This window comes from Citrobacter sedlakii NBRC 105722, assembly GCF_000759835.1.
Taxonomy (GTDB): Bacteria; Pseudomonadota; Gammaproteobacteria; order Enterobacterales; family Enterobacteriaceae; genus Citrobacter_A; species Citrobacter_A sedlakii.
The window spans coordinates 230687-346029 of the sequence record NZ_BBNB01000008.1 but is presented as its reverse complement, the minus strand read 5'-3'; the positions used below and the strand labels follow the sequence as shown (position 1 = coordinate 346029).

Below are 115343 nucleotides of genomic sequence, written 5' to 3'. Positions count from 1 at the left end.
CAACTGAGACGACTGGTTAAAGATGATAAGCCGTGATGGTGCGCATCGTTCCCGTCAGGGTGTCAAACACCTCCACGTCTGTTGTCTGAATGGGCATACCGGACGCGCGCAGGCGCTGAATATCGGCGGCGATACGCTGGATGCCCAGCCAGAAAAGTCCGTCGAGCGCGTTTACCGCCAGTCCGCTTTCCAGCGCCAGACGCAGACGATCTTCAGGCTGTTTTGTCTCGCTGGCCACCTGCTGATAAGGCGCGGTAGTAAGGGTTTGATCGTCCATACGGCGAATGCGGGAGGATAAGCGGTAGCGAAACGCGTCCGGGACGCGACTGAGATCGGCGCTGATGCTATAGACCTGCCCGCGACGCTTTTCATTGATCAGCACGCTTTTCTGGGTAAGCGAGAATTCTTTACGCAGCTTATCGATGAGCTGTGGTGTGCGGGTGAGCAATAAACGAAAGGGCAGTTCGAAGCTGGTGACGTAATCGACATTGAGCAACGCAATCCGGAGCCGTTCTTCAACGCCCGCCTGCTCCTGCTGACACTCTGCCAGAACGTCCTTCCACTGGCTGGCAATACGCGGCGATTCATTGATCTCGGTGAATTGATATTTCTCAATCAGATAATCGATACGCCTGGCCATGTTGCTTTCCTTCCTGTTCGCTACGCATCTCCCCGTGTGGCACAACATAGCATAGAGAAAGCCGCAGAATACAGCGACAAGTCCAGCAAAACGTGTTTAAGAACGCTTAAAAAAATTATTTTATTAATGATTTTTCAATCGGTTAGTTATATCACGCCAGTTAAGACTATTTAATTACGTTATCTGTGGTCCTCCGCATACAATTTGACCATGTCTCGCTAAAGGTGAATTTAACAAGGCAAAAAACTATTTTAATAATGAATTATTAATACGGCAATAAAACTATGGCTATATATATCATAAGCAACGATAATTACTTGCAGGAAGGAATCGTCTTATTAGCAAAAGATGCAGACATGGACATCATGATAGAGACCATACATCATTTGCCTGTTGACCAATTGACGTTTGACGATACGGTTATTTTACATCTACATCTGAATAATAAATGTTGTGCAAAGGATATTCCTCGGCTGAACAAGACATGCAAGCTTATGATTATTCAAAACGCGCAAAAAAATGCCTTAATTTGTGACGCGGATATGATCATCAACGCCAGAGAGTCGCTTTCGGCCCTGATGATGGCGATAACGCGCCTGGTGAACATGAAGAAAAGTAAAGCCATTAAAAATCATCTACTTAACCGGGTAGAGAAGATTATCATTCGTGAGTCGCTGGAAGGAAAAGATATCAATCTGATCGCCAAATCGCTCTCGCTACCGCCTAAGCGGGTATATACCTATCGCAATATCGCCTGTAAAAAACTTGGCGGTAATAAAATTCACGATCTGTTATTAATCAAAGAAAATCTATTGGAAGAAGGTTTTTTGTTTTAATGGCGTCAGCCCTGTGGACAACAGGGCTGTGCCTGAGTGAGGCTATCGCGCGCAATAAAAGAGCGGGCGCTGACCAATGGTGAACAAAAAGCCATGAACGCCCTGGTTGAGAATGGAGTAGCTCACGTTTTTGTCCGGATAGACGTAAAAATCAGGCAGAATATCGGCCAGGAGTTCATCCGGTAAGGTTTCAATAATTTCAAATTTATTGATTCGGGTTGAGTGCAGGTGATACGAATTCTGGTTTTCATTCCAGTCGTATGCAACATCCCGGCGGATCCGGCCTTTGAGCTTACCGTCTTCTAAATAGGTTCCGCTGACCGCCACAATGCCATTTTTGTTGTCCAGCGAGTACATATAGTTCAGCGTAATGTTCGCGCGGACGTTGTTATAAAATACCACCACAGAGGCAGAACATTCTTGTTTATTGTGATATCTGTACATAAACACGTTATATAACGCGCCGACGAGCATTCCGGCAGCTAAAAACACCGCGCTGATCGTTATTATTGTTTTTTTATTCACTTTCGACTCCTCGGAAAGAGAGAGTGATGCAACCTGCTACCGGAGATTTTACGTACTCCTTCCGGCAGACAAAGACCGACAGACCGGGGGAGGTTTTGGATACCGGGAAGTAAACCCAGGGGAACTTTTTGCAGTCGAGCCCTGAACTCAGGATCAGGGACTTAAATCGTGCATAATTGCTTTTATTGTCGTGGCTGTCGTCTTTGGTATAGAAACGGCAGCCCTGAACCTGCTCGACGAAAGCATAATCTTTAAAAAACGGTTTTGTGTCGGTCACATGCCAGAAAAAATGCACGCCGACCGCGCCAATGAGAAACGCTGCGACGATGAGCAAAATGCTGGCGACGCGCGGCAATCTGGCGGTTTCTTTGGCCTGTACCGCGGGTGCGGATGCGGGTTCTGGCTCGTACGGCGCTACAGCTTCCGTTTTATCGTCAACGTCCAGTTCGTCTTCGCCTGCCAGCGTATCCACGGGCGCTTCTGCCATCTGATTCGCCGCGATGCGGGTGATTTTTACGCTTTTATCAATTTGAAAACCTTTACGCGGCACCGTGGCGACCAGAATACGATCTGTTTCCCCGACGGCGCGCAGGCCGCGACGAACGATAGAGATATTCTGGTAAAGGGTGTTCGCCGGAACCAGCATACCTTCATCTTCCCATACCTTCTTGAAGAACTCCTGCTGGGTAACCACGTCCGGAGACGCTTCGAGCAGCAAAAGCAGACAACGACTGGCGGGCGTTGTCAAAACCACGTTAAGTTCAGGATTTGACACTGAAATTAACTTTTTACTGTCGGGTCTGAATTCAATATTATCGTTGATTATCCAGTACATATATGTTCACGATGGGGGAAGTTAGACAGAAAGATACTTAAGTGTAGATAAAGTCTGAACATAGTATTACATATAAAATATGCGAATACAGTAGTTGGTATCATTTATGAAACTAATGTTTTTATCGCTGTTATTTACATATGTCTCTATTATATAAAGCAATTTATTAACATATGGGATATCCTTTCGTTTATACACATCCATTTCCCATCAGATTATCAACTGCATTTTCTTGACGGAATTGAAATTCTGTTTTAACCACGCGATTTAAGACAAGTTAAAAGGCAGCCAGCGAAGCCTGGGTTTAAAACAGGAATATTGATGAGTTTTTTTGATGGATTTTTGCCTTTTATGGCGAGTTTTTTGAATGAGTTGTTCGGGTGAAGCGGCCAAAATTAATCCGTCAGGGGGAAATTTCTTAATTTCCCTGAAATATCAAATAAAACATCTTAAATAATCTTATATTTAGATTTTTGTCTGGAAAGTGCTGTCTGTGGTGAGGACTTACTCATTCGAAAATTAGAGAGCAAGTAAGGCTATTTCGGCGCTATGCTTAGCAATAAGACGAATAACGAGGCAATGTCATGGATAAAGATCTTCAAGATGCGGGTTACCGTGTCTACACCGGCGAGAAAATTGATGTCTATTTTAATACGGCCCTCTGCCAACACTCGGGAAATTGCGTCCGCGGCAATAGCAGGCTTTTTAACCTGAAGCGTAAGCCGTGGATTATGCCTGACGAGGTGGATGTCCAGATCGTGACGCAGGTTATCGACACCTGTCCAAGCGGCGCGCTGCAATATCGCCATAAGTAGGGGGAAAGATGGAAATAATTGAGGGTCACAATAAATTTTATGTGAATGATGCGCAGGGTAACCAGGTCGCCGAAATTGTCTTTGTGCCGACTGGAGAGCATTTAAGCATTATCGAACACACCGATGTGGATGCCAGCCTGAAAGGGCAGGGCGTCGGGAAACAGTTGGTGGCAAAAGTCGTGGAGAAAATGCGCCGTGAGAACCGTAAGGTGATCCCACTTTGCCCGTTTGCGAAGCACGAGTTTGATAAGACGCGGGAGTATGACGATATACGCGCATGATAGGGGCGCGGTTACGCAGTGATGGCAGGGCGCGTAACGGGCTAACCTGACCGGGGAGGTCTGCGTTACGGTGTTATCATCGCGGGCTGCGTGTAGCTCCAGTGGTTGCCCGCGTCGTTAATGATGTCATATGCCACAGGAGTACACGGGGATTGCGCCCTGCGAGCGGAAGCGTCAGCGACGATCGCGGCGTTTGTTTTCTGGAAATTTTAATGAGCACCAGGCATGCGCTGATGCTCGTGTACAACGGTCAGGCCGTCTGGATAACGCCAAAATAGCCGTGGATCCCCATATACAGCCCGACCAGCGCTATCAGCGCGCTGGAAAAATAAGGCGCTTTTCTCACCAGCGTACCCATTCCGCTCCAGCGCTTGGCTACCTGATGAACGCTAATCGCAGCCCCTACACCCACTGTTACCAGGGTTAAGGCCAGCCCAAGGCTAAAACTGAGTACCAGCGTCGCGCCGAGCGTAAATGCCTTAAGCTGAATACAAATCAGCAGAACGGTAATAGCCGCCGGACAAGGAATAAGCCCGCCGGTCAGACCAAACAGGATGATCTGCCCATTGCCGACGCTTTTGCCGTGAAAGCGTCGCTCAATGTCTCGGGCATGGGCTCGTTCATGGGCATCCTGGTATTCCTTCGACCCTGCCGTTAACCCTTCCAGCCCGGCGTGATCGTGATGATGGTCGTGATCATGTTGATGGTCATGATGATGGCGATCGTCAGCGTGCTGCATGTCGGCTAACCAACTGCGTTCACCGGACCACGTCCGCCAGAACATCCAGCCCGCGGTTGATAAAATGATGGCCGAGGAAATTAACTGAAGCCAGGGTTCAACGGCGGACGCGGTGAACGCTTTGCTGAGAGTCATGCCGCCGAGGGCAATAAGCCAGACGACCGCCGTGTGGGAAACCGTTGCCGCCAGTCCCAGCATGATGGCCTGTTTGACGGTTCCTTTAATGGCGACAATAAATGCCGCCATCATCGTTTTGGAGTGTCCCGGCTCCAGCCCGTGCAAAATGCCGAGGAGTATGGCGCTGGGAATAAAAAACCATGCGTTGCCTTGCTGAAGAAGCGTTGTGAATTCACCCATGATAATGATTCTTGGTTGACTATTTTCGACGAATTCTACTCCCCCCCAGTACCAAATACTACCCCCCAGTAAATGCGTAATGCTATAATCTTCCTTGTTTTATGTTAAGGAGGTGTTGCTATGTCGCACACTATTCGTGATAAACAAAAGCTAAAAGCCCGTACCAGTAAAATCCAGGGGCAGGTGGTTGCGCTGAAGAAAATGCTTGATGAGCCGCACGAATGCGCTGCCGTACTCCAGCAGATTGCCGCAATTCGCGGGGCGGTAAATGGCTTAATGCGGGAAGTGATTAAAGGTCATCTCACAGAGCATATTGTGCATCAAAGCGAAGAAGAAAAGCGTGAGGCGGATCTGGACGTGATCCTCAAAGTACTGGACTCTTATATAAAATAGCCGGGAATCCCGTCCCGGCCCGTCATTCAGCCAAACACCGTGTGCTGATTTCGCTGAACAATATAACGTTCAATATGTTTATAGCCGCTGATCGTTTCCAGTGCCTGAAGCAGACAGATAACGCCTTTCGCATCGGCGTGTTGCCGCAGCGCCTCTTCGCAGAGGCGCCGGACCGAGGGCGGAAATGTCAGTTGCTGCAGCGCAGCCGTCAGTTCCTGATAAGCCCGCTCGCCATCCCCCCCATAAAGAAAAATAAGTACCGTGCTCAGCGCGCGCGTTTCTTCTTCGTAATAACTCACTGGTGACTCCCGTCCATTTTCTTCCCTGAGCCTGGACTCAATTACGTCTGTGCAAAGGTCCCGTTGTGCAATCACTCTCTTTCATCAGTACAGAATAGACATTTTTGTCTTCTGAAACGGAATGAGAGTGGATAAACAATGCGTTGATCCGTCCACCCATGCGTTTTTCGATGCGCTGTTTGTAGGCATATACGCTGCGAATATCCATATCAAGCGCCTGGGAAATCTGATGCGGCGTACTGCCCGCGACCATATGGCCAAGGATGGTGAATTCCATCTGCGTCAGGGTATTACCCTTAGTGAACGACAGATGACGCCCGATAAACACCTGACGGATTTTTTCATTCGCCACGTCCAGTCCATCATCATGATAAATGATGGCGGACACCGCAGGATGATATTTCCGCCAATAATTTGCCAGCGACTGCATATTTCTGTCGCTAACAAGGATAATGCCCATGCGGGTACTTGCCAGATATTCAATCCACTCTTTGTCCAAAAACAGGCGTAAAAAGCTGATCGAGAAATCGACAAAAATATACCCACTTAACCTGGCGTTGTGATTATTCGCTAAAATACCTTCAATAATGCCTTTATTAAAATAGACGCTTTCTTCAGGCCACATGCAAAAACAGGCATTGGCGCAATATTGTAAACGTGGCGATTTCTCTGGCATTATTTTACAGTGCAAAGTACAACTACTACATGTAAGCCTTTTTATTTTTTCATCCAGCCCCATATTGAGAGCCCCCCTATCCGTGATAATTTGATAATTTCATCCGTTTTAAAACATGTCAATACTCTACAAAATGTGTATTCGATAGAGTAAAAATCCTAAACTTACGTTATTGCTATTATTCCTAAAAAAACAGTTTTTAGCTTTAGACATAAAAATGCGTTTAGTCTAATTCTGAGCGGTGTTATCCGGTTGCGTAAAAGACGTGCAAAAAGCCACCCAGGAATTTTGCTACATCCACCAGGAATAGTTATATTGCAAAAATGTTGGTTTTATAGCCGCAGATAGCATTTATCGTTAAAAGTTGAGCATCTGTTACAATGTCTGAAGCATTTGTTACATTGTGCTTGTGTTAAATTATAAAGCCTTGTTTATCAGTCTGTTTGTTTTTTAAACCTGAGGCTATGATATCGGGAGCTTCCGCATTACGCATCTAAAATGGTCTTAATTAAGAATTTGTGATCCAGTTAAAACTTAATGCTATTGATTTATAACAATTTTACTGGAAATTGCATGATCGTGTTTGCACATCTATTATATATAGGGTGATCTCTTTTTAAGATTTTTGTAGCATGATATTCATCATGTAAATGCGAGTATGCACACGGTGCTTGAGAATTCCACACACACAATATGTTACACTATTAATAACCTGGTTGACTTTCACCCGGGTGACCGCTCCTTAACCAATAAAATCACAGAAAAAAGCGTCACGCTGCAAACACCCGCCTGTTTTATTCTTTTATATTTAATTGAAAATGAAGGGGCGGTTATCCCACAAAACCAACTCGTTGAAGTAGGCTGGGGAGAGAAGAACACAATTACGTCAATGAATACGCTATATCAGACGGTTTTAACGTTACGTAATGCTCTTGCGGAAGTGGGGCTTTCACGCGATCTGATTAAAACCATTGCCCGCCGCGGTATAATGATTTCAGCAAATGTTCAATGCATAGATGTTTCGCCTGCGGAAGGCGTGGTAAATGTTGACAGGGAATTACATGCAGAATCTCCCCCCGACAGAAAACGTTCCTTTTTTAAGCTTACATTCATTACCGGGACGCTTTTGGTGTCGACGCTACTGGCCAGCGTCGGGGTTTCGGTGGCGGTATTTACCCCGGCGGAATCCCTTTTTTCCGCTTATACACTTCTTGATGCAACCTCAATATCTTCGTGCACAGTGTTATTACATGGTAAGAGGGCATTAGATACACGGTATGTGCAGTTTATGGGGCGAAATAAAGATATTTGTCATCATCATAGTTTTGTTTTTATTTCAGGGATGAGCAAGGCGAAAAATATTGGCGCTATCGTTTGTCAAACGGATATTCGACTCGATCCCGCCGCGCAATGCACAACCTGGTACTCCATTCATAATGAAAACTAAAACGATCTCGCTGATGTTGGTTATTCTCCTGGTTCTCGCGACCGGGGCGGCTTATTGGTACTCAGAACTGCGCCAGCCACATATTAACTGTAACGGGCGAGTGGTCTGGGAGGTGAATGATGAAATGTTCAAAGGGGATTTGGACTTTCAAATGCAGGGCGGAGAAGGGGTGGTGATTGTGACCGGCGAACTGGTGATGCACAGCGATGCGCATTATAAAGTCAGCCGGATAGCCTATTTCACCTATCAGAATGTGCGCGACAATTACATTCTTCATACGAATAAACTGGTACGCTTTCCCACTGATGAGCTATTGCAGACCGCCGGGATCAGAGCGATGCCGCCCATTTACCTGACCGACGATACGACGTTTTCGCTGGTGATAAAGTCGTGGAAGGAAGGATGGGCGTTCTCCACTATCGGCGCGCCCTCGCTGCTGTGCAGTGATGAGGAATAACGGCCCTTGCGGGCCGTCTGAAGCTAGCCGAAAAACATGACCGACACGCAGAGCAGCCCGACAATCAGGGTGATCAGATTGCCCAGTGAGCGATGGGGTTTTAAAGCCGGGATGAGATATGTCGACAGGGTCGGCATGATAAACAGAATCATGGCGATCAGCGGTCCGCTAATGGCATAAATCATTGAGATCGCATTTGGGTTGATGCAGCAAATCACGAAGGTGATGGCGGAAACCAGAAGAATCGACAGCGCGCGGTTGAAGGCGCGGCTTTTCTTCACACCAACTTGCTGTAAACCGGTTCTGACCACTTCGGTCGCCCCTTCAATCACCCCAAAGTAGGTTCCCAGGAAAGACTTCGACATGGCCACCACGGCGACCACGATACCGGAAATCGACAGCCATGCGGGGGCATGGGGCATCATTGATAACGCCGAAAGGATCGTCACGCCTTCTGCTTTCGCCGCTTCTATATAGGAAGGGGGAATAGACAGCAGGCAACTAAAGACAAAGAACAGCACGCTCAGGCAGATGATCAGATACGCGACCTTCATGATTTTTTTGCATTTACCCATGGCCTGCTCGCCATATTTCTCACGTCTGTCGATGGCAAACGTCGAAATAATGGGCGTATGGCTAAAAGCGAAAACCATCACTGGAATGGAGATCCATACCTGATGCAACGTGTGCTGATCAAACGCCATTTGTCCGGTGAGCAGCGAGGGCTGCCAACTGCCGGTCAAATACAACGAGAGAAATAAAAAGTACGCGATAAGCGGGAAAACCAGAAATCCCATTACCCGAATCGTCGCATGACGGCCCATCAGGAAAATCAGGTTCAGGATAAGCACCACGCCAAAACTGACCGCCATCCGCACGCCGGTGTTAATGGCGATATGTTTGGCTAATTGTTCGGTCAGTGAGTTGGTAATGGCGACGGCATAGATCAACACCACGACAAAGAAAGCGATAAAGTACAGCGCGGTGATCAGGCTGCCGATCTTCTTACCGTAATAGTGCGTCACCGCGCCGGTAATGCCTTCGCCCGCGGACGTTTTTGAAGAGAGAATGAACTGACACAACGCTTTGTGCGGCCAGTATGTCAACGGCCAGGCGACCAGCGCGGTGATAAACAGAACAATCGCCCCTGCCGAACCGAGCTGGATAGGCAGAAACAATGTTCCAGCGCCCACGGCCGTACCATATAAGGCGAAGCTCCAGAGCGTTTCTTCTTTTGACCAAATTTTCGACATTATTTGAACGTATCAACTATAAATTAAACAAAAAGAAGCGCAATTTACCATAAATGGGCGTAATGAGTGAGCAGAGAAGGGAAGGGGGTATGGCGGCAGAAACTGCCGGAAGCGCAAGGATCCCGGCAATTCAGTGAATAATCAGGCAGTAACGCGCTGCTGGCGACGCTTCACAATACGCGCGCGCAGGGTGTCATACATCCAGTTGTACAACATGGTATAGGGCAGGAAGAACAGGAAGAAACCGATTTCGAGTGTAAACGCCTGTAGCAGGCTGACGCGCAGAACATACGCGACGATGCTCACGCCGATCACAATAAATCCGCACTCAAAACCCAGCGCGTGGAGCGCCCGCACTCTGGCTGTGCGTTTGAGCAGATGCGCGGGCCAGACGCGATCAAACAAAGCGTTATAAATGATATTCCAGATCATCGCCGTGGTCGCCAGCAGGATCGTCAATCCTCCCATTTCCAGCACCGAACGCTGCATTAACCATGCGGCTGTGGGCGCGAGGATCGCCGTGGCGATCCCCTCAAAACAGACGGCGTGAAAAACGCGCTCCAGTAGCGATCTGCGTTGAATATCGTTGTGTTGCATACTTCACCTTTTGAAAAACGCCCGGAACAGGGAATGGCGAGCATTTTATCGTTTAATGTGATATCTAAAAGATAGAATCCATCGATAAAGTAGATAGTTCATGCGTTACTCCCCTGAAGCACTGACCGCGTTTGTCGAGACGGTTGCCTGCGGATCGTTTTCCGCGGCGGCGCGCAGGCTGCGCAAAAGTCAGTCCACCGTCAGTACAGCGATTGCACATCTTGAGGCCGATCTTGGCATTACGTTGTTCGATCGCACCTCGCGCCAGCCGGTACTTACCGAAGAAGGTAAGAAAGTGCTCGGCTACGTTCAGGCTATCTTGTCCGCCAGCGATCGGCTGGATGAGGTGGCGCTGTCGCTGGCAGGCAAGACCGAAGCGCGCCTGACGTTTGTTCTCTCGGATACCCTGCATCCGGACGTTCTCGAAGCGTTGATGGCGCAGTTTGACCGCCAGTTTCCTCATACGGAATTTGAGTGTCTGATTGGTGAAGATGTCGACGTTATCGACCTGTTGCAAAAAGAACGGGCGCAGGTCGGTTTGACGGAAGCGAAGGATCATTATCCTACCGACATTGGTGCGACCCGCCTGCCGATGCAAACCTGGATGGGCCTTTACGTCGCCGCCTCACATCCCCTGGCCGGTGAGGAAAAAGTTGAGTGGGACAGGTTGCATACCTGGCGCGAGCTGCGGCTTAACACGTATCTGGATAATGGCGCCCAGCTTGCCCGTGGCCCGGTGTGGTCCGCACCAAACTATCTGTTGTTACTCAGTATGGCTGTACAGGGGTTTGGCTGGTGCGCGCTACCTTGTGCGCTTGTTGAAGAGTTTGCGGCGGAAAAACCGCTGGTGCAGTTGGATGTGCCCGGCTGGCCCAGGGCAATCTCAATCGATCTGCTCTGGAATAAAAAATCTCCGCCTGGCGCGGCTGGAAGCTGGTTGAGATACCATCTCCAGCAGGGTGGTATGGGGGAGTGAAGGCGGCAGAAGGATTTCCTTTGTGATAAAACTCACCTTTCTTAAACAATCAAGATAACTATTTTTAACAATCCTCTACTATTGCGGTGTTCTTTTGCGCAGAGGTCGTAATGAAAGAGGTTGTGATCGTGGGGGCGTTACGCACGCCCATTGGTTGCTTTCAGGGAACGCTGGCGCGTCATTCTGCCGTGGAGCTTGGCAGTATGGTGGTTCGGGCGTTGATCGACAGCAGCGGCGTAAATGCGCATGCCGTTGACGAAGTGATCCTCGGCCAGGTGCTTACCGCAGGGGCTGGGCAAAACCCGGCGCGTCAGTCGGCAATTAAAGGCGGGCTGCCGAACACGGTTTCTGCTATCACGATTAACGACGTCTGCGGCTCCGGGCTGAAGGCGCTGCATCTGGCGACACAGGCGATCCAGTGCGGTGAAGCCGACATTGTGATTGCTGGTGGACAGGAGAATATGAGCCGGGCGCCGCATGTACTCACCGACAGCCGAACGGGCGCGCAACTTGGCAACAGCCAACTGGTGGACAGCCTGGTGCATGATGGTTTGTGGGATGCGTTCAATGATTATCATATGGGCGTCACCGCCGAAAATCTGGCGCGGGAATACGGTATCAGCCGTGAATTGCAGGACGCTTATGCGCTCAGCTCACAACAAAAGGCGCGCGCGGCGATCGACGCCGGGCGTTTTAAAGCCGAGATCGTGCCGGTGGTAACGCAGCGTAACGGGCAAACCGTGGTTGTCGATACCGACGAACAGCCGCGAACCGACGCCAGCGCAGAAGGGTTGGCGAGGCTCGATCCGGCTTTTGATTTACGTGGTTCCGTGACCGCCGGCAACGCTTCATCGATCAATGATGGGGCGGCGGCGGTGATGATGATGAGCGAAGCAAAAGCTCAGGCGTTAAACTTACCGGTACTGGCGCGTATACGTGCGTTCGCCAGCGTTGGCGTAGACCCTGCGCTGATGGGGATTGCGCCGGTCTATGCCACTCGCCGCTGTCTTGAGCGGGTCGGCTGGCAACTGGCCGATGTGGATTTAATCGAAGCGAACGAAGCGTTTGCGGCGCAGGCGCTTTCCGTCGGGAAAATGCTGGAATGGGATGAGCGGCGGGTTAACGTCAACGGAGGAGCGATTGCGCTGGGGCATCCTATCGGCGCGTCCGGCTGCCGGATTCTGGTGTCGCTGGTCCATGAGATGGTCAAGCGGAACGCCCGGAAAGGCCTGGCGACCCTGTGCATTGGCGGTGGGCAAGGCGTCGCGTTAGCTATTGAGCGCGATTAACGATTAATTTCATTTCTTTTCCCTTTTTTATATTAATCCCTTTAATGCCGTTATATAAAATGTGACGGCATTCACGCGCATTGTTTTGAAATAAGTAAAATCCTATCCGTAAACATCTGCTGTTTTCGAAACCCATCCTTTATTTTTTCAAACAGACCCTGTTCTACAATAATCAATCGGTTGATAGTTATAAATAATAAAGTAACGCAGGTTATTAAGTGTGGGGTTCTGTAATCTATTGTTTTTAATGTTTATTTATTTAAATTAAATTCCAGGGATGGGTTTTAATTAAATTAAAACGTGACCGTAATCGTTATTTTTGGCGTTTGAAGGCTTTTTTGTTTGATATTCATCACGCCACGGACGTCCATTTTTTTTGAAACAAATAATTACGATCGCGATCACTAAAATGGCGGTGTTAAAAAAATAAAATACAATTCCATAAAAAAGAAACATCATTTTAATTTGAGGATAGGATATGTTTAAAAAAACTCTGGGCCTTGCGTCATTAATTGGTGCGTCGTTTGCCGCGCAAGCGGTGACTGTCGACTTGCGTCATGAGTATATTGATAGCGGCACCAACGCCGACCGTGTGGCGGTGTCGCATCGTTTCGATAACGGCGTCGGTTTTTCTGTTGAAGCAAAATGGAAATCTGGCGGAGATAAAGCCGATCAGCCATTCTCTGACGTTGTGGGTAACGGCCACGAAGACTCACTGAGCTGGCGCTGGAAGGCGACTGACAATATTGCCATCACACCGGCGATGACGCTGGAAAGCACCGACAGCCGCACCATTTACAAGCCGAATATTCACGTGCAGTACAGCTTCGAAAATGGATTTTATGTCGCGGCGCGTTACCGTTATGAATACACACGTTATCCGTCAAGCGATAATAAAGACGATGACAAAGTTAACCGTGGCGATGCGTGGATTGGTTGGGTCATGGGCGACTGGCGTACCGAACTAAACTATGTTTACGCCAAAAGTACTGAAGGCGAAATTCGCAATAACAACAAAACCTACTCCAACGAATACAACGCCAAGCTGGCGTATAAATGGGATAAAAACTGGGCGCCTTATGTCGAAGTGGGGAACGTGGGGGTGAAAACCTCTGACGAACGTCAGACCCGCTTCCGTGTGGGCGTGGCTTATTCGTTCTGATTCAGCGGTACCCTCATTGTCTTATTCCCCCGGCGCAGTCAGCCGGGGTTTTTTCGTTATTGCCGGGGGCGCCAGGCATCACCGCGAAATAAACCCATCGAACATTCAGCAAAGTTAGCCATAAAAAAAGCCCTCCAGGAGAAGGGCAAGGCCAGTTACAGAAGCACACAGGTCGCGCCTGCGGAACAGGCGCTCAATCTCACAGTCGCAATAATTCCGGTTGTTCGGGCAGTCTGGCGAGATAAATTGCCGGTTTGCCGTCTTTGTCAGAGCTGAATAATACCGCGCGATCGTCCGGAGTAAACGACGGATGCGGGTGGGTTACCTGGCGGCTGTTAGCGACTGTCGCCCAGGAGGTATCGTGACGGGCAATCCGGAAAAAGGCTTTCTTCGCCACGTCAAAGCCGTATAAATAGGGGTCGTTATCAATGGTGTATCCGCCAGTGTCTTTGACGTCTACCGGTGTACCGGAGCCATCGCCGACCAGCAACGTGCCGTCAAAGTTACTCATCAGATGCGAGCATGCTGGCATTGGCATAATGTCTTCATTGATGCCGGTGTCGGGGTTATAGCTGGAAATTGTGCGTCCCTGCTGCCCTTTCAGATAGGAAACATACACCAACGCGGAGCCGTTTGGCACCCAGAACTCATGGGTGCAGCTTTCGCCTTCTGCATGATCTTTCACTTTGCGGATATTGCTACCCTCTTCGTTAACCAGCCACATCCGCGCGTCGATCAGATCGTGTGGTCCCTCATGGCAAAACGCGACGGTATTGTCGTCAAAGGGGCGATAGATCGGATGGCCCAGCCAGATCTTTTCTTCATGAATGACCGAGCTTTCTCCACTTCTCAGATCCACCCGCAGCAAGCGACAGTGTGGACCTTTATGGAAAAAGTCGTGGAAGATTTTCCAGTCGTTCAGCGGCGTCCAGTCGCGTTTGGCAATCTCAATGCCGACCAGCTTCGTACAGTCGCTATTTGCCACCCAGGTGCCATAGCCGACCCATTCATCCGGTACGCGATACACTTCGCGCTCGGCCAGGGTACTGAGATTGACTTCAAACAGCGTACGATCGTTTTTCACGTAATACAGCGCGCTATCATCCGGAGATAAAAAGCCGCCAAAGGTGTTGTCGCCCGCGCCTTCGGTTAACTGAACGGCCTCGGCTTTTGCAATGTCGAGTAAATAGTAGTTCCAGTGGCCGTCAAACTCCCCAGCGAACAGCAGGTGGCTACCGTCATTAAAGAAACATTTTTGATAAAAGTAGTTTCGGTGACACGTTACTTCCGGTGGGGTCAGACGCGTAACTTCCACGCCTGTATCCGGATCGCGACTGACCTCATAGTTCAGTTTGACCCGCATGCCTTTAGCCATGATGCACTCCTTTTTACCGTGGCGGGGGAAAAGACCCGCGGCAGTACCCAGATTTATGATAGGTTTAAAAAGCGAGTATCAAAATATCAAAACGCTGTTTCATTGTATGTGATTGACAGCGCACTTTACTTCGAAAAAGCAAAAATAAAGCGGATGGATTTCACGGACTTAGGGAATCAACGAGGGGGGTATATTTACCAATCCCTATATAGCCTTTTGTTTTTAAATAGGATTTTTCTAAACTGTGACGCAATTTCAGAAAACGAGCGTGATCGCACTTACACTTTTGATAATAACATGCAGAAAAAGTGAAACGATGTTTTATTTGTAATTGAAAAGCCGTTCCCGGAGGGATATCATGAGCCATAATGTAAAACGGAACAGCGTTTCGCTCTCCGTACAGGAATTCCGGCTCGGTTCATACTGGAGGTAAATGTGGACGTAAGACAAAGTATTCACAGCGCGCACGCCAAAACACTGGATACCCAGGGGCTACGCAAAGAGTTTTTAGTTGAGAAAGTGTTCGTGGCTGACGAATACACCATGGTTTATAGCCACATTGACCGCATTATCGTTGGCGGCATCATGCCTGTGGCGAAAACGGTGTCTGTCGGCGGCGAAGTCGGTAAACAACTGGGTGTGACCTACTTTCTTGAGCGTCGTGAACTGGGCGTGATCAACATTGGCGGCGCGGGCACCATTACCGTTGACGGCCAGTGCTACGAAATCGGCCATCGCGACGCGCTGTATGTCGGCAAAGGGGCGAAGGAAGTGGTTTTCGCCAGCGTCGACAGCGCTACGCCTGCCAAGTTCTACTACAACTGCGCTCCGGCACACACCACATACCCCACCAAAAAAGTGACGCCAGCCGATGTTGCGCCGGTCACGCTCGGTGACAATCTCACCAGCAATCGCCGCACTATTAATAAATATTTCGTGCCGGATGTGCTGGAAACCTGCCAGCTCAGCATGGGGCTTACCGAACTGGCGCCGGGTAACCTGTGGAATACCATGCCGTGTCACACGCATGAACGCCGCATGGAAGTGTACTTCTATTTCAATATGGAAGAAGACACCTGCGTCTTCCATATGATGGGGCAGCCTCAGGAAACTCGCCATATCGTAATGCACAACGAGCAGGCGGTCATTTCTCCGAGCTGGTCGATTCACTCCGGGGTGGGTACCAAAGCCTATACCTTCATTTGGGGAATGGTGGGTGAGAACCAGGTCTTCGATGACATGGATCACGTTGCGGTAAAAGATCTCCGCTAGTCGCGGGCGCGTACAACGCCTGTCCGTGACAGGCATGAATAATATTAAGGATTTACAATGATTTTGAATGCATTCTCACTCGAAGGTAAAGTCGCGGTAGTGACCGGTTGCGACACCGGCCTGGGCCAGGGCATGGCGCTCGGCCTGGCGGAAGCGGGCTGCGATATCGTCGGGATTAACATCGTTGAACCGACGGAAACGATCGAACGCGTTACTGCGCTGGGACGTCGCTTTTTAAGCCTGACCGCTGACCTGCGTCAGATCGACGGCATTCCGGCGCTGCTGGAGCGCGCGGTGGCTGAATTCGGTCATATCGATATTCTGGTAAACAACGCCGGTCTGATCCGTCGCGAAGATGCAATCAACTTCAGCGAGAAAGACTGGGATGACGTGATGAACCTGAACATTAAGAGCGTGTTCTTTATGTCTCAGGCTGCGGCGAAGCACTTCATCGCGCAGGGCAACGGCGGCAAAATCATTAACATCGCTTCGATGCTTTCCTTCCAGGGCGGCATTCGCGTACCGTCTTATACCGCGTCAAAAAGCGGCGTGATGGGCGTGACCCGTCTGATGGCGAACGAGTGGGCGAAGCACAACATCAACGTGAACGCGATCGCCCCTGGCTATATGGCGACCAACAATACCCAGCAGTTGCGCGCTGATGAACAGCGTAGCGCGGAAATTCTCGACCGTATTCCGGCGGGTCGTTGGGGTCTGCCAAGCGATCTGATGGGGCCGGTGGTTTTCCTGGCTTCCAGCGCATCTGATTATATCAACGGCTATACCGTCGCGGTTGACGGCGGCTGGCTGGCGCGTTAATCCGTCTGGCGTGAGCGCTGAAACCCTGCCTTCGGGCAGGGTTTTTTTTATCACTTCGTGAGCATAGTCCATACTCAGATTAGTCATTAATCCATACGCCACACGGGCAGTTTTCATTTTTATTTATTAAAATCATTAATAATCATAAAGATATAAAATCCAGCCAGATAAACAAATATTTTTGAAAGTGTAATGTCCATCACATAACGCTACTGCGTAGCCATTTCGTCCATGTTTATGCCGTTTCCTGCCTGACACCTCGCTGACGAATACCGTACTTTTTGATCATGTCTTACTCTGTTGTGGCAGGAAAAAATGGTTTCAATCAATAATGACTCTGCTTTAACGGTGCGCGATACGCGCCGCATGAACCTGTTTGTGTCCGTCTCGGCTGCCGTGGCGGGTTTGCTTTTTGGTCTGGATATTGGGGTGATTGCCGGCGCGTTGCCGTTTATCACCGATCACTTTGTGTTGACCAGTCGCCTGCAGGAGTGGGTGGTCAGCAGCATGATGCTCGGCGCGGCGATTGGCGCGTTGTTCAATGGCTGGCTCTCCTTCCGGCTGGGGCGTAAATACAGCCTGATGGCCGGGGCGATCCTCTTTGTCGTCGGTTCATTGGGATCGGCGTTCGCCACCAGCGTAGAGATAGTGATCGTCTCGCGCGTGGTGTTGGGCGTCGCCGTAGGGATCGCCTCGTACACGGCGCCGCTTTATCTGTCTGAAATGGCAAGTGAACATGTACGCGGCAAGATGATCAGCATGTATCAACTGATGGTTACACTGGGCATTGTGCTGGCGTTTTTATCCGATACTGCGTTCAGCTACAGTGGCAACTGGCGCGCAATGCTGGGCGTGCTGGCGCTGCCGGCAGTAGTGCTGATCGTGCTGGTGGTTTTTCTGCCTAACAGTCCGCGCTGGCTGGCGCAAAAAGGTCGTCATATTGAAGCCGAAGAAGTACTGCGTATGCTGCGTGATACGTCGGAAAAAGCCCGCGAGGAGCTAAATGAGATTCGGGAAAGCCTAAAGCTGAAGCAGGGCGGTTGGGCACTGTTCAGGGTCAACCGTAATGTGCGCAGGGCGGTGTTCCTCGGCATGTTATTGCAGGCGATGCAGCAGTTTACCGGTATGAACATCATCATGTATTACGCGCCGCGCATTTTTAAAATGGCGGGTTTTACCACCACCGAACAGCAGATGATCGCCACGCTGGTGGTCGGTCTGACCTTTATGTTCGCTACCTTTATTGCGGTGTTCACCGTTGATAAAGCCGGACGTAAACCGGCGTTGAAAATCGGCTTCAGTGTGATGGCGCTCGGTACGCTGGTGCTGGGTTACTGCCTGATGCAGTTTGATAACGGCACAGCCTCAAGCGGCCTGTCCTGGCTTTCCGTGGGCATGACCATGATGTGTATTGCCGGTTATGCGATGAGCGCCGCGCCGGTGGTATGGATCCTGTGTTCGGAAATTCAGCCGCTGAAATGCCGCGACTTTGGTATTACCTGCTCAACCACCACGAACTGGGTGTCGAACATGATTATCGGCGCAACCTTCCTGACCCTGCTCGACAGCATCGGCGCTGCGGGCACCTTCTGGCTTTATACCGCGCTGAACGTGGCGTTTATCGGCATTACCTTCTGGCTGATTCCGGAAACCAAAAACGTCACCCTGGAACATATTGAACGTAAGCTGATGGCCGGTGAGAAGTTAAGAAATATTGGGGTGTGAGGTTATTGCCCGGTGGCGCTGTGCTTTCCGGGCCTACCGATTATTGCAGGCACTGGCGCGCGTTTTACATCAACGCACAATTTGTAGGCCGGGTAGGCGAAGCCGCCACCCGGCAGGTTGATATCAACGCATCGCGCGTTTCAGGATACGTTCGGCCTGGCGCTGGAAGTCCGCTGCCGTTTCTTCCACCGTTTTCTGACCGTAGTCGATATACTGCAAAGAGGTGCCGAACTGCGCAACAATCTGCGGATCGTCAAAGTATGGCGATACGGTCAGTTTCGCCGGCAGAGACTGCGCCAGACGCAGGCCCGCTACCGACGGATCGTCCTCTTTGATAGTGCCATCCTGAGTCAGGATCGCGACTGCCGCTTTGCTCAACGGCACGCCGCGCTCCAGTCCCAGCGTCTCGACGCCCTCTTTACTGTTCAGTAAGAAGTTGATCAGTTTCGCTGCTGCTTCCGGGTTTTTGGTGGACTTACCGATTGACAGCATCTGCGCCGGTTTAAAGAACAGACCCGCATCGGTCGCGCCCGGCAGCATCGGGTAATTACCCAGCTCCAGCTTCGCCGGTGGCTTCAGGTTGTCAGAGTATTTGGTGATGGTGGAGTTCCACATATAGGTACCGCCCCATTCACCCTGAATCCACGGCTTCATCTCGTACATGTTACTCTTACCAAATGACGCGTAGTATTTGGTGTCCGGCATCACGTGGCTGTCGACCAGCTTTTTATAGGTCTGGAAAAATTCCACCCATTGCGCTTTGCTGTAAGAGAATTTTTTGGTTTTCTCATCGACCGCAGGAATGTTGTATTTCTGAATCATATAAGAATTCAGTAGCGCCAGCGTATCCTGATGCTCAAGCACCACCGGATAATATTGCTTACCCAGTTTACTCTCGAACGCTTTTCCCGCCGCCATCAGTTCATCCCAGGTCTTGGGGTATTCGACACCTGCTTTTTTCCAGGTTTCATCATTAAAATAGAATACGCGGGCGGTCACGGAGATCGGAATGCCGTTCAGCTTGCCGTTCACGGTGGTCGAACGTAATTCTTTCGGATCGAACTGGCTGAGGTCGATCACCTCTTTCATTTTGTTCAGATCGTAGAAGCCGTCACCGGTTTTCGAGAAGATCGGCAGCCAGTTCCAGTTGGTCTGCATCACGTCCGGCTCAGTGCCGCCCGCAATCTGCGTCGTCAGACGCGACAGGTGACCGTCCCAGCCGGTATATTCCGCCTTAACGTTGATATCCGGGTTTTGCTTGTGGAACGCCTCGAGGGCTTTCAACGTCACCTGATGGCGGCCATTGCCGCCCCACCAGGACATACGTAAATCGACGTTTTGCGCCATAGAAGGCATAGCAGTCAGACCCAGGGTAGCGGAGATAGCGGCGCTTAAAAGCACTTTTTTCATTTTTATAACTCCAGTCAGAGAGAGATGTTCTGTTCAGTTTTTGCGTCAAAGATATGACACTTATTCATGTCGAACGTGAAAAACACTTTACGATGAAGTCCTTTTTCAATCATCGGCTTAGCTTTATCCGAAGGAATGCGGGCGGTCAGCTCGTAGTCAGACACTTTCAGGTAGACGAAGAATTCATGTCCCATGTTTTCCACGCGCACCATCTCACCGCTGCAACTTCCTTCGGTAAACGGCTCGTCGGAAAGCGCGACAAATTCCGGGCGAATACCGTAAAACACGTCCTGCCCCTGGCTGGCGGAAATTTTTTCCTGCAGCGTTTCGCTCAGGGGCAGCGTTTCGTTGCCAATGGTCAGCGCCAGACGTCCCGCTTCATCCACCAGTTTACTGGGGCGAATGTTCATTTCCGGCGCGCCGATAAAGCCCGCCACAAACATGTTTTTCGGCTTGTGGTAAAGGTTATCCGGCGTATCGACCTGCATGATATGCCCGAGCTTCATCACGCAGATGCGGTCGCCCATGGTCATCGCTTCGGTCTGGTCGTGCGTGACATAAACCGTGGTCGCCGGTTTACCTGATTTTTTTAGCTGCTTGTGCAGGTCGGAAATGCGGATGCGCATAGAGGCGCGCAGCTTGGCGTCGAGGTTCGACAGCGGCTCGTCGAACAGGAATACGTCTGGCTTCTTCACAATCGCCCGGCCAACCGCCACACGCTGCGCCTGACCACCGGAAAGCTGGCGCGGCAGACGGTCAAGCAACTCTTCCAGTTCGAGGATCTTCGCGGCTTCATTCACCTGCGCGTCAATCTGATCTTTTGGCATCTTGCTTAGCTTGAGGCCGAAGGCGAGGTTTTCGCGCACCGTCATGTGCGGGTAAAGCGCGTAGTTCTGGAACACCATCGCAATACCGCGCTCTTTTGGCGCCAGATTGTTAACGATCTTATCGCCGATGCGCACTTCACCGCCGCTAATGGTCTCCAGCCCGGCCAGCATTCGCAGGGTGGTGGATTTGGCGCAGCCGGATGGGCCGACGATCACCATAAATTCCCCTTCGGCGATTTTAAGGTCGATAGCATGTACCGCTTTGAAGCCGTTGGAGTACACCTTTTCCAGTTTGTTGAAAATCACTTCAGCCATGGTATTTCCCTCTTAACCTTTAATTCCGCTGCTGGTCACGCCCTGTACGAAGTAGCGCTGTGCCAGGAAGAAGACGATGATGGATGGCAGAATGGAGATACTCGCCATTGCCAGAATTTCGTTCCACGGCGCGCCTTCGGTGACGTCAATGGACATTTTCAGCGCCAGTGCGATCGGATATTTATCCACGCTGTAGACATAGATCAGCGGCCCGATAAAGTCGTTCATCGACCACATGAACTGGAACAGCGCAACCGAGATAATCGCCGGTTTCAGAATGGGCACCACCACGTACCACAACACCTGGAAGGAGTTACAGCCGTCAATCTGCGCCGCCTCTTCCATATCACGCGGCACCCCGCGTAAAAACTGGATCAGCATGAAGACGAAGAACCCCTGAGTGGCGAAGGCCAGCGGCAGGTACAGCGGCATGTAGCTGTTCAGCATGCCCATTTCGCGGAACATCAGATACTGCGGGATCAGCAATACAGTGCTCGGCAACAGCATGGTGGCGATAAGGGTAGCGAACCAGAATTTCTTCCACGGGATCTCAAAGCGGGCAAAGCCGTAGGCCACGATGGTGGAAGAGATAATGGTCAAAATCACTTTCGGGATGACATACTTAAAGGTATTCAGCATGTAATGGCCAAAGGTGTATTCCGTACCGGTTTTCCAGCCGTTCACAAAACCGTCCCAGGTGGCGTGCGCGGGCCACAGACTCAGGGTGGTGAAGATCTCGTGGTTCGGTTTGAACGACGCCGAAAACATCCACACCAGTGGATACAGCATCAGCAGGCCGACGAAGAGCAGAATGATGTAGCGAACGGTGGCGTTGATTTTCTCACGGCGCAGGGTACGCGCCACTTCACGTTCAGCCACGCTCTGTGCTGATGTAATTTCCTGAATATCAGCCATTTTTGCCTCCCTTATCGGCAGAATAGAACACCCAGTATTTCGACGACTTAAAGGCGATGGCGGCAAACACCGCAACGACCAGGAACAGGATCCAGGCCAGCGCTGCGCCGTAGCCCATATCAAAGTATTTAAACGCGGTGTCGTAGATGTAGAGCGAGAACAGATAGGTGGAGTAGGTCGGACCGCCGCCGGTGATGACATACGGGCCGGTAAACTCCTGGAACGCCTGGGTGGTTTGCATAATAAAGTTGAAGAAAATCACCGGCGTAATCAGCGGTACGGTCACTTTCATAAACATCTGCCATTTTGACGCACCATCGATCATTGCCGCTTCATACTGCGACTGCGGTACGTTCTGTAACGCCGCGAGGAAGATCACCATCGCTGAGCCAAACTGCCAGACGCGCAGCAGGGTAACGGACATCAGCGCCAGCGACGGTTCGCCGAGCCAGTTCACTGGGTCGAATCCAAATACGCCAATAAAGCTATTCAGCAGACCGTCAATAGCAAACAGAGCGCGCCACAATACGGCGATAGCCACGGAGCTGCCGAGAATCGACGGGATATAATAGGCGGTGCGGAAAAAGCCTATGCCGCGTAATTTAAAGTTCAGAACAAACGCAATCCCTAACGCAAAGGCCAGTTTTAAGGGGATCGTTAAAAAGACATAGGCAAAGGTCACGCCCATCGATTTCCAGAACAGCGTGTCTTCGGTAAACATATAGCGATAGTTCTCCACTCCGTTAAACACCGGAGGGCTCATCAAATCGTACTCAGTAAAACTGAGGAAGAAAGATGAAACGAACGGAAAGGCGGTAAAGATAATCAGCCCGATGATATAGGGTGATATCCATGCCAGCCCAAGCATCCTGTTTTCATTCATAGCGACCTACCTGACGATGATTAGTAAAAAATGGAACCGGATGTTACCGACCACGCCCGGTCAAGACGGCGTAGTCGCCTGTGTTCTCTGCGTATTCGTTCTGTCAGCCTTCCTTGTTAGTCACTGATTTAGAATACTTTATTAATCTCAACCTTCAGCGCGGCTCGATTAAATGAACCGCTGTTCTTGATTTGTAAAACATCGTTTTAATTTATTTTATTGCTATTTGTTTCGCCGTCATTCACATAATGGTGGAAATGTGATCAAAGTCGAAACGGTGTTTCAAATAGGTGAGATGCTCATCATAATTGACATAAATACGTCATGATTGCCGCTGCGCTATCGACATTTGCGGAAACCGGACACACCTCAAGGTTATAAAAACTAATATTATTAGCAATTATTAGTGGGCTAATTTGTGGGCGAGGAGGCAAAAAAAACCTTCCCGCAGGAAGGTTTGTGAGCTGCGTCGGCTGGTGGACGATGACGGCGCGGGCTTACGCTTTCAGGAAGTCTTCACGCACTGGCGTGAAGGTATCGAGCAATGTGCCTGGCTTGAGACATACGCAGCCGTGCATTACGTGAGGCTTTTTGTAAAGGGTATCCCCTGCGCTGACGACGTGCTTTTCGTCGCCGATGGTGAATTCAAACTCGCCTGACAGGACATAGGTCAACTGTTCATGGGGATGGTTATGCAGCGGGCCCACGGCCCCTTCTTCAAAGTTGACCTCTACAGCCATCATTTTGCCGTCATGGGCGAGAATCCGGCGGGTGACGCCATTGCCCAGATCTTCCAGCGTTGTCTCTTTATGAAAAATAAACATGCACGGATCCTGTTAATGTTTGAAACGGTGTTTCATTTAAATTAGCGCAGCCAGCCGAAAAAGAAAACGGCTGTCGGAACGAAGTGGAAAGTGGATCACAAGTTTGTGCCTCGCCGTTAAGGAGTTCCTTGCGCCGGGAAAAGCTAAAACGGCGATTAATTTTGAATAAGTCAGGATATTAACCCATATAACAGCGAGGCTCGTATCGGGCTGGTCAGAAATACACGGGGTGAGCGGCGCTATACATAGATTGACTTTATTTGAAAGTCAATCTTGAAATACTGCCAATAATGGTGGGGAGGTAGCAAATTTATAAAGATTTTGTTCAGAAAAATCTTATGTTCTTATATGATAAGCGTCGCCAGTGACATTTTATGCTTATATTTCATTTTAATAAGATCAGAAGAACCGATATGTCGACAATGGATATAAAGAAAAATACGGAACTTAATTTTGCCGACTACGCGCCGCCTGCGGTCAGGCAAAACGAGATCGATCTGCTGAGACTCGTAGAAATCCTCTTTTCCGCTAAAAATCATATTATTGCCGTTGTTTTCGCCTGTGCGCTGTTAGGCGCGGCAGTCTCATGGCTTTTACCGCAAAAATGGACCAGCCAGTCTGTTGTCACCCCGGCAGAGCAAACGCAATGGTATGACCTGCGGCAAACGCTGGCAGATTTACAGATACTGGGCGTCGAAATAAACATCTCGCGGGGCGATGTGTTTAATCTGTTTATTAAAAAGCTCCAGTCGCAGTCGTTGCTTGAGGAGTATCTTAAAACTTCGCCTTATGTCATGGGCCAATTGAAAGACGCGGATATTGATCCGTTGGCCTTACATCGCGCCGTGGTCAACGTATCCGAAAAGCTAAAAGTGACGAACAATGCGACGGCAAAAAATGCCGACAAAATGCCATATGACGCCTGGACATTAAGTTTTACTGCGCCCACGGCGAAAGATGCGCAAACCGTCCTTGACGGGTATATCGGTTGGGTTTCCGCGATTGTGCAGAAAGAAACCATGCAAAATGTGCGCAATGCGCTAGAGTTAAAAACGCGGATCATGAAAGAGCAACTGGCGCTGGATCACGTCCGCCTGACAAATGCGCATAACACCAATTTGCAGCGTCTGAGCTATTCGCTGGAGGTGGCCAACGCGGCGGGTATCAAGCAGCCGGTGTTCAGTAACGGCCAGGCGGTAAAAGACGATCCCGATTACTCCGTTACGCTGGGCGCTAACGGTATCGCCAGAAAATTGCAGATTGAAGAATCCCTACAAGATGTCGCGGAGTTGAACGCAGACTTTAAGAACCGTGAGTATCTGCTGGGTCAGTTGCAACAGGTCAGCCTCAATGACGTGAAATTTGCGCCGTTCAGATACCAGATGTCGCCTTCTTTGCCGATCCGAAAAGACGGACCGGGCAGGCTGATGATTATCACGCTCGCCATGCTGCTTGGCGGGATGTTTGCCTGCGGCGGCGTGCTGCTTCGTGAAGCGATCAAATCGCGTTCGGCGCAGATGATGCCGGTACTGGAATAACGTTGCGAGACTTGTCACTATGAAGGCGGCTTAACAGCCGCTTTTTTTATGGTTTACTTTCCCGGTTTTTCCTCACTGATAAAGGAGCAGGTTATGAAGACAATTGGACTGTTAGGCGGTATGAGTTGGGAATCAACCATCCCTTATTATCGCTTGATCAATGAAGGGATCAAACAGCGCCTCGGTGGCCTTCATTCCGCCAGCCTGCTGCTGCATAGCGTTGATTTTCACGACATTGAAGCCTGTCAGCAACGCGGTGAATGGGATAAAGCGGGCGAGCTGCTGGCCGATGCGGCGCTGGGTCTGCAAAAAGCGGGCGCAGAAGGGATCGTTTTATGTACCAATACGATGCACAAAGTGGCGGAAGCCATTGAGTCACGCTGTACGCTGCCTTTTTTACATATTGCCGATGCGACCGGACGTGCGATTGCAGCGCAAGGACTGAGTCGCGTGGCGCTGCTGGGGACGCGTTACACGATGGAGCAGGATTTTTACCGTGGACGTCTGGAACAGCAGTTTGCCATCGAATGTCTGGTGCCGGAGGCGGAAGAGCGCGCGAAGATCAACACCATCATTTTTGATGAGCTGTGCCTCGGACAGTTTAGCGACGCGTCACGCGACTATTATGTGCAGGTCATTGAGCAACTGGCGTCTCAGGGCGCGCAGGGCGTGATTTTCGGTTGTACCGAGATTGGCCTGTTGGTTCCCGCCGAAAGAAGCCCCGTTCCGGTGTTTGACACCGCCGCCATTCACGCCGCGGACGCCGTCGCGTTTATGCTGTCATAACCGGCGCGGAAATTTTTTCCAGCGCCCGGGTAAACAGGGCGTGACCGGTTTGCAGATGGCGGCTGAACGCGTCCACCAGCGCTGACGAAGGGCGATGAAGAGGACGAATCAGGCTCACGGTAAACGGCACGCTGATACTGAACCGGCGAACCACCACGCCGCTTGCGGCATAATCCAGCGCGGTAAGCGGGTTGACGATAGACAGACCTGCACCGGCGCGCACCATTGCGCAAACCGACGCCGCGCTGTGCGTTTCCACAACCATGCGTCGTTTAACCTGATGTTCGTTAAACAGCGCGTCGAGTAACTGGCGGTAGCTGTCGGCGCGCGAAAGGCTAATATAGCGCTCGCCGTGAAAGTCCTGCGGCGTTAACACGGGTTTTTTCGCCAGCGGATGCCCCGACGGCAGTACGCACACCTCGTCCAGCGAGAATAATTCCGTCCGCTCGGTGCCCGCCGGGGTGTGCAGGGTTTCCGTTAATCCCAGATCATGGCGTTGGGCAGAGAGCCATTCCTCAAGCAACGGCGACTCCTGCGGCACAATATTCAGGCTTACGTCCGGGTAACGCGCGAGAAACGGTTGGACCAGCGCAGGCAACAGCGACTGGGAAAAGACCGGCAGGCAGACAACCGACAGTTCCCCCTGGCGAAATTCACGCAGGCTTTCCGCCGCGCTGACGATGCGATCCAGCCCATACCAGGAGCGCTGCACCTCTTCGAACAATCGCAATCCCTGAACCGTCGGATGCAGACGCCCCCGGGTGCGGTCGAAAAGCTTAAGCCCAAGCACCTTTTCAAAGCGCGCCAGTTCGCGACTGACGGTCGGCTGTGAGGTATGCAACAACCGTGCAGCCTCGGTGAGATTCCCGGCGGTCATCACCGCATGGAAAATTTCAATGTGACGTAAGTTAACGCTGGCCATAATCATCCCGCTGAAGTGAATCCATATCAGTTTTGCATAGAATACGTATGAAACGATATTTTTTATTGTCTTCAGGATGTGGCGTAATCCGTAAAAACATGATGTCCGGAGCCTGAAATGCCACATTCTCTTAATGCCTCTGATACCGACCTGACCGCTGAAAACCTGCTCAGGCTGCCCGCCGAGTTTGGCTGCCCGGTATGGGTGTATGACGCGCAGATCGTTCGCCGCCAGATTGCCGCGCTGCAACAGTTTGATGTTGTCCGCTTCGCGCAGAAAGCCTGCTCGAATATTCATATTCTGCGTCTGATGCGTGAGCAGGGCGTGAAGGTGGATTCGGTATCATTAGGCGAGATCGAGCGCGCGCTGGCTGCGGGTTACGATCCGCAGACGCATCCGGACGATATCGTTTTTACCGCCGATGTGATTGATAACGCGACGCTGTCGCGCGTCAGCGAACTCAGCATCCCGGTGAATGCCGGTTCCGTCGACATGCTGGACCAGCTTGGTCAGGTCTCGCCGGGGCATCGCGTCTGGCTGCGTGTTAATCCGGGGTTTGGTCACGGTCACAGCCAAAAAACCAACACTGGCGGCGAAAACAGTAAACACGGTATCTGGCATAGCGATTTGCCCGAGGCGCTGGCCGTCATGCAGCGCCATCAGCTGAAACTGGTCGGCATCCATATGCATATCGGTTCCGGCGTGGATTACGGCCACCTGGAACAGGTGTGTGGAGCGATGGTGCGTCAGGTGATCGATTTTGGCCAGGATCTGCAGGCGATCTCCGCGGGAGGCGGGCTGTCGATTCCGTATCACGATGGCGAAGAAGCCGTGGACACGCAGCACTATTTTGGCCTGTGGAACGCCGCGCGTGAGCAAATCGCCCGCCACCTCGGACACCCTGTAAAACTGGAGATCGAGCCGGGACGTTTTCTTGTCGCCCAGGCGGGCGTGCTGGTGACTCAGGTGCGCAGCGTGAAACAGATGGGCAGCCGTCATTTTGTGTTGGTGGACGCGGGTTTTAACGATCTCATGCGCCCGGCGATGTACGGCAGTTATCATCACATCTCCGCGCTGGCGGCAGACGGACGCTCGCTTGCCAACGCGCCGCAAGTGGAAACGGTGGTCGCCGGGCCGCTGTGTGAATCCGGGGATGTCTTTACCCAACAGGAGGGGGGGAAAGTCGAAACTCGCGCGCTGCCAGCGGTTGTCCCCGGTGATTATCTGGTGTTACATGATACGGGAGCCTATGGCGCGTCGATGTCGTCGAACTACAATAGCCGCCCGCTGCTTCCGGAGGTGTTATTTGATAACGGCCAGGCGCGGCTGATCAGGCGTCGGCAGACAATAGACGAACTGCTGGCGCTGGAACGCATCTGACGAATTTGCCGGAGGCGGCGCAAGCGCGTTATCCGGCCTGCGGCTGGCCGCCGCCGGTAAAATACGGCCCGGTCGTCACCGAATCGCGCAGCACTAATGTGCCGGTAAACGGTGGGATAGGGGCCACCGCTTCGCCGTTCGCCATGCGGATCGCCTGGTCAATGGCGGTGGTGATCATGGTGTCGATGGGCAAATAAACTGTGGATAACCCCGGCTCAAGCCATTTTGCGCTCGGGGCATCGTCAAAACCAAACAGCGACACATCCTGAGGGATGCGTAACCCGGCCTGATGCAGCGCCTTGGATGCGCCCAGCGCCATATCGTCGTTACAGGCGAACAGGGCGCTGAATTTAATCCCTTCCGCAAGCAGTTCATGACAGGCGTCGTAGCCGCGGGTCATGCTGGCGTCGCCATACTTCACTTTCGCCGGATCCCAGGCGATACCGTTTTTCTCCAGTGCCTTACGATAGCCACGCAGACGTGACTTCCCGGTCGGCGTATGGCCGGGTACGGTAATGCAGGCGATCTCCCTATGCCCCTGCGAGATCAGGTAATCGACCGCCTGAAACGCCGCCTCTTCCTGTTCAAAAAAGATTGCGCGCTCACGGGCCAGGGCCACCTCCCGGTTGATGATCACCAACGGCATCGGGATGGCGTCCGCCAGCGCCAGAATCGCTTTCTCGCTCATATAGCGGGTGTAAAGAATAATCGCGTCACACTGGCGGTCGGCCAGCATCCGCACCGCTTCCTGCTCACGCTCCGGCGTATCGTGGCCGTCGGTCACGATGAGCTGTTTGCCGTGGGACTCGGTCTGCCGGGACGCCTGTTGCAGCAGGCGTCCAAAATAGAAACCGTCAAAGGTCGATACCACCAGGCCAATGCTGTTGCTGGTGCGATGCGCCAGCGAACGGGCGAGAAAGTTGGGCCGGTAGTCCAGCGCCTGCATCGCCTTAAAAACTTTCTGTCGGGTGCTCTCTTTAACCTGTCCGGTGCCGTTAAGCACGCGGGACACGGTGGCTTTCGACACGCCAGCGCGGCGGGAAACATCCAGCATTGTTGTCATGACGCTTTCCTGATTACTCGTTTAATGACGGTTGTCCCGCTTCGGCTGGCGAGGCCACAGAATGACGGCGCACCAGCGTGGGGCTGAAGACATGGGTGATATCCGGTAACGGGCGTTTTTCCGCCAGTGCCAGCGCCAGTTCCGCCGCCTGGGTCGCCATGGTGACGATAGGGTAACGCACGGTCGTCAGGCGTGGGCGGACGTAGCGGGACACCAGCACATCATCGAAACCAATCAGTGAGATCTCCGATGGCACTTCCACGCCGTTGTCGTTGAGTACGCCCATTGCGCCCGCCGCCATCGAGTCGTTATAGCAGGCGACCGCCGTAAAGTTTCGGCCACGACCCAATAGCTCGGTCATCGCCTGCTCGCCGCCGCTCTCGTCGGGCTCGCCGAAGGTGACGAGCCTGTCGTTAACCGGAATTCCGCTCTCTGCGAGGGCGTCGTAATAGCCTTTAAGACGATCTTCGGCGTCTGAAATAGAGTGATTGGAGCAGAGATAGCCGATGCGGGTATGACCCTGCTGAATTAAATGACGCGTCGCCAGCCAGGCGCCGTAGCGGTCGTCAAGGGCGACGCAGCGCTGTTCAAAGCCAGGCAGAATGCGGTTGATCAGCACCATGCCGGGCATCTGTTCCATTAACGAGACCAGATCGGCGTCCGGGATCATCTTGGCGTGTACCACCAGCGCCGCGCAGCGGTGGCGGATAAGCTGTTCAATCGCCTGTCGCTCTTTCTGTTCATTATGGTAGCCGTTGCCGATCAGTAAAAAATTGCCAGTGTTATAGGCGACCTGCTCGACGGCTTTCACCATTGCGCCAAAAAAGGGGTCAGACACGTCGCCGACCACCAGGCCCACGGTCTCGGTGGACTGTTGCGCCAGCGCGCGCGCATTTGCATTGGGGTGATAACTGAGCGACGCCATCGCGCTGGTCACCGCCAGGCGCGAGGCCTCGCTGGCCTTGGGAGAATCATTGATAACGCGAGAAACGGTGGCGACTGAAACACCAGCCAGTCGGGCTACATCCTTTATGGTCGCCATGACAGTACCTATTGTGGGTAAACGCTTACATTCTGTCAGTGTTACGGAAAACGCCCGACGGTTCAAGCGGTTCGCCCGCGACAACGCCGCAAATGTGAGCACGGCCAGGAGATAGACGACTCAGTGCCGACAATACAAACCTTTAGTTACACTTTGCGAAAGGCTGTTGCGTTTGTTCGCTGGCGAGCGTTCGCCGCGCATTGATACAGTGATGATCCCAGAGGTATTGATAGGTGGAGTCGACTTTCGGGTTGACCACATGACTTACACCAACCTGCGCAGATGTGCAGGTTTTTTTTTGCCCATCAGCCATTCTGTAACAGTAACCGATAATTTACACAACTCGTTGCATTTCCCTTCATTCCTTTGCGTTTTCTTGCTGGCGAAGCGGCCAGCGTCGGACCACAATCAAGATCCCAGAGGTATTGATTGGTGAGATTATTCGGTACGCTCTTCGTACCTGTCTCTTGCACCAACCTGCGCGGATGCGCAGGTTTTTTTTCGTACTGACTTTCTGTGTCGCTCCCATTGCCCTAATCGTGTAATCTGCCACCATTATTTAACCGAATCCTCGGCAAAGGGAGTTGAAATGCTATTTGGATTTTTCCGCAGCTTGTGCCGTGTGCTCTATCGGGTACGCGTCACGGGCGATATGAAGGCACTGCACGGAGAGCGGGTATTAATCACGCCGAACCATGTTTCGTTTATTGACGGCATCCTGCTGGCGCTGTTCTTGCCGGTGCGCCCGGTCTTTGCGGTGTATACCTCGATTAGCCAGCAGTGGTATATGCGCTGGTTAACCTCGCTGATTGATTTCGTGCCTCTCGATCCCACCAAACCGATGGCCATCAAACATCTGGTGCGACTGATTGAGCAGGGACGTCCGGTGGTGATCTTCCCTGAAGGGCGTATCTCGGTGAGCGGTTCGCTGATGAAGATCTACGACGGTGCCGGATTCGTCGCGGCGAAATCCGGCGCCACGCTGGTGCCGGTACGTATTGAAGGCGCGGAACTTACCCATTTCAGCCGCCTGAAAGGGCTGGTCAAACGTCGTTTTTTCCCGCGCATTCAGCTTCATATCCTGCCGCCAACCCAGTTGCCGATGCCGGACGCGCCGCGTGCGCGCGATCGCCGCAGAATCGCTGGCGAAATGCTGCATCAAAAAATGATGGAAGCGCGGATGGCGGTGCGTCCGCGTGAAACCCTGTACGAATCGCTGCTGGCGGCAAAATACCGCTATGGCGCGGGCAAAAAGTGTATTGAAGACATCAACTTCAAGCCGGACAGCTACCGGCAACTGCTCATCAAAACGCTGTTTGTCGGGCGTATTCTGGAAAAATACAGCGCGGAGGGCGAAAGGATCGGCCTGATGCTGCCGAACGCCGCCATCAGCGCGGCGGTGATTTTCGGCGCGGTGTCGCGTCGCCGTGTTCCGGCGATGATGAACTACACGGCGGGTGTTAAAGGGCTAAGCAGCGCGATTGCCGCCGCAGAGATTAAAACCATTTTCACCTCCCGCCAGTTCCTCGATAAAGGCAAACTCTGGCACCTGCCGGAGCAGTTGACTCAGGTGCGCTGGGTTTATCTGGAAGACCTGAAAGCGGATGTCACCCCCGCCGACAAGGTGTGGATTTTCGCCCACCTGCTGATGCCGCGTCTGGCGCAGGTGAAACAGCAACCGGAAGAGGCGGCGGTGATCCTTTTCACCTCCGGGTCTGAGGGCCACCCAAAGGGCGTGGTCCATAGCCACAAAAGCCTGCTGGCTAACGTTGAGCAGATCAAAACCATCGCGGATTTTACCGCTAACGACCGCTTTATGTCGGCGCTGCCGCTGTTTCACTCGTTCGGTCTGACCGTGGGGCTGTTCACGCCGCTGCTGACTGGCGCGGAAGTGTTCCTTTATCCCAGTCCGTTGCATTACCGTATTGTGCCGGAGCTGGTTTACGACCGGAACTGTACGGTGCTGTTTGGCACCTCGACGTTTCTTGGCAACTATGCGCGCTTTGCGAACCCGTATGATTTTTATCGCCTGCGCTACGTGGTGGCCGGCGCGGAGAAACTGCAGGAGAGCACGAAGCAGCTCTGGCAGGATAAGTTTGGTCTGCGCATCCTTGAGGGTTACGGCGTGACGGAATGCGCGCCGGTGGTTTCTATTAACGTACCGATGGCGGCGAAACCGGGCACCGTGGGGCGGATCCTGCCGGGAATGGACGCGCGCCTGCTTGCGGTGCCTGGCATTGACGACGGCGGACGGCTACAGCTGAAAGGACCGAATATCATGAACGGTTATCTGCGGGTGGAAAAACCGGGCGTGCTCGAGGTGCCGACAGCGGAAAATGCGCAGGGAGAACTGGAGCGCGGCTGGTACGACACCGGCGATATTGTGCGTTTTGACGAACAGGGGTTTGTGCAGATTCAGGGGCGCGCGAAGCGCTTTGCCAAAATTGCGGGCGAAATGGTGTCGCTGGAGATGGTCGAACAGGTGGCGTTGGGCGTTTCACCGGAGAAAATGCACGCCACGGCAATCAAGAGCGACGCCAGCAAAGGCGAAGCGCTGGTGCTCTTTACTACCGACAGCGAACTGACCCGCGACAAACTCCAGCAGTACGCCCGGGCGCACGGCGTTCCGGAACTGGCGGTGCCGCGCGACATCCGCTATCTGAAACAAATGCCGCTGTTGGGAAGCGGTAAGCCGGATTTTGTTACGCTGAAAAGCTGGGTCGATGAAGCGGAACAACAACATGGGTGAGTCAGTGCATACTAACACCTCGATTTGGTCGAAAGGGATGATGTCGGTTATTGCCGCGCAGTTTCTCTCTGCGTTTGGCGATAACGCGCTGTTGTTTGCCACACTGGCGCTGCTGAAAGCGCAGTTTTATCCGGACTGGAGTCAGCCGATCCTGCAAATGGTGTTTGTGGGTGCTTACATTCTGTTTGCGCCCTTTGTCGGGCAGGTAGCTGACAGCTTCGCCAAAGGTCGGGTGATGATGTTCGCCAACGGCCTGAAACTGCTGGGAGCGGCAAGTATTTGTTTCGGCTTCAACCCGTTTATCGGTTATACGCTGGTGGGGATTGGCGCGGCGGCCTATTCACCTGCGAAATATGGCATTCTTGGCGAACTGACTACCGGCGATAAGCTGGTGAAGGCCAATGGCTTAATGGAAGCCTCTACTATTGCCGCGATCCTGCTCGGTTCGGTGGCGGGCGGCGTGCTGGCTGACTGGCATGTGATCGCCGCGCTGGTCGCCTGCGCGCTGGCCTACGCCGGGGCGGTCGTGGCAAACCTGTTCATTCCAAAGCTGGCGGCTGCGCGTCCCGGACAGTCCTGGCATCTGGCGAAAATGACCCGCAGTTTTTTCTGCGCCTGCGCGTCGCTGTGGCGCAATGGCGAAACGCGTTTTTCCCTCGTTGGCACCAGCCTGTTCTGGGGCGCTGGCGTAACGCTGCGTTTTCTGCTGGTGCTGTGGGTGCCGGTCGCGCTGGGGATCGCCGATAACGCCACGCCAACCTACCTGAATGCGATGGTTGCCATCGGTATCGTGGCGGGGGCTGGCGCAGCGGCCAGGCTGGTCACCCTGGAAACCGTCGCGCGCTGCATGCCTGCGGGGATCCTGATCGGCGTGGTCGTACTGATTTTCTCTCTGCAACACGCGCTGCTTCCGGCTTATGGACTGCTGATGCTGATCGGCATTCTGGGCGGTTTTTTTGTGGTGCCGCTGAACGCTCTGCTGCAGGAGCGCGGTAAACGAAGCGTCGGCGCGGGCAACGCCATTGCGGTGCAGAACCTCGGGGAAAACAGCGCGATGCTGCTGATGCTGGGGTTGTACTCACTGGCGGTGTGGGTTGGGATCCCGGTCGTTGCCGTCGGCATTGGGTTTGGCGGTCTGTTCGCACTGGCGATTGCCGCGCTGTGGATTTGGCAGCGTCGCCAGGCGTCATCGCGCTAAAGATCGCGGCTGTGTTTAATCCTGCCTACTTCGTCCCTGTAGGCAGGATAAGCGTCACGCCGCCGGGCGCTAATCGTCACGGTGCCGGATAGGTATAAACCTGATGCACCGCTTCGATCTCCGTCAGCACCTCTTCACTTAATTCCAGATGCAGGCTTTCAACATTGGCTTGTAGCTGTTCCATCGTGGTGGCGCCCAGCAGGGTGCTGGCGACAAACGGTTGACGGCGAACGAATGCCAACGCCATTTGCGCCGGATCCAGACCATGACGTTTCGCGATATCCACATAGGCCGCCACGGCTTTTTCGGTCTGCGCGCCGCTGTAGCGGGTAAAGCGGCTGAATAAGGTATTGCGCGCGCCAGCAGGTTTTGCGCCGTTCAGATACTTACCTGTCAGGGTGCCAAAGGCGAGGCAGGAATAGGCCAACAGCTCGACACCTTCATACTGGCTCACCTCCGCCAGGCCGACTTCAAAGCTGCGGTTAACCAGACTGTACGGGTTCTGAATGGTGACGATGCGCGGCAGGTCGTGTTTATCCGCGAGATGAAGATAGCGCATCACGCCGAAAGCGGTTTCGTTGGAAACGCCGATATAGCGAATCTTTCCGGCGCGCTGAAATTCGGCCAGCGCATCCAACGTATCCAGCAGCGAGACCACTGGCGCCGTGTCCGTCCAACTGTAGCCGAGCTTGCCGAAGCAGTTGGTCTGACGCTGGGGCCAGTGTACCTGGTACAGATCCAGATAATCGGTCTGCAGCCGCTTCAGGCTGTCGTGCAGCGCTTCACGAATGTTCTTGCGGTCCAGCGCCTGGTTTGGCCGAATGCCGCTGTCGTTATTGCGCGCCGGACCGCTGACTTTCGAGGCGATAATCAGCTTTTCGCGGCAGCCCTGTTTCGCCAGCCAGTTGCCAACGTAGGTTTCGGTGAGTCCCTGGGTTTCCGGTCGCGGCGGGACCGGGTACATCTCGGCCACGTCGATCAGGTTAATGCCATTCGCGACGGCATAGTTGAGCTGTGCATGTGCATCGGCTTCGCTATTTTGTTCACCAAACGTCATTGTGCCCAGCCCCAGAGTACTGACTTCAAGTGAGCTGTGGGGTATACGGTGATAGTGCATAGCCGTTTCCTTTTTATAATCACGACATAAGGATGATAAAAATGGCTGAGGGAAGGGAAAAAGGGAAGAAAAATTGTTAAGGCCAGCGTGAATGCTGACCTCAACCATCAACGCTCAATGATTTGAGAAACGTCGTCGCGGTTAATTTGCATGGCGTTACCCTGCTGATCGTGGTAGCTCACCAGACCGGTATCATCGTCTATTTCCGGTTTTCCGTCGGTCAGGATCATACGTCCATCTTTGGTCGCCATGACATAGTCGCTACTGCAGCCGGAAACGGCAAAAGCCAGTCCTACGGCGGAAATTACTACTGCCCATTTTTTCATCCATTTATCCTCACGTGGCATTCGTCTGATAATAGTCTAGTAATAACGTGAAGTTATGCTCAGGGAAAGCAGTAAAATCTTAATCTGTGAAAGGACGGAGAAGGCATTCGCTCCCCGTAGGGAGCGAAAGGGAGGATCAAAGCGGGTTCTTTTTGTTTCGCAGCAGGTTCAGGCTCTCTACCGCGATAGAGAAGAACATGGCGAAATAGATGTAGCCCTTCGGTACATGAACGTCGAAACTTTCCAGAATAAGCGTAAAGCCAACCAGGATAAGGAACGACAGCGCGAGCATCTTCACGGATGGGTGTCTGTCGACAAACTCGCCGATGGGACGCGCGGCAAACATCATCACGCCTACGGCTATCACCACCGCCGCCATCATGATGAACAGATGATCGGACAACCCTACCGCCGTGATCACCGAATCCAGACTGAAGATGATATCCAGCAGCATAATCTGCACGATCGCCCCCAGAAAAGAGGAGACGCGGGTTTTCAGCCCTTCTTCTTCACCTTCAATGGATTCGTGGATCTCCTTGCTCGCTTTCCAGATCAGGAACAGACCGCCGAGCAGCAGAATGAGATCGCGTGCGGAGATTTCCTCGCCAAAAACCTCAAACAGCGGATTCGTCAGGCGTGTCACCCAGGCAATGGAAGCCAGCAGCGCCAGACGCATGATCATCGCCGCGGCGAGACCGAGGCGTCGGGCATGCGCACGCTGCGCGGTAGGAAGTTTTGCAACGACCAGAGAGAGAAAAATAATATTATCGATCCCGAGCACGATCTCCAGCAGCGTCAGCGTACCGAGCGCGAGCCAGGCGTTGGGATCGGTTATCCATGCAAATAACATTGAGCAAAGTCCTGCCAAAAAAAGAAGCGGTAATTATATGCCTCTACCACGACAGGCGAAAGTCTAACGCAGCTGTAACAAAAAATGGCGTTCCAGCAGGGCGCGAGTGAAGTTCTTTTTCAGATAGAAACCGCGTGGCAACGTCAGGATTGGCTGGCCCTGCGCGCCAATGGCTTCGGTCAGCGCTTTGGCGTTGGCGGCCTTGGGGCGCAATTGTAAAAATTCGCCATGCCGGGCGGTAATTCGTTCCACCTGGCCTAATACAATCATATCCATCAGCTCTTCCCAGTCGAGACGCAACTGGCGCTCCTCGTCCGGGTTCGGACTCCACAGCACAGGGGAGCCGACACGCCGCAGGGAGAGCGGGATGGCGCGGTCGCCCTCTACCGGGATCCACAACACCCGCTTCAGTTTATGCCGCACATGGCTGGTTTCCCACGTAACGCCGCTATTGCCGGTGAGCGGGGCGACACAGACGAAGGTGGTCTCAAGGGGGCGTCCCTGACTGTCCACAGGAATCGTTTTCAGTTCCACACCTAAAGCCGCGAAATCCTGCTCAGGTTTACTGCCCGCGCTGGCTCCCAGCCACAGCTCCAGTAAAACGCCAATCCAGCCTTTATCGCGTTTGAGATCTTTTGGCGTTGTCATCCCGGCAAGCGCGGCCAGTTCACCCAGCGTATAGCCTGAAATCTGCTGCGCCTGCTGGAGTAGCAGCGCTTCTGATTCCGGTGGAAAACGTAACGGCTGGAGAGCGGACATAGCGAGATACCTTAGGTGAAAAAATAGACAACGGATTTATACCGCAGAAAAGAAGTTTATCGTTTTCCGCCCCTTCTGTTCAATCCTATGATTTAACGTGCTTTTTAGATGACAGAGCGGGGAGTTGCGCAACATGAAAACCGGTTTTCCAATTCTGGTCACTGAAAATAAACAGGATCTTACACCATGTTATCCACAGAAAGATGGGATAACTGTGAAAAACCGCGACTACTGTTTCCATTTACAGCCTTGACGTGCGGGGAAAATCGAATTTTCACACAAATTGTGTTTAACTTATTGGCACAATCTGTGGATAAAACCGACGCTGTTCGATCTTTCATCAGCCCGAGGATCGTTGGTGTGATGGCCGTCACTTTTTTATCGGGGAACCGGTAAATAAGTGAAGTAACCGCATGAATAACCGCATTTATTTTTCTACCCCGTCAGGGCGTTTATTCAGACTGTTCTGGGTTTTCCCGGAGTAATTCCATACTTTTTCACAACTCTATCCACAGAAAAGGTGAATAAGATCGGTCAAAAATGCCAGTTTCTGTTTATAACTTCGTTCTTAACTGTGAGTTATTCAATTGTTATTAGATACGCAGGTCGCTAACACAATGGTTTACCGCCTGTCAGGAGTGTGAAACAATCATTCATATATAAGGTTTACGTTGAGGTAGTCCGGTGATTGATGACGATGGCTACCGCCCAAATGTAGGTATCGTAATTTGTAATCGTCAGGGGCAAGTCATGTGGGCCCGGCGATTTGGTCAGCACTCCTGGCAATTCCCGCAAGGCGGAATCAACCCTGGAGAATCAGCAGAACAGGCGATGTACCGGGAACTGTTTGAAGAAGTTGGGTTAAGCCGTAAAGATGTGCGGATCCTGGCTTCGACTCGCAACTGGTTGCGTTACAAGTTACCGAAACGTTTGGTGCGTTGGGACACAAAGCCGGTTTGTATCGGCCAGAAGCAAAAGTGGTTTCTTTTGCAGTTGATGAGCGCGGACGCGGAAATCAACATGCAAACCAGCAGTACACCTGAGTTCGATGGCTGGCGTTGGGTAAGCTACTGGTACCCGGTTCGGCAAGTGGTTTCATTCAAACGTGATGTTTACCGCAGGGTGATGAAAGAGTTCGCAAGTGTCGTGATGGCGCTTCAGGAAGCGACGCCGAAGCCGCAAAGCGCGCCTGCTTATCGACGTAAAAGAGGTTAAGCCACGCAAATTATGCTCACCCGCCTGCGCGAAATAGTCGAAAAGGTGGCCAGTGCTCCACGTCTGAATGAAGCGTTGAACATCCTGGTCACCGACATCTGTCTGGCGATGGATACTGAGGTCTGTTCGGTCTACCTGGCCGATCACGATCGACGTTGTTATTACCTCATGGCGACGCGGGGGCTAAAAAAACCGCGAGGTCGCACGGTTGCGCTCGCCTTCGATGAAGGGATCGTCGGCCTGGTAGGCAGGCTGGCGGAGCCGATCAACCTTGCCGATGCGCAAAAACACCCCAGTTTCAAGTACATTCCCTCAGTTAAAGAAGAGCGCTTTCGCGCGTTTCTTGGCGTGCCGATCATCCAGCGGCGACAACTGCTGGGCGTGCTGGTGGTTCAGCAGCGCGAGCTGCGCCAGTACGACGAAAGCGAAGAATCATTCCTCGTCACGCTCGCCACCCAGATGGCGGCCATTCTTTCACAGTCTCAGCTCACTGCGCTGTTCGGTCAGTACCGTCAGACGCGCATCCGCGCGCTGCCCGCCTCGCCAGGTATTGCCATTGCCGAAGGCTGGCAGGACGCAACGCTGCCGCTGATGGAGCAGGTGTATCAGGCTTCCACTCTGGATCCGGCGCTAGAGCGCGAGCGTCTGACCGGCGCGCTCGAAGAAGCGGCGAACGAATTTCGCCGTTACAGTAAACGCTATGCGGCTGGCGCGCAAAAAGAGACGGCGGCGATATTTGATCTCTATTCGCACCTGCTCTCTGATGCCCGGCTGCGGCGGGAGCTGTTCGCCGAAGTCGATAAAGGCGCGGTGGCGGAATGGGCGGTCAAAACGATCATCGAGAAGTTTGCCGAACAGTTTGCGGCGCTGAGTGACAATTATTTAAAAGAGCGTGCGGGCGATCTGCGCGCGCTCGGCCAGCGCTTGTTGTTCCATCTTGATGACGCCATCCAGGGGCCAAACGCCTGGCCGGAGCGCTTTATTCTGGTTGCCGATGAGCTTTCCGCCGCGACGCTTGCGGAGCTGCCGCAGGACAGACTGGCTGGCGTTGTGGTTCGTGACGGCGCCGCCAACTCACATGCGGCGATTATGGTTCGCGCGCTGGGGATCCCGACCGTCATGGGGGCCGATATTCAGCCTTCGGTACTGCATCGGCGCACGCTGGTGGTGGACGGCTATCGTGGCGAACTACTGGTTGATCCTGAACCGGTATTAATCCAGGAATATCAGCGACTTGTCAGCGAGGAGATCGCGCTCAGCCGTCTGGCGGAAGATGATGTCAACCAGCCTGCGCAGTTGAAAAGCGGCGAACGGGTTAAGGTGATGCTGAACGCCGGTCTGAGTCCGGAGCATGAAGAAAAACTCGGTAGTCGCATTGACGGTATTGGCCTGTACCGCACCGAAATACCCTTCATGCTGCAAAGCGGCTTTCCGTCTGAAGAGGAGCAGGTCGCGCAGTATCAGGGCATGCTGCAAATGTTTAACGACAAGCCGGTCACGCTGCGCACGCTGGACGTCGGGGCGGACAAACAGCTGCCGTATATGCCGATCAGCGAAGAGAACCCGTGTCTTGGCTGGCGGGGGATCCGCATTACGCTCGATCAGCCGGAGATCTTCCTGATCCAGGTGCGTGCGATGCTCCGCGCCAACGCGGCAACGGGCAACCTGAGCATTTTGCTGCCGATGGTCACCAGCATTGATGAAGTGGATGAAGCGCGGCGGTTGATCGATCGCGCCGGGCGCGAAGTGGAAGAGATGATCGGTTACGCGATCCCTAAACCGCGGATCGGCATCATGCTTGAAGTGCCGTCAATGGTGTTTATGCTGCCGCATCTTGCCAGTCGCATCGACTTTATCTCGGTTGGCACGAACGATCTGACCCAGTACATTCTGGCGGTAGATCGCAATAACACGCGCGTCGCCAGTATTTATGACAGCCTGCATCCAGGCATGCTGCGCGCGCTGGCAATGATCGTGCAGGAAGCGGAGCGAAGCGGCATTGATCTGCGCCTGTGCGGTGAAATGGCCGGGGATCCCATGTGCGTACCGATCCTGATTGGTCTTGGGTTCCGCCATCTTTCGATGAACGGCCGTTCGGTAGCGCGAGTGAAATACCTGCTTCGCCATATCGATTTCGAAGACGCGAAGGTGCTCGCCCGGCGCAGTCTGGAGGCGCAGCTGGCGACGGAGGTCCGGCATCAGGTCGCAGCCTTTATGGAGCGGCGTGGGGTCGGCGGTTTGATCCGCGGCGGACTGTGATTACGCAACTGTTTCCAGTGCGTTTGTCCGTTGCCTGACAGAACTTTTACAACCCGACGCAACTGCCGCGCGCCCCTTATGCTATTATTCGCACCTTCGGAGCGCCTGTAACCTGCGGGCGTGCATCTCGCGCGCTGACTTATTTCAGCAAAATTACAAGAACTTGTGGTGACAGATGACCAGTAGCTATCTGCATTTTCCGGAATTCGATCCGGTCATTTTCTCAATTGGACCCGTCGCGCTTCACTGGTACGGCTTAATGTATCTGGTGGGGTTCATTTTTGCGATGTGGCTGGCGACGCGGCGTGCCAACCGCCCGGGCAGCGGCTGGACCAGGAATGAAGTCGAAAATTTACTCTATGCAGGCTTCCTCGGGGTATTCCTCGGCGGACGTATTGGCTACGTGCTGTTCTATAACTTCCCGTTGTTTCTGGAAAATCCCCTGTATCTGTTCCGCGTCTGGGACGGCGGCATGTCCTTCCACGGCGGCCTGATCGGCGTGATTCTGGTGATGATCATTTTTGCCAGACGCACAAAGCGTAACTTCTTCCAGGTTTCTGATTTTATCGCGCCGTTGATCCCGTTTGGCCTGGGCGCGGGCCGTCTGGGCAACTTTATCAACGGCGAACTGTGGGGGCGTGTGGACCCTGATTTCTCTTACGCCATGCTGTTCCCTGGCTCGCGTACCGAGGATATTCTGCTGCTGCAAACGCATCCGCAGTGGCAGTCCATTTTTGACACCTACGGCGTCCTGCCTCGCCACGCTTCCCAGCTCTATGAAATGGTGCTGGAAGGGATAGTCCTGTTTATCATTCTTAACCTGTTTATTCGTAAACCGCGACCGATGGGCTCCGTATCCGGATTGTTTTTGATTGGTTACGGCGCGTTTCGTATCATCGTGGAATTCTTCCGCCAGCCGGATGCGCAGTTTACCGGCGAATGGGTACAGTACATCAGCATGGGGCAGATCCTCTCAATTCCGATGATTGTCGCTGGTGTGATCATGATGGTTTGGGCTTACCGCCGCAGCCCGCAGCAACACGTTTCCTGAGGAACCATGAAACAGTATTTAGAACTGATGCAAAAAGTGCTGGATGAAGGCACACAGAAAAACGACCGCACCGGAACCGGAACGCTTTCCATTTTTGGTCATCAGATGCGTTTTAACCTGCAGGAAGGATTCCCGCTGGTGACGACAAAGCGTTGCCATCTGCGCTCGATCATTCATGAACTGCTGTGGTTCCTGCAGGGTGACACCAACGTCGCTTATCTGCATGAAAATAATGTCTCCATCTGGGATGAATGGGCGGATGAAAATGGCGATCTCGGTCCGGTTTACGGCAAGCAGTGGCGTGCCTGGCCGACGCCTGACGGCCGTCATATCGACCAGATCACCACGGTGATGAATCAGCTGAAAAACGACCCCGATTCGCGCCGTATCATCGTTTCTGCCTGGAATGTCGGCGAACTGGATAAAATGGCGCTGGCGCCCTGCCATGCGTTCTTCCAGTTCTATGTGGCGGACGGCAAGCTCTCCTGCCAGCTTTATCAACGTTCTTGCGACGTGTTCCTCGGCCTGCCTTTCAACATCGCCAGCTACGCCCTGCTGGTGCATATGATGGCGCAACAGTGCGACCTGGAGGTGGGCGATTTCGTCTGGACCGGTGGCGACACCCACCTGTACAGCAACCATATGGAGCAAACGCACTTGCAGTTAAGCCGTGAACCGCGCGCGCTACCGAAACTGGTGATCAAGCGTAAGCCGGCATCGATCTTCGACTATCGCTTTGAAGACTTTGATATTGAGGGCTACGATCCGCATCCCGGCATCAAAGCGCCCGTGGCTATCTGACCCTTGCTATCCTGTCATGACCGACGCCACAGTGCGTCGGTTTTTTTATCCTGATACCGTTCTTTCGGCGCGGATTCCAACGATTCTGCAATCTGCTGCAACGCCGTAAATATTCTTCGTAACGCGCCGAATAATCCGCGTTCTCCCCTCGTTTTTATTTTTCGTCTGGCCATACTGCCGCTATGAAAAAACAGCAGGGTTATACGCTCATCGAAATGCTGGTCGCGATGCTTATTATCGTCAGTCTGAGTGCAACGGGACTGTATGGCTGGCAACGCTGGCAGCAACAGCAGCGCTTATGGCAGACCGCCTGCGAACTGCGGGATTATTTGCTTCAACTGCGTGAAGATGCCAACTGGCATAACCGCGACCATACCATTGCCGTCATCAGGGAGGAGGAAAGAGAGTGTCTTGTCAGTTCGCTTGCCCAACAAACGACCTGTCTGCCACGTTCCGCGTTGGTTTTTACGCCGCGTTGGCACGACATCGCCATCGCGGAGATCACGCCGTCGCTGGCCTTCTTTGGCCTGCGCAACACTGCCTGGGCAGGACATATCCGCCTGAAAAACCCGGCGGGCGAATGGCGTCTGGTTGTGTCGCCGTGGGGGCGCATTCGTCTGTGCGAGCGCGACAACACCGAGGCCTGCCGATGAACGAACGCGGATTTTCATTGCTCGAAGTTTTAATCGCGATGGCCATCGGTAGTGTACTGCTGTTGGGTGCCGCCCGCTTTTTGCCCGCGTTACAGCGCGACATTTTACAGCATACCCGAAGGCTTTCGCTGGAAGACGACGTGTGGCAGCGGGTGTACACCGTCGCGAAGCATCTTCAGCGAGCCGGGTATTGTTATGGTAGCTGCAAGGGAAAAGGGTTGTTTATTGCCCAACAGGGGCAATGCGTGATCGCGCAGTGGGATGCCAACGGTAACGGTATCTGGGAGCGCGAGCCGTTAAAAGACGCCGAACAGATTGGGTTTCGTCTTAGCGGTAGCGCACTGGAAACATTGCGGGGGGCAAGAAGCTGTACCGACAAAGGTTGGGATAAAATGACCGATCCAGACACCGTTCAGATCACCGGGTTTGTGGTTGAACGGCAAGACACTGCTGGTTTTGCGCCCGAACTGACCCTACGGTTGCGCGGCGAGAGCCGGGCCCGTCCGCGGATGGCGATTGACGTGTTGTATAGCGTGACGGGATTTAATCTGTGAACCGTGAGCGAGGCGTCTCTTCTCTTGCACTGGTACTGTTGCTGTTGGTGCTTGGGAGCCTGCTGTTGCAAGGGCTAAACCAGCAGCAAACGCATTTTTCCCGGCGCGTGGCGCTGGAAAGCCAGGCCTTACAGCGTCAGGCGCTGGTGCAGTCAGCCATAGAATGGGGCAGAATGCAGCATTGGGGCACAGGCGCTGAAAAACAGTGTCGGTATTATGCGGCGGAAAGGGTTCCCGTCTGCCTGCGTCAGATCGATGGAAAACGCGCGCTGCTTATTGCAAGCTGGCAGGGGACATCATTATGGCGACAGGCGGAACAGCGCGAAGAAAGCGTCGTGCTTTCTCCGTCTGGCTGGAGCGATTTTTGCCCGCTGCGCGAGGTTGCGCTATGCCAGCTTCCCTGAGCCGCCAGCGTGGTTTTAGCCTGCCTGACGTGCTGTTAGCCATGCTGTTGATGGTCATGGTGGTCACCGCGCTTTCCGGGTATCAGCGTGCGCTAATGAACAGTTTTGTCGTGAACGGCCAGTATCTGCAACAGTGGCGACTCGCCTGGCGACAAACGCAACTGCGGCCATTATCGCCACCTGATAACTGGCGGGTTAACCGGATGCAGACAACGCAGGCCGGATGTGTCAGCATCAGCGTTCAGCTGGTTTCACCGCTGGGCAGACAGGGCGCGATGACTCGTCTGCACTGCCCTAATCGTTAGTTGTCAGGAGTCTCTATGTTAAGGGTCTACCACTCAAACCGTCTGGATGTGCTGGAAGCGTTGATGGAGTTTATCGTCGAGCGCGAGCGGCTGGACGATCCGTTCGAGCCAGAAATGATACTGGTGCAGAGCACCGGTATGGCGCAGTGGTTACAAATGACCCTTTCGCAGAAGTTTGGCATCGCCGCCAATATCGAGTTTCCTCTGCCGGCGAGTTTTATCTGGGACATGTTTGTTCGCGTGTTGCCGGAAATTCCTAAAGAGAGCGCATTTAGCAAACAGAGCATGAGCTGGAAACTTATGACGCTGTTGCCACAGCTTCTGGAGCAAGACGACTTCGCGTTGCTGCGCCACTATCTGACGGACGATAGTGACAAACGCAAACTGTTCCAGCTTTCTTCACGCGCGGCGGATCTGTTCGACCAGTACCTGGTTTACCGTCCTGACTGGCTGACGCAGTGGGAAACAGGGCGCAGGATTGAGGGGCTGGGCGAGGCTCAACGTTGGCAGGCGCCGCTGTGGAAGGCGCTGGTGGAATACACCGCGGAGTTAGGACAACCGCGCTGGCACCGCGCTAACCTTTACCAGCGTTTCATTCAGACTCTTAACAGCGCCAGTTCCTGTCCGCCCGGGCTGCCTTCTCGGGTGTTTATCTGCGGAATTTCCGCGCTACCGCCCGTCTATTTGCAGGCGCTGCAGGCCCTCGGTAAACATATCGACATTCATTTGCTTTTTACCAATCCCTGCCGTTATTACTGGGGTGATATTAAAGATCCGGCCTGGCTGGCAAAGCTGCTGGCGCGTCAACGGCGGCACAGCTTCGAAGAGCGCCATTTACCGTTGTTTCGTGATAATGCGAAAGCCGAAAGCTTATTTAACCGCGACGGAGAACAGGACGTTGGCAATCCAATGTTGGCGTCATGGGGGAAGCTGGGACGAGATTACATTTACCTGCTCTCCGAACTGGAAAACAGCCAGGAGCTGGATGCGTTCGTCGACGTCACGCCGGATAACCTGCTGCACGCTATTCAGGCCGATATCCTTGAGCTGGAGAACCGCGCGGTAGCGGGCGTGAATCTGGAAGAATATTCGCGCAGCGACAGTAAGCGTCGGCTTGACCCGAACGATACCAGCGTTACTTTTCACGTTTGTCATAGTCCGCAGCGAGAAGTGGAAGTGCTTCACGATCGCCTGCTGGCAATGCTTGAGGCCGATCCCTCGCTGACTCCGCGCGATATTATCGTGATGGTGGCGGATATCGACAGCTATAGCCCGTTTATTCAGGCGGTATTTGGCAGCGCGCCGCCTGAGCGTTATCTGCCCTATGCCATTTCGGATCGCCGCGCCCGCCAGTCTCACCCGGTTTTGCAGGCGTTTATCAGTCTGCTGTCACTGCCTGACAGCCGCTTTGTTTCTGAAGATGTGCTGGCTTTACTGGATGTGCCGGTGCTGGCGGCGCGTTTTAATATCAGTGAAGAAGGGCTGCGCTATCTGCGGTTGTGGGTTAACGAATCAGGCATCCGTTGGGGGATTGATGACGATAACGTACGGGAGCTGGCGCTTCCGGCGACGGGGCAGCACACCTGGCGATTTGGCCTGACGCGAATGCTGCTCGGCTACGCGATGGAAAGCGCGCAGGGCGAATGGCAGTCCGTCCTGCCGTATGACGAATCCAGCGGGCTGATCGCGGAACTGGTTGGGCATCTTGCGTCTCTGCTGATGCAGCTCAACATCTGGCGACGTGGACTGGCGCAGGAGCGGCCTCTGGAGGAGTGGTTACCCGTTTGCCGGGACATGCTCAACGATTTTTTCCAGCCGGACAGCGAAACGGAAGCCGCCATGACGCTCATAGAGCAGCAGTGGCAGACGATTATTGCCGAAGGAATAGGCGCGGAATATGGCGATGCGGTACCGCTTTCGCTACTGCGTGATGAATTGGCGCAGCGACTGGATCAGGAGCGAATCAGTCAGCGATTCCTGGCCGGCCCGGTGAATATCTGTACCCTGATGCCGATGCGGTCCATCCCGTTCAAAGTGGTTTGTTTGCTGGGAATGAACGACGGCATTTACCCACGCCAGCTGCCCCCGCTTGGTTTCGACCTGATGAGCCAGAAGCCAATGCGTGGCGATCGCAGTCGTCGGGATGATGACCGCTACTTATTCCTGGAAGCATTAATTTCTGCCCAACAGACGTTGTATATCAGCTACATCGGGCGCTCCATTCAGGATAACAGTGAACGCTTTCCTTCGGTACTGGTGCAGGAACTGCTCGACTATATCGGACAAAGCCATTATTTGCCGGGCGACGAGGCGCTGACCTGCGATGAAAGCGAGGCGCGGGTGAAAGCACATATTGCCTGTCTGCATACGCGAATGCCGTTTGACGCGCAGAACTTCCAGCCTGGCGAGTTGCAGAGCTACGCCAGCGAGTGGTTGCCAGCGGCCAGCCGTAGCGGAAAGGCCCATAGCGATTTTGTCCAGCCGCTGGAATTTTCGATGCCGGATACGTTGAATCTCGACACGCTTCAGCGTTTCTGGGCGCATCCGGTACGGGCGTTTTTCCAGATGCGATTGCGGGTTAATTTTCGCGCTGAGGAGAGTGATATTCCGGACACGGAGCCTTTTACTCTGGAAGGTTTAAGCCGTTATCAGCTCAACCAGCAGTTGCTGAACGCGCTGGTCGAGCAGGGCGATGCGGAAAGCCTGTTCCGTCGTTTCCGCGCGGCGGGCGATCTGCCTTACGGGGCGTTTGGCGAAATTCTCTGGGAAGCTCAGCATCAGGAAATGCAGACGCTGGCCGACAAAATTATTGCCTGTCGCCAGCCGAGTCAGAGTCTGGAAATCGATCTCGACTGTCACGGCGTCCAGTTGACCGGCTGGCTGCCGCAGGTGCAGGAGGACGGCCTGTTACGCTGGCGGCCTTCCCTAATCAGCGTTTCGCAGGGCGTGCAACTTTGGCTCGAACACCTTGTCTATTGTGCCTGCGGGGGAAAAGGCGAAAGTCGGCTGTTTTTGCGAAAAGACGGCGAATGGCGCTTCCCGCCGTTAGAAAAAGAGCAGGCGTTAGGCTACCTTGCGCAACTGATTGAAGGCTATCGCGAAGGGATGTCCGCGCCGCTTCTGGTTCTGCCGGAAAGCGGCGGCGCGTGGATAAAAGCCTGTTACGACGCGGCAAATGATGCCATGTTAGAGGACGACGACACGCGCCAGAAGGCCCGCACGAAGTTTTTGCAGGCTTACGAAGGGAATATGGTCGTGCGTGGCGAAGGCGATGATATCTGGTATCAGCGCCTGTGGCGGCAGCTGGAGCCAGACACGCTTGAGATGATACTCGCGCAGTCGCAACGTTACCTGCTTCCGCTTTTCAGATTTAATCAGTCGTCATGATTGTATAAAAATTGCGCAATTTAAAGGCTTCCTTTAAGATGCGTTGCCCTGCCCGGAGTCGCACACGGCGTGTCTTTGCGCAGAAAGAAAGTTAATGATGAGGTTTTTGAATGCCCCGCAGCACCTGGTTCAAAGCGTTACTGTTGTTCGTCGCCTTTTGGGCGCCCTTAAGTCAGGCAGACACCGGTTGGCAACCCATAGCGGAAACTATCCGGAAAAGCGACAAAGATACCCGTCAGTATCAGGCCGTGCGTCTGGATAATGACATGGTGGTTTTGCTGGTATCCGATCCGCAGGCGGTAAAATCCCTCTCTGCGCTGGTGGTACCCGTTGGTTCGCTTGAAGATCCGGAGGCGCATCAGGGGCTGGCGCACTATCTTGAGCATATGTGTCTGATGGGATCGAAAAAATACCCTCAGGCCGACAGCCTTGCTGAATATCTCAAACTGCACGGCGGCAGCCATAACGCCAGCACCGCGCCGTATCGCACCGCTTTTTATCTGGAAGTCGAAAACGACGCTCTGGCCGGAGCCGTTGATCGATTGTCAGACGCCGTCGCACAACCGCTTCTGGATAAAAAATATGCGGATCGTGAACGCAACGCGGTGAACGCAGAGTTGACGATGGCGCGTACCCGTGACGGGATGCGAATGGCGCAGGTCAGCGCAGAAACCATCAACCCTGCGCACCCGGGCTCACGCTTTTCCGGTGGAAACCTGGAAACCCTGAGCGATAAACCCGGAAACCCGGTGCAACAGGCGCTGGTCGACTTCCATAAAAAATATTACTCCGCCAACCTCATGAAAGCGGTGATATACAGCAATAAGCCGCTGCCGGAGCTGGCGAAGATGGCTGCTGAAACCTATGGTCGGGTGCCGAATAAAAACATCGAAAAACCGGCTATCACCGTCCCGGTGGTCACCGACGCGCAAAAAGGGATTATCATCCACTACGTTCCCGCGCTGCCGCGAAAAGTGCTGCGCGTCGAGTTTCGCATCGACAATAACAGCGCGCAGTTTCGCAGCAAAACGGACGAACTGATCGCATATTTGATCGGTAACCGTACGCCAGGCACGCTTTCTGACTGGCTACAAAAGCAGGGACTGGTGGAAGGTATTCGCGCGGACTCCGATCCGGTAGTGAATGGCAACAGCGGCGTGCTGGCAATTTCGGCCACGTTGACCGACAAAGGGCTGGCCCAACGCGAAGAGGTTGTCGCCGCTATTTTCAGTTACCTCAATCTGCTGCGTGAAAAGGGAATTGATAAGCGCTACTTTGACGAACTGGCGCATGTACTTGACCTCGACTTCCGTTATCCGTCAATTACCCGCGATATGGACTACGTCGAGTGGCTGGCGGATACCATGATCCGCGTACCGGTGGCGCATACTCTCGACGCCGTAAACATTGCCGATCGTTACGACGCCAAAGCGATAAATGCGCGTCTTGGCATGATGACGCCGCAAAATGCGCGTATCTGGTACATCAGCCCGAAAGAGCCGCACAATAAAACCGCTTACTTTGTCGATGCGCCGTATCAGGTTGATAAAATCAGCGAGCAGACGTTTGCTGCATGGCAGAAAAAAGCGCAGGGCATTACCCTGTCGCTGCCGGAGCTTAACCCCTATATTCCTGACGATTTCACCCTGACTAAACCGCAAAAGTCATACACCCGCCCGGCGCTGATTGTCGATGAGCCGGCGCTGCGTGTGGTTTACGCGCCAAGCCAGCACTTTGCCAGCGAACCCAGGGCGGACGTCAGCGTCATTTTGCGCAACCCTAAAGCGATGGACAGCGCCAGAAATCAGGTGATGTTTGCCCTGAATGATTATCTGGCGGGGATCGCGCTCGATCAGTTAAGCAACCAGGCCTCCGTCGGCGGGATCGGCTTTTCCACGAACGCGAATAATGGTCTGATGCTGAATGCCGACGGTTATACGCAGCGCTTGCCGCAGCTTTTCAAGGCGCTGCTTGAAGGGTATTTCACCTATAGCGCGACGGAAGAACAGCTGGAACAGGCGAAATCCTGGTACAGCCAGATGATGGATTCCGCTGAGAAAGGTAAAGCTTACGAGCAAGCCATCATGCCGGTGCAGATGATCTCGCAGGTGCCTTATTTCACCCGCGATGAGCGTCGCGCGCTGCTGCCGTCAATCACGCTGAAAGAGGTGATGGAGTATCGTGAGGCGTTAAAAACCGGCGCGCGTCCTGAGTTCCTGGCCATCGGCAACATGAGCGAGGCGCAGGTGACGTCAATGGCGCGCGATATCCAGAAACAGCTGGGCGCGAACGGCTCAGAGTGGTGTCGTAATAAAGATGTGGTGGTCGATAAAAAGCAGTCCGTGATTTTTGAAAAAGCGGGCAGCAGTACAGACTCCGCACTGGCGGCGGTCTTTGTGCCCACGGGCTACGACGAGTATGCCAGCTCAGCCTACAGTGCGATGCTCGGTCAGATTGTGCAGCCGTGGTTTTACCATCAGCTTCGTACTGAAGAACAACTGGGTTATGCGGTATTCGCTTTCCCGATGAGCGTAGGGCGTCAATGGGGGATGGGCTTCCTCCTGCAAAGCAGCGACAAACAACCTAAGTATTTGTGGGAGCGTTATAAAGCGTTTTTCCCAACGGCGGAAGCAAAACTACGGGCAATGAAGCCGGAAGAGTTTGTGCAGATCCAGCAGGCGATCATTGCGCAAATGGTGCAGGCGCCGCAGACGCTGGGTGAAGAAGCATCGAAAATCAGCAAAGATTTCGATCGCGGCAATATGCGTTTCGATTCGCGTGATAAAATCGTCGCCCAGATAAAACTGCTGACGCCACAGAAGCTCGCGGATTTCTTCCATCAGGCGGTGGTCGCGCCGCAAGGCATGGCGATACTGTCGCAAATTTCCGGTGGTCAGAGCGGGAAGGCGGGTTACGCCCGCCCGGAAGGCTGGAAAGTGTGGGATAACGTCAGCGCGTTGCAGCAAACTTTGCCCCTGATGAGTGATAAGAATGAATGATGTTGCCGAGTCCCTTGATCCCCTGCGCTTGCCCCTTACGGGCGAGCGCCTGATTGAAGCCTCGGCGGGGACCGGCAAAACCTTTACCATCGCAGCGCTTTATTTGCGCCTGTTGCTCGGTCTCGGCGGTACAGCCGCCTTTCCTCGTCCGCTCACCGTGGAAGAACTCCTGGTGGTGACCTTCACCGAGGCCGCCACCGAAGAACTCCGCGGTCGTATTCGCAGCAATATTCATGAGCTGCGTATCGCCTGCCTGCGCAAGTCCACCGATAACCCGCTTTATGCCAGTCTGCTGGATGAGATCGCCGATACCGAACAGGCGGCCCAGTGGCTGCTGCTGGCTGAGCGGCAGATGGACGAGGCGGCGGTGTTTACTATCCATGGTTTTTGTCAGCGCATGCTGAGCCTGAATGCCTTTGAGTCCGGCATGCTGTTTGAACAGCAATTGATTGAGGACGAATCCCTGCTGCGCTATCAGGCGTGCGCGGATTTCTGGCGTCGCCACTGCTACCCCTTACCGCGTGAAATCGCTCAGGTGGTATTTGAGATCTGGAAAGGTCCTAAGTCGCTGCTTGCCGATATCAATCGCTATTTGCAGGGGGAAGCGCCGGTCATTAAAGCGCCGCCGCCCGATGACGAAACGCTGGCCTCCCGTCATGACGCCATCGTCGGACGGATCAACGCGCTCAAGCAAAAGTGGTGTGAATCAGTCGATCAACTGGAGGGGCTGCTGGAATCCTCTGGCATTGACCGGCGCAAATTTAATCGTGGTAATCAGGGAAAATGGATCGAAAAGATCAGCGCCTGGGCGCAGGAAGAGACCCTGAGCTACCAGCTCCCGGACGCGCTGGAGAAATTTTCGCAGCGTTTTTTGCAGGAACGGACCAAAGCGGGCGGCGTCGTGCCGGAACATCCGCTGTTTGTCGCCATTGATGAACTGCTGGCGGAGCCTCTGACCATCCGGGATTTGGTGATCACGCGCGCGCTGGTGGAAATTCGTGAAACGGTTGCCCGCGAAAAGCGCCGCCGCGGCGAACTCGGGTTTGATGACATGCTCAGCAGGCTGGACGCTGCGCTGCGCAGTGAGAGCGGCGATGCGTTGGCGGCCGCCATTCGTACCCGTTTTCCGGTCGCGATGATCGACGAATTCCAGGACACCGATCCCCAGCAATACCGAATTTTCCGCCGTATCTGGCAGCGGCAGCCGGAGACGGCGCTGTTACTGATCGGCGACCCGAAGCAGGCGATATATGCATTTCGCGGCGCGGACATCTTCACGTATATGAAAGCGCGTAGCGAAGTGAATGCGCACTATACGCTCGATACCAACTGGCGTTCCGCGCCAGGAATGGTCAACAGTGTTAACCGACTGTTCGGCCAGATGGACGATGCCTTCATGTTTCGTGAGATTCCGTTCCAGCCAGTTAAGTCAGCCGAAAAAAACCAGTCGCTGCGCTTTGAGTTTCGTGGTGAAGCACAGCCCGCGATGACGATGTGGCTGATGGACGGGGAAGGCTGCGGCGTGGGGGATTACCAGAGCTACATGGCGCAGGTCTGCGCTGCGCAAATCCGCGACTGGCTGGAAGCCGGGCAGCGTGGCGACGCTCTGCTCATCCGCGGTGAGCGCGCGCAAGCGGTGAGCGCGTCCGATATCAGCGTACTGGTCAGAAGCCGCCAGGAAGCCGCGCTGGTGCGCGATGCCCTGACCCTGCTTGCCATTCCTTCTGTCTATCTATCCAACCGCGACAGCGTGTTCGACACGCTGGAAGCCCAGGAGATGCTCTGGGTGCTGCAGGCGGTCATGAACCCGGAGCGGGAAAATACCTTACGTAGCGCGTTAGCTACTTCGATGATGGGACTGAACGCCCGTGATATCGAAACGCTTAATCAAAGCGAAAGCGCCTGGGATCGGGTGGTGGAAGAGTTTGTCGGTTATCGTCAGATCTGGCAGAAGCGCGGCGTCATGCCGATGCTGCGCGCGCTGATGTCGGCGCGTCATATCGCGGAAAACCTGCTGGCAACGGCGGGGGGCGAACGTCGCCTGACCGATATCCTGCACATCAGCGAGCTATTGCAGGAGGCGGCGTCGCAGCTGGAGAGCGAACATGCGCTGGTACGCTGGCTTTCTCAACATATTCTTGAGCCGGACAATAATGCCGCCAGCCAGCAGATGCGTCTGGAAAGCGATAAGCATCTGGTGCAAATCGTCACCATTCATAAATCGAAAGGGCTGGAATACCCGCTGGTGTGGCTGCCGTTTATCACCCACTTTCGCGTTCAGGATCAGGCGTTTTACCATGACCGTCAGTCCTTTGAAGCGGTACTGGATCTCAGCCATGCGGAAGAGAGCATTGCGCTGGCCGAAGCCGAGCGGCTGGCGGAAGATCTGCGGTTGCTTTACGTGGCGCTGACCCGTTCCGTCTGGCACTGTAGCCTGGGCGTTGCGCCTCTGGTGCGCCGCCGGGGCGACAAAAAAGGCGATACCGATGTGCATCTGAGCGCGCTTGGCCGTCTGCTGCAAAAAGGCGAGCCGAAAGATGCCGCCGGGCTTCGCGCCGCGATTGAAGCGCTGTGCGATGAGCATATTCATTGCCGGACCCCGGACGTGATCCGTCCTGAGTCACTGCCAGCCTTCGCGGAAAACGAGGCGGCGCTGAGTGTTCGTCATGTGCTGCGTACCCCCGGCGATAGCTGGCGTGTGACCAGTTATTCCGGCCTGCAGCAGCGCGGACACGGCATCGCTCAGGATCTTATGCCGCGACTGGATATCGATGCCGCAGGCGTCGGCGAGGTGGTGGACGCCCCTGAACTGACGCCGCACCAGTTTCCGCGCGGCGCGTCGCCGGGCACGTTCCTGCACAGCCTGTTTGAAGATCTCGACTTTACCCAGCCGGTTGATCCCGTCTGGGTACGGGAAAAGCTTGAATTGGGCGGCTATGAGGCGCACTGGGAACCGACGCTTACCCAGTGGATCGCGGCGATTTTACGCACGCCCCTCAATGAAACGGGCGTCAGCCTGAACCAGCTTTCGGCGCGTGAAAAACAGGTCGAGATGGAGTTTTATCTGCCGATCGGCAAGCCGCTGGTCGCTGCGGAACTTGATGCGCTTATTCGTCAATATGATCCGCTCTCGGCGGGCTGTCCGCCGCTGGATTTCACGCAGGTTCGTGGGATGCTGAAAGGCTTTATCGACCTGGTGTTTCGTCATCAAGGCCGCTATTACCTGCTGGACTATAAGTCAAACTGGCTGGGCGACAATAGCCAGGCCTACACGCCGGAAGCGATGGCGGCGGCAATGCAGGCACACCGCTACGATTTACAGTATCAGCTTTATACCCTGGCGCTGCATCGCTACCTGCGACATCGCATTGCGGATTATGACTATACGCGCCACGTTGGCGGCGTGATTTATCTGTTTTTACGCGGAGTGGACAGCGAACAGCCGCAGCAGGGGATTTTCACTACCCGCCCTGACAGCGAGCTGATTACCCGCATGGATGAGATGTTTGCGGGTGTGACAGAGGAGGAGACGCGATGACGTTACAGGAGCGACTGCTCGACGCTGTGGAACAAAAACAGCTTCGCCCGCTGGACGCGCAGTTTGCGCTGGCGGTAACTGGCGAGAATGAGCCTGCCGTGACGCTGGCGGCGGCGCTGTTGAGTCGGGACGCCGGAGAGGGGCACGTCTGTTTACCGCTTGCGCGCCTGACGCAGAAGGATGATCTGCCACCGGTGCTGGCCGCCTGCCTGAGTGAGATCGGCGAGCCAGCAGACTGGCGTGAATGTCTGCTGGCCTCCAGCGCGGTCAGCCGCGGCGAGCGTCCCTCACCGATGATTCTCTACGGCGATCGTTTGTATCTGAATCGCATGTGGTGTAACGAACGGACGGTAGCGCGGTTCTTTAGTGAAGTAAATCAGCCCATTGCGGTGGATGAAGCCCTGTTGTCGCAAACGCTGGAAGCGCTATTTCCGGACGCTGATGACATTAACTGGCAAAAAGTGGCGGCGGCGGTCGCGCTGACCCGACGGATTTCGGTGATTTCCGGCGGGCCGGGGACGGGAAAAACCACAACCGTGGCGCGACTGCTGGCGGCGTTAATTCAACTGGCGGACGGCGAGCGATGCCGCATCCGGCTGGCGGCGCCGACGGGCAAAGCGGCAGCGCGGCTGACCGAATCATTAGGCAAGGCCCTGCGCCAGCTTCCGCTGACAGACGAACAGAAAAAACGCATTCCTGAAGAGGCCAGCACGCTGCACCGGCTGTTGGGCGCCCAACCGGGCAGTCAGCGCTTGCGCCATCACGCGGGTAACCCGTTGCATCTGGACGTGCTGGTGGTTGATGAAGCGTCCATGATTGACCTGCCGATGATGTCGCGCCTGATTGACGCGTTGCCGCCGCATGGGCGGGTGATTTTCCTCGGCGATCGCGACCAACTGGCGTCGGTAGAAGCAGGGGCGGTGCTCGGTGATATCTGCGCGTATGTGAACGCGGGTTATACGCCGGAGCGGGCGCAACAGTTGACCCGCCTGACCGGTATGCCCGTCCCGGCAGGTACCGGTACTGAAGCCGCTTCCCTGCGGGACAGCCTGTGTCTGTTGCAAAAAAGCTATCGCTTTGGCAGCCATTCCGGCATTGGCCAACTGGCGGCGGCGATCAACCGGGGCGATAAGGCGGCGATAAACACCGTCTTTCAGCAGGATTTTGCAGATATTGAGAAACGGATATTGCAGAGCGGGGAAGACTACAGCGCTATGCTTGATGACGCGCTGCGCGGCTACGGACGCTATCTGCAACTGCTTTCACAGCGTGCGGAACCAGACGCAATCATTGAGGCTTTCAATGAATTCCAGTTGCTCTGCGCGCTCCGTGAAGGGCCGTTTGGCGTCAGCGGACTGAATGAACGTCTTGAGCAGGCTATGCAGCAGAAGCGGAAAATTCGCCGTCTGCCGCATTCCCGTTGGTATGAAGGGCGGCCGGTTATGATTGCCCGCAACGACAGCGCGCTGGGGCTGTTTAACGGCGATATCGGCATTGCGCTTGAGCGCGGGGACGGCTTACGGGTTTGGTTCGCGATGCCGGACGGCAGCATCAAAGACATACAGCCCAGCCGCCTGCCGGAGCATGAAACAACGTGGGCAATGACGGTGCATAAATCGCAGGGATCGGAGTTCGACCATGCGGCGCTGGTGTTGCCCACCCAGCGCTCGCCGGTGGTGACCCGCGAACTGGTGTACACTGCTGTAACCCGCGCGCGCCAGCGGCTGTCGCTGTATGCCGATGAGCGCATTCTGAGCAGCGCGGTGGCCACCCGCACCGAACGCCGAAGCGGTTTGTCCGCGTTGTTCAATGGCGAAGGCTAACTGTCTGGCCGGAGAAGCGGTTGCGCGTTCCGGCCCCCGCTTATCCTAAATCCGCCATCAGCACTTTTGAACGCCGCTGGTAGTTGTACATCTCTTTTTTGCTTTCCGGCAACAAATCAATGTCCACCGGCGTAAAGCCGCGCTCCTGGAACCAGTGAATGCTGCGGGTGGTGAGTACGAACAGCTTGCTCAGGCCAATTTGCTTTGCCTGGGCGGCAATGCGTTCCAGCAAAACTTCTCCCCGCGAGGAGCTACGGTAGTCCGGATGCACCGCCACGCAGGCCATCTCGCCGATTTTTTCTTCCGGGAAGGGGTACAGGGCGGCGCAGGCGATGGTCATGTTATCGCGCTGAATAATGGTGAATTTGTCGATCTCCATCTCCAGTTGTTCGCGTGAGCGGCGCACCAGGATCCCCTGCTGCTCCAGTGGGCGAATCAGTTCCAGAATGCCGCCGATATCGTTTATGGTCGCGCGACGAATTTGTTCGGCGCTTTCCATTACGATCTGGGTCCCGATGCCGTCACGGGAGAACAGCTCCTGCAACAGCGCGCCATCTTCCTGATAGCTAATCAGATGACAGCGGCGCACGCCGCTGCGACAGGCTTTCACCGCCCCACGCAGAAAACGCACGGTGCCGGAGTTGTAATCGCCTTTTTCTTCCTGCGCCTCAACCCGGGCCTGCGCTTCGTTGGGGAACAGTTCAGAGACGATATCGCCGTCCTCGTTGGTCACGCCCTGAGACGAACAGAAGCCAATCATCTTTTCTGCTTTCAGCTTGATCGCCAGTTGGGTGGCGATTTCTTCCGACGTCAGGTTGAAACTTTCGCCAGTCACCGAGACCGCGACCGGGCCCATCAGTACGATCGCGCCGCTGTCTAACTGCCGGTGGATCGCCTCTTCGTCAATACGGCGAATGCGTCCGCTGTGGCAATAGTCGACCCCATCGTCGACGCCCAGCGGTTGCGCGATAATAAAATTCCCGCTGACCACGTTAATGTGCGCGCCCTGGAGCGGCGTATTGTTCAGGCTCATTGATAAGCGCGCAGTGATATCCAGCTGCAAGGTGCCCGCTGCCTGTTTAACCAGTTCCAGTGTTTTGGCGTCGGTGACACGCGTATTTTTGTGATACATCGGCTCATGATGATGCACGGCCAGGTTGGCGTCGATTTGCGGACGCGCGCCATATACCACCACCAGGCGAATGCCAAGGCTATGGAGAAGGCCAATGTCGTTGACAATACTGGAAAAGTTTTCATGCTCAATGGCTTCGCCACCAAGCATAATCACAAACGTTTTTCCCCGATGGGTATTGATATAGGGAACAGAATGGCGGAATCCCTGTACCAGTTCGGTTCTACGTTCCTTCACCACGGCCTACCCTCACTGCATGATTATTCGTAATTATTGTATTTTTATTCTGTTTCTTCGCCGTGCGCAAGCGCAAATTTTAATCCGGGCAAAGTTTTTTCTCAGTAATACCGTGAATACCAAAAGAATGTTTACCCTTTTATTGATGACAGATTATGCGTCATTCGCTAAAGTTTCCGGTCAATTTGGACGTTTACTCACTCAACACCGTTAAGATTTACTTTGCTCGGGAGAAGCATGTCGGGATCACATCCACCCATCAGCCGCCGTCGATTACTACAAGGGGCGGGCGCCATGTGGCTATTGAGCGTCAGTCAGGTCGGCCTGGCTGCCACCAGTCAGGTCGTTGCGGTTCGTATTTGGCCAGCGTCGAGTTACACCCGTGTGACGGTGGAGTCGAACCGGCAGTTGAAGTACAAACAGTTTGCCCTGAGCAATCCTGAGCGCGTGGTGGTGGATATTGAAGGGGTAAATCTGAACTCGGTGCTGAAAGGCATGGGGGCGCAAATTCGTCCTGATGATCCTTATATTAAGTCGGCGCGGGTAGGACAATTCGACCCGCAGACCGTCCGAATGGTGTTCGAACTAAAGCAAAACGTGAAGCCGCAGCTGTTCGCGCTGGCGCCGGTTGCCGGGTTTAAAGAGCGTCTGGTCATGGATCTTTATCCTGTCAATGCGCAGGATATGCAGGATCCGTTGTTGGCGCTACTGGAAGATTACAACAAGGGCGATCTGGATAAACAGGTACCGCCTGCGCAGAGCGGGCCGCAGCCGGGGAAAGCCGGGCGCGATCGCCCGATTGTGATCATGCTTGATCCGGGACACGGCGGAGAAGACTCCGGGGCGGTCGGCAAATACAAAACGCGTGAAAAAGACGTGGTGTTGCAAATCGCCCGGCGCTTACGCGCGCTGATCGAAAGAGAAGGCAATATGAAGGTCTACATGACGCGGAACGAAGATATCTTCATTCCGCTGAAGGTGCGTGTGGCGAAGGCCCAGAAACAGCGCGCAGACCTGTTTGTGTCGATTCACGCGGACGCCTTTACCAGCCGCCAGCCCAGCGGGTCATCGGTATTCGCGCTTTCCACCAAAGGGGCGACCAGTACGGCAGCGAAATATCTGGCGCAAACGCAGAACGCCTCGGACTTAATTGGCGGTGTGAGCAAAAGCGGTGACCGCTACGTCGACCATACGATGTTCGATATGGTGCAGTCGCTGACCATCGCCGACAGCCTGAAATTTGGTAAAGCGGTGTTGAACAAGCTCGGCAAGATTAACAATCTGCATAAAAATCAGGTCGAACAGGCCGGGTTTGCGGTGCTGAAAGCGCCGGATATTCCGTCGATTCTCGTCGAAACGGCGTTTATCAGTAATATTGAAGAAGAACGCAAGCTTAAAACCGCAAAGTTCCAGCAGGAAGTGGCCGAGTCGATTCTTGCCGGGATCAAAGCCTATTTTGCCGACGGGGCAACATTGGCGAGAAGAGGATAAACAGAGAGGCCGGAGAAGGCGCAGGTGTCGCCGCCCGGCCGCGTTTGGTCACCAGAATAACCTTTCACGGACCGCAGAAACAAAAAAACACCCGTTAAGGTGTTTAGTATTGGTTGCGGGGGCCGGATTTGAACCGACGACCTTCGGGTTATGAGCCCGACGAGCTACCAGGCTGCTCCACCCCGCGTCCGTCTTCTGCTGTGCAGAAAGCACTTCTGTCAAATTTGATTGGTTGCGGGGGCCGGATTTGAACCGACGACCTTCGGGTTATGAGCCCGACGAGCTACCAGGCTGCTCCACCCCGCGTCCGTCTTCTGCTATGCAGAAAGCACTGCTATCAAATTTTAATTGGTTGCGGGGGCCGGATTTGAACCGACGACCTTCGGGTTATGAGCCCGACGAGCTACCAGGCTGCTCCACCCCGCGTCCGTGGATGCGCACTATACTCTGCTAACATTTTCATGCAACCCTTTTTTCACCTGGATCACGGTTTAAGGGCGAAATTGAACAAAAACAAGGCATTTCAGTTTAAATTTTGCGCGGAATTTGCGTCAGGGTAACCCTGCTCGTTTCATTAGCTGGCGGGGTTTGTTATCTTCTTTGCGTATGAATGACAGCGAAAAGATGAGAACAATGAAAGGACGTTGGGTAAGTTATCTTCTTTTGGGGGCGGTGGTTGCTATGCTTGCTGCCTGTTCCTCTAAACCGACCGATCGCGGACAGCAGTATAAAGACGGGAAGTTTACCCAGCCTTTCTCACTGGTGAACCAGCCTGACGCCGTTGGCGCCCCCATCAACGCCGGTGATTTTGCCGAGCAGGTGAGCCAGATCCGCAGTGCCTCTCCGCGCCTGTACGGCAGTCAGAGCAGCGTCTATAACGCCGTTCAGGACTGGTTACGTTCCGGCGGCGATACCCGTACCATGCGCCAGTTTGGTATCGACGCCTGGCAGATGGAAGGAGCCGATAACTACGGCAACGTCCAGTTTACCGGTTATTACACGCCAGTTGTTCAGGCGCGCCACACGCGTCAGGGCGAATTCCAGTATCCCATTTATCGTATGCCGCCAAAACGCGGGCGCTTGCCGTCTCGCGCAGAGATTTACGCTGGCGCGCTGAGCGACAATTACATTCTTGCCTACAGCAATTCTTTGATGGATAACTTCATTATGGATGTGCAGGGCAGTGGCTATATCGATTTTGGCGACGGCTCCCCGCTTAATTTCTTCAGCTATGCAGGGAAAAATGGGCATGCTTATCGCAGTATCGGTAAGGTCCTGATCGATCGCGGCGAAGTGAAGCGGGAAGACATGTCGATGCAGGCGATCCGTCACTGGGGGGAAACGCACAGCGAAGCGGAAGTCCGCGAACTGCTGGAACAAAACCCGTCGTTTGTTTTCTTTAAGCCGCAGTCTTTCGCGCCAGTGAAAGGCGCAAGCGCGGTGCCGCTGATTGGCCGGGCTTCCGTTGCCTCTGACCGCAGCATTATCCCGCCGGGGACAACATTGCTCGCTGAAGTCCCGCTGCTCGACAACAACGGCAAATTCAACGGCCAGTATGAGCTACGTCTGATGGTGGCGCTGGATGTCGGCGGCGCGATAAAAGGCCAGCATTTCGATATTTATCAGGGAATTGGTCCGGACGCCGGACATCGCGCAGGTTGGTATAACCACTATGGTCGCGTCTGGGTGCTGAAAAGCGCGCCTGGCGCTGGTAACGTGTTTAGCGGCTGAATATGGTATTCTGAGCGCTGTTTCTATGGATCAGACAGGGTGAGGGATAACCTCGCCCTTTTTAATTCTGAGGTGGTATGTCAGTAGTAATAAGTGATGCCTGGCGTCAGCGCTTCGGCGGCACGGCGCGTTTGTACGGTGAAAAAGCGCTGCAACTGTTTGCCGATGCGCATATTTGCGTGGTCGGGATTGGCGGCGTTGGTTCGTGGGCGGCAGAGGCGCTGGCGCGTACGGGCATCGGCGCCATTACCCTTATTGATATGGATGACGTCTGCGTCACCAACACTAACCGCCAGATTCATGCCCTGCGCGATAACGTTGGTCTGGCGAAAGCAGACGTCATGGCAGAACGTATTCGCCAGATCAATCCGGAATGCCGGGTCACCGTGGTCGATGACTTTGTCACGCCAGATAATGTCGCGGAATATCTGCGCGCAGGCTTCAGCTATATCATTGACGCCATTGACAGCGTGCGGCCGAAAGCGGCGCTGATCGCGTACTGTCGTCGCAACAAAATTCCGCTGGTCACCACCGGCGGCGCGGGCGGACAGATCGATCCCACTCAGATCCAGGTGACGGATCTGGCGAAAACGATTCAGGACCCGCTGGCGGCAAAGCTGCGCGAGCGGCTGAAAAGCGACTTTGGGGTGGTGAAAAACAGCAAGGGTAAGCTGGGCGTTGACTGCGTATTCTCCACTGAGGCGCTGGTTTATCCTCAGTCAGACGGCAGCGTCTGCGCGATGAAAGCGACCGCGGAAGGACCCAAACGGATGGACTGCGCATCGGGATTCGGCGCGGCGACGATGGTGACCGCCACGTTTGGCTTTGTCGCGGTCTCTCATGCGTTGAAGAAAATGATGGCGAAGGCGGCGCGTCAGGCTTAGTGGGAACCGAAATGGCGCCGGCAATCAGGGAGATGGAGCTGCGCTTATTTTGCCTACGGTTCGTTAAGATCCGGCTTCCTGGGCCGCGACCATGATCGCCTCGTTCAGCGCGTTCAGCCCCTGACTGCGCGACGCGCTCAGCTGCGCGCGCAACCCCAGTTCATCGAAGAACGCCAGCGGTGACTGCGCCAGCAGCTGCGCCGCGGTTTTCCCTTCGACTGCCGTCAGCAACACCGCCAGCAGTCCACGTACAATCCGCCCCTCGCTATCGCCGTAAAAGTGCAGCGCGCCATTTTCTCCACGGGTGTAACCCAGCCAGACGCGATTTTCGCAGCCCGCGATCTCCTTCGCCTGGGCTTTGAGATCGTCGGGCAGCGTCGGCAGTTGCTTTCCCAGTAATATCAACTGGCGGTATTTATCTTCCCACTGGTTGAGCGGCAGGAAGGTCTTGCGCAGCGTCTCTTCATTCACGGTTGTGCCGAACGGGTGTCCGGCGAACATTGGGCTTGTCATTCATCCACCAATAGCTCAAGCGCCCGATCAACGGCGTTGACCAGCGCATCCACATCACTCTTTGTATTATACGGCGCAAATGAGGCGCGCAGGGTGCCCGTTACGCCCATTTCCGCCAGCAGCGGCTGGGCGCAGTGCTGTCCGGCGCGCAGGGCGATACCGTATTCCGCCAACAGCGTGACCATATCGCTATGGTGAACGCCTGCAAAATCAAAGGCCAGCAGGCTGGCGTCCTGACAGCGGAAGGAGCGAAAACCGGGACGCTTCGCCAGCGCGTCTTCCGCCAGCGTCGCCAGCCCGCGGCTCCAGTTTTCCGCCTGGGCAGTATCGGTATCGGCTAACCATTCCAGCGCCGCGCTCATCCCGATGACGCCTGCGACGTTAGGCGTTCCAGCTTCCAGCTTCCACGGCGCGGCCTGAGTAGTGAAGCCGTCAAAGCTGACGGTGTCGATCATCTTACCGCCGCCAAGCCACGGCGACATGGCCGCAAGCAGTTCTGGTTTGCCGTAGAGCACGCCAATTCCCGTTGGACCGTACAGCTTATGCGCGGAAAACGCGTAGAAGTCGATGTCGAGCCGTTGTACATCGGCGGGAAAATGGACCACGCCCTGCGCGCCATCCACCATGACCACCATGCCTGCACGATGGGCAAGGGTAATGGCGCGGGCTAAGTCCGGACAGCCGCCGGTAACGTTCGACATTTGTCCCAGCGCGAGGATGCGGCTACGCGGCGTTATTCTCTCCGCCAGGCGCTCAACGTCCGGTAAAAATTGCGCATCGAGGGGCAATTTAACCACTTTCGCGCCGGTTTGCTCCGCCACCATCAGCCAGGGAACGAGATTGGCGTGATGTTCGGCGGCGCTGACGATGATTTCATCGCCAGGCTGAAGGCGGGGGCGAGCGTAGCTTTGCGCCACCATGTTAATGGCCTCGGTGGTGCCGCGAGTCCAGACGATGGTTTTGTCATTCGGCGCGTTCAGCAGCCGTGCGACCTGCTCCCGGGCGGCTTCGTAGCGCGCGGTAAGGCGTTGAGCTTCGGCAAACTGGCTGCGATGCACGTTTCCGGCGCTCAGGCTGTAGAATTGCTGCGTCGCGTCAATAACGGCCTGTGGCTTCAGCGCCGTGGCGGCGCTGTCGAGATAAACCCCGGCGTCGGCCAGTGCGGGAAACTGCGCGCGAAACTGCGCGGGATTGAAAGCGTTCATGGTATTCCTCAGTTCAGTCAGCCGATCGTGGCGCAATTTTGCCGCCGTGACAAGGCTTGCCTGTCACCAGGAATCTTCTGGATAACCTGGCGAAATCAGACCAGTGTCTTATGCTGAATAGTGTTAGGCAAATGTTTCTGCCTGTTACGGAGTACGTTTTTAATAGCATAAACAGCTTTAAGGAGAAGAAGATGAAAAAGACTGCCGCAATTATTTCTGCATGTATGCTGACTTTTGCCCTGAGCGCCTGTTCCGGTCCGAACTATGTAATGCACACCAACGATGGTCGCAGCATCGTGTCTGACGGTAAACCGCAGACCGATAACGATACCGGGATGATTTCTTACAAAGACGCTAACGGCAACAAACAGCAGATCAACCGTACTGACGTGAAAGAGATGGTCGCGCTGGAAGACTAATCCGTAGCGGACAGGTAAAAAAAAGCACCGCAATTTGGCGGTGCTACATTAATCACTATGGACAGACAGGGTAAATGTACAGGAAGTGAAAAAGGGTAGCTTCGCTACCGTGGTCTGAATCGCAGACCAATTGCAAACACAACAACACAACATCACAACCGTAAGCCAAAAGCCCACCAGAACACGCATTCCGATAAAACTTTTCGTTCCGGCTCAGGAAGTGCCGCCACTATAGGTATTTGCTGGTAGTTCCTCAACGGACAAATTATAATGGCTCAGATAAAAAAAACTAATAGGTTACAGCTTGTAATCTAATTGTTAAATTGTTTTAACATCAAAGTCTAATAGCCATGTCTAAACGTCTTCCACCTCTGAACGCATTACGTGTTTTTGATGCCGCCGCACGGCATCTCAGCTTCACTCGCGCAGCAGAAGAGCTTTTTGTGACGCAGGCCGCAGTAAGCCACCAAATCAAGTCACTTGAGGATTTTTTGGGACTTAAACTGTTTCGGCGACGCAACCGTTCTCTTCTTCTCACCGAGGAAGGCCAAAGCTACTTCCTCGACATCAAAGAGATTTTTTCGCAATTAACCGAAGCGACGCGTAAACTTCAGGCGCGAAGCGCAAAAGGGGCGCTGACGGTCAGTTTATTGCCCAGTTTTGCGATCCAGTGGCTGGTTCCCCGACTCTCTAGCTTTAACTCAGCTTATCCGGGAATCGACGTCAGGATCCAGGCGGTGGACCGTCAGGAAGACAAGCTGTCGGACGATGTCGACGTGGCGATTTTTTATGGTCGCGGCAACTGGCCGGGCTTGCGCGTCGAAAAATTGTACGCAGAATATCTGTTGCCCGTCTGTTCGCCGCTGCTGCTGACGGGGGATAAGCCATTGAAGTCGCCAGAGGATCTGGCGAAGCACACGCTATTGCATGACGCCTCGCGCCGCGACTGGCAAACCTATACGCGCCAGCTGGGCCTGAATCATATTAACGTCCAGCAGGGGCCGATCTTCAGCCACAGCGCGATGGTGCTGCAGGCGGCGATTCACGGTCAGGGCGTTGCGCTGGCGAATAACGTGATGGCGCAATCGGAAATTGAGGCCGGACGTCTGGTCTGTCCGTTTAACGATGTGTTGGTGAGTAAAAACGCATTTTATCTGGTTTGTCATGACAGTCAGGCAGAACTGGGTAAAATAGCCGCCTTCCGTCAGTGGATCCTGGCGAAAGCGGCGGCTGAACAAGAGAAATTCCGCTTTCGCTACGAACAATAACTTACTTAGGGTATTACCATGACCAGCCGTTTTATGCTGATTTTTGCCGCTGTCAGTGGCTTTATCTATGTTGCTCTGGGCGCTTTCGGAGCGCACGTGCTAAGCAAAACCCTTGGTGTGGTTGAGATGGGCTGGATCCAGACCGGTCTGCAATACCAGGCGTTTCATACGCTGGCGATCTTCGGTCTGGCGGTCGCGATGCAGCGCCGCATCAGCATCTGGTTCTACTGGAGTAGCGTTTTTCTGGCGTTAGGCACTGTGTTGTTTAGCGGCAGCTTATATTGCCTGGCGCTGTCGCATTTGCGCCTGTGGGCGTTTGTGACCCCGGTTGGCGGGGTGAGTTTCCTGGCAGGGTGGGTGTTGATGTTAATCGGCGCCGTTCGTTTGAAGCGTAAGGGCGTTGTTCATGAATAAAGTGGTGTTGTTGTGTCGCCCGGGCTTTGAAAAAGAGTGCGCTGCGGAAATTACCGATAAAGCGGGACGTCGCGAATTGTTTGGCTTTGCGCGCGTTAAAGAAAACGCGGGATATGTCATTTATGAATGTTATCAGGCCGATGATGCGGAAAAAATTATCAGCGAGCTGCCGTTCAGTTCACTGATCTTCACCCGCCAGTGGTTTGTGGTGGGCGAGCTGCTGCAGCATTTGCCGCCGGAAGACAGGATCACGCCGATCGTCGGTATGCTGCAGGGCGTGGTCGAGAAGGGCGGCGATCTGCGGGTTGAAGTGGCGGACACCAATGAAAGCAAAGAACTGATGAAGTTCTGCCGCAAGTTTACGGTGCCGTTGCGCGCCGCGCTGCGTGACGCAGGCATTCTGACGCACTATGAAACGCCGAAGCGTCCGGTGGTCCACGTCTTCTTTATCGCGCCGGGATGCTGTTATACCGGTTATTCGTATGCCTCAAATAACTCCCCGTACTACATGGGCATTCCGCGCCTTAAGTTTCCCGCCGACGCCCCAAGCCGCTCGACGCTCAAGCTGGAAGAAGCGCTGCACGTGTTCATTCCGGAAGATGAGTGGGATGAGCGTCTGGCGAACGGGATGTATGCGGTGGATTTAGGCGCCTGCCCCGGCGGCTGGACTTACCAGTTGGTGAAGCGGAACATGTGGGTTTACTCGGTCGATAACGGTCCGATGGCGCAAAGCCTGATGGATACCGGACAGGTGACCTGGCTGCGGGAAGATGGCTTTAAGTATCGCCCGAACCGTAACAACATCTCATGGATGGTATGCGATATGGTGGAGAAACCGGCGAAAGTGGCGGCGCTGATGGCGCAGTGGCTGGTGAATGGCTGGTGTCGTGAAACCATTTTTAACCTCAAGCTGCCGATGAAAAAACGCTATGAAGAAGTCTCCCAGAACCTGGCGTATATTCAGGCGCAACTGGATGAACATGGCGTGAACGCGCAGATCCAGGCGCGTCAGCTCTATCACGATCGCGAAGAAGTCACGGTGCACGTGCGTCGCCTGTGGGCGGCGGTAGGCGGGCGTCGCGACGAACGCTAAAACTACGCCGGAGGAGGCCTCGTTTGGCGCTATCTCGCCGACACGTCTGAAACAATAGACGTCACCTCATCCAGATGACCCAGCCGGGCCTCTCCCGAACGGTTGAATTTGCTTTTATCGATCAGCAGCAGCGACTGCGCGGCGCGACTCAGCAGTACGGATTTATATTCAGCGTTAAAAGCGCTGGAATCCCACAGCGCGCCGTGGCGGTCGATTCCTTCACAGGAAAAGATAAACAGATCAATTTCCAGCGTTTTCAGTTGAGAAATGAGTGAGGGATTCACATAACAACGGTGTTTACGCTCAAGCGTACCGCCAGAACAAATCAGTTGAATGTGCTCGCGCTTGCTTAGCGCCTGGCAGATTGGCTGACTGTTGGTGAACACCTGAATGTCGATATCCGGTAGCTGCCGCGCCAGATACCAGCAGGTTGAACTGGCATCCAGCGCAATGACCATACCGTTTTCTATCCAGCCGAGCGCCTTTCTGGCAATGTCTGCTTTGTGGGCGTAATGGCTTTTCAGACGAAGAGAAAACGGATCGCCGTTATCTCCGTTTTCCCGCCGAATGCTTTTTGCCCGTCCGTGGCTACGCAACACTTTGCCCTGACTTTGTAACGCGCTGAGATCGCGGCGGATGGTCTCTTTACTGACATTAAGCAGCGCGGCCAGCGCGTCAGTGGTCAGGCTTTGATGCTGACTAAGCAGATGCACTATCGCTTGCTGACGAACCGCTTTCATCGCTGACCCTCTCACCGTCCGGAAAACTCTGCCGCGGGTGAGATTACGGCGTTATGCCTTTTTTTAAAAGAATATTCCCGTATTTGGCGCGCTCGCCGGTGATGACGATCGCAAAAGCCTTTTGCGCGCGTTCGTAAAAAGCGAAGCGATCGATGCGCACAATGTCAGGGCAAGGCATTTGCAACGAAAGGGCATCGCGATAACGGGTCTCAACATCCGGGTCGAGGGTATCGCCCTCAACCGCCGCCATCATCACCACCGGCGGCGCATAGCTGTCCAGCTCGAACAGCGGAATGATCGCCCGCAATAATTCGCTAACCTGCAGTCCATCGGCGCGGATTGTCTGCGGCCCCATGCTGTGTGCCGGAAAGTGCGCGTCCGAGAAAACGATCTCGTCGCCATGTCCCATTTCCGCCAGCACCTTGAGCAGTTCAGGCGAGATTAATGGAGAAAGTGTTTTAAGCATGAACCACTCCTTTAGTGTGACGGATAGGGTGACTGAGGATGAAAATAACGGTACTGGTAGCGCACCTGCTCGCGCGCCTGCTGCGGACTGGCAAATTCGCCAACGCCATACCAGCCAAACATCGCCGCCCCGGCGACGGTGGTCTCCGCGTCGTCAAGCACCTTAATGGGGAGGTTCAGCACGTTGGCTTTGATTTGATTCCACAACGGGTTGCGGCTTCCTCCCCCCACCAGCAGAAGCTCCGTTGCCCGGAAGTGCCCGATGCTTTCCAGCATATGCAGGTTTTGGCGAAGCTGTTCCGTTAAGCCTTCCAGCGCCGCGCGGTATAAATGCGCGCGGGTGGTGGCGAGCGTTACCCCTTGCCAGCCCGCCAGCGGGGAGGTAAGCAGTTCACACTGCATTCTGACCCCTTCAGCGCCAGGCGGTACACGTTGTGCCTCATCAATTAGCGTTTGCCAGGGCGTGTCGGGCGTCCATAACAGTTTGCGCGTCCATTCAAGTACGCCGGAGGCCAGCCACTGCATGCCGGGGTTATACAATCCGCGCTGGCTGTCCAGTTCACAGGTTGATCCGGCATAGCGGCTTAACGTCGCGGTATCGACCTGGCGACTGCGTACCATCAGGATTTCCCAGGTGCCGGAGGAGAGCACCGGCTCGTCCTGCGCCGCGCCCGCGCCAAACAAGGCAAACTGAGTGTCGTGTCCGGCGGAGATCACCGGAACGCCCGGCGGCAGTCCCAGCAGCGTCGCAGCGGTAGGCTGCAGCAAGCCGATTCGTTCACCCGCTTCTACCAGCCGGGGAAACAGCGCGCGCGTCAAACCGGCGGCCTGCAAAATATCGCCGCTGAAATCGCGCTGGTGAAGATCCAGCAACTGGCTGGTGCCGGCCATTGTGATATCGGTGGTGAATTCGCCGGTCAGACGCTGATTAATCAGTGAGGAGATAAACAGCCAGGCATGCGCCTGCGCCAGAAGCGCAGGGTGATTCTCTTTCAGCCACACCAGCTTATACAGGGTATTAAAGCTGAATGCGCCCACGCCGGAAATCGCCTGAAGCTGGCGTGGCGGCATAAAACGGCCGATGGCGTCCATGACCGCCGCCGTGCGCGGGCATTTCCAGCTAATTACCGGATACAACAGTTCGCCGCGCGCATCCACCAGCGCGCCGTCAACGCCAAAGGTGGTCACCGTAATGCCGCGAACCCGGCAGGCGGACAGTTCGTCGTTCAGCATCCGGCAACACCCGGCGAAACGTTGCAGTATGGCGTCAAACGACCACTGATGCCACGCGCTGTTTTCAGTGGCCGCCTCGCTGGCGTTAAGCACCGAGGCGCGGGCGACAATCTTGCCCTGCCGATCGACGGCTATCGCCCGCACGTTGGTTGCGCCACAGTCGAGAACCAGAATAACGTCATTTTTCATAAGGACTCCCGTTGCCGGATGGCATTACGCTATCCGGCCCACGTCGAATCTTAACGTTTATACAGCGGCCCGTAGTTCTGGCAGGCGCGGTAATCCTGACCTTCGATGTCCATGCCGTGCGCGGCCCAGGCGGAAGGGCGATAAATTTTCGCTTCGTCCACGTTATGCATACAGACCGGAATACGTAGCATTGCAGCGAGGGTAATGAAGTCAGCGCCAACATGTCCCACGGTGAGCACCCCGTGGTTTGCGCCCCAGTTTGCCATGACCGAATAAACGTCAGTGAACGGTCCTTTGCCGGTTAGCCGCGGAGCGAACCAGGTGGTCGGCCAACTGGAGTCAGTACGCTTGTCGAGTGTGTCATGAACCGCTTTCGGTAGCGCCACGCTCCAGCCTTCGGCGATTTGCAATACCGGCCCCAGTCCCTTGATGATATTCACACGGGTCATGGTGAACGGGACGCCGCCTTCGCTCAGGAAGCGTGACGAATAGCCGCCACCGCGAAAATACTCGTGGATCGCCGGACACCATTCGGTGGCTGCCAGACAGGCGTCGGCTTCCTCTTGCGTCACCTCCCAGTGCGGTTTCAGCGTCGGGTTGCCGTCACTGTCCCGCTGTTTACAGGTGCCGTCGAGCGCGGCGGAACCGGAGTTGATCAAGTGGATGATGCCATGTTCCGCCGTACCGCTGAGGGTATGGCCGGTGACGCGTTTAACCGCGTCCGGCGACCAGTAGGTACGCACGTCAGCGAAGACCTGCGCCGTGCCGGTCAGTTGATGGCCGAACAACATTGCAACGCCGTTCAGGCTATCGTTTTCAGTGGCGACCACCAGCGGTTCGCGCACTCCGTTCCAGTCAAAGGAGCTGTTTAGCAGCGCTTCGGCGGTATCGCCGTTCGGGTATTGATCGGTCCAGTGGCGCTGTCCCTGAAAACCTGCCGCGATGGCGTTGTAGCCGAGGGACTCTTCCACGCGTCCCCTCTCCGCCAGCTTGCTGTTGCCCTGCATCATGTCGCGGATGCACATTGCCATCAGCAGGCTTTCGCGCAGGATGTGTCGGCTCTGTTCAGCGTTGCGCTGGTACTGTTTCGCATTTTTATCTTCGCCAAAGCGGAAATGGGCATCGGCCCAGGCCAGCGCCATTTCCAGTTCGGCTTCGTCGTAAATGTTATGATCGATACGGCGGCGCAGTTCGGTCATATCGACGGACTGCACCTTCATGCCGAGCCAGGACTCAAAGAAATTATGATCGACTATCGATCCGGCGATACCCATCGAGACACCGCCCAGCGAGAGGTAGCTTTTGCCCTTCATGCTGGCCACCGCCAGTCCTGCCCGCGCAAAGCGCAACAGCTTCTCTTCCACGTCGGCAGGAATGGCGCTGTCGCCTGCATCCTGCACATCCTGACCGTAAATGGAAAACGCCGGGATCCCTTTCTGGCTATGGGCCGCCAACGCCGCAGCCAGATACACCGCTCCCGGGCGTTCAGTGCCGTTAAATCCCCAGATAGCCTTTGGACGCATTGGGTCCATATCGATGGTTTCGCTGCCGTAGCACCAGCACGGGGTGACGGTGATTGTCAGACCGACGTTCAGGCCGCTGAACTTTTCTTCGCAGGCGGCGGCTTCCGCCATCCCGGCAATGCAGCTGTCGGCAATGACGCATTCGACGGGCGCGCCGCAGGCATAGCGCAGCTTTTCCGTCAGCAGAGCGGCGGTAGCTTTCGCCATATTCATGGTTTGGGTTTCCAGTGATTCGCGAACGCCCATACGGCGTCCGTCGATCACCGGACGAATACCGATTTTTGGCAGGGACATTTTCTTCATGCGTGGTTCCTCATCTTCGTTTAGACGCGCTGCGCAGGCGGAAGAGAGGCGCCACCGCGGCAGTCGGCTGAAAAAATGTGTTTTTGCTAACTCGAGTTAGCTTAGGTATTGGCAGGTTTTTTACACAACTTTTTTCTGACGGGATTGTGAGAAACTTCACGAGAAGTGGTTAAAATTCGATCTACGTCAAATAAAAGCGCGTGACGATTTCTATAAAAATCAATCTATTTCAATTGGTTAAAATAAAGAGTCTGCCCGGCGTCACAAATTCACGCCAAATAATTTGGCTATTTGGGGTGGCTAAAATAGCTTTAAAAGGCAAATCGCTAACTCGAGTTAGCAATATTCAGCATTGAGCCAACGTGACGTATCACTGTTTTCAGGAAGAATTCACATTCGCGGTAAGGGGCGGCCCTGAGAACGTACTTCGCCTGATTTACAGCCTGCGGTTTCTGATTATTGAGGAAAGCAGCAATGTCCGAAACATTTTTACAGATGAATCATATTACGAAACGCTTTCCCGGCGTATTAGCGTTGAGTAATGTGAATTTCACGCTCCGTAAAGGCGAAGTCCATGCGCTATTAGGTGAAAATGGCGCGGGTAAATCAACGCTAATGAAAATTTTAGCGGGCGTTTATCAACCGGACGAAGGCGAGATTATCTTTGAGGGAAGACCGATCGCGTTTAGCGATCCGCTTAGCGCGCAAAATGCTGGCATCACCATTATTCATCAGGAATTTAATTTATTTCCTGAATTAACCGTTGAAGAGAATATCTTTATTGGCCGCGAGTATTGTAAAAATAACCGTTGGCGGCTGGATGAAAAACAGCAGCGCCAGGCGGCGACGGATATTTTGCAAAAGCTCAATCTGAATATTGCCCCCGATACGCTGGTCTCAGACCTGACGGTCGCGCAGCAGCAAATGGTGGAAATCGCCAAAGCGATCTCGGTTAACGCCAAAATTTTGATTATGGACGAACCCACCGCGGCGCTCACCGAAACGGAGATTGAGAGCCTGTTCCGCGTTACCCGACTGCTCAAGGCGCAGGGAACCGGCATTGTTTACATCTCGCACCGTCTGGAGGAACTGGCGCTGATCGCCGATCGCGCCACCGTGATGCGCGACGGTCAGTACATCGATACCGTGGAGTATGAAACGGTAAAAATCAGCGATCTGATAGCGATGATGGTGGGCCGCGAGTTGGGCAATATCTTTCCCCCTCGCGCGCGAAAGGCGCGCCGGGAGCCGGTGCTGGAGGTCTGCGGGTTAACGCGAAAAGGCGTGCTGAACGATATTCACTTTACCCTTCACCGCGGTGAAATTCTTGGTTTCGCCGGGTTGATGGGGGCTGGACGAACCGAACTGGCGCGGGCGATTTTTGGCGCCGATCCGGTCGATGCCGGGACGATAAAGCTCCACGGCAAAGCGATCGTGATTAACGATATTGCCGATGCCATCGCGCAAGGTATTTGTTATTTAACGGAAGACCGCAAGAAGGAAGGGCTGGCGCTCAATCTTTCCGTCGAGCGTAACATTATGCTGGGCAATTACCCTGAGTTTTCTGACCGCTTTGGCAATGTTGATACCCGACGTTGCCAGCAGATCAGCGAGGAGCAGGTAAACGCGCTCAGAATAAAAACGCCGCATCTCGAACAGGCAGCCATTAATTTAAGTGGTGGGAACCAGCAAAAAATTATTATTGCCCGCTGGGTGTGTAAGGATACTGAAATTCTCATTTTTGATGAGCCAACCCGGGGAATTGATGTCGGGGCAAAACTGGAAATCTATGAATTAATGAATCGCCTGGTGGCGAAAGGTAAATCGATAATCATGATTTCCTCTGAATTACCGGAAGTGTTAGGCATGTGCGATCGCATCTTAGTGATGCGCAGCGGTCGTATTACCGGTGAATTAACTGCCGATAACGCCACACAGGAAAAAATCATGCAGTTCGCGACGTTAGAGGATTAAATCATGACCATCTCTGTCACCTCATCTGCTACGAATAATAAGAAATTAAAAGTTAACAAAGCGCTACTGATGCGCCTCGCGCCGCTGTTGAGTCTGATCATTCTGATCATTTTCTTCAGCTTCAGTTCGCCCTTTTTCTTTAATACCGAAAATATCATGACCATCGCGTTACAAACCTCGGTGATTGGCATTATGGCGATTGGCGTGACCTTTGTGATTATCACCGCAGGAATCGACCTTTCATTAGGCTCAGTGGTGGCGTTTTCCGGCGTCGCGGTGGGAATTTGCGCCACCCTCGGGCTGCCGCTGCCCGTCTGTATTCTGGCGGGCGTCATTGCCGGAGGGCTTTGCGGTTACGTCAACGGCCTGCTGGTCACCAAAATGACCATCCCGCCGTTTATTGCCACCCTCGGGCTGATGATGTCCGTTCGCGGGATCAACATGGTGATGACGGATGGCCGCGCAATCTATTTTGCCGATTACCCCACCTTTAAGCTGCTGGCCCAGGGGCGTTTGTTCGACGTGCTGCCGTATCCGGTGTTTTATCTCGTTATCGTGGCGCTGGTGGCCGGGTACATTCTCAAGAAAACGGTGATTGGCCGCTATGTCTATGCCGTCGGCAGCAATGAGGTGGCGGCGCATCTCTCCGGTATTAAGGTCCAACGGGTCAAAATATTCGTTTACGCCTTTTGCGGGCTACTGACCGGCATCGCGGGCGTCATTCTGGCCTCACGCCTGAACTCCGGGCAGCCTACGGTTGGCGTCGGCTATGAACTGGAGGCGATTGCGGCAGTCGTTATCGGCGGCACCAGCCTGATGGGCGGCATTGGCACCATCGGCGGCACTATCATTGGCGCGTTCATCATGAGCGTACTGAAAAATGGCCTGAACCTGATGGGCGTTTCCCAGTTCTGGCAAATGGTGGCGATGGGCATTGTGGTGGTGGCCGCTGTGTACCTTGATACCTTACGCAAAAAAATTCGTTGATTTACGCTCCCGGCAGTCACGGGGCATACAGACCCTGACGTAAAGGGTGAGACACTCACAACGGAGTCACATAATGAAAACCAGGCATCTTGTTTATGCGTTATCCCTGCTGGCGTGCATCTCTTCCGGCGCGCTGGCGAAAGATTTAAATCTTCCGGTGATCAGTAAAGGTTTCCAGCATGAATTCTGGCAAACCGTGAAAATGGGGACCGAAGCGGCGGCGAAGGAGCTGGGCGATAAAACCAGCTATGTCGGCCCTGCCGATGAAACTCAGATCGCCGAGCAAATTCAACTGGTGGAAAACGCAATGGCGAAGAAGCCCAACGGCCTGCTGCTGGCGGCGCTGGACGCTAACGCGCTGGCGCCGCTGGTAGAAACCGCCAATTCACGCGGTATCAAGGTGGTGACCTTTGACTCTGGCGTTAATTCTGATATTCCGGTGAGCTTCGTGGCGACCAATAACCGCAAAGCCGGGGCGGAAGCCGCCGACGCGCTGGCGGCGCAGGTGAATAAGAAAGGCAAGGTTGGCATTATCGCCCACGTAGCGGGGACGTCGTCGGCGATTGAACGTTCGGAAGGATTTATTGCGCGCATGAAGGAGATGTACCCGGATATTCAGGTGCTGCCGGTACAGTACAGCGACGGCGATCCGCAAAAAGCGATGGATAAAACCATCGATATGATCCAGGCGAACCCGGATCTGGCGGGGATCTACGGCACGAATGAGGGATCAACGCTCGGTGTCGCCAACGCCATCGACAGCCAGAACCTGAAAGGCAAAGTGAAAGTCATTGGCTTCGACAGCACTGAGGCGATTATCAATTTCCTGAATGCTGGCGTGATTCAGGGATTTGTGGTGCAGGATGCGTTTCAAATTGGCTATCAGGGGATCAAAACGCTGAATGCGTCGCTTTCTGGCCAAACGGTGCCGAAAGAGATCGACATTCCGGTGAAATTTGTCAGTGCGCAAAATATCAATACGCCGGAAATTGACAAGCTGTTGCATCCGTTTGGCAAGAAATAAGGCCGTGGGGGGCGAGGCCTGCGCCCCCGTTTATGCGTAACGCCCGCCGGCTCACGCTTAAGCGACTGATGCGGTAAGACAAAAGTGTAAAATGCTTTTATGATTGTGAATTGACGCTTGGACGGTGACTGGGGCAATGACATGGCTAAGACAGTAGAACAGATAGCCAGCGATCTGAATTTATCGGTAACGACCGTGAGACTGGTGCTAAATGGAAAAGCTGAACAGTATCGCATCAGCCTCAAGACACAAACGCGAATAAACGAATATGTGGAGCGCTATGGATATGTCATTAACCATTCCGCCCGTAGCCTTAAGCTAAATAAAACGTATACCCTGGGACTCATTGTTCCCAATATTTCTAACGTCTTCTTCGCCACGCTGGCAGAAAAGCTGGAACAGCGCTGTCGGCGTTCCGGCTACCAGTTGATGATCAGCTGTACCTATGACGATGTGGATTACGAAAATAAGTTAACGAAAGCGTTAATCGCCCGTAATGTCGATGGTCTGTTTATTGTGCCTTCGACCCTGGAAAATCAGCAGCACCATTTACGCCAGGTGAGAAAACCGATGGTATTGCTGGATCGTGATTTTAAATATACCGATAACGCGCTGGTGGAAAGCCATAATATGTCGGGCGGTGAGCAATTAACCCGGCAATTACTGGACGCAGAAAAATTACCGGTCTGGTTTCTGGTGGGCGATACCGGTTTACCGAGTATCAGCGACCGTCTTAACGGTTATCTGAACGCACTCAGAGAAAAAGGCATTCACCATCGTGACTGGGTGCGCGAAGGGCCGGTAAACACCCCGGAAGGCGGTTACGAGATCATGCAAACGCTGATGGATGAACAAGGATGCCCGCAAGCGTTTATCGCGTCCTCATTGCCGGTTCTCGAAGGGGCGGTGAGAGCGATCCGCGATCGCGTTGGCGTCGTGCCGCCTGACATCAATATCGGCACCTTTGACGAACATCCGATGCTTGGGTTTTTGTCGAATAACGTCTGGTCGATGCAGCAGGATGAAAACGCCTGGGCTGAAAAGGCGGTGGACATGATGCTCAGTGCAATCGATGAACGACCAGTGAAAGAAACCGTAAAAGTGGAAATGAAATTAATTAAGCGCGTAAGACAAAAATAAGATGCGCAAAAAAATCAGCCATTGAACCGATTACCCGGAGAACAAAGATGGAAAGAACGCAATTATCCCGTGAAATCATTGAAACCTGTTTAGAAATGACCCGACTGGGGCTTAATCAGGGAACGGCGGGAAACGTCAGCGCGCGTTATCAGGACGGCATGTTAATTACGCCCAGCGGCATTCCTTACGAACGCATGACGGAAAATATGATCGTCTTTGTCGATAACGACGGCCATTATGAAGACGGGAAATTGCCCTCCAGCGAATGGCGTTTTCATCTGGCGGCGTATCAGACGCGCCCGGACGCGAATGCCGTGGTCCACAACCATGCGATTCATTGCACCGCGGTTTCTATCCTTAACCGCCCGATCCCGGCTATTCATTACATGATTGCCGCAGCGGGGGGGAATACCATTCCTTGTGCGTCTTATGCGACCTTTGGCACCCGTGAGCTTTCCGGGCACGTCGCCGTCGCGCTGAAAAATCGTAAAGCCACGCTGTTGCAGCATCATGGGTTGATCGCCTGCGAAGCGAATCTGCAAAAAGCGCTGTGGCTGGCGCATGAGGTGGAAGTGTTAGCGCAACTGTACATGAGTACGCTGGCGGTGGTTGACCCGGTGCCCGTGTTATCAGATGCAGAGATTGCCGTGGTGCTGGAGAAATTTAAAACTTACGGTTTGCGCATAGAGGAATAATTACAATCACTACGCTTTGACCAGCCGTAGCTGCTGCAGGTTGCCGTCGAGTTGTAAATCCGTTTGCAGTCGGGCGATATCGCGACAGAGAAAAGCCATCTCTTTATGCTCATCCAGTTTTTTACGCCACTTTTCCGGCACTTCCGCCAGGTGTGCGTAAAGTCCTTCCAGCGTCTGAAACTGCGCCAACAGCTGCGTGGCGCTTTTCGGACCGATACCGGCGACGCCGGGCACCTTTGAGCTACTGATCCCCGCCAGTCCCCAATAGTCTGGTAACTGTTGGGGCGAGACGCCAAACTCTTTTTCAATGAAGGGGGCATCCAGCCAGCGCTTCTGAAAGTAGTCGCGGATGCGCAGCGTCGGGGAGAGAAGCTGGCAATAACCTTTGTCTGTCGACACGATGGTGGCCTGATGACCGGCCTGAGTGACTTTCACCGCCAGCGTTGCCGCCAGGTCGTCAGCTTCGTGACCGTCAGATACCCAGCAGGCGACGCCGCGCTGTTCAAAGGCGGCACGCAGAGCGGGCATCTCGTCATGCAGGTCATCCGGCATTGGCGGGCGACCCGCTTTGTAATCCGGAAGCCGTTGGTGACGCCATCCGCTGTTTCGCGCTTCATCATCAAATACCGCCACGGCGTGGGTGGGTTGGCTGTGGAGAATCAGCTGATCCAGCGCGTGCTGGCAGGTCTGCGCGCACGGCGAACCCTGCACGGCATGAATGCGGCGAATCAAATTGAGCGCGTCGACAATAAGCAGATGGACAGCCACGGTGTTCTCCCTTTACAACCTGCGGGTAGGGTAACATTCACGGCGAAATGAGGCGAGCCTGGCGTGGTTTGCCCGGTAAGCGCTATGCCACCGGGCAGACGGTAGGCGTTAGTCGCAGGTGACGATTTTCATCGCCAGACCGCCGCGGGAGGTTTCGCGGTATTTGGCGTTCATGTCTTTTCCGGTTTCATACATGGTTTCGATCACTTTATCGAGGCAGACGCGCGGTTCGCTGGTGCGACGCAGCGCCATACGCGCCGCGTTGACCGCTTTCACCGAGGCGATCGCGTTACGTTCGATGCACGGCACCTGTACTTGTCCCGCGACCGGGTCGCAGGTCAGACCGAGGTTGTGTTCCATGCCGATTTCCGCCGCAATGCACACCTGCGCCGGGCTGCCGCCCAGCAGTTCCGCCAGACCCGCCGCCGCCATAGAGCACGCCACGCCGACTTCGCCCTGGCAGCCTACTTCCGCACCGGAAATGGAGGCGTTCATTTTGTACAGCGAGCCAATCGCACTGGCAACCAGCATATAGCGGGCCAGCGAGTTCGCATTCACTTCACGGATGAACTTATCGTAGTACGCCAGCACCGCCGGAACGATACCGCAGGCGCCGTTGGTCGGTGCGGTGACTACGCGCCCACCGGCGGCGTTTTCTTCGTTAACCGCCAGCGCGAACATGTTGATCCAGTCCACGACGGCCATTGGATCGGTCGTGGTTTTATCCTGGCTGACCAGCATCCGGCGCAGCGCCGCCGCACGACGCGGCACACGCAATTTTCCGGGCAGAACGCCTTCGGTGGTAATGCCGCGCTCAATACCGCTGCGCATCACTTCCCAGACGTTGGCAAAGTGCTGTTCCAGCTCTTCTTTGCTGTGCAGCGCCAGTTCGTTTTGCATCATCAGGCCGGAAAGCGAGAGCCCGGTTTCTGCGCAATGTCTTTGCAGATCGGCGGCAGATTTGTATGGATAGGGCACTTCGACCGGCGCACTGTTCGGTAAACCGAAATGGTCTTCATCGACGATGAAGCCGCCGCCAATGGAGTAATAAGTCTGGCTGTAGAGGACGGTTTCTCCTGCCAGCGCGGTAATGCGCATACCGTTCTCGTGCAGGGACAGGTTGTCGGCATGGAAATTCATGCACTTATCCACCGGGAATTCGACCTCATGCTGACCATTTGCCAGCAGCAGACGCCCGTGGGTATTCACATCCTGAATGAAACTTGGAATGGCATCGATGTCGACGCTGTCCGGCAGATTTCCCGCCAGACCCATAATAATCGCGATATCGGTGTGGTGGCCTTTCCCCGTCAAAGACAGAGAGCCATAAACATCCACCACGACGCGGGTGACATCGGTAAGCATGTTGCGGGCAATCAGATCGTCCGTGAACTGTTTGCCTGCCTTCATTGGTCCAACGGTATGAGAACTGGAAGGGCCAATGCCGATTTTGAAGATATCGAAGACGCTAATCATAGGACTTCCATTAAATAAAGCTCGGGAGGACGCGCCGCCCACAGGCGGCGCTGTAAAACTTAGCTGAACAGAGAGTAGAAAATTGCGGAGATAGCGATCAGACCCATGATGACAACGAAGACGTTGCTGATATGGCCGCTGTACTTACGCATTGCCGGTACTTTCTGAATCGCGTACATCGGCATCAGGAACAGAATCATCGCGATGATCGGGCCGCCCAGGGTTTCGATCATACCGAGAATGCTCGGGTTCAGCGTCGCGACAATCCAGGTGGTCACCAGCATGAACAGCGCGGTAATGCGGTTCAGTTTGTTGATCTCGATGGATTTACCTTTACCACGCAGAGATTTGATAACCATGCCGTTGAAGCCTTCACGCGCGCCCAGATAGTGGCCGAGGAAAGACTTCGTGATGGCGATCATCGCAATGATCGGCGCCATCCAGGCGATGATCGGCGCGTTAAAGTGGTTCGCCAGGTAAGACAGAATCGAGATATTCTGCTCTTTCGCCGCAGCGAGATCCGCCGGGGACAGGCTCAGTACGCAGCTGAAGACGAAGAACATGACCGTCAGCACCATCATGATGTGGGCGAACGCCAGAATCTTAGCGCATTTTTTCTCGGCGCCGTCGCCGTACTCTTCACGCTTCGCTACCGCGAAAGAGGAGATGATCGGCGAGTGGTTGAAGGAGAAGACCATCACCGGGATCGCCAGCCACAGGGTCATCCACAGGCCGTTGCCGGTAGAGGCGGCGGTATCAAAGGACAGCGTTTCCAGCGCCGCGCCGTTCCACTGCGGGATCAGGTACAGAGCCAGCAGCATCAGCGCTGCCACAAACGGGAACACCAGGATGCTCATCGCTTTCACGATCATCTGCTCGCCGAAACGCACGATAGTCATCATACCGACAATCAGGATCAGGGACAGAATCGCACGCGGCGGCGGCGTGATAGCCAGCTGATGCGTCAGAAAGCTTTCCACCGTGTTGGTGATCGCCACGCTGTAAACCAGCAGGATAGGGTAAATGGCAAAGAAATAGAGCAGGGTAATCAGCTTACCTGCGCCGATACCGAAGTGCTCTTCAACCACTTCAGTGATGTCTTCGCCCGGGTTTTTACCGGACAGAACAAAGCGGGTCAGGCCGCGGTGGGCAAAAAAGGTCATCGGGAAAGCGATAATCGCCATGATGATCAGCGGAATCATGCCGCCGACGCCTGCGTTGATTGGCAGGAACAGTACGCCCGCACCGATAGCCGTGCCGTAAAGGCCCAGCATCCACATGGTATCTGTCTTGCGCCATGCGCTTCGGGAATCAATCGAAGCAATAGTGCTGGTTTGAGTGGTTTCCATCTATTTCTCCTGGAGGATGCTAAAAGTCAGGTTGCTGGTCTAATCCAATGAAAAAAGTCCCGACCGTAAAACGAAATTTCATCAAAGACGATTTTTATATAATTTTTCGCCGTAATAATTTGCGGGCGGAAAGATACAGATAACCAATGAATCTATCAGTGATCGCGATCCCAAATGCAATAATCCACCTTTAATGTGGATAAAATTGGATCATTAATCTGTCAAAAAATCATCAAAGCGAATTTACGCGCGCGAAGGCTAGCATTAACGATACAGCGACGGGAAGTTTTCCCCGAGAGATGCGGAGGTTACGCTGTAAAAGTGCCATTTATTGGTGGTTTCTGATGCTTAAGCAAAGTTAAGAATGATAAAACGCGGTATCTCAGGGCGAGTAATCGTTTGCGTATAAAAATAATGAGTATGATTTATAAGTGAAACTAATTAATTAGCGAGGCTATCTTATTGGTATCAATAAAAAAACCGGAAGGGCCTGCAGCCGTTTCCGGTTCGTTCAGGACTTTTCGCCTCAGGCGCAGATTTCGTAGCAGGGAATGTATGCAGAGCCAGGCAGCTTCATACGGTGTTGCGCGACAAACCCTTGCAGCAGATCGTCCATGCGCCGCATCATCGCCTTATCGCCATGGATTTTGTAAGGACCATATTGCTCGATGGCGCGAATGCCGACTTCCTTCACGTTACCCGCGACGATCCCGGAGAACGCGCGACGCAGGTCTGCCGCCAGCACTTCAACGGGCTGGTCAGGGTACAGCTTCAGGTTAGCCATATTTTCATGGGACGGTTCGAACGGCATTTGCAGATCCGGCGCGATGCGAATCGACCAGTTGAAGCTGTAGGCATCGCCAGTGTCACGACGGTTCTCTTTCACCCGCGGCATCGCTTTTTTCATCAGACGCGCCACTTCCGCCGCATCGTCGATAATAATCCGGTAGTGACTGCGCGCCGCTTCACCCAGCGTGTGCACGATAAACTCGTCCAGAACGCGGAAGTAGTCGGCGCTCTCTTTCGGGCCGGTGAGGATCAGGGGCAGCACCTGATCTTTGTTCGCCGGGTTCATCAGGATCCCCAGCAGGTACAGCAGTTCTTCCGCAGTACCGACGCCGCCCGGGAAGATGATAATCCCGTGGGCGATGCGTACGAACGCTTCCAGACGTTTTTCAATGTCCGGCATGATGATCAGTTCGTTGACCAGCGGATTTGGCGGTTCGGCGGCGATGATCGACGGTTCGGTCATGCCGATAAAACGGCTGTCTTTGTAACGCTGCTGGGCGTGACCCACTGCCGCGCCCTTCATTGGCGCTTCCATTGCCCCCGGCCCGCAGCCGGTGCAGATGTTCAGTTCACGCAGACCCAGTTGCGTGCCGACGCGGCGGGCGTACAGATACTCATTTTCGTTAATCGAGTGGCCGCCCCAGCACACCACCATGTTTGGCGCTTCGCCCACGTGTAGCGCTCTGGCGTTACGCAGAATGGAGAACACCAGGTTGGTAATGTGTACCGAGCTTTCGAGATCCAGATGCTGGAAACGGCCCGCGTTATGGATCTGGCCGTTGACAAACAGGATGTCGCGCAGCACGGCAAACAGGTTGGCCTGTAGCGCGCGGATAATACGTCCGTCAACGAAAGCGTCTTCCGGTGGGTTGATCAGCTCCAGCTTCACGCCGCGCTCGCGGCGCAGCACGTTGATGTCGAAGGTTTCAAAGCGGGACAGCAGCTCTTTGCTGTTGTCAGTCAGACTGCCGGAGTTTAAGACGGCAAGCGAACAGTTACGAAACAGTTGATACAGGTCGCTGCTGGCCGTGCGTTTAAGCATATCGACTTCCAGTTGCGACAGCATGTCCATTGAGCCAAGCGGGCTAATATGTGTAATCAAGTAAACTCCTTATGGGACGCAAAACGTCATTCCCTGTTGATTACAATAGCCCTGGCTTATGATCTTTCACAACCTTGAGTGCGGAATCAGGCACGCAAAACGGTGAAATAATTTACTGGCGAACCAGTCTGCCGAGCGCAGGAACGAAATCGGTATTGCTCCGCCATGGGTTAATATCCAGTCCGCCACGGCGGGTGTAACGCGCGTAAACGCTGAGGGTTTCCGGCTGGCAGAAGCGCAGCAGGTCATTGAAAATGCGTTCCACGCACTGTTCATGAAACTCGTTATGATGACGGAAGGAAACCAGGTAACGCAGCAGCTTTTCGCGATCTATTTTCCGGCCGCGATACTGGATCTGAATGGAGCCCCAGTCCGGCTGGTGAGTGATCAGACAGTTGGATTTCAGCAGATGGCTGACCAGCGTCTCCTCTACGACTTTTTCGCCGCTGGCGGCATCCTGCAGAGCGTCGGTGGTGAACTGATAGTTGTCGATGCTGATGTCCTGATCGTCAATACAGGCGCCATGAAAATGGGCGATAGGCTGGCCTTCCAGCTCATCCAGGCGGTACAGCGCGACGCTGACTTGTCCTTGCGCGCAAGCGCTGAGATCGTTTTCCAGCGTCTGGCGTACCGCGTCCCAACTGTCAAAACGGGTCTGGTTAAAGCTGTTGAGATAGAGCTTAAAGCTTTTGGATTCAATCAGGTTAACGCTGGCGTAATCCAGTTCCACCTGCCCGACCGCGACCTGCGGCAGGCCTTTGGCGTTCAGCCACGACAGTTCGTACAGCGTCCAGATGTCGCCGCCGTGAAAGGGCAGGCGGTCAGCGTGGAGGCCGAGCGGGTCGCGATTGAGGCTGCGGGGAACGCCCTGTAACAGGCTGGCGTCGTAATTATCCCGGTAATCGGTTGATTTACCAAGAGTCAGGCCGTCAAGCGCCTGATGGTTTTCATAAGAAGACATGTTTCACCGTCGTAAACCAGATACACTATGGCTCCAGTGTATCCTGGCTTTTATGATGAGAAAAACCGGTGAACGAACAGACTGCATTGGCCCTGAAGGCTTTTACGACGCGTTATTGCGACGCATGGCATGAAAAACAGCAAAGTTGGCCGATGAGCGAGGAGCTGTATGGCGTGCCTTCTCCCTGCATCATTTCCTCTACTCAGGACGCGGTTTACTGGCAGCCGCAGCCGTTTGAGGGCGAGTCGAATGTAAACGCGGTTGAACGCGCCTTTGATATTGTGATACAACCTGCCCTTCACGCGTTTTACACCACGCAGTTTGCCGGCGATATGCCCGCACAGTTTCACAATGAAACGCTGACGCTGCTGCAAACCTGGAGCGCTGACGATTTCCGTCGGGTTCAGGAAAACCTGATTGGTCATCTGGTTACGCAAAAACGTCTGAAGCTGCCGCCGACGCTGTTCATCGCCACCCAGGAAAATGAACTGGAGGTGATTTCAGTGTGTAATCTGTCAGGTGATGTCATCAAAGAAACGCTGGGAACGCGGCAACGCACCGTTCTGGCTCCCTCCCTTGCGGAATTCCTTACTCAGCTTAAGCCTGTTCTGTAATCCATTTACCTGGTAATGTTGTGAGAGATCTCTTACACGCCCTGTAGGAGATCGCCAGGTGATAAGTGAAGACTTAAGGGCATAAGAATTATCAATATCCTAATAAATCAGATGGTTAACTAATTCGTGTCAACTTTCATATGAAATTTTCCTTAAGGCATTGCCTGTAAGTCCCTTGTAAGACGGCGTAAAAAAGGCGATTCTATGTACGTCGACAGGGAGTCGCACAACGAAGCGAACATCAGGATGATGGCGCTTTGGCAGGACACACCAGGACGGTGTTGCAAGGAAAGGCTTCAGGACGAAGCAAAGTGGAAAACGCAGGAAGGCGTTAAAGGACACCTCCAGGAAGGAGAACGAGAGCCGGTCAGGATGGTCGGTGGGTCAGGAAGGCCAGGACACTTCAGGATGAAGTTTTCACATCGGGGTGGTGTGAGCAGGATGCGCACGTTCAGGATGAACAACGGGTCGCAAGACCGCTGGAAAAGTTGTCAAGGATGAGCAGGGAGCACTAAAAGTAGCTGGAATGCTGCGAAACGAACCGGGAGCACTGTTTTTACAGTGCTCCCTTTTTTTATTTCTTTTTTTACTGGTGGTATTCTTCGCGCCACATTTTTCTTTACTGAGGTGACTTCATGACGACTCATGACCGTGTGCGTCAGCAGCTTCACGCACTGGAAGCGCTGCTGCGCGAGCATCAACACTGGCGGATGGATGAACCCGAAGCCCACCTGTTTACCAGTACGCAGCCTTTTTGCATGGATACCATGGAGCCGCTCGAGTGGCTGCAATGGGTGTTGATCCCCCGGATGCATGCCCTGCTGGACAGCGCGCAGCCATTGCCTGAGGCTTTTGCCGTCGCGCCGTACTACGAAGTGGCGCTGAGCGCCGATCATCCGCAGCGTGAGGTTCTGATCGCCGCGCTGCAGGCGCTGGATGCGCTGTTTGCGCAAGATAAATCCTGATGCTGGAGATTCTGTATCAGGACGAATGGCTGGTGGCGGTCAATAAACCCTCCGGTTGGCTGGTACACCGCAGCTGGCTCGATCGCGATGAAAAAGTGGTGGTGATGCAGACCGTGCGCGATCAGATTGGTCAGCACGTTTTTACCGCCCACCGTCTCGACAGGCCCACCTCCGGCGTCCTGCTGATGGGGTTATCCAGCGAAGCCGGACGACGGCTGGCGCAGCAGTTTGAGCAGCATCAGATCCAAAAGCGCTACCACGCGATTGTACGCGGCTGGCTGATGGACGACGCGGTGCTCGACTATCCGCTGGTAGAAGAACGAGACAAAATCGCCGATAAATTTGCCCGCGAGGATAAAGAGCCGCAGCCAGCGGTGACCCATTATCGTGGTCTGGCGACCGTAGAAATGCCGGTGGCAACCGGGCGGTATCCAACGACGCGTTACGGTCTGGTGGCGTTAGAGCCAAAAACCGGCCGCAAGCATCAGCTCAGGCGTCACCTTGCGCATTTGCGTCATCCGATTATCGGCGACAGCAAGCATGGCGATCTGCGGCAAAACCGCAGCGCAGCGGAACATTTCGGCTGCCATCGTCTCATGCTGCACGCCAGCGCGCTTTCTCTGACTCATCCCTTTACCGGCGAGCCGCTGACGATTCGCGCCGGGCTGGATGCGGTCTGGATGCAGGCGCTGGCGCATTTTGGCTGGCGAGGATGTCTCCCCGACAATGAAAGGGTTGAGTTAAGCGCGTCGGCAGGTCAGGATGAAGGCGTAAATTCGTAACTCAGGGAGTCAGTAAGCATGGCGAAAATAGGCATTTTTGTCGGGACGATGTACGGAAACTCGCTGTTGGTTGCCGAAGAAGCCGAAGCGATCCTCACGGCGCAGGGACATGAGGCGACCGTTTATGAAGATCCTGAACTGAGCGACTGGCAGAACTATCAGGATAACGTCGCACTGGTGGTGACCTCCACAACGGGGCAGGGAGATTTACCTGACAGCATCGTGCCGCTGTTTCAGGGCATAAAGGATAATCTGGGGTTTCAGCCCAATTTGCGCTACGGCGTTATCGCGCTGGGCGACAGCAGTTACGTGAATTTCTGTAACGGCGGCAAACAATTTGATGCCCTGCTGCAGGAACAACGCGCGCAGCGCGTCGGCGAGATGCTGTTGATTGATGCCAGCGAACATCCGGAACCCGAAAGCGAATCGAATCCCTGGGTGGAACAGTGGGGAACGCTTTTATCGTGAGAGTAAACCCTCCCCCTACCGGGAGGGACTCCCGCTTGCGCCAGTAAGCAAGGGGGACAACCTGAAATCAGTTTAGTCAAAACTGAATCGTGTTAGCATCGGGCAAATGCCTAAAATCCTTTCAGACGAAAGGGTTTTTATTGACGTTTTCATAGGGTCAAGCGACCTGATTCACACTCCTGCCTTTTCTGCCTCTCCTGCCGGGCGAATTCCCTGACTGCTTTTCATTTCCGTGAAGTCGCTTCCATTACCCTGGGCTTTTGCCACAAACCGACGCGTTATCCCCCTGAAATGTTGTGTTGTTGCACGGTGAGCAACCTCCTGGCGCTTTTTATACTTCTCCTGCCAGTTATAAAAAAGCAGTACGCAAGGCGAACGACCTACAAAAAGCTGCCATGTATGAAACGTCACCTCTGATTCCCTACCGGCTGTGCAGTTCAGAGTGAGCGTGACTAACGCGAAAATTCAGGAGTGCAACAATGAGTTCATTAAGTCAGGCTGCGAGCAGTGCGGAAAAACGCACTAACGCCCGCTACTGGATAGTGGTGATGCTGTTTATCGTCACATCCTTCAACTACGGCGACCGCGCGACGCTTTCCATCGCTGGTTCCGAGATGGCCAAAGACATTGGCCTCGATCCGGTCGGTATGGGTTACGTTTTCTCTGCGTTCTCATGGGCCTACGTTATCGGTCAAATTCCGGGTGGCTGGCTGCTCGACCGCTTTGGTTCCAAACGCGTCTACTTCTGGTCCATCTTTATCTGGTCGATGTTTACCCTCCTGCAGGGCTTCGTCGATATCTTTAGCGGCTTCGGCATTATCGTCGCGCTGTTTACGCTGCGTTTCCTGGTCGGTCTGGCGGAAGCGCCCTCTTTCCCGGGTAATAGCCGTATCGTCGCAGCGTGGTTCCCGGCGCAGGAAAGGGGAACCGCGGTGGCGATTTTTAACTCCGCGCAATACTTTGCCACCGTTATTTTCGCCCCCATCATGGGCTGGCTGACCCACGAAGTAGGCTGGTCGCACGTGTTCTTCTTCATGGGCGGACTGGGTATCGTCATCAGCTTCATTTGGTTGAAGGTGATCCACGAGCCGAACCAGCATCCGGGCGTCAACCAGAAAGAGCTTGAGTACATTGCCGAGGGCGGCGCGCTGATCAACATGGATCAGAAGAGCAACAAAGCTAAAGTGCCGTTCAGCGTGAAATGGGGACAGATCAAGCAACTGCTGGGCTCACGCATGATGATCGGGGTTTATATCGGCCAGTACTGCATCAATGCGTTGACATACTTCTTTATCACCTGGTTCCCGGTTTATCTGGTGCAGGCGCGGGGCATGTCGATTCTGAAAGCGGGTTTTGTGGCCTCGGTTCCCGCCATCTGCGGCTTTGTTGGCGGCGTACTGGGCGGCATTATCTCCGACTGGCTGATGCGCCGTACCGGCTCGCTGAACATCGCCCGTAAAACGCCGATTGTGATGGGGATGCTGCTGTCGATGGTGATGGTGTTCTGTAACTACGTTAACGTCGAGTGGATGATCATCGGCTTTATGGCGCTGGCGTTCTTCGGCAAAGGGATTGGCGCGCTGGGCTGGGCGGTAATGGCGGACACCGCGCCGAAAGAGATCAGCGGTCTGAGCGGCGGTTTGTTCAACATGTTCGGCAACATCTCCGGTATCGTGACGCCTATCGCCATCGGCTACATTGTCGGCACGACCGGCTCCTTCAACGGCGCGCTGATCTACGTGGGGATCCATGCGTTGGTCGCGGTGCTGAGCTACCTGGTGCTGGTGGGTGATATTAAACGTGTCGAACTGAAACCTGTTGCGGGGCAATGATCATGACAACGCAATCGAGTCCTGTTATCACCGACATGAAGGTCATTCCGGTGGCCGGACATGACAGTATGCTGCTGAACATCGGCGGCGCGCATAACGCGTACTTCACCCGAAATATCGTGGTGCTCACCGACAACGCCGGGAATACCGGCGTTGGCGAGGCGCCGGGCGGAGACGTGATTTATCAAACGCTGGTCGATGCCATTCCGATGGTGCTCGGTCAGGAGGTGGCCCGTCTGAATAAAGTGGTTCAGCGGGTGCATAAAGGCAACCAGGCTGCAGACTTTGACACCTTCGGCAAAGGGGCGTGGACGTTTGAACTGCGCGTTAACGCGGTCGCCGCGCTGGAAGCGGCGTTGCTCGACCTGCTGGGCAAAGCGCTGAATGTGCCAGTCTGCGAGCTGTTAGGGCCTGGCAAGCAGCGCGATGCGGTGACGGTGTTGGGTTACCTGTTCTATATCGGCGATCGTACAAAAACCGATCTGCCCTATCTGGAAAACACTCCGGGGAACCACGACTGGTATCATCTGCGCCATCAGGAAGCATTAACCCGCGACGCGGTCGTGCGTCTGGCGGAAGCCTCGCAGGATCGCTACGGCTTTAAAGATTTTAAACTCAAGGGCGGCGTTCTGCCGGGCGAGCAGGAGATTGAAACTGCCCGTGCGCTGAAAACACGTTTTCCGGATGCGCGTATCACCGTTGATCCGAACGGCGCCTGGCGGTTGGATGAAGCCATTGCGTTATGCAAAGGGCTGAACGATGTGCTGACCTACGCGGAAGATCCCTGCGGCGCGGAACAGGGCTTCTCCGGTCGCGAAGTGATGGCGGAATTCCGTCGGGCGACCGGGCTGCCGGTCGCAACCAACATGATCGCGACCAACTGGCGCGAGATGGGCCACGCGGTGATGCTCAACGCCGTTGATATTCCGCTCGCCGATCCGCATTTCTGGACGCTTTCCGGCGCGGTGCGCGTGGCGCAACTGTGTGACGACTGGGGCCTGACCTGGGGCTGCCATTCCAACAATCACTTTGATATCTCTCTGGCGATGTTTACTCACGTTGGCGCGGCCGCGCCGGGCAAACCGACCGCCATTGATACCCACTGGATTTGGCAGGAGGGTGATTGCCGCCTGACCCGACATCCTCTGGAGATCAAAAACGGCAAAATTGCCGTTCCGGACGCGCCTGGGCTGGGCGTTGAGCTGGACTGGGATCAGGTGCATAAGGCGCATGAAGCGTACAAAAAGCTGCCCGGCGGCGCGCGCAATGACGCAGGCCCGATGCAGTATCTGATCCCCGGCTGGACTTTTGACCGCAAACGCCCCGTTTTCGGTCGTCACTGATTTTGAAAAGGACAAGATTATGAGCGCACAATTTACCACTCCCGTTGTTACCGCCATGCAGGTGATCCCGGTTGCCGGTCACGACAGCATGCTGATGAACCTGAGCGGCGCGCACGCTCCGTTTTTCACGCGTAACATCGTCATTATCAAAGATAACTCTGGCCACACCGGCGTTGGTGAAATTCCCGGCGGCGAAAAGATCCGTAAGACACTGGAAGATGCGATCCCGCTGGTGGTGGGGAAAACGCTGGGCGAATACAAAAATGTGTTAACCGCGGTGCGGAATGAATTTGCCGATCGCGACGCGGGTGGTCGTGGATTGCAGACCTTCGACCTGCGTACCACCATTCACGTGGTGACCGGTATCGAAGCGGCGCTGCTTGACCTGTTGGGTCAGCATCTTGGCGTTAACGTGGCGTCACTGCTCGGCGACGGACAGCAACGTAGCGAAGTGGAAATGCTCGGTTATCTGTTCTTCGTCGGTAACCGTAAAGCGACGCCGCTACCGTACCAGAGCCAGCCGGATGAGCAATGCGACTGGTATCGCTTGCGCCATGAAGAAGCGATGACCCCGGATGCGGTGGTGCGCCTGGCGGAAGCCGCGTATGAAAAATATGGTTTCAATGACTTTAAACTGAAAGGCGGCGTGCTGGCCGGAGAAGAAGAAGCCGAGTCCATCGTGGCGCTGGCGAAACGCTTCCCGCAGGCGCGGGTGACGCTCGACCCGAACGGCGCATGGTCGCTGAATGAGGCGATTAAAATTGGTAAGTACCTGAAAGGCACGCTGGCCTATGCGGAAGATCCATGCGGCGCCGAGCAGGGCTTCTCCGGACGCGAAGTGATGGCGGAGTTCCGTCGCGCTACCGGCTTGCCGACGGCGACCAATATGATCGCAACCGACTGGCGTCAGATGGGCCATACTCTGTCGTTGCAATCCGTGGATATTCCGCTGGCGGATCCGCACTTCTGGACGATGCAAGGTTCTGTGCGCGTGGCGCAGATGTGCCACGAGTTTGGTCTGACCTGGGGCTCGCACTCTAATAACCATTTCGATATTTCACTGGCGATGTTTACCCATGTCGCGGCCGCCGCGCCGGGCAAGATCACCGCTATCGACACTCACTGGATCTGGCAGGAAGGCAACCAGCGTCTGACCAAAGAACCGTTCGAGATCAAAGGCGGTATGGTTCAGGTTCCGGCGAAACCGGGACTGGGCGTTGAGATCGACATGGATCAGGTGATGAAGGCGCATGAGCTGTATCAGAAACACGGCTTAGGCGCGCGTGACGACGCGATGGGCATGCAGTATCTGATTCCGAACTGGACCTTTGATAACAAGCGTCCTTGCATGGTGCGTTAAGACCTGTGCCGGTCCCCTTTCGGACCGGCCATTTTTTTATTTGTAGTATGACGGGTATATGCTTAACAGAGTCAACATGCGTAAGGACGATTTATGAAAATAGTGATCGCACCGGACTCATATAAGGAAAGTTTGAGTGCTCTTGAGGTGGCGAGCGCCATTGAACAGGGGTTTCGCGAGATCTGGCCCGATGCGGATTACGTCAAGCTGCCGGTCGCTGATGGCGGTGAAGGAACGGTTGAAGCCATGGTTGCGGCGACGGCGGGACGCATTGTTGACGTTGAGGTCATGGGGCCTCTGGGCGAGCCGACGCAGGCTTTTTATGGGTTATCCGGCGATGCGCGCTCCGCCTTTATTGAAATGGCGGCGGCCAGCGGGCTGGAGCAGGTTCCTCCCCATCGGCGCGATCCGTTAAAAACCACCTCCTGGGGTACCGGCGAGCTTATTCGACATGCTCTGGACGCGGGCGTGGAACATATCATTATCGGGCTTGGCGGCAGCGCGACCAACGACGGCGGCGCGGGTATGGTTCAGGCGTTAGGGGCAAAACTGCTCGACGCCCGGCATGCCGACATCGCCCAGGGCGGCGCGGCGCTGGAAACCCTCGACCGCATTGATATTAGCCAGTTAGACCCGCGTCTGGCCGGATGTCGCATTGAGGTAGCGTGCGACGTCACCAATCCGTTGACCGGTAAGCAGGGCGCTTCAGCGGTGTTCGGGCCGCAAAAAGGGGCGACGCCGGAGATGATTGTGCGCCTGGATCGGGCGCTGGAACATTATGCGCAACTCATCGCCCGCGATCTGGATGTGGATGTCTCTACGCTTGCGGGCGGCGGCGCGGCAGGGGGAATGGGCGCGGCGCTGTATGCATTCTGCGGCGCGCAGCTGCGGCGCGGCATTGAGATTGTGACCGACGCGCTGCATCTGGATGCCTGCGTCGCCGACGCCGATCTGGTGATTACCGGCGAAGGGCGCATCGACAGCCAGACCATTCACGGTAAGGTGCCGGTTGGCGTGGCGAACGTGGCAAAACGCTATAACAAGCCAGTGATCGCGATTGCCGGCAGCCTGACCGCGGACGTTGGCGTGGTGCACGAACATGGGCTGGATGCGGTGTTCAGCGTCATTTACTGCATCTGTACTCTGGACGACGCCCTGAAAAATGCGGAAGACAACGTGCGGATGACGGCGCGAAATGTGGCTGCAACGATCAAGATTGGGCGGCTTTCAGGCTAATTTCCCCAATGGCGCAACGCTTATCAGGCCTGCAATTATCCTGTCCGCAGGCCCGGTAAGCCGCTGACATTACTTTCCGTCAATAGACAGTCACCCCAGTATCTTCTTCGCTTCGCGCGCCACGTTGTCCATCTCGTCGAGCAGTTCGAGGAATTCAGGTTCCAGTTCGCTTTCGGGCGTACCGTTACGTAACTGGCCTTCCAGCAGCTGACAGAGATTTTTCATCCGTGGAACCCCGCTGTAGCCACAGCTGCCGTGCAGCTTATGAATTAAATCGACTAACCCATCCGGGTTTTCGCCGACCAGTTGTTCTTCGATGCAGTTACGCACTTCCGGCAGGAAATCGATCAGCATTTGCAGCATATCGCGCGCCAGATCCGGTTTTCCTGCCGCCTGGCGCAGCGCCAATTGCCAGTCGAGCGTCGCGTTTGGATTAAAAATCGGCTCGGGCGGCTCAGCCGTCAGCATCCGCGTGGTGACGCCGGTGCCCGGTTTGTAGCGCAGCAGCAGGTTATGCAGCTTTTCTTCTTCAATCGGCTTCGCCAGATAATCATTCATACCGGCGCTCAGCAGCTTCTCCTTCTGACCCGCCATTGCATGTGCGGTCACGGCAATCACCGGCGTTTGCTGTTGGTGAGGAAGCTGGTGGATCAACTCACAGGCGCGAATGCCGTCCATATCCGGCATCTGAATATCCATCAGGATCAAGTCGAACTGCATCTGTCTGGCGCGATCCACCGCCTGTTGGCCGCTGTCGCAAAGCTCAACGTGCTGCACCAGATCGTCCAGTAAGGCGCCGATCAGTTTCAGGTTAGCGGGGTTATCATCTACCGCCATTACCGTCATGGCGATCTTGTTTTCGTCGGATGGCAGGGCGTCATGATGGTGATTCTGGCGGCACAACTCCACCAGCGCGGGCAGCAGGCGCGTTGAGGTCAGCGGTTTTAACAGACAACTCGCCACGCCGTCTTGCTTAAGTTTTTCCGCGTTAACCTGCGCGTGACACGGCAGCGCCAGCATCAGGAAGTCGGTCATTTCCGTCGCCTGAATCAGGCGTTCATGCTGCATGGTCAGCGGTTCGTTGAAGGTCACGGCGACGCCCAGCAGCATGTAGTCGTAATGCTCTACCGCCAGCGCGGAGAACGAAGGACTGTAAATCACCTCCAGCGGCGTTTCCGCGAGGATATCTAAAGTGCATTGCGCGGCAGCGGCGTTTGGCTCAACGTAAGCGATGCGCTTCCCGGTCAGGCAGCCAGTGGCCGGGCCATCGCTGACCACGTTCGGATTCAAATCCAGGTTGATATGGAACCAGAACGTCGAGCCCCGGTTCGGCTGGCTATGGAAGGAGATATCTCCCCCCATTTCATTGACCAGCTTCTGTGTAATCACCAGCCCCAGCCCGGTACCGCCATGGCGACGGGAGATACTGGCATCGGCCTGACGGAAGGCCTGGAACAGGCGTGACTGGTCGCGTTCAGGAATACCGATACCGGTATCACGAATCTGGACCTCTATCTGGACTTTGGTATTACTGATCGCGCGTTTCTCGACCAGAATATCGATGTTGCCGCTTTCGGTAAATTTGATCGCGTTGCCGACCAGGTTGGTAATCACCTGCTGTAAGCGCAGCGGGTCGCCGATGACGTTGTCCGGAACGTCATTTTTAATGTTAAGCGTCAGCTCAAGGCCTTTATCGTGGGACGAGTGCGCCAGCAACGTCACCACTTCATCCAGCGTATTGCGCAGGGCGAAGGGAATGCTTTCCAGAATCAGTTTGCCCGCTTCCAGCTTGGAAAAGTCCAGCACGTCGTTAATGATCGCCAGCAGATTATTTGCCGAACGCTCAATGGTGTTCAGGTGGTCACGCTGGGTGGTGTTCAGCTCTGTTTTCAGCGTCAGGCGAGTAAAGCCGATGACACCGTTAAGCGGCGTGCGTAGCTCATGGGACATATTGGCCAGAAATTCGGACTTGATGCGGGCGGCTTCCTGGGCGCGCTTCTTCGCCAGATCCAGCTCAACGTTCTGGATCTCCATCTGTTCAAGCGTTTCACGCAGATCGGAGGTTGCCTGATCGATGTTGTGCTGCATCTCTTCGTGATAGGCGGCAAGCGACATCGCCATGGAGTTAATGCCGTTTTTCAGCATGTCCAGTTCACCCAGCATGAAACCTTCAACCCGGCTGTCGAGTTGCCCGCGACGAATGCGATCCACCGTGTTGACCATGTTACGAATAGGCCCGGTCACGTCGCGCATCAGGCGCCAGCCAAAAATGAGCGCGATGCCGATGCAGAACAGCATCATCACCGTGGAGATGAAAATTTCTTTATACTGCTGCAGGCGAACAGACTTGAGATCCAGCTCAAGCGCCACATATCCCAGCATATTATGCGCATTTTTCGCGTCGGTTAACGCAGACTCGTCCGGTGAATAGCTTTCCGACACGATCGGCGTTCGCAGGATTAAAATGTCGCCATGGCGTTCCACGCTCAACCGGCGTGGAAACGGCAGACCCGGCGGAAGCTGGAGCTCCGACGGGTTAAGATTAAAGTTCGATGTGACGAACAGGCGGTTATTTTCGTCGTAGACCGAAATCGCCCGCACGATCTCTGAATGGCGGCGATGCAGAACGCTAATCAACTGGCCGATAGATTCGCGGTTTTGCAGATTCATACCATATTCAGTGGAGACGGCGAGCGGCTCAATAATGCTCGCGCCGGCATCTTCCAGTTGACGCTGCAGGTCGTGATAGCGATGAACGACAAAAAAGATACTTAGCAATAAACCGATCAGTACGGTCGGCGCCAGGATCAGAATCATCATGCGAGCGCGCAGGCTGTAGTTGGTCATGGAGTTCCGTTATGGGACAATTAGGGTCACACTGTTAATTTGAGAATAATCTCGTCGATGGCGCAATTCTACTCTGCAAAACGGCGCGTGACGACGCGCCAGATCATAACCGTTACAGTCACTGACCTGGATGCCTTTGGTCAGGGCGTGGCGCGGCATAACGGAAAGGCGCTGTTTATCCCAGGATTACTGCCGCAGGAAAGTGCGGAGGTGGTCATTACTGAAGATAAAAAACAGTACGCCAGAGCGCAAGTGAAGCGCCGGTTAAATGAAAGCCCTGAGCGCGTCGCGCCGCGCTGCCCTCATTTTGGCGTTTGCGGCGGCTGCCAGCAGCAGCACGCCAGCGTTGCCCTGCAACAGCGCAGCAAATGCGCCGCGTTAGCGCGCCTGATGAAAAATGACGTGGCGGAGGTCATCGCCGGGGAGCCGTGGGGTTATCGCCGTCGCGCGCGCTTAAGCCTCCATTACCCGCCGAAAACCCAGCAACTGCAGATGGGCTTTCGCCAGTCGGCGTCCAGCGACATTGTTGACGTCACCCGGTGCCCTGTTCTGGCGCCCCAGCTTGAGGCGCTGTTGCCTGACCTCAGGGCATGTCTGGAGACATTACAGGGAAAACGCCATCTGGGGCACGTCGAACTGGTGCAGGCGGGCAGCGGCACGCTGATGATCTTGCGCCATACGGCGCCATTAAGTGCCCATGACCGGGAAAAACTGGAACGCTTTTCGCATTCACAGAAACTGGCGCTTTATCTGGCGCCCGCTAGCGAGATACTGGAGTCCGTTTCGGGGCAAACGTCCTGGTACGAGTCAAACGGGCTACGCTTAAACTTTAGTCCGCGCGACTTTATTCAGGTCAACGAAGGGGTGAATCAGCAGATGGTCGCCCGGGCGCTGGCGTGGCTTGACGTACAGCCGGACGATCGCGTGCTTGACCTTTTTTGCGGCATGGGCAACTTCACGTTGCCGCTCGCGACGCTGGCGGCGAGCGTAGTGGGCGTCGAAGGCGTACCCGCGCTGGTTGAGAAAGGACGTGAAAACGCGCGGCAAAATGCATTACAGAATGTGACATTCTTTCATGCCAATCTGGAAGAGGATGTTACCCAACAGCCGTGGGCGAAAAACGGCTTCGACAAGGTCCTGCTGGACCCTGCGCGCGCCGGGGCGGCGGGTGTGATGCAGCATCTTGTAAGATTACAGCCTGACCGCATTGTTTATGTATCCTGTAACCCTGCCACGCTGGCGCGGGACAGTGACGAATTATTACGTGCGGGATACCAAATTCAGCGGCTGGCAATGCTCGACATGTTCCCGCACACTGGGCACCTGGAATCAATGGTTCTGTTTGAGCGCAAGTAATAACTTCCGGCTTGCTGAATTCGGCAGGCCCGGTCCCTTAAGGAGAGGACAATGGTTGCGGTAAGAAGTGCACATCTAAATAAAGCTGGGGAATTTGATCCGAAAAAATGGATCGAAAGTCTTGGGATCGCCAGCCAGCAGTCGTGTGAACGCTTAGCCGAAACCTGGGCGTATTGCCTGCAACAGACACAGGGGCATCCGGACGCGGAACTGCTGCTGTGGCGCGGCGTCGAGATGGTGGAAATCCTTTCGACGCTGAGTATGGATATCGACACGCTGCGGGCGGCGCTGCTGTTCCCGTTAGCCGACGCCAACGTGGTCAGCGAAGACGTCCTGCGCGAAAGCGTGGGCAAATCGATCGTCAACCTGATCCATGGCGTGCGCGACATGGCGGCGATTCGCCAGCTTAAAGCCACGCACACCGACTCCGTTTCGTCCGAGCAGGTCGATAATGTTCGCCGTATGCTACTGGCGATGGTGGACGATTTCCGCTGTGTGGTCATTAAGCTTGCCGAACGTATTGCCCATCTGCGTGAGGTGAAAGACGCGCCGGAAGATGAGCGCGTGCTGGCGGCGAAAGAGTGCACGAACATTTACGCTCCGCTGGCCAACCGTCTGGGTATTGGTCAGTTGAAATGGGAGCTGGAAGATTACTGCTTCCGCTATCTGCATCCGGCGGAATACAAGCGTATCGCCAAACTGCTGCATGAGCGTCGTATCGATCGCGAACACTATATTGAAGAGTTCGTTGGCCATCTGCGCGCCGAAATGAAAACCGAAGGCGTGAAGGCGGAAGTTTACGGACGTCCGAAACATATCTACAGCATCTGGCGCAAGATGCAGAAAAAAGATCTGGCGTTTGACGAGCTGTTTGACGTACGCGCCGTGCGTATCGTCGCCGAGCGTTTGCAGGACTGCTACGCCGCGCTGGGCATTGTACACACCCACTATCGTCATTTGCCGGATGAGTTTGACGACTACGTCGCTAACCCAAAACCAAACGGTTATCAGTCTATTCATACCGTGGTGCTGGGGCCGGGCGGTAAAACCGTTGAGATTCAAATCCGCACCAAACAGATGCACGAAGATGCCGAGCTGGGCGTCGCCGCGCACTGGAAGTATAAAGAAGGGGCGGCGGCAGGCGGCGCGCGTTCGGGTCATGAGGATCGCATCGCCTGGCTGCGTAAGCTGATCGCCTGGCAGGAAGAGATGGCGGATTCGGGCGAAATGCTCGATGAAGTGCGCAGCCAGGTTTTTGACGACCGGGTGTATGTGTTTACGCCAAAAGGCGATGTGGTCGACTTACCTGCGGGCTCCACGCCGCTTGACTTCGCCTATCACATTCACAGTGACGTGGGGCATCGTTGCATCGGGGCGAAAATTGGCGGGCGTATCGTGCCGTTTACCTATCAGTTGCAGATGGGCGATCAGATCGAAATCATCACCCAGAAGCAGCCGAACCCCAGCCGCGACTGGCTTAACCCGAACCTGGGCTATGTCACCACCAGCCGCGGACGCTCAAAAATCCACGCCTGGTTCCGCAAGCAGGATCGCGACAAGAATATCCTTGCCGGTCGCCAGATCCTTGACGATGAGCTGTCGCATCTGGGGATCAGCCTGAAAGAGGCGGAAAAACTGCTGCTGCCGCGCTACAACTTTAACGAGCTGGAGGAACTGCTGGCGGCGATCGGCGGCGGCGATATCCGCCTTAACCAGATGGTCAACTTCCTGCAGTCGCAGTTCAACAAACCGAGCGCGGCTGAAGAAGATGCCGCCGCGCTGAAACAGCTTCAGCAGAAAACTTACGCGCCGCAGAATCGCCGGAAAGACGACGGTCGGGTTGTGGTGGAAGGGGTTGGCAACCTGATGCACCACATCGCGCGTTGCTGCCAGCCGATTCCGGGCGATGAGATCGTCGGATTCATCACTCAGGGGCGCGGGATTTCCGTTCACCGCGCCGACTGCGAACAGTTGGTGGAACTGCGCGCGCATGCGCCGGAGCGGATTGTGGATGCGGTGTGGGGCGAAAGCTATTCGGCGGGTTACTCGCTGGTGGTGCGCGTTCAGGCTAACGACCGCAGCGGGTTATTGCGTGATATCACCACCATTCTGGCGAACGAAAAGGTCAATGTGCTGGGCGTCGCCAGCCGCAGCGACACGAAGCAGCAACTGGCGACCATCGATATGACCATCGAAATCTACAACCTGCAGGTGCTGGGGCGCGTTCTCAGCAAGCTCAACCAGGTGCCGGATGTGATTGACGCGCGTCGTCTGCACGGCAATTAACGATAATACAGGCCGGATCGCGCGGTACGTCGCCATCCGGCTTTTTTTTGCCCGACAGCGTTTGGCTTGACGGGCCTGGAGGTTCAGGACATACCCATGACACAAATTGATCGCCTGCTTAACATCATGCAGCGCCTGCGCGACCCGGAAAACGGCTGCCCGTGGGACAAAGAACAGACTTTTGCCACCATTGCGCCCTATACGCTGGAAGAAACCTATGAAGTCCTTGACGCGATTGCACGAGAAGACTTTGACGATCTGCGCGGCGAATTGGGCGATTTGCTGTTTCAGGTGGTGTTTTACGCGCAAATGGCGCAGGAAGAAGGGCGCTTTGATTTCAATGATATTTGCGCTGCCATCAGCGACAAACTCGAACGCCGTCACCCGCACGTTTTTGCGGACGTTTCCGCCAGCAACAGTACGGAAGTCCTGACTCGCTGGGAGCAGATCAAAACCGAAGAACGGGCGCAAAAAGCGCAGCATTCCGCGCTGGATGATATCCCGCGCAGCTTACCCGCGCTGATGCGGGCGCAGAAAATCCAGAAGCGTTGCTCAAACGTCGGGTTTGACTGGACCACGCTCGGGCCGGTCGTCGATAAAGTGTATGAAGAAATCGACGAGGTGATGTATGAAGCCCGACAGGCGGTGGTTGACCAGGCTAAACTCGAGGAAGAAATGGGGGATCTGCTGTTTGCCACCGTCAATATGGCGCGTCATTTGGGGACCAAAGCCGAGATTGCCCTGCAAAAAGCCAACGAAAAATTTGAGCGTCGCTTTCGCGAAGTCGAACGGATTGTTGCGGCGCGCGGCCTGGAAATGACAGGAGTCGATCTGGAAACCATGGAAGACGTGTGGCAGGAAGTAAAACGCCAGGAAACTGATCTCTAACGGAATTTTGCGAACAAGCGCTATTTGTGCGGTTTTTTAAATGACAAGCGCTTGATTTGCGTCAAAAACATTTACCCAAAAGGGGCTATTTTCTCACTCCTTATGATAGTCCTGGCCTGGGAAGGAGACGGAGAATGAAAGTTTGTGGCGCTCGCTGTGTTCGGGTATACTACTTTCCCGTCCTGGTTATTCCATCGTTTCACCCTAACTTCTCAGGTTCAGCATGACAACGAACTATATTTTTGTGACCGGCGGGGTCGTATCCTCTCTGGGTAAAGGCATTGCCGCAGCCTCCCTCGCAGCCATTCTTGAAGCCCGTGGCCTCAATGTGACCATGATGAAACTGGATCCGTACATCAACGTCGATCCTGGCACCATGAGCCCAACCCAACACGGGGAAGTGTTCGTTACTGAAGACGGCGCTGAAACCGATCTGGATCTTGGCCACTACGAGCGTTTCATCCGTACCAAAATGACCCGTCGTAACAACTTTACGACTGGCCGTATCTACTCTGATGTTCTGCGTAAAGAGCGCCGTGGTGACTATCTGGGCGCAACCGTGCAGGTTATCCCACACATCACCAACGCCATTAAAGAACGCGTCCTTGCCGGTGGCGAAGGGCATGACGTTGTGCTGGTTGAAATCGGCGGTACCGTAGGGGATATCGAATCCCTGCCTTTCCTCGAAGCGATTCGTCAGCTGGCGGTCGATATCGGTCGTGAACATGCGCTGTTCATGCACCTGACGCTGGTGCCTTACATGGCGGCGGCTGGTGAAGTAAAAACCAAACCGACACAGCACTCCGTTAAAGAGCTGCTTTCCATTGGTATTCAGCCAGACATCCTGGTTTGCCGTTCCGATCGCGCGATTCCGGCAAACGAACGTGCGAAAATTGCATTGTTCTGTAACGTGCCTGAAAAAGCCGTTATTTCAATGAAAGATGTCGATTCCATTTATAAAATTCCGGGCCTGTTGAAATCTCAGGGTCTGGACGATTATATTTGTAAACGATTCAGCTTGAACTGTCCGGAAGCTAACCTGTCTGAATGGGAACAGGTAATTTATGAAGAAGCCAATCCGGGCGGCGAAGTGACTATCGGTATGGTCGGCAAATACATTGAACTGCCGGACGCCTATAAGTCGGTTATCGAAGCGCTGAAACACGGTGGTCTGAAGAATCGCGTCTCCGTCAACATCAAGCTGATTGATTCGCAGGATGTTGAAACGCGCGGCGTTGAAATTCTGAAAGATCTGGATGCTATCCTGATCCCTGGCGGCTTCGGCTACCGTGGTGTTGAAGGCAAGATCGCCACTGCACGCTATGCGCGTGAGAACAATATTCCTTACCTCGGCATTTGCCTGGGTATGCAGGTTGCGCTGATCGAATTTGCGCGCAACGTAGCGGGAATGGAAAACGCGAACTCTACGGAATTTGTGCCAGACTGTAAGTACCCTGTCGTGGCGCTGATTACGGAATGGCGCGACGAAGACGGTAACGTCGAGGTCCGTACCGAGAAAAGCGATCTGGGTGGTACTATGCGTCTTGGCGCACAGGCTTGCCAGTTGTCCGACGATAGCGTGGTTCGCCAGCTGTACGGCCAGCCAGTCATCACCGAGCGCCATCGTCACCGCTATGAAGTCAACAACATGTTGTTGAAACAAATTGAAGCTGCGGGTCTGCGCGTTGCGGGCCGCTCCGGGGACGATCAGTTAGTCGAGATCATCGAGGTGCCTAACCATCCATGGTTCGTTGCCTGCCAGTTCCACCCGGAATTTACTTCAACGCCGCGTGACGGGCATCCGCTGTTTGCAGGCTTCGTGAAGGCCGCCAGCGAGTATCAGAAGCGTCAGGCGAAGTAAGAAGTAAAAAAGTTAGAACGGCAACGCGTACCAAAGGTACGCGTTGTTTGTCTGGAGTTTTAGTTAACTAGTGACTCGAGGAAAACCTAATGTCCAAAATCGTTAAAGTCATCGGTCGTGAAATCATCGACTCCCGTGGTAACCCGACTGTTGAAGCCGAAGTACACCTGGAAGGTGGTTTCGTCGGTATGGCTGCTGCCCCGTCAGGTGCCTCTACGGGTTCCCGCGAAGCGCTGGAACTGCGCGATGGCGACAAATCCCGTTTCCTGGGTAAAGGCGTAACCAAAGCAGTTGGCGCGGTTAACGGTCCGATCGCTCAGGCTATCCTTGGCAAAGACGCCAAAGATCAGGCTGGTATCGACAAGATCATGATCGATCTGGACGGTACTGAAAACAAATCCAACTTCGGTGCGAACGCAATCCTGGCGGTATCTCTGGCTAACGCCAAAGCCGCTGCTGCCTCTAAAGGCATGCCGCTGTACGAGCACATCGCTGAACTGAACGGTACTCCGGGCAAATATTCCATGCCGGTTCCGATGATGAACATCATCAACGGTGGCGAGCACGCTGACAACAACGTCGACATCCAGGAATTCATGATTCAGCCGGTTGGCGCGAAAACCGTTAAAGAAGCCATCCGCATGGGTTCTGAAGTTTTCCATCACCTGGCAAAAGTGCTGAAAGGCAAAGGCATGAACACTGCGGTGGGTGACGAAGGGGGTTACGCGCCGAACCTGGGTTCTAACGCCGAAGCACTGGCTGTTATCGCTGAAGCGGTAAAAGCGGCTGGCTACGAGCTGGGCAAAGACATCACTCTGGCGATGGACTGCGCAGCGTCTGAATTCTACAAAGACGGTAAATACGTTCTGGCTGGCGAAGGCAACAAAGCGTTCACCTCTGAAGAATTCACTCACTTCCTGGAAGAACTGACCAAGCAGTACCCGATCGTCTCTATCGAAGACGGTCTGGACGAGTCTGACTGGGACGGTTTCGCATACCAGACTAAAGTCCTGGGCGACAAAATTCAGCTGGTGGGCGACGACCTGTTCGTGACTAACACCAAGATCCTGAAAGAAGGTATCGAGAAAGGCATCGCTAACTCCATCCTGATCAAATTCAACCAGATCGGTTCTCTGACCGAAACCCTGGCTGCAATCAAGATGGCGAAAGACGCGGGCTACACTGCCGTTATCTCTCACCGTTCTGGCGAAACTGAAGATGCGACCATCGCTGACCTGGCTGTAGGTACCGCTGCTGGCCAGATCAAAACCGGTTCCATGAGCCGTTCTGACCGCGTTGCTAAATACAACCAGCTGATCCGTATCGAAGAAGCGCTGGGCGAAAAAGCACCGTACAACGGTCGTAAAGAGATCAAAGGCCAGGCGTAATCCTGAACTTTCGTTCTTCTAAAAAACCCGCTTCGGCGGGTTTTTTTATGCCTGCGGTAAAGCAGCTCTCGCACATGACCTTAAGGGCAACATCTGCGATACTTAACGTTTATTCCCCTTACAGAGATGACTATGCAGTACCCGATTAACGAGATGTTCCAGACCCTGCAAGGCGAGGGTTATTTCACCGGCGTTCCCGCTATTTTTATTCGCTTACAGGGATGCCCGGTTGGCTGCGCCTGGTGTGATACCAAACATACATGGGATAAGCTCGCGGATCGGGAAGTGTCGCTGTTCAGCATTCTGGCGAAAACTAAAGAGAGCGACAAATGGGGGGCAGGCAGTGCAGAAGATCTGCTTGCCATCATTGGTCGACAGGGCTGGACGGCTCGCCATGTGGTGATCACAGGAGGGGAACCCTGCATTCACGATCTGATGCCGCTAACCGAACTGCTCGAAAAGAATGGCTTTAGTTGCCAGATAGAAACCAGCGGCACTCATGAAGTGCGCTGTTCTCACTCAACCTGGGTCACGGTCTCACCAAAAGTGAATATGCGTGGCGGTTACGACGTGCTGTCGCAAGCGCTTGAGCGTGCTGATGAAATCAAACATCCTGTGGGACGTGTGCGTGACATTGAAGCGCTGGACGAACTGTTGGCGACGCTGACGGACGAAAAGCAGCGCGTTATCGCACTCCAACCCATCAGCCAGAAAGACGATGCGACCCGTCTGTGCATTGAAACCTGTATCGCCCGCAACTGGCGGTTGTCGATGCAAACGCATAAATATTTGAACATTGCCTGACAACTGCGTCAGACGTCACAGTGCAGGCCGGATAAGGCGCTTCGCGCCGCTATCCGGCACAGGGCGGGGCCGCCATGCCGGATCTGACGGTGTAGCGGGTACGTTATGCGTTAGACCAGCTTTGAATCGAGTCGACGTTATCCAGACTGCCATGCAGCACTTCATACGATTTTTTCAAAATCACATCGGTATGGCTGGTTAAATCGCGGAAGATCCCTTTATTCAATGCATCATAGCGCCTGGCGTGGCTCTCTGTCGGCATGAAGACATTTTTTACCCGCACCATTTTTTCTGTCGCCGTCTCATAGTCCGGATATAATCCTAGCCCTACCGCTGTATTGATAGCGGCCCCAAGACTGGCACAACCGTTTATCACATTCCGCCTCGTTGGCAGGTTGAACACATCGGCAAAGATTTGCATAAACAGATCGCTGTTTGAACCGCCCCCCGTAATGATGAGATGTCTGGCAAAGCGGCCCATTTCATTACACATCTCGTCGTAGTTATTTTTCAGGGTCAGGGCAACGCTCTCCAGAATGGAGCGATAGATCCAGGCGTAGTCCATACTGGAATCAAAACCAATCATTATGCCGCGCTTGAAGGGTTCCCAGGGATTGGTGAGCCAGTCCAGAACGGTCATCAGGCCGTTGCAGCCAGGTGGAACGCAGGCGGCTTTTTTATTTAACAAATCCTCCGGTGAAAGATCCTGCGCTTTTGCCTCCGCAATCAACGATTCACCCAACATATCGCGCAACCAACTGACCGTCCACATGCCTTTACGGATACCATAGCCTTCATACAGTAAGGTTTCAGGGACAGAAGACATAATCGGCCAGTAAGCGCGCGGTTCTACAGGCAGCGTTTTACCGTTCATCATCAGGGCGATATAAGTGCCCAGAGAAATCACTGCGGTTTCGTCGTCCAGTAATCCCGCGCCCAGCGCCTCTACCGGTTTATCGCTGGTGGTGCAGACGACGGGTAACCCAACTGGGAAATGAGTAGCCAGTGCAGCCTCGCGAGTCAGATGACCGAGCACGGTGCCGGGCATCTGAACATCAAACAGCATATTGCGTGGAATATTGAATTTCCTGATAACCTCTTCATCGTCACTCCATGTCCAGGTCTTATAATCCACCGGCCACTGGCCAAAATAATTGGCGATGTTGTCTTTAAACTCGCCGGTTAAGCGATGAGACAGATAACCTGAAAATGACGTAACGTAGGTCACATCGGGGTTGTTGTGCTCATAGGGACGCGTAACGCGCGCATCCTGCCAGCTTATCAGCGGAGCGGCAGGGGTGCCGTCGGCTTTAAGCAAAGCGCGACAGCAGCGAATGGAGCCAAGCCCAATGCCGACAATGTCCTTTTTATCTCCCGCGAACTGGCTCATTAATTCTCTGCCGGCAAAGCATAAAGAGGTCCATAAATCGTCGTCAGGATGTTCTGCGGTATCAGCATCCGGCGTGTGCATAGGTTGCAGTTGCCCTTTACCTTCACAAACAATATTGCCATTCAGATCGTACATCACAACTTTGGTACTCTGACTTCCACCATCAATTCCAATGATGTATTTCTTCGACATTGCCATTCTCCTTTAATTTTCTCTCTTCACTCGCCGGTGGTATCAGCAGCCAGTGAGGTTAACTTTTCCGGTACGGCGTTGGCGGTACGAATTTTGCGAAACAGTAAGAAGGTAAAAAAGATCACCATGCACAGCGCCGCCAGCCCCATCAGCCACATGTTGCGGTAAGCTTCGGCAGCTGGCAGGGTGTCCTGCCAGTACCCGACGATCGGATAGACAAAGACGTCGGGCAGGAAACCGATCACTGAACAGATCCCTACGGTGGTTCCCATAATGTAAGACGGCGTTCTGGCTTCGCCGGGACAGGCCCAGTACAGTCCACGGGAGGCGTAGCAGGTGAAACCGAGGAGCAGAATCAACCCGATCCCCATCACCACGGACTGCGGACTGGTATTGGTCGCCAGCAGTGCGATGAGCGTGAGCGCGCCGACACAGGAGAGCAACTGGATCACCCGCGTAGGGGATTTGATTTTGCTGTAAGTGGTAATGATCCCACCCAACGGTCCGCAGATCGCACGGAAGATTTTATTGATGACGATCCCCATGTAGCTTGCCGCCACCAGCGACATGCCGTACATTTCGGTCAGATAATTGGTGGAGTAGCTGAGAATGGCATAGATGGTAAAGACGCCGAAAATGACCATACTGCAGTACCATGTCGTGCTGATACGCAATACCGCCAGAATATCGCGTAGCTGAAACGTCTGTTTTTCGACCGCCACACTGTCGCGACGGGCGTGGCTGTCGCTAACGAAGAACCAGCATAAAATGCCCAGCAGGATGTACACAACGCTGTAAATCAGAATCACGGCCTTCAGGCTGTTGCTGTCATCCGGCGCGAAGCGGGAAAAAACCCACATAGTGAATACCGCCAGTGACATAACGCCCACGCCGCGAAGCCCTTCCATCCAGCCCATTATTTTGCCCTGCTCGCTGTGGTCTCCCAGCAGTGACGCGGCTTTGATTGAGACTGACCACAGCATCAGGATCGTGGTGACTGCAAAAGCGACCTGGATACAGAGCATGACCCACAACGGTGGGTAAGTCATCATCAGCAGACCGAGCATGCCGGTTAATATCATTGCTGAGGTAATCATTTTGCGATGCGAAAATTTATCGGCAATAACCCCGCTGGGAGCATAAAGAATAATAGCGGCAACGCCGAACGTACTCATTATTAGCCCGATTTCGGTATTGCTAAACCCCATAAATTTTGCCATGGGAATCTGATATATATAGCGTAAATAAGCCAGATCGAAACTGACGCCTCCGCTAAAGCTTATAATAGCGAGGGTTATCCAACGACGATATGAGTTCTGGTGCATATCGAATTCCCATTTTTGACAGACAAAAAAAAGAGAAAAGTAAACCGCCTTTTCAGGTGGATTACTTTTCTCAGGTCTCTAGTAATTGCATTCAGAAATAGCATGGAAGGGCTAATAAGTGTGTGAGAATAATCACGCTTCTGGATGTTTGGCTTATTTATAAAATGAAACGGGCAACTGTGATTTCGATCACGTAAGATAGATTAACGCTGTGTTAAAACATATCACAGTTACCAGAGATAATGAGAAAGGTAACTTCCCTGTCGCCGGGGAAGTTACCTTTCTTTTTTTTTGCCTTAAGGAATGTGGAGCTTACTATGTCGATCGAATCTCTCAATGCGTTCTCAATGAATTTTTTCTCGTTGCAAGGAAAAACCGCGATCGTAACGGGCGGCAACAGCGGCCTGGGCCTCGCTTTCGCAACGGCGTTGGCGAAGGCTGGGGCGAATCTGTTTATCCCGAGCTTTATAAAAGACCATGAGGAAAGCAGGGAACTTATTGAAAAACAGGGTGTTGAAGTTGAGTTTATGCATGTGGATATCACGGAAAAAGGGGCGCCGCAGAAGATTATCGCCGCCTGCTGCGAACGTTTCGGCACCGTGGATATTCTGGTGAATAACGCCGGGATTTGTAAGCTGAACAAAGTACTGGACTTTGGCCGCGCGGACTGGGACCCGATGATTGACGTTAACCTGACTGCGGCATTTGAGTTAAGCCATGAGGCTGCCAAAATAATGATCCCGCAACATAGTGGTAAAATTATTAATATCTGCTCTTTGTTCTCTTATCTTGGCGGGCAATGGTCGCCAGCTTATTCCGCAACTAAACATGCGCTTGCCGGGTTGACGAAAGCATATTGTGATGAACTGGGGCAATACAATATCCAGGTTAATGGCATTGCCCCTGGCTATTATGCAACAGATATTACATTAGCGACGCGCAGTAATCCGGAAACAAATCAACGGGTGTTGGATCATATCCCGGCAAATCGTTGGGGAGATACTCAGGATTTAATGGGCGCGGCGATATTCCTTGCCAGTCAGGCTTCTGATTATGTTAACGGTCATTTACTGGTCGTCGATGGTGGTTATCTGGTCCGCTAATTTATGGCGGTGGTTTCTGTTTTTATTCATTATTCCGAATGACTTATCAGGAAGGAAGGGCTATGACTTTATCTCGAGAAGCGATTGTTGACCAGTTAAAAGAAATTGTCGGTTCAGAACGTGTCATTACCGATGAAACGGTGTTAAAGAAAAACAGTATTGATCGCTTTCGCAAATATGCGGATATTCACGGCGTTTATACGCTGCCACTGCCCGCGGCTGTCGTGAAGCTGGGATCGACAGAACAGGTGTCCCGCGTACTGGCGTTTATGAACCAGCATAAAATCAATGGCGTACCGCGTACCGGCGCATCCGCAACCGAAGGCGGGCTGGAAACCGTAGTCAAAAATTCCGTTGTCCTTGATGGCGCAGGGATGAATCAGATCCTGAGCATTGACGTTGAAAATATGCAAGCGACGGCGCAGTGCGGCGTTCCGCTTGAGATTCTGGAGAACGCGCTACGTGAGAAAGGTTATACCACCGGCCATTCGCCGCAATCTAAACCCCTGGCTCAGATGGGTGGGCTGGTAGCGACCCGCAGTATTGGGCAGTTTTCCACCCTGTACGGCGCGATTGAAGATATGGTCGTCGGGCTGGAAGCGGTGCTGGCGGATGGAACTGTCACCCGAATTAAGAACGTCCCGCGCCGCGCTGCCGGGCCGGATATTCGCCATATTATTATCGGTAATGAAGGCGCGCTGTGCTATATCACTGAAGTCACAGTGAAAATTTTTAAATTTACGCCGGAAAACAATCTCTTTTACGGCTATATCCTTGATGATATGAAGGTTGGTTTCGATATCCTCCGCGATGTGATGGTAGAGGGATATCGGCCCTCCATTGCGCGCCTGTATGACGCCGAGGACGGCACCCAGCACTTCACCCATTTTGCCGATGGCAAATGCGTACTCATCTTTATGGCCGAGGGAAACGCGCGGATAGCGAAAGCGACCGGTGAAGGGATTGCTGAGATCGTGGCGCGCTATCCGGAGTGCCAGCGTGTGGACAGCAGGCTTATTGAGAACTGGTTCAATCAACTGAACTGGGGGCCGGAGAAAGTGGCGGCTGAGCGGGTGCAGATCCTGAAAACCGGCAATATGGGATTCACGACAGAAGTGTCGGGCGGTTGGGGATGTATTCACCAGATCTACGAAAATGTGATCAGGCGTATCCGTAATGAGTTTCCCCACGCGGATGATATCACCATGCTCGGCGGTCACTCTTCTCACAGTTATATCAACGGCACCAATATGTATTTTGTCTATGACTACAACGTAGTGGACTGTAAGCCGGAAGAAGAGATCGATAAATACCATAATCCACTGAATAAGATCATCTGCGAAGAAACTATCAGACTGGGCGGCTCAATGGTGCATCACCACGGCATTGGTAAGCATCGCGTTCACTGGAGCAAGCTGGAGCATGGCAGCGCATGGCCGCTTCTGGAAGGTCTCAAACGCCAGTTTGATCCGAACGGCATAATGAATACGGGGACGATTTATCCCATCGAGAAATAACGTAACAGGTGGCTTCCCGCTCGGGAAGCCACTTTTTTTACCGGACAATGAAGGGGTAGAAATGAACACTTCACCGGTGCGCATGGATGACTTACCGTTAAATGCTTTTCACTGCCGTATTGCGGCGTTAACCTTTGGCGCGCATCTTACTGACGGATATGTTCTTGGTGGGGTGGGTTACGCCATTATCCCATTGATGTCAGCAATGCAACTGACGCCTTTTATGGCCGGGATGATTGGCGGAGCCGCGTTGCTCGGGCTTTTTCTCGGTAGCCTTATACTGGGCTGGGTGTCCGATCATATCGGCCGACAGAAGATTTTTACCTTCAGCTTTATGCTGATCACTATCGCTTCATTTTTGCAGCTTTTCGTCTCAACGCCGGAACAGCTGATCGCGTTACGGATCCTCATCGGGATTGGGCTTGGCGGCGATTATTCCGTCGGCCATACGCTGTTGGCTGAATTTGCGCCGCGGCGTCATCGGGGAGTTCTGCTCGGAGCATTCAGCGTGGTATGGACTATCGGCTACGTACTGGCGAGTCTGGTTGGACATCATTTCATTTCCGCAAGCCCGGATGCCTGGCGCTGGCTGCTTGCTTCGGCGGCGTTGCCCGCACTGTTGATTACTTTGCTTCGTTGGGGAACGCCGGAATCACCTCGCTGGCTGATACGCCAGGGACGCTTTGCAGAAGCTCATGCGGTGGTTCATCGCTATTTTGGCCCGCACGTCCTGCCCGGCGATGAAATTGCCGCCGCATCCACTAAACATATTAAAACGCTCTTTTCCGCTCGCTACTGGCGGCGAACTGTTTTCAACAGCGTTTTCTTTGTCTGCCTGGTGATCCCGTGGTTTGTTATCTATACCTGGCTGCCGACGATTGCCCGGACTGTTGGTCTGGAGGATGCGCTTACCGCCAGCCTGCTGCTGAATGCGCTATTAATTGTCGGCGCACTACTGGGGCTACTATTAACGCATCTGTTGACGCATCGTCGGTTCCTGCTCGGCAGTTTCCTTCTGCTTGCGGCAACGCTGTTCGTGATGGCTTTCTTGCCGCCAGGCAGCGCTTTCACTTTGCTGCTGTTTGTTCTGTTCAGCACCACGATTTCTGCTGTCAGCAATCTGGTGGGGATCCTGCCTGCGGAAAGCTTCCCGACTGATATTCGTTCGCTGGGCGTTGGATTTGCGACGGCGATGAGTCGGCTTGGCGCTGCGATAAGCACCGGTCTGTTACCTTTGACGCTGGCGCAATGGGGAATGCAGGTCACGTTGTTGCTATTGGCGGGCGTGTTACTGATTGGATTTATCGTGACCTGGCTATGGGCGCCGGAAACGAAGGCATTGCCGCTGGCGGTGGCCGGGAGGGTGGAGAAAAGACAGGGAGGGGTAAATGAACATTCTGTTAGCGTTTAAAGCAGAGCCGGACTCCGGCATGCTGGCGGAAAAGGACTGGCTGGCTGCGACACAGGATACCTGCGGCCCCGACACCGCTTTGCTGCGCAGCTCGCCTGGCGCCGACGAGCAGGCCGCCGCCGCATTGCTGTTGGCTGAGCGCCGGGCAGGTTGTGAGATGATCCTGACGGCGCTGAACATCGGCGATGAACGGTCGCTGCACTGGTTACGCTATTTTTCCGCGCTGGGTTTTGATAAGACGGTACTGCTGGAGAGCGGGGCGGATCTGCGATTTGCGCCAGCATTCATCGCCGGGCAGATCGCCGACTGGCATTACCGTCACGGGGCCGACCTGATTATCACTGGATGCCAGAGTAGCGAAGGGCAGAACGGGCAAACGCCGTTTCTGCTGGCGGAAATGCTGGGGTGGCCATGCTTTAGCCAGGTGACGCGTTTTGCGCTTGAGGCGCCCTTTATCAGCGTTGACCAACGAATGGAGTCCGGCCTTCGTCGTTGCCGGGTACGTCTTCCGGCGGTCATCGCCGTCAGACAGTGTGGCGAAGTGGCGCTCCCTGTGCCTGGCATGCGCCAGCGCCTGGCGGCGGCCAAAGCGGAGATTATCCGCCAGCCTGTCGACATTGCGGTTCCTCAGGGGCGCAATTGTCTGGCGCTGACGCGACCGGAACAGCGACGGTGCGCGAAAATTATCGACGGCGCGACGGTGCAGGAAAAAGCCCGGATTTTATGGCGGGACTATTTGCGTCAGAGGTGCGCGCCATGAAAATAGCAATGATTACCACGCCCGGAGAATGTGCGGCAATGGCGGGATGGATCGCGGCAAATGCCCCCGGTGCGGCGGAAGTGGAGCGCTGGGTAATCGATTCCGTACCGGCGGTTGCGGAACAGGTGCTCGACGCGCTGGCCGCCCAATGGGCGATAACGCCTGCCGGGGTGCTGATCTTTCCCTCTGGTTCGTTCGGCGATGAGCTTGCAACACGTCTGGCCTGGCGGCTACGGGGTGATAGCGTATGTCAGGTGGTTACCGCAGACCTGCAACAAGGGCGGGTGAGTAAATCACATTGGGGGAGCGCGCTCTTAGCGTCCCTGTCTGTCTCCGGATGTCCTGTGTGCCTCTCACTGGCGCGCCAGCCTGATGCGGGCGCGTCAGCGTCGGTTTTGCCAGTTATGACGGAACGACGTATCGTCCCGGCGGAACCACCTGACTGGCTCGAACACCTTGAAAGCGTGAAAAGCGAAAACAGGCACCCTCTGTTACAGGCCAGCCATGTTCTGGTGGTTGGGCAGGGAGGCCGCGAGGTTGAAGAGGATAAAATCACCGCTCTGGCCCAGGCGCTACGCGCCGAGGCGGGATACAGCCGGGCGCGGGTGATGAACGGCGGAGTGGATGTGGAACGGATGGTTGGCATCACCGGCCATCTGCTTTCGCCGGATGTCTGTATTGTGGCGGGAGCTTCCGGCGCGGCGGCGTTGATGGCCGGGATTCGCCAGAGTCAGTTTGTCGTGGCGATAAATTGCGATCCCGACGCGCCTGTTTTTTCCCAGGCGGATGTCGGTATCGTCGATGACTGGCCGCAGGTGCTGGAGGAACTCGTGGCGTGTACGAAAACGTAGCCTCAGGGTGTTTGCCCTCCGGCCGCTGAGGCTAATTCAGCTTTTTAGCCAGCGTCCAGACGTCGGTATTGGTGGTGGAAAGCGCCGCCACGCCGGCTTTTATAGCATTGCGCGCGTCTTCTTCATCGCAGACCAGCCCGCCGGCAATCAGCGGCTGGCGTATTTTTTCCGTGACCCAACCCAGCACTTTTGGCATGCAGCCGGGCAAAATCTCAATACAGTCCGGATTTGACTGCGCGACTTGCTTATCAATATTGTGAAAAGAGATGGAGTCGACGATAAACAGGCGATGGATGCAGAAAAAGCCCTCCGCTCGCGCGGCTTTAAGCATCGGGGCTTTGGTGCTAATGATGCCATCTGCCTCGGTGACCAGCTTCAGAAACTGAATGACCACCTCTTTATTCGATGCTCCCTCCAGCAGATCAACGTGGATAAACGCATATTTTCCGGCATTCTTGATCTTCTTCACGATGTTGCTGATGGTGCAGATATTGCCATACAGCACAGAGATGAACAGACATTCGGAGTCAATCGCTAACTGCAGGCTGGCATTATCTTTTACGGCGGCAATGACGGGATTCTGGCGGAGCAGGTGTAACAGGGGCATAGATTATCCTTATAAATATTAGCCGAAGCGGTAAGCGATGCCAGCACCGGACGCGGGATAGCGCCACTGTAGCAACATTTCATCGTCGCACAACAGGCGACAGGCGCCGCACTCCAGACAGCCGCGAAAGTCGATGAGCAATTCGCCTTCCGGTGACAGGGAATACAGCCCGGCAGGGCAGGCGGCGATCAGCCGCGCGGCCGTTTCGTGGTCGATCTGCCTGGCGGGAACGATATGGGAAAAACTGGCGGGACGCCAGACGTTGCGGGCTACAGACATCGTATGCTCCTGATAATATCGCCTGCTAAATGACGCAGGCCGTGACGACGGAGATGACGCCAGACAACCTGGCGCAACGGGGCCACCGGTCCCTCTCCCTGACGCCAGATTTCGCGGGAAACATCATCCATCAGCGCGGGCCATTGACGATACCATCCCGGGCGCTGTAACAGGTCCGGAAGATGACGGTAGCGTTGCAGAACGTCCCACAGCAGACTGTGCTGAATATCCTGATGGTAGGCCGGAAAAAGATTTTGCGGATCGCGTTTCTGGCAGGCGTGAATTAGCGTTTGCGCCGCGGCCTGCGCGCCGAGAAGCGCCATGTCCATTCCTCTGATTGTGAAGCCGGTATTGACGCAGCTACGTAGCGCATCTCCGACCAGCAGCCAGCCTTCCCCTGCATATTGCACGGGCAGACTATGCAGGCCGCCTTTCGGCACCAGATGGGCGCCGTACTCCAGTGTTTCGCTGCCTTTGAGTAAAGGGCGAAGCGCCGGATGCGTTTTCAGCCGCTCCAGCAGTCTGCCTGCCGGAATATCACCCTGCGCCAGCGAGGAGAGAGGACAGACGACGCCAAAAGAGAGCGTGTCCTGATTGGTATACAGGAACGCTCCGCCGGGCCGATCGGCACAAATTTCACCACTGAACAACATCGCTGCGCCTTCTTCAGAAGATAAGCGAAAACGCTCCTCAAGCAATTGTTTGTCCAGCGCCAGCGTTTCTTTTATCCCCAGCGCCATACTGTTTCGCGATGGCGGCGGCAAAAAACCATAACGTTCCGCCAGAAGGCTGTTTGCGCCTTCCGCCAGGACAACATAGCGGGCGCGCAGCGTCTCGTTGTCAGCAATCACGCCGCAAACCCTGCCCTTTTCACAATGCAGCGCTTCAACCGTCACGCCGCTGATAAACTGAACACCTTCGGCTTCCGCCTGGGCGACAAACCAGGGATCGAAGCGGGCGCGCAACAGGCTCCATGACTCCCCGTCCGAACGCAGGCTGGAGTAGGTTGTCGCGCCGTCATGCGTGAGTAACGTGAGGTTTTCCTGGGTAATTCGTCGTTCCAGCGGGGCGGTGCGTTGGAAGTGGGGGAGAAGTTCGGCGAGCGCATGCGCGTAGAGTCGTCCGCCGGAAAGGTTTTTACTGCCGGGGCGTTCTCCACGCTCAAGCAACAGCACCGACAGTCCGGCGCGGGCGCAACGTAAAGCACAAGCGGTTCCCGCTATCCCTGCCCCGACAAAAATAATATCGAAATCGTCAACCATGCTGTGCTCCTTTATCCAGAGCACATAACCCTATCAGATTGACGGTAAAGGAATGTTGACTCCCGGCACATCCCGGTTATACGCCAGGTAGCTGGGGAAAATGCGGATCATTCGCCGCGATAGACGCAGCCTGCCGTACACGTTTCTTTTATCATCACCGCGCTCAGTAACGGTACTGCGGGTTTTACCTGTTCCCAAATCCACTTCGCCAGCACTTCGCTGGTGGGATTCGACAAACCCGGAATATCATTCAGGTAGTAGTGATCCAGACGGTCATAGGTTGGCTTAAACGCTGCCTTCAGTTCTGCAAAATCAATAATCCAACCCGTGTGCGGATCAACTTCGCCGGTAACCTCCAGGCGCACCATAAAAGAGTGCCCGTGCAGACGACCACATTTATGTCCTTCCGGGACGTGCGGCAAACGGTGAGCGGCTTCGAAGGTGAAATCTTTAAACAGGGTGGTGGTCATCTTAAATTCTCAGTCAGGCAAAAACCGCCGTAGGGTACAGCAAAGTACATTTTTTCGCATTAACTAAAGCGGCCATGACGCGTTGATTACGGAATTGACGCGATGAATAATGTGTATCTCTATATATTTCAGTGGGTTATTTAATCGCTTTTATTGTTAATAACGATAACTAAAACAGGTTAGTCCATTTGGTTATTTGATATTTCCAACCCTTCTTTAATTGTTATTATCCCCGCCGTTAACCTTACCCTCAGTTTGGGTTTTATCGCTTAAATCCGCTTTGCTTACTGGAACATAACGACGCATGACGACACAGGCCCCACCTTCCGCTTTGCTTCCGCTGAACCCGGAGCAGCTGGCGCGCCTTCAGGCGGCCACAA

The 115343-nt window shown here is 54.3% G+C and carries 103 protein-coding genes and 3 tRNA genes (2 of these 106 running past the window's edge); 62 read left to right on the top strand and 44 right to left on the bottom strand.

What is annotated here, in order from left to right:
• A protein-coding gene (locus CSE01S_RS12825) for a fimbrial protein (protein ID WP_042289012.1) crosses the window boundary here: on the top strand, positions 1-7 show its end. 1067 nt of this gene lie to the left of the window's left edge; the window shows 7 of its 1074 coding nt (coding positions 1068-1074); the start codon falls outside the window, past its left edge; the stop codon is at positions 5-7.
• 9 nt (positions 8-16) lie between these two features.
• On the opposite strand, the gene CSE01S_RS12820 is transcribed toward CSE01S_RS12825, so the two are convergent.
• Positions 17-640, bottom strand: coding sequence for an ECs1377 family protein (locus CSE01S_RS12820; RefSeq protein ID WP_042289008.1), 624 nt, complete (start codon positions 638-640; stop codon positions 17-19).
• Positions 641-924: 284 nt separating this feature from the next.
• On the opposite strand from CSE01S_RS12820, the gene CSE01S_RS12815 reads away from it, so the two are divergent.
• The gene (locus CSE01S_RS12815; RefSeq protein ID WP_042289006.1) at positions 925-1476 is read left to right on the top strand and encodes a hypothetical protein; all 552 of its coding nucleotides are present in this window, start codon (positions 925-927) and stop codon (positions 1474-1476) included.
• Positions 1477-1518: 42 nt separating this feature from the next.
• Here the strand turns inward: CSE01S_RS12815 and CSE01S_RS12810 are convergent, their stop codons facing one another.
• Entirely contained in the window at positions 1519-2001 is a 483-nt protein-coding gene (locus tag CSE01S_RS12810; RefSeq protein WP_042289003.1) for a YqeJ family protein, read from the bottom strand.
• On the bottom strand, positions 1994-2836 hold the full coding sequence (locus CSE01S_RS12805) for a winged helix-turn-helix domain-containing protein (protein WP_042289001.1): 843 nt from the start codon (positions 2834-2836) through the stop codon (positions 1994-1996). The genes CSE01S_RS12810 and CSE01S_RS12805 overlap by 8 nt, the downstream gene beginning before the upstream one ends.
• 584 nt (positions 2837-3420) lie before the next feature.
• On the opposite strand from CSE01S_RS12805, the gene yjdI reads away from it, so the two are divergent.
• Both yjdI and CSE01S_RS12795 read left to right on the top strand, forming a co-directional pair.
• Positions 3421-3651 carry a 4Fe-4S mono-cluster protein YjdI gene (gene yjdI / locus CSE01S_RS12800; protein ID WP_042288998.1) on the top strand — a complete coding sequence of 77 codons (231 nt, stop codon included), beginning with the start codon at positions 3421-3423 and terminating at the stop codon, positions 3649-3651.
• 8 nt (positions 3652-3659) lie between these two features.
• Entirely contained in the window at positions 3660-3932 is a 273-nt protein-coding gene (locus CSE01S_RS12795) for a GNAT family N-acetyltransferase (RefSeq protein ID WP_042288994.1), read from the top strand.
• 250 nt (positions 3933-4182) lie between these two features.
• Here CSE01S_RS12795 and CSE01S_RS12790 read toward each other — a convergent pair whose 3' ends face one another.
• Positions 4183-5028: a nickel/cobalt efflux protein RcnA gene (locus CSE01S_RS12790; protein WP_042288991.1), complete on the bottom strand. Its 846-nt coding sequence runs from the start codon at positions 5026-5028 to the stop codon at positions 4183-4185.
• Between the two features lie 120 nt (positions 5029-5148).
• Between CSE01S_RS12790 and rcnR the strand changes: the two genes are divergently transcribed.
• On the top strand, positions 5149-5421 hold the full coding sequence (gene rcnR / locus CSE01S_RS12785; protein WP_042288990.1) for a Ni(II)/Co(II)-binding transcriptional repressor RcnR: 273 nt from the start codon (positions 5149-5151) through the stop codon (positions 5419-5421).
• 26 nt (positions 5422-5447) lie between these two features.
• Here rcnR and CSE01S_RS12780 read toward each other — a convergent pair whose 3' ends face one another.
• Both CSE01S_RS12780 and CSE01S_RS12775 read right to left on the bottom strand, forming a co-directional pair.
• Positions 5448-5720 carry a hypothetical protein gene (locus CSE01S_RS12780; RefSeq protein WP_042288986.1) on the bottom strand — a complete coding sequence of 91 codons (273 nt, stop codon included), beginning with the start codon at positions 5718-5720 and terminating at the stop codon, positions 5448-5450.
• Between the two features lie 37 nt (positions 5721-5757).
• Positions 5758-6459, bottom strand: a complete 702-nt coding sequence (locus CSE01S_RS12775) for a helix-turn-helix transcriptional regulator (RefSeq protein WP_042288985.1) — start codon at positions 6457-6459, stop codon at positions 5758-5760.
• Positions 6460-7054: 595 nt separating this feature from the next.
• Here CSE01S_RS12775 and CSE01S_RS12770 point away from each other — a divergent pair.
• Both CSE01S_RS12770 and CSE01S_RS12765 read left to right on the top strand, forming a co-directional pair.
• On the top strand, positions 7055-7843 hold the full coding sequence (locus tag CSE01S_RS12770; RefSeq protein WP_042288983.1) for a winged helix-turn-helix domain-containing protein: 789 nt from the start codon (positions 7055-7057) through the stop codon (positions 7841-7843).
• Positions 7833-8300 carry a hypothetical protein gene (locus tag CSE01S_RS12765; RefSeq protein ID WP_042288981.1) on the top strand — a complete coding sequence of 156 codons (468 nt, stop codon included), beginning with the start codon at positions 7833-7835 and terminating at the stop codon, positions 8298-8300. The genes CSE01S_RS12770 and CSE01S_RS12765 overlap by 11 nt, the downstream gene beginning before the upstream one ends.
• 23 nt (positions 8301-8323) lie before the next feature.
• Here CSE01S_RS12765 and CSE01S_RS12760 read toward each other — a convergent pair whose 3' ends face one another.
• Together CSE01S_RS12760 and CSE01S_RS12755 are read right to left on the bottom strand one after the other, a co-directional pair.
• Positions 8324-9553 (bottom strand): amino acid permease, encoded by a 1230-nt coding sequence (locus tag CSE01S_RS12760; protein ID WP_042288978.1) that lies wholly within the window; start codon positions 9551-9553, stop codon positions 8324-8326.
• A gap of 141 nt (positions 9554-9694) precedes the next feature.
• Positions 9695-10150 (bottom strand): multidrug/biocide efflux PACE transporter, encoded by a 456-nt coding sequence (locus tag CSE01S_RS12755; protein ID WP_042288976.1) that lies wholly within the window; start codon positions 10148-10150, stop codon positions 9695-9697.
• Between the two features lie 100 nt (positions 10151-10250).
• Between CSE01S_RS12755 and CSE01S_RS12750 the strand changes: the two genes are divergently transcribed.
• From CSE01S_RS12750 to CSE01S_RS12740, 3 genes are all read left to right on the top strand, one after another.
• Positions 10251-11126, top strand: a complete 876-nt coding sequence (locus CSE01S_RS12750; protein WP_042288975.1) for a LysR family transcriptional regulator — start codon at positions 10251-10253, stop codon at positions 11124-11126.
• Positions 11127-11236: 110 nt separating this feature from the next.
• Entirely contained in the window at positions 11237-12415 is a 1179-nt protein-coding gene (locus CSE01S_RS12745; RefSeq protein WP_042288973.1) for an acetyl-CoA C-acetyltransferase, read from the top strand.
• A 478-nt stretch (positions 12416-12893) separates the two neighbouring features.
• Positions 12894-13577, top strand: coding sequence for an oligogalacturonate-specific porin KdgM family protein (locus CSE01S_RS12740; protein ID WP_042288972.1), 684 nt, complete (start codon positions 12894-12896; stop codon positions 13575-13577).
• 199 nt (positions 13578-13776) lie between these two features.
• Here the strand turns inward: CSE01S_RS12740 and CSE01S_RS12735 are convergent, their stop codons facing one another.
• Positions 13777-14952: an oligogalacturonate lyase family protein gene (locus CSE01S_RS12735; RefSeq protein ID WP_042288970.1), complete on the bottom strand. Its 1176-nt coding sequence runs from the start codon at positions 14950-14952 to the stop codon at positions 13777-13779.
• Positions 14953-15387: 435 nt separating this feature from the next.
• Between CSE01S_RS12735 and kduI the strand changes: the two genes are divergently transcribed.
• The 3 genes from kduI (at position 15388) to araE (ending at position 18768) form a co-directional block, all read left to right on the top strand.
• Positions 15388-16224: a 5-dehydro-4-deoxy-D-glucuronate isomerase gene (kduI, locus tag CSE01S_RS12725; protein ID WP_042288966.1), complete on the top strand. Its 837-nt coding sequence runs from the start codon at positions 15388-15390 to the stop codon at positions 16222-16224.
• Positions 16225-16281: 57 nt separating this feature from the next.
• The gene (kduD, locus tag CSE01S_RS12720; protein ID WP_042288962.1) at positions 16282-17043 is read left to right on the top strand and encodes a 2-dehydro-3-deoxy-D-gluconate 5-dehydrogenase KduD; all 762 of its coding nucleotides are present in this window, start codon (positions 16282-16284) and stop codon (positions 17041-17043) included.
• Between the two features lie 315 nt (positions 17044-17358).
• Complete coding sequence (gene araE / locus CSE01S_RS12715; protein WP_042288958.1) at positions 17359-18768, top strand: arabinose-proton symporter AraE; 1410 nt, start codon at positions 17359-17361, stop codon at positions 18766-18768.
• Between the two features lie 123 nt (positions 18769-18891).
• On the opposite strand, the gene CSE01S_RS12710 is transcribed toward araE, so the two are convergent.
• The 5 genes from CSE01S_RS12710 to CSE01S_RS12690 form a co-directional block, all read right to left on the bottom strand.
• A complete protein-coding gene (locus CSE01S_RS12710) occupies positions 18892-20178 on the bottom strand; it encodes an ABC transporter substrate-binding protein (protein ID WP_042288956.1) in 1287 nt (428 codons plus the stop codon).
• A 14-nt stretch (positions 20179-20192) separates the two neighbouring features.
• Positions 20193-21320: an ABC transporter ATP-binding protein gene (locus CSE01S_RS12705; RefSeq protein WP_042288954.1), complete on the bottom strand. Its 1128-nt coding sequence runs from the start codon at positions 21318-21320 to the stop codon at positions 20193-20195.
• A gap of 12 nt (positions 21321-21332) precedes the next feature.
• Positions 21333-22235: a carbohydrate ABC transporter permease gene (locus CSE01S_RS12700; RefSeq protein ID WP_042288951.1), complete on the bottom strand. Its 903-nt coding sequence runs from the start codon at positions 22233-22235 to the stop codon at positions 21333-21335.
• Positions 22228-23118 carry a carbohydrate ABC transporter permease gene (locus tag CSE01S_RS12695; protein ID WP_042288949.1) on the bottom strand — a complete coding sequence of 297 codons (891 nt, stop codon included), beginning with the start codon at positions 23116-23118 and terminating at the stop codon, positions 22228-22230. The genes CSE01S_RS12700 and CSE01S_RS12695 overlap by 8 nt, the downstream gene beginning before the upstream one ends.
• Positions 23119-23615: 497 nt before the next feature.
• The gene (locus CSE01S_RS12690) at positions 23616-23942 is read right to left on the bottom strand and encodes a cupin domain-containing protein (RefSeq protein WP_042288945.1); all 327 of its coding nucleotides are present in this window, start codon (positions 23940-23942) and stop codon (positions 23616-23618) included.
• Positions 23943-24355: 413 nt separating this feature from the next.
• Here CSE01S_RS12690 and wzz(fepE) point away from each other — a divergent pair, with 413 nt between their 5' ends.
• Positions 24356-25480: an LPS O-antigen length regulator Wzz(fepE) gene (gene wzz(fepE), locus CSE01S_RS12685; RefSeq protein ID WP_042288943.1), complete on the top strand. Its 1125-nt coding sequence runs from the start codon at positions 24356-24358 to the stop codon at positions 25478-25480.
• A gap of 93 nt (positions 25481-25573) precedes the next feature.
• Complete coding sequence (locus CSE01S_RS12680) at positions 25574-26266, top strand: aspartate/glutamate racemase (RefSeq protein ID WP_042288941.1); 693 nt, start codon at positions 25574-25576, stop codon at positions 26264-26266.
• Here CSE01S_RS12680 and CSE01S_RS12675 read toward each other — a convergent pair.
• Positions 26253-27188, bottom strand: a complete 936-nt coding sequence (locus CSE01S_RS12675; RefSeq protein ID WP_042289063.1) for a LysR family transcriptional regulator — start codon at positions 27186-27188, stop codon at positions 26253-26255. The genes CSE01S_RS12680 and CSE01S_RS12675 overlap by 14 nt on opposite strands.
• Before the next feature lie 117 nt (positions 27189-27305).
• Here CSE01S_RS12675 and lysA point away from each other — a divergent pair, with 117 nt between their 5' ends.
• Entirely contained in the window at positions 27306-28568 is a 1263-nt protein-coding gene (gene lysA / locus CSE01S_RS12670; RefSeq protein WP_042288939.1) for a diaminopimelate decarboxylase, read from the top strand.
• Positions 28569-28596: 28 nt separating this feature from the next.
• Here lysA and CSE01S_RS12665 read toward each other — a convergent pair whose 3' ends face one another.
• Positions 28597-29631, bottom strand: a complete 1035-nt coding sequence (locus CSE01S_RS12665; RefSeq protein WP_042288937.1) for a LacI family DNA-binding transcriptional regulator — start codon at positions 29629-29631, stop codon at positions 28597-28599.
• Between the two features lie 13 nt (positions 29632-29644).
• Positions 29645-30673 (bottom strand): HTH-type transcriptional regulator GalR, encoded by a 1029-nt coding sequence (gene galR / locus CSE01S_RS12660; protein WP_042288933.1) that lies wholly within the window; start codon positions 30671-30673, stop codon positions 29645-29647.
• 589 nt (positions 30674-31262) lie between these two features.
• On the opposite strand from galR, the gene aas reads away from it, so the two are divergent.
• Both aas and lplT read left to right on the top strand, forming a co-directional pair.
• On the top strand, positions 31263-33422 hold the full coding sequence (aas, locus tag CSE01S_RS12655) for a bifunctional acyl-ACP--phospholipid O-acyltransferase/long-chain-fatty-acid--ACP ligase (RefSeq protein WP_042288931.1): 2160 nt from the start codon (positions 31263-31265) through the stop codon (positions 33420-33422).
• Positions 33415-34620 carry a lysophospholipid transporter LplT gene (gene lplT / locus CSE01S_RS12650; RefSeq protein ID WP_042288927.1) on the top strand — a complete coding sequence of 402 codons (1206 nt, stop codon included), beginning with the start codon at positions 33415-33417 and terminating at the stop codon, positions 34618-34620. The genes aas and lplT overlap by 8 nt, the downstream gene beginning before the upstream one ends.
• Positions 34621-34696: 76 nt before the next feature.
• On the opposite strand, the gene CSE01S_RS12645 is transcribed toward lplT, so the two are convergent.
• The 4 genes from CSE01S_RS12645 to mutH all read right to left on the bottom strand — a co-directional run bounded on the left by CSE01S_RS12645 (position 34697) and on the right by mutH (position 37672).
• A complete protein-coding gene (locus CSE01S_RS12645; RefSeq protein ID WP_042288925.1) occupies positions 34697-35737 on the bottom strand; it encodes an NADP(H)-dependent aldo-keto reductase in 1041 nt (346 codons plus the stop codon).
• Between the two features lie 107 nt (positions 35738-35844).
• Positions 35845-36063: a lipoprotein YgdR gene (ygdR, locus tag CSE01S_RS12640; protein ID WP_042288923.1), complete on the bottom strand. Its 219-nt coding sequence runs from the start codon at positions 36061-36063 to the stop codon at positions 35845-35847.
• A 136-nt stretch (positions 36064-36199) separates the two neighbouring features.
• Complete coding sequence (locus CSE01S_RS12635; protein ID WP_042288921.1) at positions 36200-36913, bottom strand: TerC family protein; 714 nt, start codon at positions 36911-36913, stop codon at positions 36200-36202.
• A 63-nt stretch (positions 36914-36976) separates the two neighbouring features.
• Positions 36977-37672 (bottom strand): DNA mismatch repair endonuclease MutH, encoded by a 696-nt coding sequence (mutH, locus tag CSE01S_RS12630; RefSeq protein WP_042288920.1) that lies wholly within the window; start codon positions 37670-37672, stop codon positions 36977-36979.
• 684 nt (positions 37673-38356) lie between these two features.
• Between mutH and rppH the strand changes: the two genes are divergently transcribed.
• From rppH to recD, 12 genes are all read left to right on the top strand, one after another.
• Complete coding sequence (gene rppH / locus CSE01S_RS12620) at positions 38357-38887, top strand: RNA pyrophosphohydrolase (protein ID WP_042288915.1); 531 nt, start codon at positions 38357-38359, stop codon at positions 38885-38887.
• Between the two features lie 12 nt (positions 38888-38899).
• Positions 38900-41146 (top strand): phosphoenolpyruvate--protein phosphotransferase, encoded by a 2247-nt coding sequence (gene ptsP, locus CSE01S_RS12615; RefSeq protein ID WP_042288913.1) that lies wholly within the window; start codon positions 38900-38902, stop codon positions 41144-41146.
• A gap of 175 nt (positions 41147-41321) precedes the next feature.
• Complete coding sequence (gene lgt, locus CSE01S_RS12610) at positions 41322-42197, top strand: prolipoprotein diacylglyceryl transferase (RefSeq protein ID WP_042288910.1); 876 nt, start codon at positions 41322-41324, stop codon at positions 42195-42197.
• A 6-nt stretch (positions 42198-42203) separates the two neighbouring features.
• Positions 42204-42998 carry a thymidylate synthase gene (gene thyA / locus CSE01S_RS12605; RefSeq protein ID WP_042288907.1) on the top strand — a complete coding sequence of 265 codons (795 nt, stop codon included), beginning with the start codon at positions 42204-42206 and terminating at the stop codon, positions 42996-42998.
• Positions 42999-43180: 182 nt separating this feature from the next.
• Positions 43181-43651 (top strand): prepilin peptidase-dependent protein, encoded by a 471-nt coding sequence (locus tag CSE01S_RS12600; RefSeq protein ID WP_042288904.1) that lies wholly within the window; start codon positions 43181-43183, stop codon positions 43649-43651.
• Complete coding sequence (locus CSE01S_RS12595; protein ID WP_042289061.1) at positions 43642-44205, top strand: prepilin peptidase-dependent protein; 564 nt, start codon at positions 43642-43644, stop codon at positions 44203-44205. Before CSE01S_RS12600 ends, CSE01S_RS12595 begins: the two co-directional genes overlap by 10 nt.
• Positions 44202-44609, top strand: a complete 408-nt coding sequence (locus CSE01S_RS12590) for a DUF2509 family protein (RefSeq protein ID WP_042288902.1) — start codon at positions 44202-44204, stop codon at positions 44607-44609. The genes CSE01S_RS12595 and CSE01S_RS12590 overlap by 4 nt, the downstream gene beginning before the upstream one ends.
• Positions 44594-44914, top strand: coding sequence for a prepilin-type N-terminal cleavage/methylation domain-containing protein (locus tag CSE01S_RS12585; protein WP_042288899.1), 321 nt, complete (start codon positions 44594-44596; stop codon positions 44912-44914). The genes CSE01S_RS12590 and CSE01S_RS12585 overlap by 16 nt, the downstream gene beginning before the upstream one ends.
• Positions 44915-44929: 15 nt before the next feature.
• Positions 44930-48301, top strand: a complete 3372-nt coding sequence (gene recC / locus CSE01S_RS12580) for an exodeoxyribonuclease V subunit gamma (RefSeq protein ID WP_042288896.1) — start codon at positions 44930-44932, stop codon at positions 48299-48301.
• 110 nt (positions 48302-48411) lie between these two features.
• The gene (ptrA, locus tag CSE01S_RS12575; RefSeq protein WP_042288893.1) at positions 48412-51300 is read left to right on the top strand and encodes a pitrilysin; all 2889 of its coding nucleotides are present in this window, start codon (positions 48412-48414) and stop codon (positions 51298-51300) included.
• Positions 51293-54838 (top strand): exodeoxyribonuclease V subunit beta, encoded by a 3546-nt coding sequence (gene recB / locus CSE01S_RS12570; protein ID WP_042288891.1) that lies wholly within the window; start codon positions 51293-51295, stop codon positions 54836-54838. The genes ptrA and recB overlap by 8 nt, the downstream gene beginning before the upstream one ends.
• Complete coding sequence (gene recD, locus CSE01S_RS12565; protein ID WP_042288889.1) at positions 54835-56661, top strand: exodeoxyribonuclease V subunit alpha; 1827 nt, start codon at positions 54835-54837, stop codon at positions 56659-56661. Before recB ends, recD begins: the two co-directional genes overlap by 4 nt.
• Positions 56662-56701: 40 nt before the next feature.
• Here the strand turns inward: recD and argA are convergent, their stop codons facing one another.
• Positions 56702-58033 (bottom strand): amino-acid N-acetyltransferase, encoded by a 1332-nt coding sequence (gene argA / locus CSE01S_RS12560; protein WP_042288887.1) that lies wholly within the window; start codon positions 58031-58033, stop codon positions 56702-56704.
• Between the two features lie 234 nt (positions 58034-58267).
• Between argA and amiC the strand changes: the two genes are divergently transcribed.
• Positions 58268-59521: an N-acetylmuramoyl-L-alanine amidase AmiC gene (gene amiC / locus CSE01S_RS12555; RefSeq protein WP_042288884.1), complete on the top strand. Its 1254-nt coding sequence runs from the start codon at positions 58268-58270 to the stop codon at positions 59519-59521.
• A gap of 110 nt (positions 59522-59631) precedes the next feature.
• Here amiC and CSE01S_RS12550 read toward each other — a convergent pair.
• The 3 genes from CSE01S_RS12550 to CSE01S_RS12540 form a co-directional block, all read right to left on the bottom strand.
• Positions 59632-59708, bottom strand: a tRNA-Met gene (locus tag CSE01S_RS12550).
• 42 nt (positions 59709-59750) lie between these two features.
• Positions 59751-59827, bottom strand: a tRNA-Met gene (locus CSE01S_RS12545).
• 43 nt (positions 59828-59870) lie between these two features.
• Positions 59871-59947 (bottom strand) — tRNA-Met (locus tag CSE01S_RS12540).
• Positions 59948-60154: 207 nt separating this feature from the next.
• On the opposite strand from CSE01S_RS12540, the gene mltA reads away from it, so the two are divergent.
• Both mltA and tcdA read left to right on the top strand, forming a co-directional pair.
• Positions 60155-61252 carry a murein transglycosylase A gene (gene mltA / locus CSE01S_RS12535; protein ID WP_042288882.1) on the top strand — a complete coding sequence of 366 codons (1098 nt, stop codon included), beginning with the start codon at positions 60155-60157 and terminating at the stop codon, positions 61250-61252.
• A 77-nt stretch (positions 61253-61329) separates the two neighbouring features.
• Positions 61330-62136 carry a tRNA cyclic N6-threonylcarbamoyladenosine(37) synthase TcdA gene (gene tcdA / locus CSE01S_RS12530; RefSeq protein WP_042288880.1) on the top strand — a complete coding sequence of 269 codons (807 nt, stop codon included), beginning with the start codon at positions 61330-61332 and terminating at the stop codon, positions 62134-62136.
• A gap of 63 nt (positions 62137-62199) precedes the next feature.
• On the opposite strand, the gene csdE is transcribed toward tcdA, so the two are convergent.
• Both csdE and csdA read right to left on the bottom strand, forming a co-directional pair.
• A complete protein-coding gene (gene csdE, locus CSE01S_RS12525; protein WP_042288877.1) occupies positions 62200-62649 on the bottom strand; it encodes a cysteine desulfurase sulfur acceptor subunit CsdE in 450 nt (149 codons plus the stop codon).
• Positions 62646-63854 carry a cysteine desulfurase CsdA gene (gene csdA, locus CSE01S_RS12520; RefSeq protein ID WP_042288875.1) on the bottom strand — a complete coding sequence of 403 codons (1209 nt, stop codon included), beginning with the start codon at positions 63852-63854 and terminating at the stop codon, positions 62646-62648. The genes csdE and csdA overlap by 4 nt, the downstream gene beginning before the upstream one ends.
• Before the next feature lie 191 nt (positions 63855-64045).
• Here csdA and CSE01S_RS12515 point away from each other — a divergent pair, with 191 nt between their 5' ends.
• The 4 genes from CSE01S_RS12515 (at position 64046) to rlmM (ending at position 67048) form a co-directional block, all read left to right on the top strand.
• A complete protein-coding gene (locus CSE01S_RS12515; RefSeq protein WP_012906999.1) occupies positions 64046-64273 on the top strand; it encodes a YgdI/YgdR family lipoprotein in 228 nt (75 codons plus the stop codon).
• Positions 64274-64623: 350 nt separating this feature from the next.
• Positions 64624-65541, top strand: a complete 918-nt coding sequence (gcvA, locus tag CSE01S_RS12510; RefSeq protein WP_042288871.1) for a glycine cleavage system transcriptional regulator GcvA — start codon at positions 64624-64626, stop codon at positions 65539-65541.
• Between the two features lie 18 nt (positions 65542-65559).
• Complete coding sequence (locus CSE01S_RS12505) at positions 65560-65955, top strand: DUF423 domain-containing protein (protein ID WP_042288868.1); 396 nt, start codon at positions 65560-65562, stop codon at positions 65953-65955.
• Positions 65948-67048: a 23S rRNA (cytidine(2498)-2'-O)-methyltransferase RlmM gene (gene rlmM / locus CSE01S_RS12500; protein ID WP_042288866.1), complete on the top strand. Its 1101-nt coding sequence runs from the start codon at positions 65948-65950 to the stop codon at positions 67046-67048. Before CSE01S_RS12505 ends, rlmM begins: the two co-directional genes overlap by 8 nt.
• Before the next feature lie 29 nt (positions 67049-67077).
• Here the strand turns inward: rlmM and fucR are convergent, their stop codons facing one another.
• Genes fucR through fucI form a run of 4 tightly spaced genes read right to left on the bottom strand, consistent with a single transcriptional unit; the run spans position 67078 to position 71501 of the window.
• Positions 67078-67788, bottom strand: coding sequence for an L-fucose operon activator (gene fucR, locus CSE01S_RS12495; protein WP_042288863.1), 711 nt, complete (start codon positions 67786-67788; stop codon positions 67078-67080).
• Positions 67789-67831: 43 nt separating this feature from the next.
• Complete coding sequence (gene fucU, locus CSE01S_RS12490) at positions 67832-68254, bottom strand: L-fucose mutarotase (protein ID WP_042288861.1); 423 nt, start codon at positions 68252-68254, stop codon at positions 67832-67834.
• 11 nt (positions 68255-68265) lie between these two features.
• Complete coding sequence (gene fucK / locus CSE01S_RS12485) at positions 68266-69675, bottom strand: L-fuculokinase (protein ID WP_042288859.1); 1410 nt, start codon at positions 69673-69675, stop codon at positions 68266-68268.
• 50 nt (positions 69676-69725) lie between these two features.
• Positions 69726-71501 (bottom strand): L-fucose isomerase, encoded by a 1776-nt coding sequence (gene fucI, locus CSE01S_RS12480; protein WP_042288856.1) that lies wholly within the window; start codon positions 71499-71501, stop codon positions 69726-69728.
• 474 nt (positions 71502-71975) lie between these two features.
• Between fucI and CSE01S_RS12475 the strand changes: the two genes are divergently transcribed.
• From CSE01S_RS12475 to fucA, 5 genes are all read left to right on the top strand, one after another.
• Complete coding sequence (locus CSE01S_RS12475; RefSeq protein ID WP_042288853.1) at positions 71976-73475, top strand: sugar ABC transporter ATP-binding protein; 1500 nt, start codon at positions 71976-71978, stop codon at positions 73473-73475.
• Between the two features lie 3 nt (positions 73476-73478).
• Positions 73479-74462, top strand: coding sequence for an ABC transporter permease (locus tag CSE01S_RS12470; RefSeq protein WP_042288851.1), 984 nt, complete (start codon positions 73479-73481; stop codon positions 74460-74462).
• A 73-nt stretch (positions 74463-74535) separates the two neighbouring features.
• The gene (locus CSE01S_RS12465; protein WP_042288848.1) at positions 74536-75486 is read left to right on the top strand and encodes an ABC transporter substrate-binding protein; all 951 of its coding nucleotides are present in this window, start codon (positions 74536-74538) and stop codon (positions 75484-75486) included.
• Between the two features lie 141 nt (positions 75487-75627).
• A complete protein-coding gene (locus CSE01S_RS12460; RefSeq protein ID WP_042288844.1) occupies positions 75628-76626 on the top strand; it encodes a LacI family DNA-binding transcriptional regulator in 999 nt (332 codons plus the stop codon).
• Positions 76627-76673: 47 nt separating this feature from the next.
• Positions 76674-77321, top strand: a complete 648-nt coding sequence (fucA, locus tag CSE01S_RS12455) for an L-fuculose-phosphate aldolase (RefSeq protein ID WP_042288842.1) — start codon at positions 76674-76676, stop codon at positions 77319-77321.
• Positions 77322-77330: 9 nt separating this feature from the next.
• On the opposite strand, the gene xni is transcribed toward fucA, so the two are convergent.
• From xni to queF, 5 genes are all read right to left on the bottom strand, one after another.
• Positions 77331-78089: a flap endonuclease Xni gene (gene xni / locus CSE01S_RS12450; RefSeq protein ID WP_042288840.1), complete on the bottom strand. Its 759-nt coding sequence runs from the start codon at positions 78087-78089 to the stop codon at positions 77331-77333.
• A gap of 108 nt (positions 78090-78197) precedes the next feature.
• Positions 78198-79565: an L-serine ammonia-lyase II gene (gene sdaB, locus CSE01S_RS12445; protein WP_042288836.1), complete on the bottom strand. Its 1368-nt coding sequence runs from the start codon at positions 79563-79565 to the stop codon at positions 78198-78200.
• 59 nt (positions 79566-79624) lie between these two features.
• The gene (gene sdaC, locus CSE01S_RS12440; protein ID WP_042288834.1) at positions 79625-80914 is read right to left on the bottom strand and encodes an HAAAP family serine/threonine permease SdaC; all 1290 of its coding nucleotides are present in this window, start codon (positions 80912-80914) and stop codon (positions 79625-79627) included.
• Positions 80915-81440: 526 nt separating this feature from the next.
• Entirely contained in the window at positions 81441-82805 is a 1365-nt protein-coding gene (ppnN, locus tag CSE01S_RS12435) for a nucleotide 5'-monophosphate nucleosidase PpnN (RefSeq protein WP_042288832.1), read from the bottom strand.
• A gap of 112 nt (positions 82806-82917) precedes the next feature.
• Positions 82918-83766, bottom strand: a complete 849-nt coding sequence (queF, locus tag CSE01S_RS12430) for an NADPH-dependent 7-cyano-7-deazaguanine reductase QueF (RefSeq protein ID WP_042288829.1) — start codon at positions 83764-83766, stop codon at positions 82918-82920.
• A 68-nt stretch (positions 83767-83834) separates the two neighbouring features.
• Here queF and syd point away from each other — a divergent pair, with 68 nt between their 5' ends.
• The 4 genes from syd (at position 83835) to CSE01S_RS12405 (ending at position 86595) form a co-directional block, all read left to right on the top strand.
• Positions 83835-84380, top strand: a complete 546-nt coding sequence (gene syd, locus CSE01S_RS12425) for a SecY-interacting protein (RefSeq protein ID WP_042288827.1) — start codon at positions 83835-83837, stop codon at positions 84378-84380.
• Between the two features lie 635 nt (positions 84381-85015).
• Positions 85016-85345 (top strand): YqcC family protein, encoded by a 330-nt coding sequence (locus tag CSE01S_RS12415; RefSeq protein ID WP_042288825.1) that lies wholly within the window; start codon positions 85016-85018, stop codon positions 85343-85345.
• A complete protein-coding gene (gene truC / locus CSE01S_RS12410; RefSeq protein ID WP_042288822.1) occupies positions 85345-86127 on the top strand; it encodes a tRNA pseudouridine(65) synthase TruC in 783 nt (260 codons plus the stop codon). The genes CSE01S_RS12415 and truC overlap by 1 nt, the downstream gene beginning before the upstream one ends.
• An 18-nt stretch (positions 86128-86145) precedes the next feature.
• Entirely contained in the window at positions 86146-86595 is a 450-nt protein-coding gene (locus tag CSE01S_RS12405; RefSeq protein ID WP_042288819.1) for a flavodoxin, read from the top strand.
• A 171-nt stretch (positions 86596-86766) separates the two neighbouring features.
• Here the strand turns inward: CSE01S_RS12405 and CSE01S_RS22355 are convergent, their stop codons facing one another.
• A complete protein-coding gene (locus tag CSE01S_RS22355; RefSeq protein ID WP_072014993.1) occupies positions 86767-87006 on the bottom strand; it encodes a hypothetical protein in 240 nt (79 codons plus the stop codon).
• A 68-nt stretch (positions 87007-87074) separates the two neighbouring features.
• Here CSE01S_RS22355 and gudP point away from each other — a divergent pair, with 68 nt between their 5' ends.
• The 4 genes from gudP (at position 87075) to CSE01S_RS12385 (ending at position 92366) form a co-directional block, all read left to right on the top strand.
• Positions 87075-88427, top strand: a complete 1353-nt coding sequence (gudP, locus tag CSE01S_RS12400) for a galactarate/glucarate/glycerate transporter GudP (protein WP_042288816.1) — start codon at positions 87075-87077, stop codon at positions 88425-88427.
• Between the two features lie 2 nt (positions 88428-88429).
• Entirely contained in the window at positions 88430-89770 is a 1341-nt protein-coding gene (locus tag CSE01S_RS12395) for an enolase C-terminal domain-like protein (RefSeq protein WP_042289059.1), read from the top strand.
• A 19-nt stretch (positions 89771-89789) separates the two neighbouring features.
• Complete coding sequence (gudD, locus tag CSE01S_RS12390) at positions 89790-91130, top strand: glucarate dehydratase (RefSeq protein WP_042288813.1); 1341 nt, start codon at positions 89790-89792, stop codon at positions 91128-91130.
• 93 nt (positions 91131-91223) lie between these two features.
• Positions 91224-92366 (top strand): glycerate kinase, encoded by a 1143-nt coding sequence (locus CSE01S_RS12385; RefSeq protein ID WP_042288811.1) that lies wholly within the window; start codon positions 91224-91226, stop codon positions 92364-92366.
• A gap of 90 nt (positions 92367-92456) precedes the next feature.
• On the opposite strand, the gene barA is transcribed toward CSE01S_RS12385, so the two are convergent.
• Complete coding sequence (gene barA, locus CSE01S_RS12380) at positions 92457-95213, bottom strand: two-component sensor histidine kinase BarA (protein WP_042288810.1); 2757 nt, start codon at positions 95211-95213, stop codon at positions 92457-92459.
• A gap of 57 nt (positions 95214-95270) precedes the next feature.
• Between barA and rlmD the strand changes: the two genes are divergently transcribed.
• The 6 genes from rlmD (at position 95271) to queE (ending at position 103796) form a co-directional block, all read left to right on the top strand.
• Positions 95271-96569, top strand: a complete 1299-nt coding sequence (rlmD, locus tag CSE01S_RS12375; RefSeq protein WP_042288808.1) for a 23S rRNA (uracil(1939)-C(5))-methyltransferase RlmD — start codon at positions 95271-95273, stop codon at positions 96567-96569.
• A gap of 51 nt (positions 96570-96620) precedes the next feature.
• A complete protein-coding gene (gene relA, locus CSE01S_RS12370) occupies positions 96621-98855 on the top strand; it encodes a GTP diphosphokinase (RefSeq protein ID WP_042288805.1) in 2235 nt (744 codons plus the stop codon).
• Positions 98856-98951: 96 nt separating this feature from the next.
• Complete coding sequence (mazG, locus tag CSE01S_RS12365; protein WP_042288804.1) at positions 98952-99743, top strand: nucleoside triphosphate pyrophosphohydrolase; 792 nt, start codon at positions 98952-98954, stop codon at positions 99741-99743.
• A gap of 223 nt (positions 99744-99966) precedes the next feature.
• The gene (pyrG, locus tag CSE01S_RS12360) at positions 99967-101604 is read left to right on the top strand and encodes a glutamine hydrolyzing CTP synthase (protein ID WP_042288801.1); all 1638 of its coding nucleotides are present in this window, start codon (positions 99967-99969) and stop codon (positions 101602-101604) included.
• A gap of 89 nt (positions 101605-101693) precedes the next feature.
• Positions 101694-102992 (top strand): phosphopyruvate hydratase, encoded by a 1299-nt coding sequence (eno, locus tag CSE01S_RS12355; RefSeq protein WP_042288799.1) that lies wholly within the window; start codon positions 101694-101696, stop codon positions 102990-102992.
• 132 nt (positions 102993-103124) lie between these two features.
• Positions 103125-103796: a 7-carboxy-7-deazaguanine synthase QueE gene (gene queE / locus CSE01S_RS12350; protein WP_042288797.1), complete on the top strand. Its 672-nt coding sequence runs from the start codon at positions 103125-103127 to the stop codon at positions 103794-103796.
• Between the two features lie 103 nt (positions 103797-103899).
• On the opposite strand, the gene CSE01S_RS12345 is transcribed toward queE, so the two are convergent.
• A complete protein-coding gene (locus CSE01S_RS12345; RefSeq protein WP_042288796.1) occupies positions 103900-105378 on the bottom strand; it encodes an FGGY-family carbohydrate kinase in 1479 nt (492 codons plus the stop codon).
• 26 nt (positions 105379-105404) lie between these two features.
• The gene (locus CSE01S_RS12340) at positions 105405-106703 is read right to left on the bottom strand and encodes an MFS transporter (RefSeq protein WP_042288794.1); all 1299 of its coding nucleotides are present in this window, start codon (positions 106701-106703) and stop codon (positions 105405-105407) included.
• A gap of 317 nt (positions 106704-107020) precedes the next feature.
• Between CSE01S_RS12340 and CSE01S_RS12335 the strand changes: the two genes are divergently transcribed.
• The 5 genes from CSE01S_RS12335 to CSE01S_RS12315 all read left to right on the top strand — a co-directional run bounded on the left by CSE01S_RS12335 (position 107021) and on the right by CSE01S_RS12315 (position 112345).
• Positions 107021-107806, top strand: a complete 786-nt coding sequence (locus CSE01S_RS12335; RefSeq protein ID WP_042288792.1) for an SDR family oxidoreductase — start codon at positions 107021-107023, stop codon at positions 107804-107806.
• A gap of 62 nt (positions 107807-107868) precedes the next feature.
• The gene (locus tag CSE01S_RS12330; protein WP_042288788.1) at positions 107869-109323 is read left to right on the top strand and encodes an FAD-binding oxidoreductase; all 1455 of its coding nucleotides are present in this window, start codon (positions 107869-107871) and stop codon (positions 109321-109323) included.
• Entirely contained in the window at positions 109307-110734 is a 1428-nt protein-coding gene (locus tag CSE01S_RS12325) for an MFS transporter (protein WP_233422705.1), read from the top strand. Before CSE01S_RS12330 ends, CSE01S_RS12325 begins: the two co-directional genes overlap by 17 nt.
• Positions 110712-111494 carry an adenine nucleotide alpha hydrolase family protein gene (locus CSE01S_RS12320; RefSeq protein ID WP_042288784.1) on the top strand — a complete coding sequence of 261 codons (783 nt, stop codon included), beginning with the start codon at positions 110712-110714 and terminating at the stop codon, positions 111492-111494. Before CSE01S_RS12325 ends, CSE01S_RS12320 begins: the two co-directional genes overlap by 23 nt.
• Positions 111491-112345: an electron transfer flavoprotein subunit alpha/FixB family protein gene (locus CSE01S_RS12315; RefSeq protein ID WP_042288782.1), complete on the top strand. Its 855-nt coding sequence runs from the start codon at positions 111491-111493 to the stop codon at positions 112343-112345. Before CSE01S_RS12320 ends, CSE01S_RS12315 begins: the two co-directional genes overlap by 4 nt.
• A gap of 31 nt (positions 112346-112376) precedes the next feature.
• Here the strand turns inward: CSE01S_RS12315 and CSE01S_RS12310 are convergent, their stop codons facing one another.
• From CSE01S_RS12310 to queD, 4 genes are all read right to left on the bottom strand, one after another.
• A complete protein-coding gene (locus CSE01S_RS12310) occupies positions 112377-112952 on the bottom strand; it encodes a glycerol-3-phosphate responsive antiterminator (protein WP_042288779.1) in 576 nt (191 codons plus the stop codon).
• Between the two features lie 18 nt (positions 112953-112970).
• Positions 112971-113231: a ferredoxin family protein gene (locus CSE01S_RS12305; RefSeq protein WP_042288777.1), complete on the bottom strand. Its 261-nt coding sequence runs from the start codon at positions 113229-113231 to the stop codon at positions 112971-112973.
• Positions 113222-114493, bottom strand: a complete 1272-nt coding sequence (locus tag CSE01S_RS12300; RefSeq protein ID WP_042288774.1) for an FAD-dependent oxidoreductase — start codon at positions 114491-114493, stop codon at positions 113222-113224. The genes CSE01S_RS12305 and CSE01S_RS12300 overlap by 10 nt, the downstream gene beginning before the upstream one ends.
• Before the next feature lie 107 nt (positions 114494-114600).
• Complete coding sequence (queD, locus tag CSE01S_RS12295; protein WP_042288770.1) at positions 114601-114963, bottom strand: 6-carboxytetrahydropterin synthase QueD; 363 nt, start codon at positions 114961-114963, stop codon at positions 114601-114603.
• Between the two features lie 304 nt (positions 114964-115267).
• On the opposite strand from queD, the gene cysJ reads away from it, so the two are divergent.
• On the top strand, positions 115268-115343 hold the 5' end (the start) of the coding sequence (cysJ, locus tag CSE01S_RS12290) for an NADPH-dependent assimilatory sulfite reductase flavoprotein subunit (protein ID WP_042288768.1). It continues 1724 nt past the right edge of the window; the window shows 76 of its 1800 coding nt (coding positions 1-76); it begins with the start codon at positions 115268-115270; its stop codon lies beyond the right edge, outside the window.

What these genes read in the sequence shown, in the direction of transcription:
- CSE01S_RS12820 (WP_042289008.1), bottom strand. Translation starts at nt 640, where the DNA reads ATGGCCAGGCGTATCGATTATCTGATTGAGAAATATCAATTCACCGAG.
- CSE01S_RS12815 (WP_042289006.1), top strand. Translation starts at nt 925, where the DNA reads ATGGCTATATATATCATAAGCAACGATAATTACTTGCAGGAAGGAATC.
- CSE01S_RS12805 (WP_042289001.1), bottom strand. Translation starts at nt 2,836, where the DNA reads ATGTACTGGATAATCAACGATAATATTGAATTCAGACCCGACAGTAAA.
- yjdI (WP_042288998.1), top strand. Translation starts at nt 3,421, where the DNA reads ATGGATAAAGATCTTCAAGATGCGGGTTACCGTGTCTACACCGGCGAG.
- CSE01S_RS12795 (WP_042288994.1), top strand. Translation starts at nt 3,660, where the DNA reads ATGGAAATAATTGAGGGTCACAATAAATTTTATGTGAATGATGCGCAG.
- CSE01S_RS12790 (WP_042288991.1), bottom strand. Translation starts at nt 5,028, where the DNA reads ATGGGTGAATTCACAACGCTTCTTCAGCAAGGCAACGCATGGTTTTTT.
- rcnR (WP_042288990.1), top strand. Translation starts at nt 5,149, where the DNA reads ATGTCGCACACTATTCGTGATAAACAAAAGCTAAAAGCCCGTACCAGT.
- CSE01S_RS12775 (WP_042288985.1), bottom strand. Translation starts at nt 6,459, where the DNA reads ATGGGGCTGGATGAAAAAATAAAAAGGCTTACATGTAGTAGTTGTACT.
- CSE01S_RS12770 (WP_042288983.1), top strand. Translation starts at nt 7,055, where the DNA reads ATGCACACGGTGCTTGAGAATTCCACACACACAATATGTTACACTATT.
- CSE01S_RS12765 (WP_042288981.1), top strand. Translation starts at nt 7,833, where the DNA reads ATGAAAACTAAAACGATCTCGCTGATGTTGGTTATTCTCCTGGTTCTC.
- CSE01S_RS12760 (WP_042288978.1), bottom strand. Translation starts at nt 9,553, where the DNA reads ATGTCGAAAATTTGGTCAAAAGAAGAAACGCTCTGGAGCTTCGCCTTA.
- CSE01S_RS12755 (WP_042288976.1), bottom strand. Translation starts at nt 10,150, where the DNA reads ATGCAACACAACGATATTCAACGCAGATCGCTACTGGAGCGCGTTTTT.
- CSE01S_RS12750 (WP_042288975.1), top strand. Translation starts at nt 10,251, where the DNA reads ATGCGTTACTCCCCTGAAGCACTGACCGCGTTTGTCGAGACGGTTGCC.
- CSE01S_RS12745 (WP_042288973.1), top strand. Translation starts at nt 11,237, where the DNA reads ATGAAAGAGGTTGTGATCGTGGGGGCGTTACGCACGCCCATTGGTTGC.
- CSE01S_RS12740 (WP_042288972.1), top strand. Translation starts at nt 12,894, where the DNA reads ATGTTTAAAAAAACTCTGGGCCTTGCGTCATTAATTGGTGCGTCGTTT.
- CSE01S_RS12735 (WP_042288970.1), bottom strand. Translation starts at nt 14,952, where the DNA reads ATGGCTAAAGGCATGCGGGTCAAACTGAACTATGAGGTCAGTCGCGAT.
- kduD (WP_042288962.1), top strand. Translation starts at nt 16,282, where the DNA reads ATGATTTTGAATGCATTCTCACTCGAAGGTAAAGTCGCGGTAGTGACC.
- araE (WP_042288958.1), top strand. Translation starts at nt 17,359, where the DNA reads ATGGTTTCAATCAATAATGACTCTGCTTTAACGGTGCGCGATACGCGC.
- CSE01S_RS12710 (WP_042288956.1), bottom strand. Translation starts at nt 20,178, where the DNA reads ATGAAAAAAGTGCTTTTAAGCGCCGCTATCTCCGCTACCCTGGGTCTG.
- CSE01S_RS12705 (WP_042288954.1), bottom strand. Translation starts at nt 21,320, where the DNA reads ATGGCTGAAGTGATTTTCAACAAACTGGAAAAGGTGTACTCCAACGGC.
- CSE01S_RS12700 (WP_042288951.1), bottom strand. Translation starts at nt 22,235, where the DNA reads ATGGCTGATATTCAGGAAATTACATCAGCACAGAGCGTGGCTGAACGT.
- CSE01S_RS12695 (WP_042288949.1), bottom strand. Translation starts at nt 23,118, where the DNA reads ATGAATGAAAACAGGATGCTTGGGCTGGCATGGATATCACCCTATATC.
- CSE01S_RS12690 (WP_042288945.1), bottom strand. Translation starts at nt 23,942, where the DNA reads ATGTTTATTTTTCATAAAGAGACAACGCTGGAAGATCTGGGCAATGGC.
- CSE01S_RS12680 (WP_042288941.1), top strand. Translation starts at nt 25,574, where the DNA reads ATGAAGACAATTGGACTGTTAGGCGGTATGAGTTGGGAATCAACCATC.
- CSE01S_RS12675 (WP_042289063.1), bottom strand. Translation starts at nt 27,188, where the DNA reads ATGGCCAGCGTTAACTTACGTCACATTGAAATTTTCCATGCGGTGATG.
- lysA (WP_042288939.1), top strand. Translation starts at nt 27,306, where the DNA reads ATGCCACATTCTCTTAATGCCTCTGATACCGACCTGACCGCTGAAAAC.
- CSE01S_RS12665 (WP_042288937.1), bottom strand. Translation starts at nt 29,631, where the DNA reads ATGACAACAATGCTGGATGTTTCCCGCCGCGCTGGCGTGTCGAAAGCC.
- galR (WP_042288933.1), bottom strand. Translation starts at nt 30,673, where the DNA reads ATGGCGACCATAAAGGATGTAGCCCGACTGGCTGGTGTTTCAGTCGCC.
- aas (WP_042288931.1), top strand. Translation starts at nt 31,263, where the DNA reads ATGCTATTTGGATTTTTCCGCAGCTTGTGCCGTGTGCTCTATCGGGTA.
- lplT (WP_042288927.1), top strand. Translation starts at nt 33,415, where the DNA reads ATGGGTGAGTCAGTGCATACTAACACCTCGATTTGGTCGAAAGGGATG.
- CSE01S_RS12645 (WP_042288925.1), bottom strand. Translation starts at nt 35,737, where the DNA reads ATGCACTATCACCGTATACCCCACAGCTCACTTGAAGTCAGTACTCTG.
- ygdR (WP_042288923.1), bottom strand. Translation starts at nt 36,063, where the DNA reads ATGAAAAAATGGGCAGTAGTAATTTCCGCCGTAGGACTGGCTTTTGCC.
- CSE01S_RS12635 (WP_042288921.1), bottom strand. Translation starts at nt 36,913, where the DNA reads ATGTTATTTGCATGGATAACCGATCCCAACGCCTGGCTCGCGCTCGGT.
- mutH (WP_042288920.1), bottom strand. Translation starts at nt 37,672, where the DNA reads ATGTCCGCTCTCCAGCCGTTACGTTTTCCACCGGAATCAGAAGCGCTG.
- ptsP (WP_042288913.1), top strand. Translation starts at nt 38,900, where the DNA reads ATGCTCACCCGCCTGCGCGAAATAGTCGAAAAGGTGGCCAGTGCTCCA.
- lgt (WP_042288910.1), top strand. Translation starts at nt 41,322, where the DNA reads ATGACCAGTAGCTATCTGCATTTTCCGGAATTCGATCCGGTCATTTTC.
- thyA (WP_042288907.1), top strand. Translation starts at nt 42,204, where the DNA reads ATGAAACAGTATTTAGAACTGATGCAAAAAGTGCTGGATGAAGGCACA.
- CSE01S_RS12600 (WP_042288904.1), top strand. Translation starts at nt 43,181, where the DNA reads ATGAAAAAACAGCAGGGTTATACGCTCATCGAAATGCTGGTCGCGATG.
- CSE01S_RS12585 (WP_042288899.1), top strand. Translation starts at nt 44,594, where the DNA reads ATGCCAGCTTCCCTGAGCCGCCAGCGTGGTTTTAGCCTGCCTGACGTG.
- recC (WP_042288896.1), top strand. Translation starts at nt 44,930, where the DNA reads ATGTTAAGGGTCTACCACTCAAACCGTCTGGATGTGCTGGAAGCGTTG.
- ptrA (WP_042288893.1), top strand. Translation starts at nt 48,412, where the DNA reads ATGCCCCGCAGCACCTGGTTCAAAGCGTTACTGTTGTTCGTCGCCTTT.
- recB (WP_042288891.1), top strand. Translation starts at nt 51,293, where the DNA reads ATGAATGATGTTGCCGAGTCCCTTGATCCCCTGCGCTTGCCCCTTACG.
- recD (WP_042288889.1), top strand. Translation starts at nt 54,835, where the DNA reads ATGACGTTACAGGAGCGACTGCTCGACGCTGTGGAACAAAAACAGCTT.
- amiC (WP_042288884.1), top strand. Translation starts at nt 58,268, where the DNA reads ATGTCGGGATCACATCCACCCATCAGCCGCCGTCGATTACTACAAGGG.
- mltA (WP_042288882.1), top strand. Translation starts at nt 60,155, where the DNA reads ATGAAAGGACGTTGGGTAAGTTATCTTCTTTTGGGGGCGGTGGTTGCT.
- tcdA (WP_042288880.1), top strand. Translation starts at nt 61,330, where the DNA reads ATGTCAGTAGTAATAAGTGATGCCTGGCGTCAGCGCTTCGGCGGCACG.
- csdE (WP_042288877.1), bottom strand. Translation starts at nt 62,649, where the DNA reads ATGACAAGCCCAATGTTCGCCGGACACCCGTTCGGCACAACCGTGAAT.
- csdA (WP_042288875.1), bottom strand. Translation starts at nt 63,854, where the DNA reads ATGAACGCTTTCAATCCCGCGCAGTTTCGCGCGCAGTTTCCCGCACTG.
- CSE01S_RS12515 (WP_012906999.1), top strand. Translation starts at nt 64,046, where the DNA reads ATGAAAAAGACTGCCGCAATTATTTCTGCATGTATGCTGACTTTTGCC.
- gcvA (WP_042288871.1), top strand. Translation starts at nt 64,624, where the DNA reads ATGTCTAAACGTCTTCCACCTCTGAACGCATTACGTGTTTTTGATGCC.
- CSE01S_RS12505 (WP_042288868.1), top strand. Translation starts at nt 65,560, where the DNA reads ATGACCAGCCGTTTTATGCTGATTTTTGCCGCTGTCAGTGGCTTTATC.
- rlmM (WP_042288866.1), top strand. Translation starts at nt 65,948, where the DNA reads ATGAATAAAGTGGTGTTGTTGTGTCGCCCGGGCTTTGAAAAAGAGTGC.
- fucR (WP_042288863.1), bottom strand. Translation starts at nt 67,788, where the DNA reads ATGAAAGCGGTTCGTCAGCAAGCGATAGTGCATCTGCTTAGTCAGCAT.
- fucU (WP_042288861.1), bottom strand. Translation starts at nt 68,254, where the DNA reads ATGCTTAAAACACTTTCTCCATTAATCTCGCCTGAACTGCTCAAGGTG.
- fucK (WP_042288859.1), bottom strand. Translation starts at nt 69,675, where the DNA reads ATGAAAAATGACGTTATTCTGGTTCTCGACTGTGGCGCAACCAACGTG.
- fucI (WP_042288856.1), bottom strand. Translation starts at nt 71,501, where the DNA reads ATGAAGAAAATGTCCCTGCCAAAAATCGGTATTCGTCCGGTGATCGAC.
- CSE01S_RS12475 (WP_042288853.1), top strand. Translation starts at nt 71,976, where the DNA reads ATGTCCGAAACATTTTTACAGATGAATCATATTACGAAACGCTTTCCC.
- CSE01S_RS12470 (WP_042288851.1), top strand. Translation starts at nt 73,479, where the DNA reads ATGACCATCTCTGTCACCTCATCTGCTACGAATAATAAGAAATTAAAA.
- CSE01S_RS12465 (WP_042288848.1), top strand. Translation starts at nt 74,536, where the DNA reads ATGAAAACCAGGCATCTTGTTTATGCGTTATCCCTGCTGGCGTGCATC.
- CSE01S_RS12460 (WP_042288844.1), top strand. Translation starts at nt 75,628, where the DNA reads ATGGCTAAGACAGTAGAACAGATAGCCAGCGATCTGAATTTATCGGTA.
- fucA (WP_042288842.1), top strand. Translation starts at nt 76,674, where the DNA reads ATGGAAAGAACGCAATTATCCCGTGAAATCATTGAAACCTGTTTAGAA.
- sdaB (WP_042288836.1), bottom strand. Translation starts at nt 79,565, where the DNA reads ATGATTAGCGTCTTCGATATCTTCAAAATCGGCATTGGCCCTTCCAGT.
- sdaC (WP_042288834.1), bottom strand. Translation starts at nt 80,914, where the DNA reads ATGGAAACCACTCAAACCAGCACTATTGCTTCGATTGATTCCCGAAGC.
- queF (WP_042288829.1), bottom strand. Translation starts at nt 83,766, where the DNA reads ATGTCTTCTTATGAAAACCATCAGGCGCTTGACGGCCTGACTCTTGGT.
- CSE01S_RS12415 (WP_042288825.1), top strand. Translation starts at nt 85,016, where the DNA reads ATGACGACTCATGACCGTGTGCGTCAGCAGCTTCACGCACTGGAAGCG.
- truC (WP_042288822.1), top strand. Translation starts at nt 85,345, where the DNA reads ATGCTGGAGATTCTGTATCAGGACGAATGGCTGGTGGCGGTCAATAAA.
- CSE01S_RS12405 (WP_042288819.1), top strand. Translation starts at nt 86,146, where the DNA reads ATGGCGAAAATAGGCATTTTTGTCGGGACGATGTACGGAAACTCGCTG.
- gudP (WP_042288816.1), top strand. Translation starts at nt 87,075, where the DNA reads ATGAGTTCATTAAGTCAGGCTGCGAGCAGTGCGGAAAAACGCACTAAC.
- CSE01S_RS12395 (WP_042289059.1), top strand. Translation starts at nt 88,430, where the DNA reads ATGACAACGCAATCGAGTCCTGTTATCACCGACATGAAGGTCATTCCG.
- gudD (WP_042288813.1), top strand. Translation starts at nt 89,790, where the DNA reads ATGAGCGCACAATTTACCACTCCCGTTGTTACCGCCATGCAGGTGATC.
- CSE01S_RS12385 (WP_042288811.1), top strand. Translation starts at nt 91,224, where the DNA reads ATGAAAATAGTGATCGCACCGGACTCATATAAGGAAAGTTTGAGTGCT.
- barA (WP_042288810.1), bottom strand. Translation starts at nt 95,213, where the DNA reads ATGACCAACTACAGCCTGCGCGCTCGCATGATGATTCTGATCCTGGCG.
- rlmD (WP_042288808.1), top strand. Translation starts at nt 95,271, where the DNA reads ATGGCGCAATTCTACTCTGCAAAACGGCGCGTGACGACGCGCCAGATC.
- relA (WP_042288805.1), top strand. Translation starts at nt 96,621, where the DNA reads ATGGTTGCGGTAAGAAGTGCACATCTAAATAAAGCTGGGGAATTTGAT.
- mazG (WP_042288804.1), top strand. Translation starts at nt 98,952, where the DNA reads ATGACACAAATTGATCGCCTGCTTAACATCATGCAGCGCCTGCGCGAC.
- pyrG (WP_042288801.1), top strand. Translation starts at nt 99,967, where the DNA reads ATGACAACGAACTATATTTTTGTGACCGGCGGGGTCGTATCCTCTCTG.
- eno (WP_042288799.1), top strand. Translation starts at nt 101,694, where the DNA reads ATGTCCAAAATCGTTAAAGTCATCGGTCGTGAAATCATCGACTCCCGT.
- queE (WP_042288797.1), top strand. Translation starts at nt 103,125, where the DNA reads ATGCAGTACCCGATTAACGAGATGTTCCAGACCCTGCAAGGCGAGGGT.
- CSE01S_RS12345 (WP_042288796.1), bottom strand. Translation starts at nt 105,378, where the DNA reads ATGTCGAAGAAATACATCATTGGAATTGATGGTGGAAGTCAGAGTACC.
- CSE01S_RS12340 (WP_042288794.1), bottom strand. Translation starts at nt 106,703, where the DNA reads ATGCACCAGAACTCATATCGTCGTTGGATAACCCTCGCTATTATAAGC.
- CSE01S_RS12335 (WP_042288792.1), top strand. Translation starts at nt 107,021, where the DNA reads ATGTCGATCGAATCTCTCAATGCGTTCTCAATGAATTTTTTCTCGTTG.
- CSE01S_RS12330 (WP_042288788.1), top strand. Translation starts at nt 107,869, where the DNA reads ATGACTTTATCTCGAGAAGCGATTGTTGACCAGTTAAAAGAAATTGTC.
- CSE01S_RS12320 (WP_042288784.1), top strand. Translation starts at nt 110,712, where the DNA reads ATGAACATTCTGTTAGCGTTTAAAGCAGAGCCGGACTCCGGCATGCTG.
- CSE01S_RS12315 (WP_042288782.1), top strand. Translation starts at nt 111,491, where the DNA reads ATGAAAATAGCAATGATTACCACGCCCGGAGAATGTGCGGCAATGGCG.
- CSE01S_RS12310 (WP_042288779.1), bottom strand. Translation starts at nt 112,952, where the DNA reads ATGCCCCTGTTACACCTGCTCCGCCAGAATCCCGTCATTGCCGCCGTA.
- CSE01S_RS12305 (WP_042288777.1), bottom strand. Translation starts at nt 113,231, where the DNA reads ATGTCTGTAGCCCGCAACGTCTGGCGTCCCGCCAGTTTTTCCCATATC.
- CSE01S_RS12300 (WP_042288774.1), bottom strand. Translation starts at nt 114,493, where the DNA reads ATGGTTGACGATTTCGATATTATTTTTGTCGGGGCAGGGATAGCGGGA.
- queD (WP_042288770.1), bottom strand. Translation starts at nt 114,963, where the DNA reads ATGACCACCACCCTGTTTAAAGATTTCACCTTCGAAGCCGCTCACCGT.